Source organism: Variovorax sp. 05T418 (assembly GCF_056396385.1).
Genome location: NZ_JBFTLJ010000020.1, coordinates 1 through 87,877, shown reverse-complemented (window position 1 = coordinate 87,877; position 87,877 = coordinate 1). Strand labels below are relative to the sequence as shown.

Annotated in this window: 88 protein-coding genes and 1 riboswitch; of the genes, 40 read left to right on the top strand and 48 right to left on the bottom strand. The window is 68.0% G+C overall.

Annotated features, from left to right (window positions below; all coding sequences use genetic code 11):
* From AC1DMS_RS28555 to AC1DMS_RS28545, 3 genes are all read left to right on the top strand, one after another.
* Positions 1–156, top strand: a 156-nt coding sequence (locus AC1DMS_RS28555; protein ID WP_478182025.1) for a phosphate acyltransferase, incomplete at its 5' end; no start/stop codon positions are given.
* 180 nt (positions 157–336) lie between these two features.
* Complete coding sequence (locus AC1DMS_RS28550; protein ID WP_015868010.1) at positions 337–747, top strand: guanyl-specific ribonuclease; 411 nt, start codon at positions 337–339, stop codon at positions 745–747.
* Between the two features lie 50 nt (positions 748–797).
* Positions 798–1,223, top strand: coding sequence for a barstar family protein (locus tag AC1DMS_RS28545; RefSeq protein ID WP_086012221.1), 426 nt, complete (start codon positions 798–800; stop codon positions 1,221–1,223).
* Positions 1,224–1,582: 359 nt separating this feature from the next.
* Here the strand turns inward: AC1DMS_RS28545 and rsmA are convergent, their stop codons facing one another.
* Genes rsmA through AC1DMS_RS28530 form a run of 3 tightly spaced genes read right to left on the bottom strand, consistent with a single transcriptional unit; the run spans position 1,583 to position 6,359 of the window.
* Complete coding sequence (gene rsmA, locus AC1DMS_RS28540) at positions 1,583–2,350, bottom strand: 16S rRNA (adenine(1518)-N(6)/adenine(1519)-N(6))-dimethyltransferase RsmA (RefSeq protein ID WP_062363868.1); 768 nt, start codon at positions 2,348–2,350, stop codon at positions 1,583–1,585.
* On the bottom strand, positions 2,350–3,759 hold the full coding sequence (locus tag AC1DMS_RS28535) for a peptidylprolyl isomerase (RefSeq protein WP_478182024.1): 1,410 nt from the start codon (positions 3,757–3,759) through the stop codon (positions 2,350–2,352). Before AC1DMS_RS28535 ends, rsmA begins: the two co-directional genes overlap by 1 nt.
* 17 nt (positions 3,760–3,776) lie before the next feature.
* Positions 3,777–6,359, bottom strand: coding sequence for an LPS-assembly protein LptD (locus AC1DMS_RS28530; protein WP_015868014.1), 2,583 nt, complete (start codon positions 6,357–6,359; stop codon positions 3,777–3,779).
* Between the two features lie 234 nt (positions 6,360–6,593).
* Between AC1DMS_RS28530 and AC1DMS_RS28525 the strand changes: the two genes are divergently transcribed.
* The 5 genes from AC1DMS_RS28525 (at position 6,594) to AC1DMS_RS28505 (ending at position 11,824) form a co-directional block, all read left to right on the top strand.
* Complete coding sequence (locus tag AC1DMS_RS28525) at positions 6,594–7,769, top strand: aminoglycoside phosphotransferase family protein (RefSeq protein WP_418146364.1); 1,176 nt, start codon at positions 6,594–6,596, stop codon at positions 7,767–7,769.
* Between the two features lie 8 nt (positions 7,770–7,777).
* On the top strand, positions 7,778–8,512 hold the full coding sequence (locus tag AC1DMS_RS28520; protein WP_412512104.1) for a 16S rRNA (uracil(1498)-N(3))-methyltransferase: 735 nt from the start codon (positions 7,778–7,780) through the stop codon (positions 8,510–8,512).
* A 61-nt stretch (positions 8,513–8,573) separates the two neighbouring features.
* A complete protein-coding gene (locus AC1DMS_RS28515) occupies positions 8,574–9,938 on the top strand; it encodes a M20/M25/M40 family metallo-hydrolase (RefSeq protein ID WP_015868017.1) in 1,365 nt (454 codons plus the stop codon).
* 100 nt (positions 9,939–10,038) lie between these two features.
* Complete coding sequence (locus AC1DMS_RS28510; protein ID WP_015868018.1) at positions 10,039–10,503, top strand: YidB family protein; 465 nt, start codon at positions 10,039–10,041, stop codon at positions 10,501–10,503.
* Positions 10,504–10,645: 142 nt separating this feature from the next.
* Complete coding sequence (locus AC1DMS_RS28505; protein ID WP_018903428.1) at positions 10,646–11,824, top strand: MFS transporter; 1,179 nt, start codon at positions 10,646–10,648, stop codon at positions 11,822–11,824.
* 16 nt (positions 11,825–11,840) lie between these two features.
* Here AC1DMS_RS28505 and AC1DMS_RS28500 read toward each other — a convergent pair whose 3' ends face one another.
* Both AC1DMS_RS28500 and AC1DMS_RS28495 read right to left on the bottom strand, forming a co-directional pair.
* Positions 11,841–12,707 carry an alpha/beta hydrolase gene (locus AC1DMS_RS28500; RefSeq protein WP_015868020.1) on the bottom strand — a complete coding sequence of 289 codons (867 nt, stop codon included), beginning with the start codon at positions 12,705–12,707 and terminating at the stop codon, positions 11,841–11,843.
* Complete coding sequence (locus AC1DMS_RS28495; protein WP_478182023.1) at positions 12,704–14,215, bottom strand: M20 family metallopeptidase; 1,512 nt, start codon at positions 14,213–14,215, stop codon at positions 12,704–12,706. The genes AC1DMS_RS28500 and AC1DMS_RS28495 overlap by 4 nt, the downstream gene beginning before the upstream one ends.
* A gap of 88 nt (positions 14,216–14,303) precedes the next feature.
* On the opposite strand from AC1DMS_RS28495, the gene AC1DMS_RS28490 reads away from it, so the two are divergent.
* Positions 14,304–15,089 carry a DUF72 domain-containing protein gene (locus AC1DMS_RS28490; RefSeq protein ID WP_278878493.1) on the top strand — a complete coding sequence of 262 codons (786 nt, stop codon included), beginning with the start codon at positions 14,304–14,306 and terminating at the stop codon, positions 15,087–15,089.
* Positions 15,090–15,102: 13 nt separating this feature from the next.
* Here the strand turns inward: AC1DMS_RS28490 and AC1DMS_RS28485 are convergent, their stop codons facing one another.
* Entirely contained in the window at positions 15,103–15,618 is a 516-nt protein-coding gene (locus tag AC1DMS_RS28485; protein WP_015868023.1) for a bactofilin family protein, read from the bottom strand.
* 135 nt (positions 15,619–15,753) lie between these two features.
* Here AC1DMS_RS28485 and AC1DMS_RS28480 point away from each other — a divergent pair, with 135 nt between their 5' ends.
* A complete protein-coding gene (locus AC1DMS_RS28480) occupies positions 15,754–16,686 on the top strand; it encodes an ion transporter (protein WP_018903424.1) in 933 nt (310 codons plus the stop codon).
* Here the strand turns inward: AC1DMS_RS28480 and AC1DMS_RS28475 are convergent.
* From AC1DMS_RS28475 to AC1DMS_RS28460, 4 genes are all read right to left on the bottom strand, one after another.
* A complete protein-coding gene (locus tag AC1DMS_RS28475) occupies positions 16,631–17,221 on the bottom strand; it encodes an IMPACT family protein (RefSeq protein ID WP_369663874.1) in 591 nt (196 codons plus the stop codon). The genes AC1DMS_RS28480 and AC1DMS_RS28475 overlap by 56 nt on opposite strands.
* Before the next feature lie 37 nt (positions 17,222–17,258).
* The gene (metW, locus tag AC1DMS_RS28470; protein WP_015868026.1) at positions 17,259–17,846 is read right to left on the bottom strand and encodes a methionine biosynthesis protein MetW; all 588 of its coding nucleotides are present in this window, start codon (positions 17,844–17,846) and stop codon (positions 17,259–17,261) included.
* The gene (gene metX, locus AC1DMS_RS28465) at positions 17,843–19,018 is read right to left on the bottom strand and encodes a homoserine O-succinyltransferase MetX (RefSeq protein ID WP_478182022.1); all 1,176 of its coding nucleotides are present in this window, start codon (positions 19,016–19,018) and stop codon (positions 17,843–17,845) included. Before metX ends, metW begins: the two co-directional genes overlap by 4 nt.
* A gap of 134 nt (positions 19,019–19,152) precedes the next feature.
* Complete coding sequence (locus AC1DMS_RS28460; RefSeq protein ID WP_015868028.1) at positions 19,153–19,716, bottom strand: TMEM165/GDT1 family protein; 564 nt, start codon at positions 19,714–19,716, stop codon at positions 19,153–19,155.
* A 6-nt stretch (positions 19,717–19,722) separates the two neighbouring features.
* A riboswitch (yybP-ykoY riboswitch) is annotated at positions 19,723–19,907 on the bottom strand.
* 263 nt (positions 19,908–20,170) lie between these two features.
* Between AC1DMS_RS28460 and AC1DMS_RS28455 the strand changes: the two genes are divergently transcribed.
* Positions 20,171–20,722, top strand: coding sequence for an RNA recognition motif domain-containing protein (locus AC1DMS_RS28455; RefSeq protein WP_478182021.1), 552 nt, complete (start codon positions 20,171–20,173; stop codon positions 20,720–20,722).
* 80 nt (positions 20,723–20,802) lie between these two features.
* Here AC1DMS_RS28455 and AC1DMS_RS28450 read toward each other — a convergent pair whose 3' ends face one another.
* Genes AC1DMS_RS28450 through AC1DMS_RS28435 form a run of 4 tightly spaced genes read right to left on the bottom strand, consistent with a single transcriptional unit; the run spans position 20,803 to position 23,771 of the window.
* Positions 20,803–21,585: an SDR family oxidoreductase gene (locus tag AC1DMS_RS28450; protein WP_436288279.1), complete on the bottom strand. Its 783-nt coding sequence runs from the start codon at positions 21,583–21,585 to the stop codon at positions 20,803–20,805.
* A 7-nt stretch (positions 21,586–21,592) separates the two neighbouring features.
* Positions 21,593–22,228 carry an LPS export ABC transporter periplasmic protein LptC gene (lptC, locus tag AC1DMS_RS28445; RefSeq protein WP_015868031.1) on the bottom strand — a complete coding sequence of 212 codons (636 nt, stop codon included), beginning with the start codon at positions 22,226–22,228 and terminating at the stop codon, positions 21,593–21,595.
* The gene (locus tag AC1DMS_RS28440; RefSeq protein WP_369663877.1) at positions 22,225–22,773 is read right to left on the bottom strand and encodes a KdsC family phosphatase; all 549 of its coding nucleotides are present in this window, start codon (positions 22,771–22,773) and stop codon (positions 22,225–22,227) included. The genes lptC and AC1DMS_RS28440 overlap by 4 nt, the downstream gene beginning before the upstream one ends.
* Positions 22,773–23,771, bottom strand: a complete 999-nt coding sequence (locus AC1DMS_RS28435; protein ID WP_015868033.1) for a KpsF/GutQ family sugar-phosphate isomerase — start codon at positions 23,769–23,771, stop codon at positions 22,773–22,775. The genes AC1DMS_RS28440 and AC1DMS_RS28435 overlap by 1 nt, the downstream gene beginning before the upstream one ends.
* Positions 23,772–23,858: 87 nt before the next feature.
* Here AC1DMS_RS28435 and AC1DMS_RS28430 point away from each other — a divergent pair, with 87 nt between their 5' ends.
* On the top strand, positions 23,859–25,844 hold the full coding sequence (locus AC1DMS_RS28430) for a monovalent cation:proton antiporter family protein (RefSeq protein ID WP_018903420.1): 1,986 nt from the start codon (positions 23,859–23,861) through the stop codon (positions 25,842–25,844).
* Positions 25,845–25,866: 22 nt separating this feature from the next.
* Here the strand turns inward: AC1DMS_RS28430 and AC1DMS_RS28425 are convergent, their stop codons facing one another.
* From AC1DMS_RS28425 to rpmH, 7 genes are all read right to left on the bottom strand, one after another.
* Positions 25,867–26,826, bottom strand: coding sequence for a hypothetical protein (locus tag AC1DMS_RS28425; protein WP_478182020.1), 960 nt, complete (start codon positions 26,824–26,826; stop codon positions 25,867–25,869).
* Positions 26,827–26,921: 95 nt separating this feature from the next.
* Entirely contained in the window at positions 26,922–27,386 is a 465-nt protein-coding gene (locus tag AC1DMS_RS28420; RefSeq protein WP_015868036.1) for a Crp/Fnr family transcriptional regulator, read from the bottom strand.
* A 90-nt stretch (positions 27,387–27,476) separates the two neighbouring features.
* On the bottom strand, positions 27,477–28,895 hold the full coding sequence (mnmE, locus tag AC1DMS_RS28415; RefSeq protein WP_478182019.1) for a tRNA uridine-5-carboxymethylaminomethyl(34) synthesis GTPase MnmE: 1,419 nt from the start codon (positions 28,893–28,895) through the stop codon (positions 27,477–27,479).
* Positions 28,896–28,964: 69 nt separating this feature from the next.
* Complete coding sequence (gene yidC / locus AC1DMS_RS28410; protein WP_015868038.1) at positions 28,965–30,662, bottom strand: membrane protein insertase YidC; 1,698 nt, start codon at positions 30,660–30,662, stop codon at positions 28,965–28,967.
* Complete coding sequence (gene yidD, locus AC1DMS_RS28405; RefSeq protein ID WP_015868039.1) at positions 30,659–30,946, bottom strand: membrane protein insertion efficiency factor YidD; 288 nt, start codon at positions 30,944–30,946, stop codon at positions 30,659–30,661. The genes yidC and yidD overlap by 4 nt, the downstream gene beginning before the upstream one ends.
* Entirely contained in the window at positions 30,943–31,368 is a 426-nt protein-coding gene (locus AC1DMS_RS28400) for a ribonuclease P protein component (protein ID WP_018903417.1), read from the bottom strand. The genes yidD and AC1DMS_RS28400 overlap by 4 nt, the downstream gene beginning before the upstream one ends.
* Before the next feature lie 101 nt (positions 31,369–31,469).
* Positions 31,470–31,604: a 50S ribosomal protein L34 gene (rpmH, locus tag AC1DMS_RS28395; RefSeq protein ID WP_007834827.1), complete on the bottom strand. Its 135-nt coding sequence runs from the start codon at positions 31,602–31,604 to the stop codon at positions 31,470–31,472.
* A 287-nt stretch (positions 31,605–31,891) separates the two neighbouring features.
* On the opposite strand from rpmH, the gene dnaA reads away from it, so the two are divergent.
* The 4 genes from dnaA to AC1DMS_RS28375 all read left to right on the top strand — a co-directional run bounded on the left by dnaA (position 31,892) and on the right by AC1DMS_RS28375 (position 38,499).
* A complete protein-coding gene (gene dnaA, locus AC1DMS_RS28390) occupies positions 31,892–33,271 on the top strand; it encodes a chromosomal replication initiator protein DnaA (protein ID WP_012745166.1) in 1,380 nt (459 codons plus the stop codon).
* An 89-nt stretch (positions 33,272–33,360) separates the two neighbouring features.
* Positions 33,361–34,467: a DNA polymerase III subunit beta gene (gene dnaN / locus AC1DMS_RS28385; protein ID WP_012745167.1), complete on the top strand. Its 1,107-nt coding sequence runs from the start codon at positions 33,361–33,363 to the stop codon at positions 34,465–34,467.
* A gap of 134 nt (positions 34,468–34,601) precedes the next feature.
* Positions 34,602–37,226, top strand: a complete 2,625-nt coding sequence (gene gyrB, locus AC1DMS_RS28380) for a DNA topoisomerase (ATP-hydrolyzing) subunit B (protein WP_012745168.1) — start codon at positions 34,602–34,604, stop codon at positions 37,224–37,226.
* A gap of 286 nt (positions 37,227–37,512) precedes the next feature.
* On the top strand, positions 37,513–38,499 hold the full coding sequence (locus tag AC1DMS_RS28375; RefSeq protein ID WP_012745169.1) for a JmjC domain-containing protein: 987 nt from the start codon (positions 37,513–37,515) through the stop codon (positions 38,497–38,499).
* Between the two features lie 99 nt (positions 38,500–38,598).
* Here the strand turns inward: AC1DMS_RS28375 and AC1DMS_RS28370 are convergent, their stop codons facing one another.
* Positions 38,599–38,886 carry a hypothetical protein gene (locus AC1DMS_RS28370; RefSeq protein WP_018903414.1) on the bottom strand — a complete coding sequence of 96 codons (288 nt, stop codon included), beginning with the start codon at positions 38,884–38,886 and terminating at the stop codon, positions 38,599–38,601.
* 302 nt (positions 38,887–39,188) lie between these two features.
* Between AC1DMS_RS28370 and AC1DMS_RS28365 the strand changes: the two genes are divergently transcribed.
* The 3 genes from AC1DMS_RS28365 to AC1DMS_RS28355 all read left to right on the top strand — a co-directional run bounded on the left by AC1DMS_RS28365 (position 39,189) and on the right by AC1DMS_RS28355 (position 41,698).
* Positions 39,189–39,701 (top strand): hypothetical protein, encoded by a 513-nt coding sequence (locus AC1DMS_RS28365; protein ID WP_012745171.1) that lies wholly within the window; start codon positions 39,189–39,191, stop codon positions 39,699–39,701.
* A gap of 129 nt (positions 39,702–39,830) precedes the next feature.
* Complete coding sequence (locus AC1DMS_RS28360; RefSeq protein ID WP_478182018.1) at positions 39,831–40,319, top strand: hypothetical protein; 489 nt, start codon at positions 39,831–39,833, stop codon at positions 40,317–40,319.
* 131 nt (positions 40,320–40,450) lie between these two features.
* A complete protein-coding gene (locus tag AC1DMS_RS28355; protein ID WP_012745173.1) occupies positions 40,451–41,698 on the top strand; it encodes a metallophosphoesterase in 1,248 nt (415 codons plus the stop codon).
* A 15-nt stretch (positions 41,699–41,713) separates the two neighbouring features.
* On the opposite strand, the gene AC1DMS_RS28350 is transcribed toward AC1DMS_RS28355, so the two are convergent.
* On the bottom strand, positions 41,714–42,214 hold the full coding sequence (locus AC1DMS_RS28350; protein ID WP_012745174.1) for a polyhydroxyalkanoate granule-associated phasin: 501 nt from the start codon (positions 42,212–42,214) through the stop codon (positions 41,714–41,716).
* Between the two features lie 204 nt (positions 42,215–42,418).
* Here AC1DMS_RS28350 and AC1DMS_RS28345 point away from each other — a divergent pair, with 204 nt between their 5' ends.
* A complete protein-coding gene (locus AC1DMS_RS28345) occupies positions 42,419–42,994 on the top strand; it encodes an acyloxyacyl hydrolase (RefSeq protein WP_012745175.1) in 576 nt (191 codons plus the stop codon).
* Here AC1DMS_RS28345 and AC1DMS_RS28340 read toward each other — a convergent pair.
* The 3 genes from AC1DMS_RS28340 to AC1DMS_RS28330 are packed head-to-tail and all read right to left on the bottom strand — an operon-like array spanning position 42,991 to position 46,043.
* Positions 42,991–43,962, bottom strand: coding sequence for a lysylphosphatidylglycerol synthase domain-containing protein (locus AC1DMS_RS28340; RefSeq protein WP_062363862.1), 972 nt, complete (start codon positions 43,960–43,962; stop codon positions 42,991–42,993). The genes AC1DMS_RS28345 and AC1DMS_RS28340 overlap by 4 nt on opposite strands.
* Positions 43,959–45,227, bottom strand: a complete 1,269-nt coding sequence (gene clsB / locus AC1DMS_RS28335; protein ID WP_012745177.1) for a cardiolipin synthase ClsB — start codon at positions 45,225–45,227, stop codon at positions 43,959–43,961. Before clsB ends, AC1DMS_RS28340 begins: the two co-directional genes overlap by 4 nt.
* A gap of 33 nt (positions 45,228–45,260) precedes the next feature.
* Positions 45,261–46,043, bottom strand: a complete 783-nt coding sequence (locus AC1DMS_RS28330) for an endonuclease/exonuclease/phosphatase family protein (RefSeq protein WP_018903409.1) — start codon at positions 46,041–46,043, stop codon at positions 45,261–45,263.
* A 211-nt stretch (positions 46,044–46,254) separates the two neighbouring features.
* Between AC1DMS_RS28330 and AC1DMS_RS28325 the strand changes: the two genes are divergently transcribed.
* Entirely contained in the window at positions 46,255–46,683 is a 429-nt protein-coding gene (locus tag AC1DMS_RS28325) for a hypothetical protein (protein ID WP_012745179.1), read from the top strand.
* A gap of 92 nt (positions 46,684–46,775) precedes the next feature.
* Here the strand turns inward: AC1DMS_RS28325 and AC1DMS_RS28320 are convergent, their stop codons facing one another.
* The 8 genes from AC1DMS_RS28320 to AC1DMS_RS28285 all read right to left on the bottom strand — a co-directional run bounded on the left by AC1DMS_RS28320 (position 46,776) and on the right by AC1DMS_RS28285 (position 55,234).
* Positions 46,776–47,354, bottom strand: coding sequence for a Spy/CpxP family protein refolding chaperone (locus AC1DMS_RS28320; RefSeq protein WP_478182017.1), 579 nt, complete (start codon positions 47,352–47,354; stop codon positions 46,776–46,778).
* Positions 47,355–47,503: 149 nt separating this feature from the next.
* Positions 47,504–48,595 carry a flavodoxin family protein gene (locus tag AC1DMS_RS28315; RefSeq protein ID WP_012745181.1) on the bottom strand — a complete coding sequence of 364 codons (1,092 nt, stop codon included), beginning with the start codon at positions 48,593–48,595 and terminating at the stop codon, positions 47,504–47,506.
* A 75-nt stretch (positions 48,596–48,670) separates the two neighbouring features.
* Positions 48,671–49,570, bottom strand: a complete 900-nt coding sequence (locus tag AC1DMS_RS28310) for a pirin family protein (protein ID WP_012745182.1) — start codon at positions 49,568–49,570, stop codon at positions 48,671–48,673.
* Between the two features lie 56 nt (positions 49,571–49,626).
* Positions 49,627–50,379, bottom strand: coding sequence for a GNAT family N-acetyltransferase (locus AC1DMS_RS28305; RefSeq protein WP_012745183.1), 753 nt, complete (start codon positions 50,377–50,379; stop codon positions 49,627–49,629).
* Positions 50,376–51,650, bottom strand: a complete 1,275-nt coding sequence (locus AC1DMS_RS28300) for a biosynthetic peptidoglycan transglycosylase (protein ID WP_012745184.1) — start codon at positions 51,648–51,650, stop codon at positions 50,376–50,378. Before AC1DMS_RS28300 ends, AC1DMS_RS28305 begins: the two co-directional genes overlap by 4 nt.
* Positions 51,651–51,660: 10 nt before the next feature.
* Positions 51,661–52,230: a hypothetical protein gene (locus AC1DMS_RS28295; protein WP_012745185.1), complete on the bottom strand. Its 570-nt coding sequence runs from the start codon at positions 52,228–52,230 to the stop codon at positions 51,661–51,663.
* On the bottom strand, positions 52,211–53,140 hold the full coding sequence (gene xrtQ, locus AC1DMS_RS28290; RefSeq protein ID WP_012745186.1) for an exosortase Q: 930 nt from the start codon (positions 53,138–53,140) through the stop codon (positions 52,211–52,213). The genes AC1DMS_RS28295 and xrtQ overlap by 20 nt, the downstream gene beginning before the upstream one ends.
* Before the next feature lie 18 nt (positions 53,141–53,158).
* Positions 53,159–55,234: a VIT and vWA domain-containing protein gene (locus tag AC1DMS_RS28285; protein ID WP_436288282.1), complete on the bottom strand. Its 2,076-nt coding sequence runs from the start codon at positions 55,232–55,234 to the stop codon at positions 53,159–53,161.
* Between the two features lie 210 nt (positions 55,235–55,444).
* Between AC1DMS_RS28285 and creD the strand changes: the two genes are divergently transcribed.
* From creD to AC1DMS_RS28270, 3 genes are all read left to right on the top strand, one after another.
* Positions 55,445–56,926: a cell envelope integrity protein CreD gene (creD, locus tag AC1DMS_RS28280; RefSeq protein ID WP_278878961.1), complete on the top strand. Its 1,482-nt coding sequence runs from the start codon at positions 55,445–55,447 to the stop codon at positions 56,924–56,926.
* Positions 56,927–56,974: 48 nt separating this feature from the next.
* Positions 56,975–59,383 carry a penicillin-binding protein 1A gene (locus tag AC1DMS_RS28275; protein WP_478182016.1) on the top strand — a complete coding sequence of 803 codons (2,409 nt, stop codon included), beginning with the start codon at positions 56,975–56,977 and terminating at the stop codon, positions 59,381–59,383.
* Between the two features lie 79 nt (positions 59,384–59,462).
* On the top strand, positions 59,463–60,068 hold the full coding sequence (locus AC1DMS_RS28270) for a hypothetical protein (protein ID WP_369663887.1): 606 nt from the start codon (positions 59,463–59,465) through the stop codon (positions 60,066–60,068).
* Positions 60,069–60,074: 6 nt separating this feature from the next.
* Here the strand turns inward: AC1DMS_RS28270 and creC are convergent, their stop codons facing one another.
* Both creC and creB read right to left on the bottom strand, forming a co-directional pair.
* Positions 60,075–61,517, bottom strand: coding sequence for a two-component system sensor histidine kinase CreC (gene creC, locus AC1DMS_RS28265; RefSeq protein ID WP_478182015.1), 1,443 nt, complete (start codon positions 61,515–61,517; stop codon positions 60,075–60,077).
* A complete protein-coding gene (gene creB / locus AC1DMS_RS28260) occupies positions 61,514–62,296 on the bottom strand; it encodes a two-component system response regulator CreB (protein WP_436288786.1) in 783 nt (260 codons plus the stop codon). The genes creC and creB overlap by 4 nt, the downstream gene beginning before the upstream one ends.
* Positions 62,297–62,863: 567 nt before the next feature.
* Between creB and AC1DMS_RS28255 the strand changes: the two genes are divergently transcribed.
* Positions 62,864–63,817: a YcjF family protein gene (locus AC1DMS_RS28255; protein ID WP_478182014.1), complete on the top strand. Its 954-nt coding sequence runs from the start codon at positions 62,864–62,866 to the stop codon at positions 63,815–63,817.
* 12 nt (positions 63,818–63,829) lie between these two features.
* On the opposite strand, the gene cueR is transcribed toward AC1DMS_RS28255, so the two are convergent.
* Positions 63,830–64,234, bottom strand: coding sequence for a Cu(I)-responsive transcriptional regulator (gene cueR / locus AC1DMS_RS28250; RefSeq protein WP_012745194.1), 405 nt, complete (start codon positions 64,232–64,234; stop codon positions 63,830–63,832).
* Entirely contained in the window at positions 64,231–64,425 is a 195-nt protein-coding gene (locus AC1DMS_RS28245) for a heavy-metal-associated domain-containing protein (protein ID WP_012745195.1), read from the bottom strand. Before AC1DMS_RS28245 ends, cueR begins: the two co-directional genes overlap by 4 nt.
* Positions 64,426–64,560: 135 nt before the next feature.
* Between AC1DMS_RS28245 and AC1DMS_RS28240 the strand changes: the two genes are divergently transcribed.
* Positions 64,561–66,804 (top strand): heavy metal translocating P-type ATPase, encoded by a 2,244-nt coding sequence (locus tag AC1DMS_RS28240; protein ID WP_012745196.1) that lies wholly within the window; start codon positions 64,561–64,563, stop codon positions 66,802–66,804.
* Between the two features lie 13 nt (positions 66,805–66,817).
* On the opposite strand, the gene AC1DMS_RS28235 is transcribed toward AC1DMS_RS28240, so the two are convergent.
* From AC1DMS_RS28235 to AC1DMS_RS28220, 4 genes are all read right to left on the bottom strand, one after another.
* Positions 66,818–67,300 (bottom strand): GNAT family N-acetyltransferase, encoded by a 483-nt coding sequence (locus AC1DMS_RS28235; protein ID WP_012745197.1) that lies wholly within the window; start codon positions 67,298–67,300, stop codon positions 66,818–66,820.
* Between the two features lie 67 nt (positions 67,301–67,367).
* A complete protein-coding gene (locus AC1DMS_RS28230; protein ID WP_062363858.1) occupies positions 67,368–68,594 on the bottom strand; it encodes a beta-ketoacyl-[acyl-carrier-protein] synthase family protein in 1,227 nt (408 codons plus the stop codon).
* The gene (locus AC1DMS_RS28225) at positions 68,591–68,893 is read right to left on the bottom strand and encodes an acyl carrier protein (protein ID WP_012745199.1); all 303 of its coding nucleotides are present in this window, start codon (positions 68,891–68,893) and stop codon (positions 68,591–68,593) included. The genes AC1DMS_RS28230 and AC1DMS_RS28225 overlap by 4 nt, the downstream gene beginning before the upstream one ends.
* 17 nt (positions 68,894–68,910) lie before the next feature.
* On the bottom strand, positions 68,911–69,789 hold the full coding sequence (locus AC1DMS_RS28220) for an alpha/beta hydrolase (protein ID WP_478182013.1): 879 nt from the start codon (positions 69,787–69,789) through the stop codon (positions 68,911–68,913).
* 142 nt (positions 69,790–69,931) lie between these two features.
* On the opposite strand from AC1DMS_RS28220, the gene AC1DMS_RS28215 reads away from it, so the two are divergent.
* Both AC1DMS_RS28215 and AC1DMS_RS28210 read left to right on the top strand, forming a co-directional pair.
* Positions 69,932–70,621, top strand: coding sequence for a response regulator transcription factor (locus tag AC1DMS_RS28215; protein ID WP_012745201.1), 690 nt, complete (start codon positions 69,932–69,934; stop codon positions 70,619–70,621).
* Positions 70,618–72,030 carry a sensor histidine kinase gene (locus AC1DMS_RS28210; RefSeq protein ID WP_478182012.1) on the top strand — a complete coding sequence of 471 codons (1,413 nt, stop codon included), beginning with the start codon at positions 70,618–70,620 and terminating at the stop codon, positions 72,028–72,030. Before AC1DMS_RS28215 ends, AC1DMS_RS28210 begins: the two co-directional genes overlap by 4 nt.
* On the opposite strand, the gene AC1DMS_RS28205 is transcribed toward AC1DMS_RS28210, so the two are convergent.
* The 5 genes from AC1DMS_RS28205 to gstA all read right to left on the bottom strand — a co-directional run bounded on the left by AC1DMS_RS28205 (position 72,027) and on the right by gstA (position 77,123).
* A complete protein-coding gene (locus AC1DMS_RS28205; protein WP_478182011.1) occupies positions 72,027–72,512 on the bottom strand; it encodes a RidA family protein in 486 nt (161 codons plus the stop codon). The two genes, AC1DMS_RS28210 and AC1DMS_RS28205, sit on opposite strands and share 4 nt — an antisense overlap.
* Before the next feature lie 23 nt (positions 72,513–72,535).
* Positions 72,536–73,639: an alkene reductase gene (locus AC1DMS_RS28200; protein ID WP_012745204.1), complete on the bottom strand. Its 1,104-nt coding sequence runs from the start codon at positions 73,637–73,639 to the stop codon at positions 72,536–72,538.
* Positions 73,640–73,723: 84 nt separating this feature from the next.
* Positions 73,724–75,574 (bottom strand): acyclic terpene utilization AtuA family protein, encoded by a 1,851-nt coding sequence (locus AC1DMS_RS28195; protein WP_012745205.1) that lies wholly within the window; start codon positions 75,572–75,574, stop codon positions 73,724–73,726.
* On the bottom strand, positions 75,571–76,362 hold the full coding sequence (locus AC1DMS_RS28190) for an enoyl-CoA hydratase/isomerase family protein (protein ID WP_012745206.1): 792 nt from the start codon (positions 76,360–76,362) through the stop codon (positions 75,571–75,573). The genes AC1DMS_RS28195 and AC1DMS_RS28190 overlap by 4 nt, the downstream gene beginning before the upstream one ends.
* Positions 76,363–76,514: 152 nt before the next feature.
* Positions 76,515–77,123 carry a glutathione transferase GstA gene (gene gstA / locus AC1DMS_RS28185; RefSeq protein WP_012745207.1) on the bottom strand — a complete coding sequence of 203 codons (609 nt, stop codon included), beginning with the start codon at positions 77,121–77,123 and terminating at the stop codon, positions 76,515–76,517.
* A gap of 188 nt (positions 77,124–77,311) precedes the next feature.
* Here gstA and AC1DMS_RS28180 point away from each other — a divergent pair, with 188 nt between their 5' ends.
* The 9 genes from AC1DMS_RS28180 (at position 77,312) to AC1DMS_RS28140 (ending at position 84,582) form a co-directional block, all read left to right on the top strand.
* On the top strand, positions 77,312–77,497 hold the full coding sequence (locus AC1DMS_RS28180; protein ID WP_012745208.1) for a DUF1328 family protein: 186 nt from the start codon (positions 77,312–77,314) through the stop codon (positions 77,495–77,497).
* Entirely contained in the window at positions 77,497–77,643 is a 147-nt protein-coding gene (locus AC1DMS_RS28175) for a hypothetical protein (protein WP_012745209.1), read from the top strand. The genes AC1DMS_RS28180 and AC1DMS_RS28175 overlap by 1 nt, the downstream gene beginning before the upstream one ends.
* A gap of 184 nt (positions 77,644–77,827) precedes the next feature.
* The gene (mnmG, locus tag AC1DMS_RS28170) at positions 77,828–79,786 is read left to right on the top strand and encodes a tRNA uridine-5-carboxymethylaminomethyl(34) synthesis enzyme MnmG (RefSeq protein WP_012745210.1); all 1,959 of its coding nucleotides are present in this window, start codon (positions 77,828–77,830) and stop codon (positions 79,784–79,786) included.
* Positions 79,783–80,424: a 16S rRNA (guanine(527)-N(7))-methyltransferase RsmG gene (rsmG, locus tag AC1DMS_RS28165; protein ID WP_012745211.1), complete on the top strand. Its 642-nt coding sequence runs from the start codon at positions 79,783–79,785 to the stop codon at positions 80,422–80,424. Before mnmG ends, rsmG begins: the two co-directional genes overlap by 4 nt.
* A 115-nt stretch (positions 80,425–80,539) precedes the next feature.
* Positions 80,540–81,154, top strand: coding sequence for a LysE family transporter (locus tag AC1DMS_RS28160; RefSeq protein ID WP_012745212.1), 615 nt, complete (start codon positions 80,540–80,542; stop codon positions 81,152–81,154).
* Between the two features lie 7 nt (positions 81,155–81,161).
* Positions 81,162–82,076, top strand: a complete 915-nt coding sequence (locus AC1DMS_RS28155; RefSeq protein WP_012745213.1) for a ParA family protein — start codon at positions 81,162–81,164, stop codon at positions 82,074–82,076.
* Positions 82,076–82,627, top strand: coding sequence for an RBBP9/YdeN family alpha/beta hydrolase (locus AC1DMS_RS28150; protein ID WP_012745214.1), 552 nt, complete (start codon positions 82,076–82,078; stop codon positions 82,625–82,627). The genes AC1DMS_RS28155 and AC1DMS_RS28150 overlap by 1 nt, the downstream gene beginning before the upstream one ends.
* Positions 82,627–83,574, top strand: a complete 948-nt coding sequence (locus tag AC1DMS_RS28145) for a ParB/RepB/Spo0J family partition protein (RefSeq protein ID WP_012745215.1) — start codon at positions 82,627–82,629, stop codon at positions 83,572–83,574. The genes AC1DMS_RS28150 and AC1DMS_RS28145 overlap by 1 nt, the downstream gene beginning before the upstream one ends.
* Positions 83,575–83,682: 108 nt before the next feature.
* Positions 83,683–84,582 (top strand): CsgG/HfaB family protein, encoded by a 900-nt coding sequence (locus tag AC1DMS_RS28140; protein ID WP_012745216.1) that lies wholly within the window; start codon positions 83,683–83,685, stop codon positions 84,580–84,582.
* An 82-nt stretch (positions 84,583–84,664) separates the two neighbouring features.
* On the opposite strand, the gene AC1DMS_RS28135 is transcribed toward AC1DMS_RS28140, so the two are convergent.
* Complete coding sequence (locus AC1DMS_RS28135; RefSeq protein ID WP_012745217.1) at positions 84,665–86,089, bottom strand: FAD-binding oxidoreductase; 1,425 nt, start codon at positions 86,087–86,089, stop codon at positions 84,665–84,667.
* Positions 86,090–86,175: 86 nt separating this feature from the next.
* Between AC1DMS_RS28135 and AC1DMS_RS28130 the strand changes: the two genes are divergently transcribed.
* From AC1DMS_RS28130 to AC1DMS_RS28120, 3 genes are read left to right on the top strand one after another with little or no spacing between them, the layout of a single operon-like run.
* Positions 86,176–86,682, top strand: coding sequence for a DinB family protein (locus AC1DMS_RS28130; RefSeq protein WP_012745218.1), 507 nt, complete (start codon positions 86,176–86,178; stop codon positions 86,680–86,682).
* 16 nt (positions 86,683–86,698) lie between these two features.
* Positions 86,699–87,307: a cob(I)yrinic acid a,c-diamide adenosyltransferase gene (locus tag AC1DMS_RS28125; RefSeq protein ID WP_012745219.1), complete on the top strand. Its 609-nt coding sequence runs from the start codon at positions 86,699–86,701 to the stop codon at positions 87,305–87,307.
* Positions 87,304–87,672 carry a hypothetical protein gene (locus AC1DMS_RS28120; protein WP_012745220.1) on the top strand — a complete coding sequence of 123 codons (369 nt, stop codon included), beginning with the start codon at positions 87,304–87,306 and terminating at the stop codon, positions 87,670–87,672. Before AC1DMS_RS28125 ends, AC1DMS_RS28120 begins: the two co-directional genes overlap by 4 nt.
* Positions 87,673–87,877 lie beyond the last annotated feature (205 nt).

The window sequence follows — 87,877 nt, the reverse complement described above, 5'->3', positions numbered from 1 at the left end:
AACCTGCTCAAGACCGCGGCCGGCGGCAATATCGCGATCGGCCCGGTGCTGCTCGGAGCCGCCAAACCTGTGCATATTCTCACGGCCAGCGCAACAGTTCGGCGCATCGTGAACATGACAGCCTTGACAGTCGCCGACGCAAACGCAGAGCGATAAGCCATTTGGCGAGAGTGGCCGCCAACTTAAAGCGCCACTCGATCCCCTTGCGACTGCTCAAACTTTGGGCAGTCGCTTGCTATTTTCGCCAGCGTGGTGCACACTCGCGGGCTTGAATTTGCGGGTTAACCCCAGGGTTGGCTGCCAATTCGGAACCCCGCTCTTTTCTTGTGGTGCCCCATGGCGGCTTACGCCTCGATCACGTCCTCTGTCACTAAGTTTGCGCTCACCGGCTTGATGCTGGTGGCATTGGCGACGGGGGCCGAGGCCCGCGGATGGTTCGGCACCGGAAAGCCCGCCCAGGAATCGATTGCACTGTCCGAACTGCCGGTTCAGGGCCAGCGAACCTACGAAGCCATCCTGAGTGGCGGCCCCTTCCGATTCGAAAAGGACGGCACGGTATTTGGCAACCGCGAGCGTCTTTTGCCGCCCGCGCGGCGCGGTCACTACCGCGAGTACACGGTGGCAACGCCCGGCTCGCGCGATCGCGGTGCACGGCGCATTGTCTGCGGCGGAGAACAGCGCACCACACCCGAGGCCTGCTGGTACACGGCAGACCACTACGCGAGTTTCAGACGGATTGCACCATGAGCGATGACAACGACTTGAGCGGCGCCCCGAAGCGCCCCGAAGAAATGATGATGACTATGGAAAGACCAGCGGAGATGACTTTATCCCTTCGTGCCGTACGCCCGAACATCGTGCAGTCGATTCGTGCGTTCCGCGTGAACGACCTGCAGGAAGCCGCCAACGCCGCGGGCCAGCACTTCCTGTACGCCAATCTGGGGAACGCCCAGACCAAGCAGGACGTTCTGGACCTGATCGCCCAGCAGTTCACCTTTCCGGCGCATTTCGGCAAGAATTTCGACGCGCTGTACGACTGCATGACCGACCCGTTGCATAAATCGGGCCCGCAGCCCGGCTTCGTGATCGTGCTCGAGCAGATCCCGGCCAACGCCAAGTTCGACAAGGAAGCGCGCGAGCAGCTGCTCGACATCTTCCGCGATGCCTCCGATTACTGGGGAGACCGGAAAGTCCCGTTCCGCTGCTTCTATTCTTTTCTGTAGCCCGTTCTGCACACACCAGCCAAGCAGAACGGGCGAACGAGGCTCAGCCGAACGGCGCAGCACTCGATGGCATCGAAATCAACGGCAACACCGCCAATGCGGCAGCCGGCACGGAACCCGAAGGCGAAAAGATGCCGACCGACAAACTGGTCGACGTCTCGCCGCTCGCATTGCGCATGAGCAGCCCCTTCAACGCGGGCTACTGGCTCGCGGCGGCCTGAACGAGCCCACCCCCGAAGCGGCTCGCTTCGTGTAGCCGCCTCCCCCTCGAGGGGGCAACACCTGCGGCCCGGCGAAGCCGGTTCCGCGGTGTTCACGAATCAAAGCCAAAAGCCCGCCTTTGCCAAGGCGGGCTTTTTTCATGGGCGCGGGGGGACGGCTTGGGCCAGGGCGACGTATTCGGCCACCGGCACTTCCTCGGCCCGGCGCTGGGCATCGAACTGGCCTGCGAAGCCGTGCTCGTCGAGCCACTTGCCCAGCGTGTGCCGCATGATCTTGCGGCGCTGGCTGAAGGCCACCTGCACGATTTCGCCCAGGCGGGCGGCATCCACGGCCGGCGGCTCGGCCAGCGGCACCATGCGCACCACGGCGCTGTCGACGCGCGGCGGCGGATCGAAGCTCTCGGGCGGCACGAACAGCACGTTTTCCATCCTGTAGCGCCACTGCAGCATCACGCTCAGGCGGCTGTAGTCGGAGGTGGCGGGCCGCGCGACCATGCGGTCGATCACTTCCTTCTGCAGCATGAAGTGCTGGTCGGCGATCAGGTGCGCGAAGCCCAGCAGATGGAACAGGATCGGCGTGGAGATGTTGTAGGGCAGGTTGCCCACCACGCGCAGCGGCGCCGCGAACCTGGCGGCCAGCGCGGCGAAATCGACCTTGAGCACGTCGGACTCGATGACCTCGAGCTGCGGATGCTCGCGCAGCCGCTTGGCCAGGTCGCGGTCGAGCTCGATGACCGTCAGGCGCCCGAGCCGCTCGACCAGCGGCTGGGTGAGCGCCGCCAGGCCCGGACCGATCTCGACCATGGCGTCGCCGGGCTGCGGCGCGATCTCCTGCACGATGGCATCGATGATGCCGCCGTCGGACAGGAAGTGCTGCCCGAACCGCTTCCTGGCGATGTGTGCCATCAGGACTGGGGCGGCTCGCGGTATTCGACGTAGGCGCGCGCGCGCGTTTCCTGCACCCACGTGCTGAAGGCTTCCTCGACCCGCTGCTCGCGCAGCACGGCCCGCGCGGCTTCGCGCTGCTCGGCCTGCGTGAGCTTGGATTCGCGCCGGCCGACCACCTGGATCAGGTGCACGCCGAAGCGCGAGACCACCGGGTCGCTGATCTGGCCCGGCGCCAGGCGGTCCATGGCTTCCTCGAACTCGGGCACGAACTGGCCCGGGCGCGACCAGCCCAGGTCGCCGCCTTCCTTTGCGCTCGCATCCTGCGAGTTGTCGCGCGCGAGGCCGGCGAAGTCGGCCGTGCGGGCCTGCAGGCGGCGCTTGAATTCCGCGAGCTGCGCCACGGCCTGGGCGGTGGTGCGCTTCGGGTCGTTGAGCAGCAGGATGTGGCGCACCTGCGTCTGGGTCACGGTGGCGTCGGTGGCGCCGAGCTGGGCCTTGGCCAGCACCTTGAGCACGTGGAAGCCCGCACCCGAGCGGATCGGGCCGGCAATGCCGTTGACCGGCGTCGACTGCGTGGCTTCGACGAACAGCGACGGATAGCGGTCGGCGGTGCGCATGCCGACGGCGCCACCGTTGGCGCGGTCCGGCGAATCGGAGTTCTCCTGCACCAGCTTGGCGAAGTCTTCGCCGGCGCGGGCGCGCTGCGCGAGGCCCTGGGCCCGCTGCTGCAGGCTGGCGACCTGCGCCTCGGTGGCGTTCTCGGGCACGGCGACCAGCAGGTGCGCGAGGTTGATGTTCTGCAGCGCCGCGTCCTTGGTGGGGGCGTTGCGCTGGTCGCGCAGGTATTCGTCGGCCTCGGCGTCGCTGATCTTGACCTTGGACTCGACCTCGCGGTCGCGCAGGCGCGTGAGCAGCAGCTGGTCGCGCAGGTCGTTGCGGAATTCGCGCTGCGAAATGCCCTCGGCCACCACGCGGCGGCGCAGCTCCTCGACGCTGATCTGGTTCTGCCGCGCCACGGTCTGCTCGGCCTGGTCGATGGCGACCTCGTCCACCTTGATGCCGTTTTCCTTGGCCAGCTGGAGCTGTGCGCGCTCGGAGATCAGGCGTTCGAGCACCAGGCGCGTGAGCTCGGCGCGCGGCACGCGCTCGGCTTCGGCGTTTTCGCGGATCAGGCGCGTGACGCGCGACTGCACCTCGGTGTTGGTGATCGGTTCGGAATTGACCAGTGCGACGATGTATTCGGCCGCGCGCTGCACCGGCGCGGCGGTGGACGGCGCGGTGCGCGGCGCCGGCGGCGCCAGCCGGGGACCGGCGCGCATGATGTCGGTGATGCCGCTGCCGCCACCGGGACGCAGGCCTTGCGCGCCCGAGGCCGCGGCCAGTGCCGCGAGGCAGCCCAGGGTCAGGATGGAACGGATGTGTTTCATGGCGTTGCTCAATCGTCTCAGTCGTAATTGGTGAAGCGGCTCGGCCCTTCGGTGGGCTGGCGAAGGGGCTGGTAGCGCTGGATGTTGGTCCGCAAGGTCTGCATCGGGCTCGACCCGATGCTGGAGAACCCGACGAATTCGAGCTGGAACATGATGCGGGTGTTGGCGGTCACCGTGCCGGTCGTGATGCGCTGCAGCACCACGCGCCCGATCCAGCAGCAGCCGTCGTACTCGAAGCCCAGCACGCCGTCCGTGAGTTTCTTGTCCTGCAGGCTGTAGTTGAGCCGGCCGACCGCGTACCACCGCCCGCCGCCCTGGCCCTTGCCCGGGCCGAGGTCCTTGCCCTTGTCGCCCCACAGGTCGTTGAGCGGCCACTGCCAGCCCACGTCGAAGGACTTGTTGCCGTCGGTGGCAAGGGGCGTGGTGGGCGCCTGGTAGCGGAAGGCCGCGCTCAGGTTGCGGTAGGGCCCTGGGTTGTAGCGCGCGGTGATGGCCGAGCGGTCCGACTTGTGCGTGTCGGGGTTGTACTGGACGACCGTGTCCAGGCTCCACTTGGGCGTCCAGTTGATCTGGGCGCCCAGCAGCAGGTCGCTCGCGCGGTCGGTCACCGGCGTGCCGCCCGGCAGCGTGACCTTCTGGTCGCTGAAGCGCAGCCGCTGCGCAATGCCGAAGCGCGCCGCCTCGACGCCGGTGTCGGGGTCGATCAGGCGCGAGGTGACGCCGAGCGTGAGCGTGTTGGTGTCGGAGATGCGGTCGTTGCCCGAGAAGGCGTTCTCGGTGTAGATGGTCGCAAAGCTGAAATCGTTGGCCGCCGAATCGTAGTTCGGCAGCATGCTCTGGTTGCGGAACGGCGTGTAGACGTAGTAGGCGCGCGGCTCCAGCGTCTGGCGGAAGGCGCGGCCGAAGTAGTTCGCGTCGCGCTCGAAGATCAGGCCGCTGTCGAGGCTGAAGGTCGGCACCGTCCGGTTGCTCGAGGTCGGGAAGAAATACAGCGAGTTCGGGTTGTAGGGCACGCCGTTGACGTACTGGGTTCCGTTGACGGTGAGCCTCGGAACGTCGGACTGCGGCAGGTAGTAGTTGTATGAAGCCGTGTTCAGCTGCAGCTTCGGGATGACGAAGGAGCTCGGCGTGATGAACGGCCGGCTGATGGTGGCAATGGCCAGGGCGCGGTCGCCGTCGGGCTGCGACTGCTGGTTGATGTCGAAGCCCGGCTGGCCGGCCAGGATGGTGTTGACGCGAAAGCGCGTGTAGTCCAGGTTCAGCGAAACGTCGAAGCCGTGCCAGTCGTACTTGTTGTAGTTGGCCGTGATCTGCGGCATCCGGTCATAGGACGGCACGATCGGCGACAGGCTGTATTGCAGCGTCTGGTAGCGCAGCGCCCGGATGCCGCCGCTCCAGTCGCCCTTGCTCCAGTTGAGCGAGGCGTCGTTCGTCAGCTGGCGCTGCGCCAGGGTGGGCGTGCGCGTGAAGTCGCGCCAGTAGTCGTTGTCGCTGACGCGGTTGATGTTGATGTTGGCCGAGAGCGAATCGAGCCCCAGCGCCTTGGCGTTGAAATCCTGGTGGTGGTTGGCCCAGATGCCCCAGCGCTTGCTGCTGGGCGGCGCGCCGAAATTCAGGGCCGAGGCCTGGATTTCCCCGTTGGCGAGCTGCTGCAGCTGCGCCGCGCGCGTTTCGTTGTAGCGCTGGCCCACGAGGCGGTCGCTGCCCATCAGGTCCAGGCGGATGCTGCCGCTGTATTCCTTCTCGAGGTAGCGGAATTCCGAGCCCAGGTTGAGGCCGCGCTTGCTCATCAGCGTGGGCGTGAAGGTGGCGTCGCGGTTGGGCGCGATGTTCCAGTAGTACGGCTGCGAGATCTCGATGCCGTTGGTGTTGTCGATGCCGATCGTGGGCGGCAGCAGGCCGCTCTTGCGCTCGTTCGACAGCGGAAAGCTCACGCTCGGCAGCGGCGGCGTGCTGATGCCCATGAAGCTCAGCCGCGCGTCGGTGGCCACGCCGACGTTTTCCTCGGTGTCGGTGGTCAGCGTGGCTGCAGACAGCAGCCAGGCCGGCATCCAGCCCGGAAAGTCCTCGCGGCGGCAGGTGGTGTAGGTGGCGGTGCGGGCCACCGACACGTTGCTGTCGACGAAATCGATGCGCTGCGCCTCGCCATGTCCGCCGGTGGCAAGGAAGGAATAGCGCACGTTGTTGAAGAAGCCCTCGAAGGTCTCGAGCTTGAGCTCGAGCTCGGGGCCTTCGTACACATTGCCGGCCTGGTTGACGCGCACGTTGCCGCGCGCCCTGGCGCGGTCGTCGGGCTGGTAGTACTCGAGCCGGTCGGCGGTGATGGCGACTTCGCCGCGGCGCAGCGTGGCATGGCCTTCGACCACGGTTTCGAGATCCTGGCGGCCCGACAGGCGGTCGCCGGTGATCAGGCTGGGCAACTGGCTGCGCTCGGCGGGCGGCAGCGTTTCGGTCAGCTGCGGCGTGCGCTTGAGCGTGAGCGGGCCATCGAGGCCCCCGGCCGGCTGGGCCGAGGCGCCGTGCGCATGCAGCAGCGCCAGCGACAACAGGGCCAATGGCAGGGGCGGGCCGGAACGCCGCAAGGCAACGCGCCGCCTCATCAGGCCTCCCGCCGCATCGTTCCGGAGAAGGTCCGCAGTCTTCCTGGGGAGGGCTGCGAGTGCACAGGGTGCCAAGCGTGGGGGCTTTGGGTCGTAGGCATCGGTCAGGAACGAAGGATCGTCGGGAGGACGGCGCGGCAGGCCGGCAGGTTGCAGGAGCCGGCGGCAACTCTGTTCGACCAGGGAGGACCGCAGGAGTTGCCGCGCCAGGCGGATTTGTAGAATCGATTATCCATGACAGCACCCCCGCTCCCGGCCTCCGAGCCCACACCCTCCGCCACGGCCATTCTCTGGGCAGATCCGCAGCGGGCCGCGGCGTTCCAGAACTGGCTGGCCGGCATCGGCGCCGCGCACGGCCTGCGGCCCGAGACGGTGCGCCTTGCGTCCGCCGATGCGAGCTTTCGCCGCTACTTCCGCATCGACGCCACGGGGAGCGCCGCCAGCCGCATCGTGATGGATGCGCCGCCCGACAAGGAGAACAGCGAGCCCTTCGTGCAGGTCGCCCGCCTGATGGCCGAGGCCGGCGTGACCGCGCCGCAGGTGCTCGAGTGGGACCGGGCCCACGGCTTCCTGCTGCTCGACGACCTGGGCCGCGAGACCATGCTCGACGTGATCGATCCGGCCCGGCCCGACGCCAGCCGCCCGCTCTACGACCAGGCGATCGATGCGCTGATCCGCTGGCAGCTGGCCTCCAGGCCAGGCGTGCTGCCGCCCTACGACCGCGCCCTGCTCGAGCGCGAACTGGCGCTTTTTCCCGAGTGGTACATCGGGCGGCATCGTGGCATCGCGGTGGAGGGCCAGCTCAAGGAGCGGCTGGAACGCAGCTTCAGGCTGATCGTCGAGAGCAACCTGGCCTCGCCGAGCGTCTACGTGCACCGCGACTTCATGCCGCGCAACCTGATGGTCAATGTGGCCCCCACGCTCGGCACTGGCGTGTCCTCGCTGCCCCCCGAGGGGGCGCTCGCCGCCTTGGGGCGGCCCGGCGGCGGCTCGGCTGCCGATCTCGGCGTGCTCGACTTCCAGGACGCGGTCTACGGCCCGATCACCTACGACATCGCCAGCCTGATGCGCGACGCCTTCCTGAGCTGGGACGAGGAATTCGTGCTCGACGTCACCATTCGTTACTGGGAAGCCGCGCGCAAGGCCAGGCTGCCGGTCGATGCCGATTTCGGCGCGTTCTACCGCTCGGTCGAATGGATGGGGCTGCAGCGCCACCTCAAGGTGGCCGGCATCTTCGCCCGCCTCACGCTGCGCGACGGCAAGCCGCGCTATTTGGCGGACACGCCGCGCTTCATCGCCTACATCCGCTCCACCGCCAGCCGCTACATGGAGCTCACGCCGCTGCTGCGGGTGATCGACGAGATCGAAGGCACGTCGGCGCTGAGCGGCTTCGCCTACGGCAGGGTCTAGGGCTCTAGATGCCCCGTTTCCACTGTCCGGTGCCCTTGACCGCGGGTGCCTCGCTCGAACTGCCTCCCGGCCCCGCGCGCCACGTTCAGGTGCTGCGCATGCAGCCCGGCGATGCGCTCACCTTGTTCGACGGCTCGGGCGGCGAATATGCGGCAACCGTGGAGCGCATGGGGCGCAGCGATGTGTCGGTGACGATCGGCGCCCATGCGCCGGCCGAGCGCGAGGCCGTGCGCGCGGTGCACCTGGCCGTCGGCATGCCGGCCAACGAGCGCATGGACTGGCTGGTCGAAAAAGCCACCGAACTGGGCGTCGCGAGCATCCAGCCACTGGCCACGGCCCATGGCGTGCTGCGCCTTTCGGGCGAGCGCGCCGAGAAGAAGAGGGCGCATTGGGAAGCGATTGCGATTGCCGCCTGCGAGCAATGCGGCCGCAACCGCGTGCCGCGGATCCATCCGGTGCGGCCGTTCTCGAGCCCCTCGGCCTGGATAGGCGCGCATGCGGGCGAGGCCCCGCTGCGCCTTGTTCTGAGCCTGGCCGAAGGCACGCGGCGCCTGGCCGATGCCACCGCCTCGGCGCCGGCCGATCGCAGCGTGCTGGTGCTGAGCGGCCCCGAGGGCGGCCTGAGCAGCGCCGAGGAACAGGAAGCGCTGGCCTGCGGCTTTGCGCCGGTCACGCTCGGGCCGCGCGTGCTGCGCGCCGAAACCGCGGCGCTGGCCGCGCTGGTATTGCTCGCGGGCCCTTGAGCGGCGCTTCCGCCAAGACCCGCCTCACCCATCCCCATCACAAGAAAAGGATCTCCACGCCATGCCTCGTTCGCCACGCGCCCTCCGGCTTGCCCCCCTCGCGCCCCTTGTGCTGGCCCTGCTGTGCGCCGCGCCGGGCGCGCAGGCCCAGAACACCGCCGTCGCCCCCACGCCGGCGCAGGTCACTCCCGAGGTGGAAAAAACCTTTACGCAGCTGATGGCGGCGCCCGCGGTCCTGAAGCTGCTCGACGCGGTCAAGGCCGACCACGAGCGTTCGGTCGAAGACCTGAAGATGCTGACCGAGATCGAAGCGCCGCCGTTCAAGGAAAGCAAGCGCGCCGAGGCCTTCCTGGCGCGCATGAAGGCGCTCGGGCTCGCCGACGCAAAGATCGATGCCGAGGGCAACGTGGTCGGGCTGCGCAAGGGCACCGGCAACGGCCCCAAGCTGCTGGTCTCGGCCCACCTGGACACCGTGTTCCCCGCCGGCACCGACGTGAAGGTGAAGGAGCATGACGGCAAGCTCCACGCCCCCGGCATCGCGGACGATACGCGCGGCCTGTCGGTGCTGCTGTCGTGGCTCAAGGTGCTCAACGACAACAAGGTCCAGACCGTGGGCGACCTGCTCTTCGTTGCCAATGTGGGCGAGGAAGAGCTCGGCAACCTGCGCGGCATGAAGGCCATCTTCCGCGACCACCTCGACATCGACGGCATGGTGGGGCTGGAGCCTTCGCCGGACGGCAACGTGCTGGTGCTCGGCACGGCGAGCCACCGCTATGAAGTCACGTTCAAGGGCCCGGGCGGCCACAGCTTTGCCGCCTTCGGCCAGGTGCCCAGTGCGATCCACGGCATGGGCCGCGCCATTGCCAAGATCGCCGAAGTCCGCACGCCCAGCTTTCCCAAGACCACCTTCACCGTCGGCACCGTCGGCGGCGGCACCTCGGTGAACACCATTGCGCCCGATGCCCGCATGGCCATCGACATCCGCTCGGACGACATGGCGTCGCTGCTGGAGACCGAAAAGAAGATCCTCGCAGCCATCGACGAAGCGGTGGCCGAGGAGAACAAGCGCTGGAACGTGGCGACGCTGAGCGCCAGCAACAAGCTGATCGGCGACCGGCCGGGCGGGCGCACGCCTTCAGATTCGGTGATCGTGGAAGCGGCTGTGCGCTCGAACACCGCCTTCGGCCACAAGACGCTGCTGCGCGGCGGCAGCACCGACGCCAACGTGCCGATGTCGTACGGCATCCCGGCCATCATCATCGGCGGCGGCGGAAAGTCGACCGGCTTCCATGCCCTGAGCGAAGCGATCGACGTGACAGATGCCTGGAAAGGCGCGCAGAATTCGCTGGTGACAGTGCTGGGTCTGGTCGGCGTGCAAGGGGTAAGCCCCGCATTGCTGCCCAAACGCGCACCGCGACCCAGGTAATTTGTCACGCTGCGGGCTTAAAAGTAAACAAGCTTGTTCGCCCGCGGCCCCTCGCGCTGGGAAAATGCCAGCGGTTCTGTCACACACCAAGGAAACGTCCATGGGAATGCTCGATTCGGTACTCGGCCAGGTTCTCGGGGGCGCCGCCCAGCAGCAGCAGCAGCCGCAAGGCGGCGGCATCGGCGGGCTGGGAGACCTGGGGGGCCTTGCCGGCGCGCTGGGCGGCCTGCTGGCCAACAACGGCGGCGCGGGCGGCCTGGGAGGGCTGGTCTCGAAATTCGAGCAGGCCGGCATGGGCGACGTGATCGGCTCCTGGATCGGCAAGGGCGAAAACCAGCCCGTGTCCGGCGGCCAACTGGAGAACGCGCTGGGCAGCGACACCATCGCCAGCATCGCCTCCAAGCTCGGCATCAATGCGCAAACGCTGCTGCCCATGCTGGCCACCATGCTGCCGGCCCTGATCGACCAGCTCACGCCGCACGGCAAGGTGCCGGAGCAGGGCCTGGACAACCCGAACGACCTGCTGGCTACGCTCGGCGGCCTGCTGCAGAACAGGCAGCCTTGAGCGAACTGTTTGCTCATCGGAAATTCCGGCGCCCGCGAGGGCGCTTTTTTTTGGTCCGCCGCAGTTCGGCTGGCGCATCCGGGGCGATTCGCGTAGAACCGCAGCCTTCCATGCCGCAACGCGCCTTCGCCGCCATTTCTCCATGAACCGCAACCTCTGGCTGCTCGCCATCTGCCAGGGCCTGTTCCTGACCAACAACGTCACCTTCATCGCCATCAACGGGCTGGTGGGCCTGAGCATCGCGCCGCGCGGCTGGATGGCCACGCTGCCGGTCATGGGCTACGTGGTGGGCGGTGCGCTCACCACCGGGCTGGTGGCGCGCACGCAGCAGCGCTTCGGGCGGCGCGGGTCGTTCCAGATCGGGCTGGCGGTGGGGCTGGGCTCGGCCTTGCTGTGCGCGTTCGCGGCCATCTCGAAGAACTTCTGGCTCCTGTGCCTGGCCACGGTGGTGGCGGGCTACTACAACGCCAACGCGAACCTCTATCGCTTCGCGGCCGCCGAACTCGCGGCCCCGGCCTGGCGCGAGAAGGCGGTGTCGCTGGTGATGGCCGGCGGCTTGATCGGCGCGGTGGCGGGGCCCAACCTGGCGGCCGCCACGCGCGAGGCGTTCGCGGTGCCGTTCGCGGGCGCCTACATCGCGCTGGCGGCGGTGGCGCTGCTGTCGATGGCGGTCATGCGCTTCATCGAGTTTCCCGCCACGCTCACGCGCCAGGAGGCGCTGGGCGGACGGCCGCTGTCGCAGATCGTGCGCCAGCCGGTGTTCATCGTGGCGGCCGCGGCAGGCGCGCTGGGCTTTGGCGTGATGAACCTGCTGATGGCCGCCACGCCCATTGCCATGCAGATCTGCAGCCTGCCTTTTTCCGATGCCGCGCTGGTGCTCGAATGGCACGTGATCGGCATGTTCGCGCCGGGCTTTTTCACCGGCCACCTGATCCGCCGCTTCGGCGCGCTGCCGGTGATGGGCGTGGGGCTTGCGCTCAACTTCGGCTGCATCGCCGTGGCGCTGTCGGGCGTGGAGCTGCAGCACTTCCTCGTGGCGCTGTGCCTCTTGGGCGTGGGATGGAATTTCCTGTTCACGGGCAGCACCACGCTCTCGCTCACGGCCTACACCCCGCAAGAGCGCGACCGGGCGCAGGGCGCGCTCAATTTCTGCGTGTTCGCGACGCTCGCGCTGACTTCGTTTGCCTCGGGCGTGCTGGTCACGACGCAGGGCTGGCAGCTGCTGAACTACGGCTCGCTGGTGCCGGTGGCGCTCACGGGCGCAGCGCTGCTGTGGCTTGCGCAGACGCGCCGGCGCGAGGCGGCGGCTGCGAGCGCCTGAAACGCTTCTTCCTTCGTCAGTCCGGCGGAAAGCGCTTGCCGAGCCAGCGCTGCAGCGCGGCGAACACGGGTTCGGCCTCGAGCTCGTTGAATATCTCGTGGTACATCGATTCGAAGCACTGTGCTTCGACCATGCCGCCGGGCGCCGCGGCGGCCGCGAAGGCGCGGCTCGCGGCCGGCACCACCAGCCGGTCGTCGCCCGCATACAGCAGCAGGGTCGGCACCGGCCAGTGTGCCGCGGCCTGCTGCACCACCGCCCCTTCGTGCGCCAGAAAGCGCGCGAGCCGGCCGCCGATGCGGTCGTGCGTGAGCGGATCGTCGCGGTAGGCCTGCACCACGGCCCGGTCGTGCGAAAGAAAGTTGTCGTCCAGGCCGTTGCCGACGCGCAGCCCGGGCGCAATGCGCGGCAGCACCGCGAGCAGCGCCTTCTGGAATCCGCTCAGGCCCGGGTCGAGCCCCGGCGAAGACAGCACCAGGCCGTCGACCGGCCGCACACCGCGTGCCACCAGGCTGGCAGCGACCAGCCCGCCCAGGCTGTGGCCGAGCAGCAGCAGCGGCAAGCCGGGGTTCCCGCGGCGCGCATCGTCGATGACCAGCGCGAGGTCTTCGACCAGCCGCAGTTCGCCGGGCAGTGCGCCGCGCGCGCCGGACGATCCGCCGTGGCCATGGTGGTCGTGGGCCCACACCGCGAAGCCCCATGCATGCAGGCGCGCCGCGAGCTGGTGATAGCGCCCGGCATGCTCGCCGAGGCCATGCACCAGCACGACGACGCCGCGCGATGCGCCGGCCGCCGGAAGGCGGCGCAGCAGCAGCGTTTCGCCGTCCGGCGTGGGCAGCGAAACCCGCTGCGGCAAAGGCAGCGGCGCCGGCGCCGCCGGGCTCAAGCGGCTGCCGGCTCCGCGGTGGCGGCGCGGTGCGCCGCCGGCAGGGCCGCAATCACCTCGGCCACCGCGGCCGTGAGCTTCTTGGCGTAGGGCACGTGCAGGAATTCATTCGGGCCGTGGGCATTGCTCTTCGGACCCAGCACGCCGCAGACCATCATCTGCGCCTTCGGGAAGCCGGCGCTCAGCATGTTCATCAGCGGGATCGTGCCGCCCTGGCCGATGTAGCCGCAGGATGCGCCGAAATGCGCCTGCGAGGCCTTGTTGAGCGCATCCTCGAACCACGGCGTGATGGTCGGCGCATTCCAGCCGGTGGCGCCGCCGCCGCTTTCGAAGGTCACGCGCGCCTGGTAGGGCGCGTTGTCCTCGAGCAGCGCCTTCAGCTGCTGCACCGCCTCGGCCGCATCGACCAGCGGCGGCAGGCGCAGCGACAGCTTGAAGGCGGTGTAGGGGCGCAGCACGTTGCCCGCGTCCTTCAGCGCCGGAAAGCCTTCGGCGCCGGTCACCGACAGCGTGGGCTTCCAGGTGCGGTTGAGCAGCGCCTCGACCGGATCGGTGGTGGTCGGCAGCGCGAACATGGTCGAGCCGCCGCAGTCGTAGTGGGCCCACGGAAAGCGCTTGTAGACCTCGTCGCCCAGGATCGCCGCGGTGGCCCTGGCCTGCGCCAGGCGGTCGGCCGGCACTTCGCAGTGGAAGCTCGCGGGGAGCAGCCGGCCGGTGGCGCTGTCCTCGAGGCGGTCGAGCACCTGCCGCATGATGCGGAAGCTCGAGGGCACGAGGCCCGAGGCGTCGCCCGAGTGGATGCCTTCGGTCAGCACCTCGACCTTGAGCGTGCCGCTGGCCATGCCGCGCAGCGAGGTGGTGAGCCACAGCTGGTCGTAGTTGCCGGCGCCGGAGTCCAGGCAGATCACCAGCTCGACGTTGCCCAGCCGCGGGCGCAATGCATCGACGTACGGCAGCAGGTCGTAGGAGCCGCTTTCCTCGCAGGTCTCGATCAGCCCGACGATGCGCGGATGCGCCGCGCCCTGGTTCTTGAGCGCCTGCAGCGCAGCGATGCTGGCGTAGACCGCATAGCCGTCGTCGGCGCCGCCGCGGCCGTAGAGCAGGCCGTTCTCGTACTTGGGCGTCCAGGGGCCGAGGTCGTTGCGCCAGCCGGTGAATTCGGGCTGCTTGTCGAGGTGGCCGTACATCAGCACGGTCTCGCCCATATCGGTGCCGCTGGCGGCCACTTCGAAGAACAGCACCGGCGTGCGGCCTTCCAGGCGCACGATCTCGAGCTTCAGGCCCTCGACCTTCTGCGCCTCGACCCAGGCCGCCGCATTGCGCAGCACGGTTTCCAGGTAGCCGTGGGCCGACCAGTCCTTGTCGAAGCCGGGCGACTTGGCAGGAATGGCGATGTAGTCGGTGAGCTGCTTGAGGATGTCGCCGTCCCATTGGGCGCTGACATCGGACAGGGCACGCTCGGCATCGAGCAGGCCGGCGGGCATTTCGCGGTGCAAGGGGGCGTTCATCGGGTTCTCCGCGGCTAAGGAAAAAATCGCATTTTGCGCCCTTGGGCGAGCGCGCGTAGAGTGCGGCGATCTCAACCCGGAGCGCAATGTGAGCAAGGCAGCATCGACTCGGATCAAGGTGGGCATCGGCGGCTGGACCTACGAGCCCTGGCGCGACAACTTCTATCCCAAGGGGCTCGCGCAGGCGAAGGAGCTGCGCTATGCGAGCCGGCAGGTGAGCGCCATCGAGATCAACGGCACCTACTACAGCACCTTCAAGCCCGAGACCTTCCGCAAATGGCACGACGAGGTGCCGGAAGACTTCGTGTTCTCGATGAAGGCCTCGCGCTTTGCCACCAACCGCAAGGTGCTGGCCACGGCGGGCGATTCGATCAAGCGCTTCATCGACAGCGGCGTGAGCGAGCTCGGCGACAAGCTCGGCCCGATCGTGTGGCAGTTCATGCCCACGAAGCCTTTCGATGCGGAAGACTTCGAGGCCTTTCTCGAGCTGCTGCCCAGGAAGGAAGGCAGCCGCGCGCTGCGCCACGTGATGGACGTGCGGCACCCGAGCTTCATCACGCCCGGCTACCAGGCGCTCGCGAAGAAGCACAAGGTCTCGACGGTGTTCACCGACGCCGACAAGTTTCCTTCATTCGAGGAGCCCGAAGGCGACTTCGCCTATGCGCGGCTCATGATGGCCGACGCCAAGCTCAAGACCGGCTATGCGCCGAAGGCGCTCGACGCCTGGGCCGAGCGCGCACAGCGTTGGGCCGAAGCACCCAGGAAGCGCGACGTGTTCGTCTACTTCATCAACGGCGCCAAAGAGAAAGCACCGGCCGCGGCCGGTGCCTTGCTGGAGCGCCTGGGTTGGAAGCCGCCCGAAGAGGCGGCCTGAGCCGAAAGCCTGATCAGGCTGCGGCTTGCAGCGACGGCTTGGCGCCGAAGCTGATTTCGCCCGAAAGCTGGCCGCCTTCCTCGATCACGATCTTGCCGTAGCGGATCTTGCCGGTGACCTTGCCGGTCGAGTGGATCACGAGCTTTTCGCGCACCGTGAGGTTGCCGTCGAACACGCCGCGGATCTCGGCGATGTCGATCTCGGCCGAGCCCTTGAACTCGCCCTGTTCGGCGATCTGCATCAGGCGCGAGTCCATGGTCGCTTCGACCAGGCCTTCGACCACGAGCGTGTCGCAATCGGTGATCTCGACGCCCTTAAGCTTGATGTTGGGGCCGACGGTGAGCTTGCTGCCGCCTTCCTTGGCCGGTGCGGCCGCTGCGGAGAGGCCCCCTTGCTGCGCGGTCAGCGACGAAGGATTGACGGGCGAGCCCGAGAGATTGGTGCCCGAGCCCACCAACGGCGCGGGGCGAGAGGTCAACGAGTCGGTATCACGATCACGCTTGCCGAAAAAGGGGGACTGTGTGGCCAATGGGGAGCTCCTCAACAAAACGACTATCGTAAGAACCCGCTCGCGGCCTGCGGCACTTCATTGCGCAATAAACGTAACCGAATAAATCCCGCGGCGCCCGACAATGACACTCTCCAGTGACCCCGGCCCCGCAAGATGACCCGATCGAACACCGCGCCTGCCGCCCGGAGCCTCGCGATCTCCTCGACCATCGATTCGCGCTTCGACAAGCCTGCCAGCGGCTGGCGGCGCCGGCTGTTCACGGTGATCTTCGAGGCCGACACGCGCGCGGGCCTGCTGTTCGACCTGGCCTTGATCGCGGTGATCGTGGCCAGCGTGCTGGTGGTGATCCTCGACAGCGTGCAGTCGATCCGCGAGCAGTGGCGGCCCGTGTTCAACGTGCTCGAATGGGTGTTCACCATTTTGTTCACGCTCGAGTACATCGCGCGGCTCGCCTGCGTGAACAAGCCGCTGCGCTATGCGCTGAGCTTCTACGGCGTGATCGACCTGCTCGCGCTGCTGCCGACCTTCCTGGTGGCGCTCGCGCCCGAGCTCGCCTACCTGATCGACGTGCGCATTCTTCGGCTTTTGCGCGTGTTCCGCATCTTCAAGCTCTCGCGCTATTCGGTGGAATACCGCGCGCTGGTCTCGGCCGTGGCCGCGAGCCGCCGCAAGATCACGGTGTTCGTGGGCTTCGTGATGCTGGTGGTGCTGGTGATGGGCACGCTGATGTATGTGGTGGAAGGCCCGCAGCACGGCTTCACCAGCATTCCGGTGGCGATCTACTGGGCCATCTCGACCATGGCCACCGTGGGTTTCGGCGACCTCGTGCCCAAGACGGACCTCGGCCGCGCGGTTGCCTCGGTGATGATGCTGCTGGGCTGGGGCGTGCTCGCCGTGCCGACCGGCATCGTGACGGCCGAGATGGCGCGGCGCGGTCCCGACGACGATACGCCAGTGCCCGTGGCGCTCGCGCCGCGCGGCGTGCTGGCGATGGCGCCGCCCTCGGCCGTGGCCGCACCGGCGCGCCGGCTCACGCCTGCGGCCAGACGGCGCGACCTTGCGCAGCATCGTCGAGGCGGGCGATGAAGGCATCCGCGTCGGGCTCGGGCAGCGTGAAGGTGAAGTCCACCGCATCGCCATGCCGCACATCGACCAGCGACGCGCCGGGCGCCGCGGCAATTTCGCGCCGTACCAGTCCTTCGAGCGCATAGGGCACGGCGCATTGCAGCAGCCGCTGGCGCACCAGCGGCACCAGCGTGGCCCCGAGGCAGGCCTGCGCCACCGCGTCGGTGTAGGCCCGCACGAGTCCGCCCGCGCCCAGCTTGATGCCGCCGAAGTACCGCACCACCGTGGCAAGCACGCCTTCGAGCTGCTGGTGCCGCAGCACTTCGAGCATGGGGCGCCCGGCCGTGCCGCCCGGCTCGCCGTCGTCGTTGGCGGCCGACTGGCCGCCCGCCATGAGCGCCCAGCAGACATGCGCGGCGGCGGGATGCTCGCTGCGCAGGGATGCCACCACGGCCAGGGCCGCGGCCCGGTCGGCCACCGGCTGCACGCAGCCGATGAAGCGGCTCTTCTTGATCAGCAGCTCGCTGTGCGCCGGTTGCGAGAGCGTGAAGCTCATGGAGCAGCCGTTGTTTTCAGTCGGGGCGCGGAATCGCTCAGCGCTCCCGCTCGAACTTGAACACGGCTGTGCCCGCGCGCGCGTTGGGCAGCCAGCGCACGCTGCGGCCTTCCTGCACGCCGAAGGCATCGAGCACGCGCAGGCTGTTCTTCTGTGCCAGCACCTCGAAATCCTTGAAGGTGCCGACCCGGATGTTGGGCGTGTCGTACCACTGGTAGGGCAGGCGGCGCGTCACCGGCATGCGGCCGCGCGCAATGCTGATGCGGTTGGGCCAGTGCGCGAAATTGGGAAAGGCCACGATGCCGATGCGGCCCACGCGCGCGGTTTCGCGCAGCATGATCTCGGCGTTTCGCAGATGCTGCAGCGTGTCGATCTGCAGCACCACGTCGAACGAGGCGTCGTCGAACATCGCCAGGCCTTCGTCGAGGTTCAGCTGGATCACGTCGACGCCACGGCGGATGCACTGCAGCACGTTGCCGTCGGCAATTTCCACGCCGTAGCCGGTGCAGCCGCGCTCGCGCTGCAGCAGGTCGAGCAGGGCGCCGTCGCCGCAGCCGAGGTCGAGCACGCGCGCGCCCTCGGGCACGAGGTTGGCAATGAGCCGCTGGGTCTGGATGTCGCTCACGACGCGCTCCCTTCGGCCTGGATCTCGTGCGCCACGCGATCGAAGTAGGAGCGCACCACGCCCATGTAGCGCACGTCGTCGAGCAGGAAGGCGTCGTGCCCGTGCGGCGCGTCGATCTCGGCGTAGCTCACGTTGCGGCGGTTGTCCAGCAGCGCCTTCACCAGCTCGCGGCTGCGCGCGGGCGAGAAGCGCCAGTCGGTCTTGAAGCTCACGAGCAGGAACTTGGCCGTGGCGCCGGCGAATGCCGCACTGAGGTTGCCGCCATGCGAACGCGCGGGGTCGAAGTAGTCGAGCGCCCGCGTGATCAGCAGGTAGGTGTTGGCGTCGAAGTATTCGCTGAACTTGTCGCCCTGGTAGCGCAGGTAGCTCTCGATCTGGAACTCGACGTCCTGCGTGGAATAGCGGTAGTCGAGCCCCGCCGCCTCGCCTTCGACCGCGCTGCGCAGGATGCGGCCGAACTTCGCGTTCATGACGTCGTCGCTCAGGTAGGTGATGTGGCCGATCATCCGCGCGATGCGCAGGCCCCGCTTGGGGATCACGCCGTGCTCGTAGAAATGGCCGCCGTGGAAGTCGGGGTCGGTGACGATGGCGCGGCGCGCCACTTCGTTGAAGGCGATGTTCTCGGCCGTGAGGTTGGGCGCGCTGGCCACCACCACGGCATGCCGCACGCGGTCGGGGTACTGCAGCGTCCACGACAGCGCCTGCATGCCGCCCAGGCTGCCGCCCATCACGGCCGCGAGCGTGCGGATGCCGAGCGCATCGAGCAGCGCCGCCTGCGCATCGACCCAGTCTTCGACCGTGACCACCGGAAAGTCCGCGCCATAGACGCGGCCGGTGGCGGGATCGACGTGCATCGGGCCGGTGGAGCCGAAGCAGGAACCCAGGTTGTTCACGCCGATCACGAAGAAACGGTCGGTGTCGACCGGCTTGCCCGGGCCCACCATGTTGTCCCACCAGCCTTCGGACCGCGCCTGGCCTTTGTAGGTGCCGGCCACATGGTGCGAGGCATTGAGCGCATGGCACACCAGCACCGCGTTGCTGCGCTCGGCGTTCAGGGTGCCGTAGGTTTCGTAGGCGAGCGTGTAGCTGCCGAGCGACGCGCCGCTGCGCAGGGCCAGCGGGCCTTCGAACTGCATCGACTGCGCAGTGACGACCAAGGGAGGTGACGACATCAATGAAAAAACCCGGCCTCGCCAAAAACGAGCCGGGTTGCTTGTTCGCCAACTGGACTGTCTTTAGCTGAATTTATTAAGCGCCCGCAAGCTGAAGCAAATCGGCGCAGCCGGCAGTATATCGCCCCGCCGCGCTACCAGCCGACGATCATCACGATGCCGAGCACGAGGAAGATCGCGGCCGAGACGCCGTGCACCAGCTTGATGGGCACGCGCCGTACGATCTTCTCGCCGAGCCACACCACCGGTGCGTTGGCCAGCATCATGCCGAGCGTCGTGCCGGCGACCACCCAGACGTAGTCCTGCGTGAAGCGGGCGGCCAGCATGACGGTGGCGATCTGGGTCTTGTCGCCCATTTCGGCCAGGAAGAACGCGACCAGCGTGGTGCCGAAGACCCCGTAGTGGCTGGCCGCGGGCGCGTCGTCTTCGTCGAGCTTGTCGGGAATCAGCATCCACGCCGCCATGGCGATGAACGAGCCGCCCAGGATCCAGCGCAGCACGTCGGGCCCGAGCCAGTGGGTGATCCAGTTGCCGACCGCGCCGGCCAGCGCGTGGTTGACGATGGTGGCGGCGAAGATCCCGAGCACGATCGGCCAGGGTTTCCGGAAACGCGCCGCGAGCAGAAGAGCCAGCAGTTGGGTCTTGTCGCCCATTTCGGCGAGCGCAACCACGCCGGTTGCAACGAGAAAAGCTTCCATGAAAGAGAGGGTTCCTTGGGCCGAAGGACGCAATTGACCGTGCAACACCTTCGGCCGTATTCCCGAAGTTGCACGGTCAAAGGTCTCGCCAGGTGTGTTCACTGCACGCGCCATGTCCTGTGGGGCAGGACAAGTCTGTTGACGCGGGCCCTTCTCGCGATGGAAGGCGGCTACTCCCCAATGACGGGTCGGATTCTACCTGCTGCGCCGCAGCCACCGGCCGGGTTTGTAAGCATGCGCTAGCTTTCTGTAAATTTTTCGAGGCCCTACAGGATGCAGCAAATTACTGCTTGCATTTCACGTATTTCACCCATAATGCACGAGCCTCCCTCTTCATTTTGCCGGGGAGGAAGTTCGGTGATCGGTCAGTTTCGCGCGACTCGACGGCTCTCGTTTGAGTGATGCTTTCGGGACTCCATCGCTTTTCTTGCTATGTGTTTATAGGAGTCCCTTGATGGGCAACAAACTGTATGTCGGCAACCTGCCTTACTCGGTGCGCGACAGTGATCTCGAACAGGCTTTTGGACAATTCGGCGCGGTGACCAGCGCCAAGGTCATGATGGAACGCGACACGGGCCGCTCGAAGGGCTTCGGCTTCGTCGAGATGGGCAGTGACGCGGAAGCGCAAGCGGCCATCAATGGCATGAACGGCCAGCCGCTCGGCGGCCGCAGCGTCGTCGTCAACGAAGCACGTCCCATGGAAGCACGTCCGCCCCGCAGCGGTGGCGGCGGCTACGGCGGCGGCGGTGGTGGTTATGGCGGCGGTGGTGGCGGTGGCTACGGCGGCGGTGGTGGTGGTGGCTACGGTGGTGGCGGCGGTGGCCGCTCCGGCGGTGGTGGCGGCTATGGCGGCGGTGGCGGTGGCGGTGGCCGCTCCGGCGGCGGTGGTGGTGGCGGCGATGGCGGCTTCCGCAGCCCCTACGGTGCCGGCCCCCGTGGCGGTGGCGGCGGTGGCCGCTCCGGCGGTGGTGGTGGCTACGGCGGCGGCGGCAACAGCGGCTACTGAACGCTGCATCCCGTCACGCACAAGTAAAAAAGGCTCCTCAGGGAGCCTTTTTCATTGGAGCCGCCGCTCCGGCGAAGTCATCAGCTTTCGCCGCTGCGCTTCTTGCGGGCGCGGCCCTGCACGGCGCGGTCGAGCAGCGCATTCGGCAGCATGCGCATCAGCTTGGCGACCACGCCCATCTGCCAGGGAATCACGCGGTAGCTGGTGCCCGCCTCGATGGCGCGCAGCGCCTGGTCGGCAAAGTCCCGGGTCTTCATGAGAAAGGGCATGCCGTAGCGGTTGCCCTGGGTCAGCGGCGTGTCGATGTAGCCGGGGCAGAGCGTGACGACCTTGACGCCGCTGTTGTGCAGTTCGCCGCGCAGGCTCTCGCAGTACGCGACCACGCCCGCCTTGCTGGCGCAGTAGGCGCCGTGCCCCGGCAGCCCGCGAATGGCCGCGACGCTCGCGATGCCGACCAGCCGGCCGCTGCCGCGCTGCCGCATCGCGGCCACGAAAGGATGGAAGGTGGCCATCAGGCCGACGTTGTTGGTGGCGAAGGTCCGGGCCATCACCTCGATGTCCTCGCGCTCTGCGGTGTCGATGCCCACGCTGATGCCGGCGTTGGCAATCACCACGTCGGGCAGGCCCTGGCGCGCGATGCAGGCGGCGCCGGCGGCCACGATGCTGTCGGTTTGCGCGACGTCCGCGCCATAGACCTGGTAGCGGGCGGGGTCCAGCTGGCGCTCGCCGGCCCAGGATTCGATCTCCGCGGTGCGCCGCGCCACCAGCGCCAGGCGGTAGCCCGCCTCGTAGAAGCTGGCGGCCAGGGCCTGGCCGATGCCGCTCGATGCGCCGGTGATGAAGACAAGCGGAGACGGGCTCATGCGCAGTTCAGCGCGGCTTGCCGGCCGCCGAGGGAATCAGTACGCCGCGCACCCGGCCGGTCAGGTTGGCGACGCCGCTCAGGTTGTCGTAGTCGAGGTGGTCGGCGGTGAACTGGTCGCTGCCGCGGATGAGCGTGACCGGCTTGTTCGAGGTCACGCGCTCGGTATCGAGGAAGGCGTGCAGGAAATCGCCGCGGAACTCCAGGCGCGGCGTGGACTTGCCGCTGGGCCCCACCACCGGGTCGCGGATGACGATGGCGTTGCCGAAGAGCTGGATCTCGCTGCCGTCGGAGTTCGAGATGCCGCGATTGGCCGTCGCGTGGGTGGTGTAGCCCTGCGGCGAAACGGAGCGCATGCGCACGTCGTCGACCTCGACGGTGTCGGTGTCGGGGTAGTGCCGGCCTTCCTTGCCATGGAGTTCGCTGCGCAGGTCGCCGTTGGGCAGGAAGTTCTTGATCACGAAGCCGCGCATGAAATAGTCGGGCTCGTGCGTGGGCGCGGCCTTGGCGGTGGGTGCGAGCAGCTTGGGCGCGTTGCGCACCAGCCAATAAGTGCCGAGCGCAACCGCCGCCGTGAGAATGATGGGCAGGTAGATGGTGGCGCGGTCGAGCACGTCGCGCAGCAGGTTCCAGGCACGCTTCATTGCCTCGGACCCCGGGCGGCGTCGAGCAGGCGGCGGTACTGGCCGCAGGCCGTCAGCAGCAGATCGCAGAACTCGCGCGCCGCGCCTTCTCCGCCGCGTGCGCGCGTGACGTAGTTGACCGCCTGGCGCACTTCGGCATGCGCATTGGCGGGCGCGGCCGCAAAGCCGGCGCGCGCCAGCACGGGCAGGTCGGGCCAGTCGTCGCCGATGGCCGCGGCCTGCAGCCAGCTGAAACCGAGCTCCTCGAGCATGGCCTGGGCCGCGGGCAGCTTGTCTTCGGTGCCGTAGCGCACGTGCTGGATGCCCAGCGCTTCGAGCCGCACGCGCAGCGGCTTGGAGTCGCGCCCGGTGATCACCGCCGGCGTGATGCCCGCCAGGCGCAGCAGCTTGAGGCCGTAGCCGTCCAGGATGCTGAAGCGCTTGAGGGTTTCGCCGTGCTCGGTGAAATACACGCCGCCATCGGTCAGCACGCCGTCGATGTCGAAGAACGCGATGCGCACGTCCTGCGCCGCGAGCAAGGTCTCGGCCTGGAAGTCGATCGGCATCAGATGACCTTCGCGCGCATCAGGTCGTTGATGCTGAGCGCGCCGATCAGGAGCCCCTCGGGGTCGACGATGAGCACGCTGGTGATGCGGTGTTCTTCCATCAGCTCGGCCGCCTCGACCGCCAGCGCCTCGGCGCGCAGCGTGCGCGGGCCGGGGTGCATCACGTCGGCGGCGGTGAGGCCGCGCAGGTCGCCGCCGGTCTCGACCTGGCGGCGCAGGTCGCCGTCGGTGAAGATGCCGATGGCGCGGCCTTGCGCGTCGACCACGGCGGTGGCGCCCAGGCCCTTGGAGCTCATCTCGCGCATCAGCTCGCTGAGCGTTGCAGTGGGCGCCACGCGCGGCACCTCGTCGCCCGAGCGCATCACGTCGCTCACATGCGTGAGCAGCTTGCGGCCGAGCGCACCGCCGGGGTGCGAGCGCGCGAAGTCCTCGGAGCCGAAGCCGCGCGCGTCGAGCAGCGCCACTGCCAGCGCATCGCCCATCGCCATCTGGGCGGTGGTGCTTGCGGTGGGGGCGAGGTTGAGCGGGCAGGCCTCCTTGGCCACGCCGGCGTCGATCACGATGTCGGCGTGGCGCGCGAGGGTGGAATCGGTGCGGCCGGTCATCGCGATGAGGGGCACGCCCTGGCGCTTGACCACCGGCAGGATCACGGTGAGCTCGTCGACCTCGCCGCTGTTGGAGATGGCCAGCACCAGGTCGACCGGCTTGATCATGCCGAGATCGCCGTGGCTCGCTTCGGCCGGGTGGACGAACATGGCCGGCGTGCCGGTGGAGGCCAGGGTCGCCGCGATCTTGCGGCCGACGTGGCCGCTCTTGCCCATGCCCATGACGACCACGCGGCCGCGCACGTCCAGGATCTTGCGCACGGCCTCGACGAAGCTCGGACCCACGCGCGACTTCAGGCCGATCACGGCATCGGACTCGATGTCGAAGGTGGCGCGCGCCCGCGCCAGGATTGCGTCGGCGTCGACCACGGGGGGCAGGGGAGCTGAACTCATCGGCGGATTTTACGGGCCGGCCGGCGCGCGCCGCCGCTCGATGCAAGCCGCACGTTCGGGGCATGGACATTGCTCTAGCATCCGGCAATGTCCTCGTTCGATCTCACGCTGATGTATTTGCTGGCCGCAGTGCTCGGCGTGGTGGTTTGCCGCTCGCTGAAACTGCCGCCGATGCTGGGCTATCTGTCGGCCGGCGTGCTGATCGGGCCGCATGCGCTGGCATTGGCGCAGAACTCCGAAGCCATCCGCCATCTCGGCGAATTCGGCGTGGTGTTCCTGATGTTCGTGATCGGGCTCGAATTCAGCCTGCCCAAGCTGCGCGCCATGCGCAAGCACGTGTTCGGCCTGGGCCTGCTGCAGGTGCTGCTGACCATGGCCATTGCCACCGCCGGGGCGCTCGCCATCGCCTCGCAGCTCCCTCCGGCCTGGCGGCTCGGGTGGCAGACGGCGCTGGCGCTGTCGGGCGCCCTCACGATGAGCAGCACCGCGATCGTGGTCAAGCTGATGGCCGAGCGGCTCGAGCTCGAGAGCGAACACGGCAAGCGCGTGATGGGCGTGCTGCTGTTCCAGGACCTGGCGGTGGTGCCGCTGCTGGTGCTGATTCCCGCGCTGGGCGCGCCGCCCGAGGCGCTGGCCAAGGCGATCGGCCTGGCGCTCGTGAAGGCCACGCTGCTGATCGGCGTGCTGCTCTATGGCGGCCCGCGCATCATGCGCTGGTGGCTCACGCTCGTTGCGCGGCGGCGCAGCGAGGAGCTCTTCATCCTGAACGTGCTGCTGGTCACGCTCGGCCTGGCCTGGCTCACCGAACTGGCCGGCCTGAGCCTGGCGCTGGGCGCCTTCATCGCCGGCATGCTGGTGTCGGAGACCGAATACAAGCACCAGGTCGAAACCGACATCCGTCCGTTCCACGACGTGCTGCTGGGCCTGTTCTTCATCACGGTGGGCATGTCGCTCGACTGGCACATCGTGGTGCAGCGCTGGGCGCTGGTGGCCGTGCTGCTGCTGCTGCCGCTGGCGTTCAAGCTGGCGCTGGTGACGCTGCTGGCGCGGGTGCTGGGCGCCACCGCGGGCGTGTCGCTGCGCACCGGCCTCTACCTGGCGCAGGCCGGCGAATTCGGCTTTGTGCTGCTGGCGCTGGCGCAGGAGCGCAGCCTGCTGCCGCCGTGGCTGGCCAACCCGGTGCTGGCGTCGATGGTGCTGTCGATGCTCGCCACGCCCTTCATCGTGATGTACACCAACGCCATCGTGCGCAAGCTGGTGGCGAGCGACTGGCTCCAGCAATCGCTGCAGATGACCACGATCGCGCGCAAGACCATCAATACCGCCAAGCACGTGATCATCTGCGGCTACGGGCGCTGCGGCCAGAACCTGGCGCGCATCCTGGAGCGCGAAGGCATTCCCTACATGGCGCTGGACCTCGACCCCGACCGTGTGCGCCAGGCCGCAGCGGCGGGCGATTCGGTGGTGTTCGGCGACGCGGCCCGGCTGCAGGCGCTGATGGCGGCCGGCCTGGCGCGCGCCAGCGCCGTGGTCGTGACCTATCTCGACGTGCCGGGTGCCATGAAGGTGCTGGCCAACATCCGCTCCCACGCGCCGCAGGTGCCGGTGATCGTGCGCACGCAGGACGACCTCGACCTCGAGAAGCTGCAGGCCGCCGGCGCGACCGAGGTGGTGCCCGAGGCCATCGAGGGCTCGCTGATGCTCGCGAGCCATGCGCTGGCGCTGGTCGGCGTGCCGATGCGGCGCGTGATCCGCGTGGTGCAGGACCAGCGCGATGCGCGCTACAACCTGCTGCGCGGCTACTTCCACGGCGCGGACGACGACAACGCCGACGAGCTCGACCACGAGCGGCTCAACACCTTCACGCTCACGCCCGGCGCCCGCGCCGTCGGCCAGACCCTGGCGCGGCTGGCGCTCGACAGCCTGGGCGTGCGCGTCGCCAGCCTGCGCCGCCACGACGGCCAGAACCAGGTGTTCACCGACGACACGGTGCTGACCGACGGCGACACGCTCGTGCTGTGCGGCAAGCCCGCCGCGCTGGCCGTGGCCATCGAGCGGCTGCAAAAGGGCTGAGCCCCTGCGCCGCAGCGCGCGCTCAGTTCACCAGGGTGGGGTTGCGCTTTTCTTCCTCGATGCGCTGCTGCCGGCGCACGGCTTCGCACTGCGCATGCGGCTTGTATTCGGGCTTGAGGCACTGCGCGGCCATGCACTGGGCCTTCGCGATGAAGTTCCGGTCGCCGCAGAGGGCCTGGGGATCGGTGGGCGCTGCCGCCGCCGGGGGCGAGGGCGGCACGGCGGCGGGAGCCGGTGCGGGATCGGCCATGGCGCCGGCCTGCAAGGGTGCCGCCGGTGCCGGCTTGCGGGACTTGGCGGTGGCGGCTGGCGGCTTGTTATTGGCTGCCGCAGGCGTGTCGCTTGCCGCAGCTGGTGCGGCCGTCCCCGTGGCCGGCGCTTCGGCGGCCGGAGGTTCCGGCAGCGCCGCAGCGGCCGGCTCGGGCAACGGGACGGGCGGCGCAGCAGGCGCTGCTGCGGCAGCAGCCGGCGTCGCTTCGGACGGCTTGCCGGTCCCGTAGCCGTACCAGCCGGCGGCGATCATGAGCAGGCCCACCGCCAGCAGCGCCCCCCACAGCCACATGCCGCGGGAGCGCGAAGGCTTCTTTTGCGCCTCGGCGCCGGAAGACCGCCGCGTCCTGCTCCCGGAAGAAGAAGCAGAAGAAGATTTCTTCCTCGCACGGCCCTCCCGCGGCCGCGAAGGCAGCCGCCCGGAAGACCCCGGCGCAACGATGACAGTCTTGTCCTCGTCCGGCAGGCTCGCGCTCGCGGAAGAGGCCGCGGAAGCCGCGTAGGCACCGGCTTCGAACAGCCCGCCCGGAATGGTGGGCGCACGCAGTTGCGCGGGCGCCGTGGCGGCCCACTCGCGCTCCGATCTGCTGCCGGGCGGCGGAGGCGGCGCCATCGGCGCGGGTGCCGCAGGGGCCAGCTTGCCGCCGCAGCCGCGGCAGAAATTGGCGCCGGCGCGGTTCTCCGCGCTGCACACCGGACAGATCAAGGCCATGACGACGGACTTCTAGGGAAAAACGATTTCAGAAAAAACTGGCGGCGAAGAGCCGTCGAGGGCCGAATTCGAGGCGCGAAGCGGCAGGCCGGTGCTCAGGTCACCGCAACGCGCTTGGAGCGGTGTGCCATGCGCTTGGCGATCACCGCGCCGAGCCCCATGGCAATCTCCAGGGCCAGGTTGGGCTGCCGGTTCGACATTTCCGCGAAACGGATTGCCGTGAGGCGCCACACGCGGCCCGCGCCGGTGACCACCACGTTGGCGGAGTGCGGCTGGCGCGAGAAGAAGGAGCCTTCGCCCACCACCGATCCGGGCATGAGCACGGCCAGCTTCATCTGTTCCTTGCTGCTCACGCGGTGCACGCTGATGGCGCCGCTCTCGAGGAAGTACACCGACCGGTCGTGCGTGCCCTGCTCGATGAGAACGTCCCCCACGCCGGTGTCGATGGGCTGCAGGTAGCCCGCCAGCGTTTCCCACTGCTGTACGTTGAGCGTCAACGCGAAGGCGTCGCTGCTGCTGTTGTTGTCCGCGATTGCGCGGCTCAGGTTCTGGATGGACATGCTTTTCTCAACCCCCGCATCTGTGCCGGAGTATCCGCGAAGGGCGCGGTTTTCGGCTACAACTCTTTACGTTTTTCGGGCGAGCTGTCGCTATTTGCCGATACAGAAGCGAGAAAAGATGACGCCCAGCAGGTCGTCGGCGCCGAATTCGCCGGTGATTTCGTTCAGTGCGTTCTGTGCAAGGCGAAGCTCCTCGGCCAGCAGGTCGAGCAGCTGCGCCTGCGCCGCCAGATGGCTCGCGGCCAGCGCCAGGTGCGTTTCCACCTGGCCCAGCGCCTGCACATGGCGCGCCCGCGCCAGGTAGACGCCCTCGGGCACGGCCTGCCAGCCGGCCATGGCCAGCAGCTGTTCGCGCAGCGCCTCGATGCCGAGGCCGGTCTTGGCGGACAGGGCGATGCCTTGTTGGGCCGCACCCGCCGTCTCCGGCATTGGCGCGGCGTCCTGCTTGTTCCAGACATCGAGCACCGGCACGCTCGCGGGCAGCTTGTGTTGCAGCACGCGCAGGATCTCGGCGTCGGCGGCGGCGTACTCGGGCTGGCCGGTGCGTGTCAGGTCGTGCAGGAACAGCACGGCATCGGCGCCCTCGATCTGGCCCCAGGCGCGGGCCACGCCGATCTGTTCGACCTCGTCGCTGCTTTCGCGCAGGCCGGCCGTGTCCACCACGTGCAGCGGCACGCCGTGGATCTGGATGGTCTCGGACACCACGTCGCGCGTCGTGCCCGCCACCGCGCTCACGATGGCCAGCTCGGCGCCGGCCAGCGCATTGAGCAGCGAACTCTTGCCCGCATTGGGCTGGCCCGCAATGACCACCTTGATGCCTTCGCGCAGCAGCGCACCTTGTTTGGCGCGCTGCTGAACTGCCGCGAGCTGCGCCTGCAGCTTCGCCAGCTGCCCCGTCGCATCGGCCTTCTGGAGAAAGTCGATTTCCTCTTCCGGAAAGTCGAGCGTCGCCTCCACCAGCATGCGCAGGCGGATCAGCGCATCGCGCAGCGCGTGGATCTCGCGCGAAAAGGCACCCGACAGCGAACGCCCGGCGCTGCGCGCGGCCGCCTCGGTGCTGGCGTCGATCAGGTCGGCAATGGCTTCGGCCTGGGCGAGGTCGATCTTGCCGTTGAGAAAGGCGCGCTGGCTGAACTCGCCCGGCTCGGCCACGCGCAGGCCCGGCAGGCGCGGCCGGCCGGTGACGGGATCGGCCTCGGCGGCGGCTTCGAGGCAGCGCGCCAGCAGCAGCTGCAGCACGACCGTTCCGCCATGGGCCTGCAGTTCGAGCACGTCTTCGCCCGTGAACGAATGGGGCGAGGGAAAGTGGATGGCCAGGCCGTGGTCGACCGGCTCGCCGGCCGCATCGCGAAAGGGAAGGTAGGTGGCTTCGCGCGGCTTCAGCGGCCGGCCGCAGAGCGCGTCGACCAGCGGCGCGAGCCGGGCGCCCGACACCCGCACGATGCCGACCGCCCCGCGCCCCGAGGCGGTGGCGATGGCGACGATGGGATCGGTGGTGCGGGCGAGCATGGTGCGGATTCTTTCAGCAAAAAGGGCCGCTGACGCGGCCCTTCGGGGATGGTTCGGAGCGCGGGCGGGCTACTTGGTGCCCAGCACGCCCAGCCGCTTGTTGATGAACCACTGCTGCGCGATCGACAGCACGTTGTTGGTGATCCAGTACAGCACCAGGCCGGCCGGGAAGAAGATGAACATCACGCTGAACGCGAGCGGCATGATCCACATCAGCTTGGCCTGCATCGGATCGGGCGGCGTCGGGTTGAGCCAGGTCTGGAACAGCGAGGTGAGCGTCATCACGACCGGCAGGATGTACCAGGGGTCCGGTGCCGACAGGTCGGTGATCCAGCCGATCCACGGCGCGTGGCGCATTTCGACCGACGACAGCAGCACCCAATAGAGCGCGATGAACACCGGGATCTGGATCACGATCGGGAAGCAGCCGCCCATCGGATTGACCTTCTCGGTCTTGTAGATCCGCATCATTTCCTGCTGCATTTCCTGCGGCTTGTCCTTCAGCCGCTCGCGCATTTCCATGATCTTGGGGTTGATGGCCTTCATCTTGGCCATGCTTGCGTAGGCCTTGGCATTGAGCCAGTAGAAGGCCGCCTTCAGCAGCACCACCAGCGCCACGATGGCCCAGCCCCAGTTGCCCAGGATGCCGTGCAGCTGCGTGAGCAGCCAGTACAGCGGCTTGGAGATGATCGCGAAGATGCCGTAGTCCTTGACCAGGTCCAGGCCCGGCGCGATGGCTTCGAGCTTCTTTTCTTCCTCGGGGCCGGCGAACAGCGCGCTGTTCACGACCTGCGTGGCGCCCGGAGCGATCTTCGGCAGCGTCGCCACCATGGCGACGGTGTAGAGGTTGTCGCCCAGGTCCTTCACGCGGAACTCGCGGCGCAGCTGTTCGCTGGCCGGGTCGCCCTTGAGCAGCCAGGCCGACGCGAAGTAATGCTGCACCATCGCGATCCAGCCGTCGTTGGCGGGCGGCGGCGGCTCGATCTTGCCCTTGGCAATGTCCTTGAAGTCGAGCTTGTGGAACTTCTTCTCGTTGGTGTAGGCGGCCGGGCCGGTGAAGGTGTTGGTGCCGAACATGGTGCCGGCGGCCACGGTGCCGTGGCGCAGCAGCTGCATGTAGAGCTGCGCATCGCGCGGCTGGTCGCTCACGTTGACGACTTCATGGCGCACGCCGATGGCGTAGTCGCCGCGCTTGAAGACGTAGGTCTTGACGTATTTCAGGCCGCCGACCGGCGCGCTTTCGAAGCTCACTTCCAGCGTGTTCTGGCCTTCGGCCATTTCGCGCGGACCGGCCTTGGGCGCCATCGGCGTCAGGTGGTTGGGGAAGCGCTCGCCCGAATCGACCGGGTTCAGCAGGCCGGTCTGCGCCACGTAGCGGGTGGCCGGCGAGGCGTTCTCGAACAGCACGACGTGCTTGGTGCGGTCGGCCTCGTCGTACTTGAGCAGTTCGAGGTAGTTGACCGTGGCGCCTTCGCTGTCGATCACCGCCTTGAACAGGTCGGTGGTCACGTTGACCTGCTCGCGCGGCGCGGCCGCGGCGGCCTGCGTGGGCACGGCGCCCGCGCTGCCCGTGGCGGCGGACGCGCTGGGCACGCCGTTGCCGGCAGCGGGTGCGGCGGCGCCCGCCGGAGCGGAGGCCACGGCGGCCGGCTTGCTCGAGGGCAGGAAGGTCGGCTTGTTGCCGTTGAAGACCTGCCATTGGTCCCACAGCAGCACCAGCGAGAAACCAAAAATCACCCACAGGATCGTGCGGCGGATATCGTTCATGACGAAGACTTCTTGTCGGAGGAGAGGAGAGACGAAAACAGTGAGCCTGACTTGTCAGTACGACACTGTGATGCCGGAGGAACCGGATCGTGCCCGCCCTGGCACCAGGGCTGGCAGCGCGCGATGCGGTGCAGCGTGAGATAGCTGCCCTTGAGCGCGCCGTGCACTTCCAGCGCCTCGATCGAATACACCGAGCAGGTCGGCGTGAAGCGGCACGACTGGCCGAGCCAGGGGCTCAGCAGCAGGCGATAGCCCTTCACGAGGCCGATCAGCAGGCGTTTCATGTGGAGGAGGAAGAGGGAGAAGAGGGCGCGGCCGGAGCCGCCGGCGCACGCGCGGCGCGCGCCAGCAGCTGCTGGAGCTCGGCCCGAACGGCCGCCTTGAGCTTGTCCGAAGAGGCGCTCACGAACTCCTTGCGGTCGAAACCCGCGCGCAGGCGCACCACGTGCGCAGCACGCGGCAGGCCGGTGTCGGGCGCAGCGCTCACGGTGTAGATCTGGCGCTTGATGGCATTGCGCGTGACCGCACGGCGCGCCCAGCGCTTGGGCACCATGGCGCCCAGCCAGACATCGTCGGACGCGAACAGCGGCTGTGCGCTCGACGAAAGATCGAGCGCACAGCGATGCAATGCGAAATGAGCAGTGCGCGCCACGGTGGCACCTGCGAGGACGGCCTGGAATTGCGCGCGGGTCTTGAGCCGCTGCATGGAAACCGAGCCGAGTCCGCCGTTACGGGTCGGGCCAGAAGCGCTGGCTGCAGGAGCTGGCGCTGGCGGTTCGGCTGCTGGCAACGGCAGGCGGGCTGCCGTCAGACGGCCAGGCGCTTGCGGCCCTTGGCGCGGCGTGCGTTGATGACGGCACGGCCGCCGCGGGTCTTCATGCGGACCAGAAAGCCGTGGGTACGGGCGCGGCGGACTTTGGATGCTTGGTATGTGCGTTTCATGATGGTTCCTGATTCCCTGTTTCCGCAGGCGAAAAAGCCGCGGGCGCCGGAGAGCGTGTTTCGGATTGGCCCCCGAAAGACGCAATGAGGTTTTCAGGGAAACCCGCAATTATCGCAAACATTCGGCCCCTGAACAATCTTCGACTGGATTTGCGGGCCTTTCGCCGCCGCCGGCGGCGTGTGGATAAGGTTTTGACAAGTTAGAATGCGAGGCGCCTTCAGCAGAGAATATCCACAATACATATACCAAAAAATGCCCGAGGGTTTCACCATTTTTTCAAGCGCCCATGTCCACTGACGGCATCGGCGAAAGCCTCTGGCAGGCCTGCGTCGACCAGCTCGCGCAGGAGCTGTCCGAGCAGCAGTTCAACACCTGGATCAAGCCCCTGACAGCGCAGGTCGCGGACGACCTTTCGCGCATGACGGTGTTCGTTGCCAACCGCTTCAAGCTCGACTGGATCCGGGCCCAGTACGCCGGCAAGATCGCCGCCATGGCCGAGAAGATGTACGGCCAGCCGGTCGCAGTTGAGTTAGCGCTTGCTCCGCGAGAAGCGCCCGTGCGCTCTGCCCCGGTTGCCGTGCTGGCCGAAACCGACGTGCCGCGTGACGTGGCCGGCCCGGGCGAGGAGCCCGCCAACGCCGGCTTCAAGAACCGGCTCAATTCGGGCCTCACCTTCGACACCCTGGTGGAGGGCACGGCCAACCGCATGGCGCGCGCCGCCGCCATGCACGTGGCCGGCATGCCAGGCCACCTGTACAACCCGCTGTTCATCTACGGCGGCGTCGGCCTGGGCAAGACCCACCTGATGCACGCGGTGGGCAACCGGCTGCTGGCCGACCGCCCGGATTCCAAAGTTCTCTACATCCATGCCGAGCAGTTCGTCTCGGATGTGGTCAAAGCCTATCAGCGCAAGACTTTCGACGAGTTCAAGGAGCGCTACCACTCGCTCGACCTGCTCCTGATCGACGATGTGCAGTTCTTCGCCAACAAGGACCGCACGCAGGAAGAATTCTTCAATGCGTTCGAGGCCCTGCTGGCCAAGAAGTCGCACATCGTGATGACCAGCGACACCTATCCCAAGGGCCTGGCCGACATCCACGAGCGGCTGGTCTCGCGCTTCGATTCGGGCCTCACGGTGGCCATCGAGCCGCCCGAGCTCGAAATGCGCGTGGCCATCCTGATCAACAAGGCGCGTGCCGAATCGGCCGAAATGCCGGAAGAAGTGGCCTTCTTCGTTGCCAAGAACGTGCGCTCCAACGTGCGCGAGCTCGAAGGCGCGCTGCGCAAGATCCTGGCCTACTCGCGCTTCAACCAGAAGGAGATCTCGATCGCCCTGGCGCGCGAGGCGCTGCGCGACCTGCTGTCGATCCAGAATCGGCAGATCTCGGTCGAAAATATCCAGAAGACGGTGGCCGACTACTACAAGATCAAGGTCGCCGACATGTACAGCAAGAAGCGCCCGGCCAGCATTGCGCGGCCGCGGCAGATCGCGATGTACCTGGCCAAGGAGCTCACGCAGAAGAGCCTGCCCGAAATCGGCGAGCTGTTCGGCGGGCGCGACCACACGACGGTGCTACACGCGGTGCGCAAGATCTCGGGCGAGCGCCAGCAGCTCACCGAGCTCAACCAGCAGCTGCACGTGCTCGAGCAGACGCTCAAGGGCTGATCCCGGATGTCGCCAGGCATGCCCCTCGCAACAGCGGAGAATGGCGTCTCAATGGCGGATTCAAAGAGATAAGAGAAGAGGAAGAAGACATGATCGTTTTGAAGGCAACCCAAGACAAGGTCCTCGCCGCGCTGCAGTCGGTGGCTGGCATCGTGGAGCGGCGCCACACCTTGCCGATCCTGGCCAACGTGCTGATCCGCAAGACCGGCGGCCAGCTGCAGCTGACCACCAGCGACCTCGAGATCCAGATCCGCACCACGGCCGAGCTCGGCGGCGATGAAGGCAACTTCACCACCACCATCGGCGCGCGCAAGCTGATCGACATCCTGCGCACCATGCCGGCCGACCAGACCGTGAGCCTCGAATCGAGCGCGAGCAAGCTGGTGCTCAAGGGCGGCAAGAGCCGCTTCACGCTGCAGTCGCTGCCGGCCGAGGACTTTCCGCTGGTGCAGGAAGCCGCCAACTTCGGCCCCGTGTTCAGCGTGCCGCAAAAGACGCTGAAGGACCTGCTCTCGCAGGTTTCCTTTGCCATGGCCGTGCACGACATCCGCTACTACCTGAACGGCATCCTGTTCGTGGCCGAAGGCAAGCAGCTGAGCCTGGTGGCCACCGACGGCCACCGCCTGGCGTTCTCGTCGGCCACGCTCGACGTCGAGGTGCCGCGCCAGGAAGTCATTCTTCCGCGCAAGACCGTGCTCGAGATGCAGCGCCTGCTGTCGGACGCCGAAGGCGCCATCGAGATGCAGTTTGCGAACAACCAGGCCAAGTTCAGCTTTGGCGGCATGGAGTTCGTCACCAAGCTGGTCGAGGGCAAGTTCCCCGACTACAACCGCGTGATCCCCAAGAACCACAAGAACAGCGTCACGCTCGGCCGCGCGCCGCTTCTGGCCAGCCTGCAGCGCACCGCCATCCTGACGAGCGAGAAGTTCAAGGGCGTGCGCCTGAACATCGAGCCCGGCACGCTGCGCATCGCGTCGAACAATGCCGAGCAGGAAGAGGCCCAGGACGAACTCGACATCGACTACGGCGGCGACGCCATCGAGATCGGCTTCAACGTGACCTACCTGATCGACGCGCTGTCCAACATGGACCAGGACATGGTCAAGCTGGACCTGGCCGACTCCAACAGCTCGGCCCTTTTGACCATCCCCGAGAACGCATCCTTCAAGTACGTCGTGATGCCGATGCGAATCTAGAAGCCAGAAAACACAGCGCCTTGCGCAGACAGCCCGCGGCCCTCCGCGGGTTTGCGCTTTCAAGAGGCAGGAAAAACCGGCTCCGAGAGCCCGAGAAATCCCGTGAATGCCGTGAGAGATAGAGGAATATCCGAATGAGTGCAGAAGAGAACAAGCCCGAAGTACCCCACACCGAGCCGGTCTACACGCCCGAGATCGAGAGTGCGGTACCGATCGAGATCACGCCCGCCGACACCAGCTACGGCGAAGGCTCGATCACGATCCTCGAAGGGCTCGAGGCGGTGCGCAAGCGCCCCGGCATGTACATCGGCGACACCTCCGACGGCACGGGCCTGCACCACCTGGTGTTCGAGGTGGTCGACAACTCCATCGACGAGGCGCTGGCCGGGCATTGCGACGACATCGTCGTGACCATCCACACCGACAACTCGATCTCCGTCACCGACAACGGCCGCGGCATTCCCACGGGCGTGAAGATGGACGACAAGCACGAGCCCAAGCGCTCGGCCTCCGAAATCGCGCTCACCGAGCTGCATGCGGGCGGCAAGTTCAACCAGAACAGCTACAAGGTGTCGGGCGGCCTGCACGGCGTGGGCGTGAGCTGCGTGAACGCGCTGAGCGTGATGCTGCGTCTGGTGGTGCGGCGCGAAGGCAAGATCCACGAGCTCGAATTCAGCCGCGGCTTCGTGCAGAACCGCCTGATCGAGACCGTGAACGGCGTCGAGGTGTCGCCGATGCGGATCATCGGGGAGACCGACAAGCGCGGCACCGAAGTCCACTTCCTGCCCGACACCGAGATCTTCAAGGAGAACGCCGATTTCCACTATGAAATCCTCTCCAAGCGGCTGCGCGAGCTGAGCTTTTTGAACAACGGCGTGCGCATCCGCCTGAAGGACGAGCGCAGCGGCAAGGAAGACGACTTCTCGGGCGCCGGCGGCGTCAAGGGCTTTGTCGATTTCATCAACAAGGGCAAGACCGTCCTGCACCCCAACGTGTTCTACGCAATGGGCGAGAAGCCGGCCGACACCTACGGCGGCATCCCGGGCACGCACATCGGCGTCGAAGTGGCGATGCAGTGGAACAGCGGCTACAACGAGCAGGTGCTGTGCTTCACCAACAACATCCCGCAGCGTGACGGCGGCACCCACCTCACGGGCCTGCGCGCCGCGATGACCCGCGTCATCAACAAGTACATCGAAGAAAACGAGTTCGCCAAGAAGGCCAAGGTCGAAGTCACCGGCGACGACATGCGCGAAGGCCTGTGCTGCGTGCTGAGCGTGAAGGTGCCCGAGCCCAAGTTCTCGAGCCAGACCAAGGACAAGCTGGTGTCCAGCGAAGTGCGCGCGCCGGTGGAAGACATCGTCGGGCGCCTCCTGACCGACTACCTGCAGGAGCGCCCGAACGACGCCAAGATCATCTGCGGCAAGATCGTCGAGGCCGCCCGCGCCCGCGAGGCTGCGCGCAAGGCCCGCGAGATGACGCGCCGCAAGGGCGTGCTCGATGGCATGGGCCTGCCCGGCAAGCTGGCCGACTGCCAGGAAAAGGATCCCGCGCTGTGCGAGGTCTACCTGGTGGAGGGCGACTCCGCCGGCGGCTCCGCCAAGCAGGGCCGCGACCGGAAGTTCCAGGCCATCCTGCCGCTGCGCGGCAAGATCCTGAACGTGGAAAAGGCGCGCTACGAGAAGCTGCTCACCAGCAACGAAATCCTCACCATGATCACGGCCCTGGGCACCGGCATCGGCCGTGCCGGCGCCACCAGCGCGGGCGGCGGGGCGGACGACTTCAACGTCGCCAAGCTGCGCTACCACCGCATCATCATCATGACCGACGCCGACGTCGACGGCGCCCACATCCGCACGCTGCTGCTCACCTTCTTCTACCGGCAGATGCCGGAGCTGGTCGAGCGCGGCCACATCTACATCGCGCAGCCGCCGCTGTACAAGGTGAAGGTCGGCAAGGAAGAGCAGTACCTGAAGGACGGCCCCGCGCTGGACGCCTTCCTGCTCAAGGTGGCGCTGAAGGACGCGAGCATCGAGACCGGCGGCCCCAACTCGACCACCCTCTCCGGCGACACGCTGGCCGAGCTCGCGCGCAAGCACCAGCTGGCCGAAGCCGTGATCGCGCGGCTGCGCAACTTCATGGATGCCGAGGCCCTGCGCGCCATTGCCGACGGCGTGGCGCTCGATCTCGACACCACGCCCGCGGCCGAAGCCTCGGCCGTGGCGCTGCAGGCCAAGCTGCGCGAGCTCAACACCACCGGCGTGCCGGCCGAGGTAAGCAGCGAATTCGACGCCCGCACCGACAAGCCGCTCCTGCGCATCAGCCGCCGCCACCACGGCAACATCAAGAGCAGCGTGCTCACGCAGGACTTCGTGCACGGCGCCGACTACGCCGCGCTCGCCGAAGCCGCCAACACCTTCCGCAACCTCCTGAGCAGCGAAGGCGCCACCGTCCGCCGCGGCGAAGGCGAACGCGCCAAGGAAGAAAAGGTGGCCGACTTCCGCATCGCCATGAAGTGGCTCATCGGCCAGGCCGAAAACGCGACCTCGCGACAGCGCTACAAGGGCCTGGGCGAAATGAACCCCGCACAGCTGTGGGAAACCACCATGGACCCGACCGTGCGCCGCCTGCTGCGCGTGCAGATCGACGACGCGATCGAAGCCGACCGCGTGTTCACGATGCTGATGGGCGACGAGGTCGAGCCGCGCCGCGAATTCATCGAGCAGAACGCGCTGCGGGCGGCGAATATCGACGTCTGATCGCTGAAGAAATCCGACAGCGTCGGTGAAACAAAAAAGAGCGCCCGGCATTGCCGGGCGTTTTTTTGTTTCTTCGAGCCACAGGCCCGCCAACCTGCCACGCGCGCCAACCCACTCCGATAGCCCTTTAGTCGCCCATAGGTACTTTCACCAATAAGCCCTGTTTTGTCAGGCAAAAGTCAGCAGTTAATCTCAGAATTGAGTTCCAAAGTATTACTTTTGCTCGCGGACTTTGCCTTGACCTTGTTTGAGGGAAAAGGCGCCCAGAAGCGATCTGGAGGGTGCGATGTGCGTCACCAGCATGAATTCCGTCGGGGCTTCGGAAACGACGTATCGGGTGTGGACGGACGATCCCGGCAGCTTCTCTACCCAGAGGATCACGCCGATGCACCACAACTTCCACGAGCATCCGCTGTTCCAGGTGCCCGAACTCGTGAGGCTCGGGATGGAACTCTCGAAGCTGGACCAGTGCAGGTTCATGAACCCCGACAGGACGGTCGCTTCCAGGCTCGCGCACGACAGCCGGCCGCCCGACGGGCGCAGCATCGCGGAATTCTTCAAGCGCGTGGAGGAGCCAGGTTCGTCGGTGGCCTTCTACAACATCGAAGTCATCCCGCGCTACCAGGCCCTGCTGATGTCGGTGGTGAATTCGATGCGCTCCCTCGTCGAGCGCGAGCAGCCGGACATCTTCAGGGTGAACGGATTCGTTTTCTTCTCTGCGCCGCCTTCCGTCACGCCCTTTCACATCGATCGCGAGAACAACTTCTGGCTGCAGTTGCATGGCCACAAGATCCTCAACGTCTGGGACCACCGCGACCGCAGCATCGTGCCGGCGGAAGCGGTGGAGGATTTCATCGTCACGCAGTCGCTCCAGAAAGTGCGCTTCAACCAAGCGTTCTTGCCGCGCGGGCTGGAATTCGATGCGCAGCCCGGCGATGCCGTCTATTTCCCGAGCACCTCGCCCCACATGACGAGATCCACGGCCGACCGGGCCGCCACCCCTGGCGGTCGCCTGTCGATCTCGATCGGCGTGACCTTCTACACCGCTTCGACGCGCAAGGTGGCACGCATTCACCAAGTGAACCGGCTGATGCGCAAGTGCGGAATGTCTCCCTCCTATCCGAGCGAATCGCCCACCGCAGATACCGCCAAATCCGCCGTCGGTGGCTTGGTGGGCGCCTGCCGCGCACGGCTCGGCGCTGCGCGGGCCCGGTTCATCTGCATGACCTCGGCGCGGCGAGTCAAGCATGCGCCGCCGCCGGGCTCCTACTGAAACACCCGGCCATTCCGCCGATCATTCGCCCGATCAGCGGCAGCCCAGGCGGAACCGCCCGGAGTTCAGCCGCCTCTTTCAGCAAATAGGCGGCCTGGCTCAAATGGACCGGTGGACGTGAACGCGGCCTCTGCCTGCGCTCCGCTCGCCCCGGCCACCGTGCATCATTTGCGCGACGCGTGCCAGCCCGCCGGTTCCGCTGGCCGCGCGGCCGACCAGCGCACCGCCAGCGGCGCCCGCCAGCAGGCGGCGCGCCAGGGAGTGGCTGCGCCCCGCGGTCAGCAGCAGCAGGACACCTGTGCCGAGCACGGCAAGGTGCTCGCCCGGGAAGCCGGGCCGCCGTGCGTCCTTCCGCTTGATTGCCTCGATCCTGGATCCAATGGTCATTTGAAGCTCCTTTCTGCTGTACGAACTTTCTTCATAACCAGCGGCACGGTGCACCTCTGTAGGCGCCGATGACGTGCACCGCGTCGAATCGGGCCCACAGCGGCGGCTTCTCAGGGTTTTCACAGGGAGGAGCCTCCGAAAGGGCGCCGACGCCCGTCACACGTCTGTCATCAGCTATTAAAACAATAGCGTTCAGTCCTTCCCCGAAGATCCTTCCTCGTAAACGCTATATCTAGCCCGACTCTTGCTAAGCAAAATCCTCGACGGATTTCACGTCACCCCATGATCGAGGACTCGAAGCAATGAACCTTATGCGTCTGCGGCAGCCGATGGCTGCATTGGTACTGGGCGGCACAGCAGCATTCTTCGGGGCGATGACATCGGCCCATGCGTTCTCGAACCCGCCCATCCAGATGGCGCAGGGCGTCGAATACATGTGCGGCGGCACGAACAAGGCCGAGGCGGCCTTCATGCAGATGGTCTCGCCGCGCTGGGCAGCCACCATCGAGTTCGGTATCAACGACAGCGCGCAGCGCGGCAGCTTCCCCGCGCGCGCGGCGGTCCAGGTGCGCGAGAAGTACACGGGCCGCCCCGTGATGGAGGCGCAGTCGCAGGGGCCCTACATGCTCGCGCGGCTGGACCCGGGCGCCTACGACGTGAACGTGACGCTCGGCGGCCTCACGATGACACAGACGCTGACGGTGATTGCAGGCGTGCCGGCCCGGGCAGTGTTCATGTGGCCGTCGAACTTCGACATGGCCTCGGTGATGCCGCCGATGCCGCAGGCGCTCGCGCAGACCTCGGCGGCGCGCTGAGCTTCCTCCCTTTCCTTCCCGGCCCGGCCGGGCCTGGACCTTTTCGTTAAGCCTTGCCTAAGCCGTGCGCCGCACAGTGGCGCACGTGGCCTTCCCCGGCCACGCAGACAAGGAAGAAAGGACCCAGACATGACCCCCCGGATTTCATCGCATGCGCGGCCTCTCGCGGCCGCCATGCTGTGCGGCGCCGTTCTCCTCGCGGCGCTTTCTTCTTCGGCACACGCGACGGTCAACCCGCCGATCCGCATGACGCACGGCATCGAATACATGAGCGGCGGCATCGGCAGCGACGAGGCCAAGCTGATGGAGACGGTGGCGCCGCGCTGGCCGGCCACCTTCGAATTCGCGATCAAGGACCACAAGGGCGCCGAGTTCGCCTCCGACGTGCGCGTGACCGTGCGCGACAGCCATGGCACGGTGCTGCTCGACAACGTGGAGTCGGCCGGTCCGTTCATGGTGGCGCGGCTCGACCCCGGCACCTATGAAGTGGAGGCTCGCTTGCGTGGAAACACGCTCAAGCAGACGCTGCAGGTCAGGCCCGGCGCGCCCGCTCGGGTGGCATTCGTCTGGCCGGCGGGCACCGATATGGCTTCTGCCGGCACGCGCGCGGTGCAGTGACTGGCGAGCGCCGGCCCGGTGGCGGCGCGGCGCAACGGGAGCCTCGCCGCCCGCTTCGACCGCAGCGCACGCTATCCGGCTGCCCGGCGCTATAGAAAAAATAGCGAGGCAGCGGCCGGAGACCGCCTTGAATGCGCGGCATGCGCCTTGCAGATGCCGTGTCCCGGGCCACGCCCGTTCCCATTGCCCCCATGCCGATACGTTCCCTGAGCGTGCTCACCGCGCTCCTGCATGTCTACATTGCGCTGCGGCTGCTGCCCGCGCTGGCCATGCTCACGCCGGCCTGGCCGCTCGCGCTGGCCGCGCTCGCCATCTCGGCCCTGACGATCCCGCTGCCCTTTGTCTCGCGCGGCAGGGAGCGCGGCGCCTCGGCGGGCGAACTGCTCCAGTGGACGGGGCTCATCAGCATGGGCTGGTTCTCCTCGCTGTTCGTGTCGACGCTGCTGCGCGACGCGGGCCTGCTGCTCGCCTGGCTGGCGAGCGTGCTGTTCGGCGCGCCAGTGCCCTGGCATGCCGTGCTGCCATGGAGCGCAATGGCCGTGCTGGTGCTGGCCACGCTGGTGTCGATGGTGGGTTTTCTCAATGCCCGCCGCACCGCGGACGTGAAGCGCGTGGAGGTTCCGATCCGCGGCCTGCCGGCGGCGCTCGAGGGCTTCACGATCGCGCAGCTCAGCGACATCCACGTCGGCCCCACGATCCGCAGCGCCTACATCCAGCGCATCGTCGATGCGGTGAACCGGCTCGGCGCCGATGCCATCGCGATCACCGGCGACCTGGTGGACGGCAGCGTGGCCGAGCTGCGCGAGCACATCGCGCCGCTGGCCGGGCTGCGTGCGAAGCACGGCACTTTCGTGGTCACCGGCAATCACGAGTACTACGCCGGCGCGCACGCATGGATCGACGAGCTGCGCAGGCTGGGCCTGAGGGTGCTGCTCAACGAGCACGTGGTGCTGCAGACGCGCAACGTGCGGGGCGCCCAGAACGACGAAGAGCTGTTCGAGAGCCAGCTGGTGCTGGCGGGCGTGACCGACTACACCGCAGGCCATTTCGATGCCGCGCACGCCAGCGATCCGCACCTGGCGCTGTTCGACGCGCCGCCGCTGGTGCACACGCGGGTGCTGCTCGCGCACCAGCCGCGCAGCGCGACGCTGGCGGCCCAGGCCGGCTACCAGCTGCAGCTGTCGGGCCACACGCACGGCGGCCAGTTCTTTCCGTGGAACCTGTTCGTGCCGATGCAGCAGCCCTTCACCGCCGGGCTGCACCGGCTGCACGACATGTGGGTCTACGTGAGCCGCGGCACCGGCTACTGGGGGCCGCCCAAGCGCTTTGGCGCGCCGTCCGAGATCACGCTGCTGACATTGGTGATGGCGCGCGGCTGACGCACACCCGCGCGCTCAGCCGCGCAGTTCTGCGGCCAGCCGCCGGGCGTTCGAGGTGGCGGCGGCGTGGATCGGCTTCAGTCCTTCGCGTGCGATGCGCACCGCCGCGCCCGAGAGCCGGCTGGCCGTGCCCGCCGCCCGGGCCGTGGCTTGCACGAAGGCGTCGCTGCGCTCCGCGGCCTGCGCCGGCGTGACGCTGCCGGCCATCGACAGAAAGGCTCCGGCACTCAGAATCCATTGCTGCAGCGCGCGGTTCGCCAGCGAGACGTGGCTGCTGTGCCATTGCCGGACCATGGCGGCCCCGGACTGGCCTGCGGCGGCAATTTTTTCATCGCCCATGAGCTGGAACTCCGCGAGATCGGCTGCGCTGGGCGCGAGCCCCGCCTTGGCCATGCGCCCGGTGCGCATCTGGATCACGGAGCCGGAGGACAGCAGCATCTCCTGGGTCTTGAGGGCCACGTCGACCCACAGCATCAGCGGGTTGGACAGGCGGGCGACGGAGGTGAGGGATGGCATGGGGCGCGATCTATGAGGACGGACGAGCCCCACTATAGACGCGAGGCGCGGCAATTGCTGCGCCGCAACAAAACCGATTCCGCAATTCTGTTGAACAAGTCCTACTTTCCGACATGGCAATAGCCTCGGGCCCAGGCGCGGACTGCAGCGGAAAGTAATTATTTCTCTTCTTTTCTTTCATTATTTGCAGTTAACAACCACATCATGAAAACACACAGGTCCGCGTCCCTCGGGGCCGCCGTGTTCGCAGGCGTCCTGAGCCTGCTGGGCGCACCGGCTCATGCGTTCGAAGACAGCGCGCGCGGCTACTACTTCGAGGGCGGCCATGCGCCGCATGGCGACCAGGGCGGCACCGAGTCGGCCACGGTGGGCGTCACGCTGCCGTGGTCGCCGCGCCAGCCGGTGCATGAAGGGGCGCTCACTTCTTACTGGGATCTGTTCGCGAGCCATTGGCATGCGCCGGCCCTGGGCGGCGGTTCGCGCAACTACACGCAGATCGGCGCGATCTACACCTGGCGCTACCGCTTCGACAGCGGCAGTTCGCCGTGGTTTGCCGAAGGTGGCGTCGGCGGCACGGTGATGGACCACCTCTACCGGACGCCCGACCGCAGCTTCAGCACCGCGTTCCAGTTCACCGAAGTGCTGGGCGTGGGACGCAGCTTCGGCGAGAACGGCAGGCACGAACTCACATTGCGGCTGCAGCATTTTTCGAATGCCGGCATCAAGAAGCCCAACCCGGGCGAAAACTTTGTGCGGCTGCGCTACACCTATCACTTCTAGCGCTTCAACGTCGCGGCGTGACGCCAGCGCCGCGCACGCAGCTCGGTGACGAAGTACGCCACCGTGGCCACGCCGAGCGGCAACAGGTAGTAAAGCCCGCGGTAGACCAGCAGCACGCCCAGCAGCCGGCCCTGCGCCACCTCATGCGAGAGCAGCGCAAGGAACACCGCCTCCAGCACGCCCAGGCCCGCCGGCACGTGCGTGACCACGCCGGCCACCGCGGCCACCAGCAGCACCGCGAGCACCGTGTGGTAGGCCACCGCGCCCTGCAGCAGGACCCAGATCACGCTGCCGATCAGCGCCCAGTTCAGGCACGACAGGGCCAGCTGGAGCCAGGCCATCCGAAGGGACGGCACCTTGAACGGATAGTGGCGCAGCCGGAACACGTGCCCGCTGGCCAGGGCGCACAGCACGAAGTAGCCCGCGGCCAGCAGCAGCAGCACCGCGCCCAGGATGCGCAGCCCGCCGTTGCCGACCTTCCATTCGGCCGGCAGCACCAGCGGCCAGAAGCAGAAGGCCACTCCCGCCACCACCAGGTAGCCGAGCCAGTTGGTCAGCATGCTGAAGCCGAGCACGCGCGTGATGGTGCCGTTGGGAAGGCCCAGCCGCGAATAGAGCCGGTAGCGGAACGCCACGCCGCCCACCAGTGAACCGAGGTTCAGGTTGAAGGCATAGCTGATGAAGGTCACGCCCATGACGGTGCGGGCGCCGAGCGGGTGGCGCGTGAGATGGCGGCCCAGCAGGTCGTAGGTGCTGTAGGTGGCAAAGCTGCCGGCGGCCAGCGCACCGGCCAGCCACAGCGTGGCCGCGGGCAGCGCGCGCATGGCGTCGAACACCTCCTGCCAGTCGATGGCACGCGCCTGGCTCACGAGCAGCCAGGCGATCAGGCCGAAGAAGGCCCAGACCGCGATGCGCCGCAGCCAGGGCCACCAGGGCCGGTGCGCGGGCTTCGCAGTGGAGATGCTCATGCCGCTTCCGTCGGCGTGGCCCCGTTGTCGCCGGCGCCTTCGCGCTTTTCGCGCTTCTCGGCAAGCTCGATGGCTTCGGCCGGGGTGAGGCGCGGCACCTGCCGCGGCAGCCAGCCGAGCCACGACGGATACCAGCGCAGGAAGTGGAAGATGAAGAAGCTGCGCACCAGCCGCCAGCCGCTCCATCCGCTCTCCAGGTCGGCCTCGCCGATCTGCTGGCAGCTCTCGCGCATGAGCTTGTCCATGCGTTCCCACAGCAGCTGGTTGAAGGCCCTGCCACGCGCAAACACGTTGGCCTCCAGGTTGAGCGACAGGCTCAGCGGATCGAGATTGCTCGAGCCGACCGTGGTCCATCCGTCGTCCATCAGCGCGACCTTGGCGTGCAGCGGGCGGTCGCAGTATTCGTAGATGCGCACGCCCGCATGCAGCAGGTGGTGGTAGAGCATGGTGGCGGCCGTCTTGACGATCGGCATGTCGGGCTCGCCTTGCAGGATGAGCCGCACGTCCACGCCGCGCCGGGCAGCGCGGCGCAGCTCCTTGATGAGCCTGTAGCCGGGAAAGAAATACGCGTTGGCAATCACGATGCGCTTGCGCGCGGCGCGGATCGCGGCCAGGTACTCGCGTTCGATGTCGCTGGTGTGGCGGCGGTTGTCGCGCGTGATGAGCACCGCCTCCACATCGCCGACGGACTCGCGGTCGACGGGCGGCGCCTGCTTGAGCCGGCGGCGGAACCAGCGCGGCCCCTTGTCGCCGAGCGCGATGGCGCGCAGCACGAACTGGTGGATCTGCGCCACGACGGGTCCGCGCAGCTCCACCGCGTAGTCCTGCTTGGCCTTGGGCCCGTAGTCCAGCAGGTGGTCGGCCGAATAGTTGATGCCGCCCACGAACGCGAGTTCTCCATCGACCACCACGATCTTGCGGTGCATCCGCCGAAACACGTTGAGCCGCTTGCCGAGGACGGGTTGCCCCGGATCGAACACCCGCACCCGCACGCCCACGGCGCTCAGCTGCGAGATGAATTCGCGCGAGAGATCCGGCGAGCCGAAGCCGTCGACCAGCAGATCGATCTTCACGCCGCGCTGGGCCGCCGAGCGCATGGCGGCATGCAGCGCCAAGCCGACCTTGTCCTCGAACAGGATGAAGGTCTCGATGATGACTTCGCGCTGCGCCCCGCGAATGGCATCGAACACGCGCGGGAAGAACTCCTCGCCGTTCTCGAGCAGCGCGATGCGGTTGCCGCCCACCCATTGGCCGACGTTATCCATGGCGTTCACCACAGGTCATGGCTCGTGTCCGCTTCAAAGATCAATGTTCGCCACCAGCGGCGCATGGTCCGACAGGTGCGACCAGGGCTTGCGCGGCAGCACCACGGGCGCATGCACGCCCGCGTTGCGAACATAGATGCGGTCCAGAGGCAGCAGCGGAAAGCGCGCCGGAAAGGTCTTGGCGGCCGAGCCGTTCGCATGCACGAAGACCTCGCGCAGCGCGGCGCCTTCCTCCAGCACCTGGTGGGCGCGGCCGCGCCAGTCGTTGAAGTCGCCTGCGACGATCAGCGGCGCGTCGGCCGGCACCTCGTCGCGCACGATGTGCAGCAGCAGTTCGAGCTGCTGCTGCCGGTGCGCCTCGGCCAGGCCGAGATGTGCGCAGATCGCGTGGACGTCGACCGTGCGGCCCGGCAGGCGCAGCACGCAATGGAGCAGGCCGCGCTTTTCGGGCCCGGCCACCGACACGTCATGGTTGCGGAAATGCACGATCGGAAACTTGGACAGCACCGCGTTGCCGTGATGGCCCCTCGGGTACACGGCGTTGCGGCCATAGGCGAACTGCGGCCACATGGTGTCGGCCAGGAATTCGTAGTGCGGCGCCTCGGGCCAGTTGTTGACCTTGCGCGAGTGGCGCGAATGGGTGCCGAGCACTTCCTGCAGAAACACCACGTCGGCTCCCACCGTGCGCACCGCGTCGCGCAGCTCCGGCAGGATGAACTTGCGGTTGAGCGCGGTGAAGCCCTTGTGGGTGTTCACCGTCATGACCTTGAGCGAAGTCGGCGCCGCGGCGGCAAGTGGAATCGGTGAGGAAGACATCGGTGTTGTGGTTGTACGTTGCCGCGCCCGGCGCGCCTGTAGGAACGCGCCACCTTCTTTGCCGCCTTTCGCGAGGCGACGGCCGGCTCCTACAGGCAGGCCTGCCGCACCCCGACACGGGCCGCATGGGGGGCCTCCTACGGTGGTTTTCAGGCCGCAGCAAAAACAAGCCGGCGGTCCTCTTCATCATCATTTTTTAAAGGAACGCACCATGAAGCACGCAATCCTTCACGCCACGGCGCTGGCCGGCCTGATGGCCGCGGCCGGTGCCGCCATGGCGCAAGCCACGTCGATACCTGCGCAGCCGGACCCCGCCGTGAGCGGCCAGGCCAGCACGCAGACGCCCTCCGGCGTGCCCAACCCGCCGCAGCGCCCCGACGCCAGCATGCCGGTGTCGCGCGAAGCCGTGAAGGCCGAGGCGCGCGCCCACAACCGCAACAACGCCAACAACCCGGTGCCCAAGGGCGAGGCCAGCACCACCGTGAATGCGCAGCCGAACGCGATGCCGCAACCCACCGGCGAAATGTCGCGCGCCGAGGTGAGCCAGATGGCCCGCAAGACCAAGCCCCGGTTCGGCCAGCCCGGCGAGCGGCCGGACGTGCCCACCAATCCGTCCGAAAGGACCGGCACGCCCCAATAGCCGTCCATGTACGAAGAAAGAAAGCCCGCGGTGCTCGAGGCATCGCGGGCTTTTTCATGCGTGGGCGCCGGTTCCGGCGCCCCGGCGGCGGGTCAGCTCTTGGCGGGTGCTGCCGAAGGTTGCCCGTCAGCGCCGCCGTGGCCGTGGTGGCCGCGGTGGCCATGCATGCCGACATGCACCGTCTCCGCGTCGAAGGTCTTCTGCTGCTCGGGCGTCAGCGCGGCATAGAAGGCCTTGGTGGCTTCGGTGCGCTTGGCGAACCTGGCGCTGCGCTCGGCCTGGCGGGCCTGCATGCGCTCCAGGCGCTCGGGCGTGGTGAGCTTGGCGAATTCCGCGCGGTCCATGCGCTGCGTGCGGGCCGGCGGCTGGCTGGCCGCTGCGAAGGTGGTCCACGCGCTTTCCTGTCCGGCATTCAGCTTGAGCTTTTCCTTCAGCGCGGCAAGCCGCTTGGTGCGGTGCTCCTGCATGCGCTCCATGCGCTGGGCCGGGTCCATGCGCTTGTGCTGCGCCTTGGGTGCCGCGCTGCCCTCGGCCTGCGCAACGGCGGCCGTGGGCGTGGAAGGCGAAGTGCCGGGTGCCGCCGGGGCCTGTTGTGCGAAGGCGCCCGAAGAGGCGAGGGCGGCCGAGCCCAGAAGGCTGGCCCAGACGATGCGTTGGCGAAGAGAGATCATGAGAAGTGCTTCCTTTCGAAGAAGCCCGCCGCCAAGGGGCAGCAGGTGAGACGAAGTGTGGAAGACCTCTGTATCGGCCAGGTGAGCCGCAAGTGAGCCTGCGTAAAGAATCATGAACGGGCGCGCGGCTTCCGGCGGCGCGGCATGCCTCATTTGAGTCGCGGCGGCTTCAGCCCGCGGTCGGGCGCCTGCAGCTTGCCCGCGCGCAGTTCGCCCACGGCCAGTGCCACGGCACGGGCCACGTTGCGCACTTCCTCCTGCACGCCTTCGTCGGCATCGAGGCTGTCGTGGCTGGTGGCGTAGGGCTCGTAGTAGCCGATGTAGCGGTCGAGCCGGGCCTGCGCACCCGCGTCGATGAGGCCCATCCAGTCGAGCCAGTCCGACAGGTTGCGCCGCACGCTCTCGGCGCCGGCCACGTCGCCGTGCACCACCAGGCCGTAGACCCGCCCCGCCAGGTGCTTGGGATAGCCCCAGCCCTGGAGTTCGAGGGCCTTGGCTTCGTCGGGCTTCTTGCCGTGGGTGCTGGTGGGGTCGGGGTTGCCGCCGTCGGCGCACACCAGCCGGTCGGTCATGAGCTTGAGCGGGCTGGCGGACTGGTACCAGTGCGTGGGCGTGAACAGGATCACGCCGTGCGCGGACACCCAGCGCTCGTAGATCTCGTTCATCCAGTCGCCGGTCTGGCGCAACGCATGGTTGGGATAGCAGCTGCAGGGCCAGTGGCACAGCGGCATGGCGGTGGACACGCAGCCCTTGCAGGGATGGATGTGGCGCCCGTAGTCGGAAGCGAGAAGGCTCAGGTCGAGCACGTCGACCTCGATGCCGCAGCCATCGAGCACCTCGCGCGCGAGTTGCAGCAGCCGCCAGCTCTTGGATATCTCCCCCGGACAGGTGCCGTCGTTGCGCGGCGAGCCGTTGACGAGCAGCGCGCGCGAGCGCGTCTGCGGGCTGCCCCAGGCGGCCTGCGCGGCGTCGATGCGCGCCCTGGCTTCGAGCCAGTCGACCGAAAGTTCGTAGTCGGGGTCGGCATGGCCCGGACCTGCCTTGCGCGTGACGGGCGACTTGCGGCCCTGTTCGTAGGCCTCCCATGCGATGAGCTCGATGCGCCGCAGCGCCTCCTTTTCGGACTGGAAGGCGGGGTCCTGGAAGGGCTGCATGAAGCGCTCGTGGAACTGGTCGCGCTTCAGTGTTTCGGGCGCCTGTCCCTTGCGGACCTCGGGGGCTTTGGTCGTGCGATGCGGCATGGCGGCCAATCTATGCCCCATGCGTGCGCCCGTGACCTGCGGGCGATGCCGATTTTCGGTAGGCCTGCGACTACATCAGGCCCCGAACTTGCCGCTCTGGAAGTCCTGCACGGCCTCCTTCAGCTGCTCCTGCGTGTTCATCACGAAGGGGCCGTACTGCGCGATCGGCTCGTGCAGCGGCTTGCCGGCAATCAGCAATGCGCGCGCCGGGCTGTGGTTGGTGGCCCCGGCGCGCAGCACCACGCCGTCGCTGCCGGGATCGTTCGCCAGAATGGCCATGCGGCGCGTGGGCACCTCGCTGCCCGCGATCCACACCGACTCGCGGAACGCATAGACGAGCGCGTTGTGGTCGTCGGGCAGGGGCTGGGCGAACTCGGCGCCGGGCGGCAGCGTGATGTCGAGGTACAGCGGCTCGGTGTGCTCGCGCCGCACCGCGCCCTCGATGCCGTGGCTCGCGCCCGCGATCACGCGCACGTGCACGCCCGCGGCGGTGGTGTATTCCGGAATCTCCTCGCTCTGGATGTCGCGATACCAGGGCTCGCGCATCTTGTCCTTGGCCGGCAGGTTGAGCCAGAGCTGGAAGCCTTCCATCAGGCCGTCCTCCTGCTCGGGCAGTTCGCTGTGGACGAGGCCGCGGCCGGCCGTCATCCATTGCACGCCGCCGTTCTGCAGCAGCCCTTCGTGGCCGGCGCTGTCGCGGTGCCGCATGCGGCCCGCGATCATGTAGGTCACGGTTTCGAAGCCGCGGTGCGGATGGCTCGGAAAGCCGCCGATGTAGTCACCCGGGTTGTCGCTGCCGAAGGCGTCGAGCATCAGGTAGGGGTCGAGCCTTTTCTGCAGCGGCTGCTGCAGCACGCGGGTGAGCTTGACGCCGTCGCCATCGCTGGTGGAAACACCGGCCACGATGTGGTCGATGCCGCGCGGCGTGGCCACGGGATCGGTCGGGTGGTTGGCGTGGTGGTTTGCATTCGTCATGCAGCCATGGTGGCACTAACGGCCCGACCGCGCCACCCGGTAGGAATTGCCCGTCTTCAGCGCGGCCACTGCTGGCGCTGCCAGTAGCGGTACTGCCACCGGGTCGAGAAACCGGCGCGCCGGTAGAGCGCATGGGCCGCCAGGTTGTGCGCGTCGACCTGCAGGAACACCTGCTCGAAGCCGCGCGCGAGCGCCGCCTGCGCAAGGCCTGCCAGCACGCGCCCGGCGAGGCCCCGGCCGCGCTGCGACTGCTCGGTCCGCATGCCGTGCACGCTGGCCCATCCGTGGCCGAAGGCCATGGCGCCGGCCGCGACGGTCTGGCGGCCCTCGCGCACGCTGGCATAGAGCGAGCCCTGGGCGCGCGAGAGCGCACGCACGCGGTGGGCGCCGTCCACCGGATCGAAGCCTTCGCCAAGGAACAGGGTGGCCCAGGCGTCGTCGGGCGCCAGGTCGACATCGGCCAGCGGGGCGCCGGCCGCGGCCACCTCGCGCATGCGCCGTGCGGAGCCGACCTGCACGCAGGTCGGCGAGTCGCCGACGTAGTGCCGCTGCTCCAGCTCGGACTGCAGCGCCACGAAGGAGGGCACATCGGCCAGGCGGAAGGCGGGCACGAAGTGCCGGCGGTCGTAGCGGTCCTCGATGCGGTCGATCGTGCGGCCGGCGACCGGCTCGCGGTGCAGCGGCACGGCCGACCTGGCGCGCTTGACGGTGCCGTCGTCGAAGGGCAGCAGCCAGCCGTCGAGCTCTTCGACGACCAGCGGCGACACGGCGGCCACGGTGGCGCGCTCGATGGCCTCGACCTCGTTCATGGAAAGGCCTCCGGTGCGGTGAATCTGGCAGCCGCCACGCTCTTGAGCAGCGACTCGCGCTGGTTGCGGCTGATGCCGCGCACGCTCTCGGCGACCCACTTGGTGCGGTCCGGGTCGATCTGTCCGTCGCGCCGCCATTGCTCGAGCACCGCCTGCGGCTTGTGCAGCATGGACGCGAGCCAGACCGCCTGCGCGGGCTCCAGGCTGCGCGCGGAACGCTTGAAATAGCGCCGGGCGGCGGCTTCGGCGCCGCACAGGTTGCCGCCCCACGGCGCGTTGTCCAGGTAGAGCTGCAGGATGCGCGCCTTGCCCAGGGTCTGTTCCATTTCGACCGCGTAGAGCAGCTCGCGCAGCTTGCGTTCCGCGGTGCGGTCGCTGCCGGTCACCAGCATCTTGGCGAGCTGCTGCGTCAGCGTGCTGCCGCCGCGCTTGGGCTGGCCTTCCTTCTGGTTGTTGTCGATCGACGCGACGATCTCCGTCAGGTCGTAGCCGGCGTGGGTGAAGAAGCGCTGGTCTTCGGCCGCGATGACGGCGCGCGCCAGCCAGCTGTCGTTGGCCAGCTTCGACGGCGCGCCGCAGCTGGTGCGCGCGCCCAGCATGGCTTCGGTGCCCAGTCCCTCGACGGTGAACTGGCTCACGGTGGGCTGCACCGCGAACGTGGCCTCCGGCAGCATGACCTGCCCGCGCAGCGCCAGCGTGCCGCCGATGCGCGCGCGCTGCAGCTCGGGCAGGCTGGGCGCGAGCACGGCATACCAGCGGGCAATGGGCGCGTCCTTGATGTCGACGCTGAGCTGCAGGCCCTTGCCCTTGGGCACCAGCTGTCCTTGCCACTGGCCCTGGAGCACGGCGGCGGCCTCGGCGCTGCGCGGCGTGGCCTCGATGGTGCCGGCCAGCGTGTTGCCTTCGCGCTTCACGGTGGCGACCAGGCCTTCGAACACGATCGGCTGCGTGCCGAGCGCGGCAACCTCGGCGCTGCAGGGCGAGCAGCGCACTTCGAGCACGCCCGCCGCGTCCTTCCAGGCGAAGTGCAGGGTGCCGAAGCGGCTGTCGAATGAATGCCCGTCCAGCCGCGGCGCGAACCAGGACGACGTGGCCAGGCGCACCGCCGTGGGCACGCCCACCGCAAAGCGCAGCGGGCCGGCCTCGACCGTGGTGCTCCACTCCCCCGCGGCCGGTGCAAGCACCAGTTTTACTATCAGGAAGATAGCAACGCAGGTTGTCACGACAAGGGCCAGCAGCCCGTAGATCACGAATCGCAGAAACTGTTTCACAAAACTCTCATCACATCGGCCTCGCCACCGTCACAGCTTGCCACGGACCGCTCGAGCGTCCACTGGCCGCCGCCCAGTACCAGGCTGAAGTGTCGGTGAAAGCCGTGCCTTCGGCATCGACGATGCGCTCACAGACACGGATCTTTTGCGCACTGTGCCGTTGCGCAACAAAACAGCGCCACAGCCGCTCCTGCGCGTCGCGCTCGAGCCGCGCCTGTTCAATGCGAAAGCCCAGTGCGCGGTAGCAGTCGGCCGCCGGATGCAGCATGCGCGTGGGGGCGTTCACCGCGCGCATCACGATGGTCTGCGTGCCGTCGGTCATGCGGCCGATGGCACCCGGAAAGCGGTCGGCAAAGCGCTGCTCGACGTCGCCGAGCGCCAGCGGCCGCAGTGGAACGCCGTCCCACTGGCTCGGCCATTCGTGCGAGGCCATGGCCATCGAGGGTTCGGGCGGCGCACGCAGCGCCGCCGCGGTCGACCACAGCATGCACAGCAGCATCAGGAGCGCAAAGGCGGTCTTGTGGCCGATGCGGTTGATGAAATGGTTGGCAAACAGGACTTCAAAGAACCGTGTCGACATGGCGGCCTCCTTGCGTGGTGATCAGGCCCGGGATCGGCCGGTCGGCGAACGCGGGCTCGGTGCGCACCGGCACCATCAGGCGGGCGATGCCGCCGCACACCGCGGCCAGAATCAACAGCCCGAGCAGGTTGTGCGCCCAGGGCGCGAGCGGATGGCCCGCGCCTTCGAACGCGATCAGCATGCTGTTGCGCAGGATGTTGCCGCCCAGCACCATGAGGCCGACCATCGGCAGCCGGCGCAGGAAGCCGCGGTCGCTGCGGCGGGCCCAGAGCGCCACCGCGCAGGCCGTGAAGTAGCCGAGCCACACCATCTGCACGCCCGAGCACGGCGCGTCGACGATCACCAGCCGGCCATCGACCACCAGGCTGCTTCCCTCGCGCGCCACGCTGAAGCCCGGTGCCAGCAGCCAGCGGCTCGCCTCGGCCGTGACCACGCGCAGCGGATAGCCCGCATAGAACTGCAGCGACGACAGCAGCGGCAGCGCGAGCACCGCCAGGCCGGCCACCGGCAGCGCGGCGACGCGCCGCGGCAGGAAGGCCAGCAGGCCGCAGGCCAGCGCCAGCACGGCCACCAGGCCCGTGGCGAGCGGCGGCAGCGCGGGCAGGGCGCCGAGCCCCGTGCGCAGCGCGGTCGCCAGCACGGTGCCGGCGCCTGCCAGTGCCAGCCAGCCCAGCTGCGGCGCAGCGCGCAATTCGCGCCGGCAATGCCAAGCCAGCGCGGCCAGGGCAGCCAGTGCCAGCAGGCCCAGCGGATCGTCGGAACCGTCGCGCAGCCGCCGGGCCATCCAGGCCCAGGTCGGCGCGAGCGCGGCGAATTGCAGTGCGAGCCAGCCGGCAGCCGGTGCGCGGTCGACGTGGATGCCCCAATCCACGATGCGCGGATGGCGATGGGCGAGTGCAGCCAATGACATTTTTTCTTTTCCCCTGGCTCAGGCCGTGAAGCGGCGCGGGTCGTTGCGGCGCGCGCGGCGGCGCAGCATCGCGAGCATCGACAGCACCACGGCAATCGCGCCCAGCGTCTCGGGTTCCGGCGTGCTCGGCACCTCGGCGCCGAGTGCGAGTTCGCTCACGCCCTGCGGCAATGGCAGCGGCTGGTTCACGCCCACGCTGTTCTGCGGCGCGGGGTTGCGCACCACCTTGTCGACGGCGATGAAGCTGGTGTACTGGGTCAGCAGGCTGTACTTCAGGCCGAGCTCGGTGATGCGCTCCTTGAACGCGCTGCCGCCCTCGAGCGTTTCCTGGTCGCTCAGGCTCTGGATGCGGTGGCGCGCCCACAGCGTGCGCAGCGCGGCCGTGTCCTGGCGCAGTTGCGGGTCGATGCGCAGCTCCTGGCGGTACGGGCCGTTGGCGCCCTGGCCTTCGACGATCACGCGGCCCTTGGCCTTGCCCTCCGCGTCCGCGCGCCACTTGCCGAACACGATCACCGGGCGCTCGCCCAGCACGTCGGGCAGTGCCTGCGGTTCCACGTCGTACACGTCGAGCCCGCCGAAAGTCACCTTCACATTGGTGAGCACCGGCGACTCCACCATGCGGCGGAAGCGCGCGGCCTGCTCGGGCGCCTGGATCGGGTCGGTGATGATGAAGGGCTCGCCCATGCCGGCGCGCGCAATGCCTTCCATCAGGCTGCGGTTGACCGACGACCCGATGCCGAAGGCGAACACATTGGCCTTCGAAAGGTTCTTGCGCACCAGCTCGAAAGCCTCGCGCTCCACGCTCACGTAGCCGTCCGTCACCAGCACCACGGTGCGCGAGACCTTCTCCTCCTTCGGCTCGGCGTAGACGCGCTTGAGCGCGGGAATCAGCTCGGTGCTGCCGCTGCCGCCGTAGTTCTGGATGGTGGCCAGCGCCTGCTCGATGTTGGCGCGCGTGGCCGGCACCGATCGGGGCGAGAGCATCTTGTTGCTGCCCGAGAACAGCAGCACGTTGAAGGTGTCGCTGGGCCTGAGGCCGCCAATCAGGCGTTCGAGCACCGTCTTGGCGGTGTCGAGCGGAAAGCCGTGCATCGACCCCGAGATGTCGACCACGAAGATGTAGTCGCGCGGCGAGATCGCGCTGGCGGCCACGGCCTTGGGCGGCTCGACCATCGCGAGGAAGAAGTTCTCGGCGCTGCCATCGGTGTTCTGGCCCTTGTAGAGCATCAGGCCCGATTCGATCCTTTCGCCCGCAAGGCGGTAGTCGAGCACGAAGTCGCGGTTGTCCGCGGGCCGGCCATCGGCCGCGAGCACGATGTCGGCGTGCCGGTCTTCATCGCTCTTCTTCACCTCGATGGTATGGGACGAGGAGCGCACCTCCTTCAGCCCCATGGGCGTGTCGATGCTGGCCTTGAGCCTGAAGCTGGTGTCCGGCGCCACGTCCGCGCGCAGCGTGGGCTGCGCCACCCACTTCGCCTGGGCGTTCTCCGACTGCGGGCTGTTGTAGCGCGGGCCCACCACGGTGGGAAAGACGAACGCGTAGTTGCCCGACTGCGGCACCAGCAGTTCGGTATAGCGCAGCTCCACCTTCACGTCGTCGCCCGGCAGGATGTTGGCGACGTTCATCTGGAACACGTTGGGCAGGTGCTGCTCGAGCAGCGCGGCGGTCTTGCCTTCCTTCTTGGCGCTGTCGTATTCGATCTGCGCCTGCTGCTTCTCGCGGATCTGCGCGGTGATCAGCCGGTCGGCCAGGCGCACGTTGAGACCGCTGACCGCGGCCTTGGTCGAGCCCGGAAAAACATACTTCGCCTCGATGGCGCGCTGGCCTTCGTTGCGGTAGGTCTGCGTGACGGTCACGTCGGCAATGACGCCCGAGATCTTCACCGCCACCTCGGTGGCCTTGAGCGGCAGGCGGTCGACCGCGGGATCGTCGCTCTTCACGAAGAAGTACGGGCTCTCGGTCTTCAGCCGCGGGCCCGGTGCTTCCTGGGCATGCACGGGGTTGAGGCTGAGCGCGACGAAGCCCGCCGTGGCCAGGCTCACGGTGGCGAGCCAGAGCCAGCGGCCGGGACGGGTGGAGGTGTGGGCATCCATGGCGGTGTGGGTGTTGGTGTCCGTGCGAACTTGCACAGCCGCAACTGTCGGCACCGCGCGAGAAGGGAATTGGAAGGCTCCTTGAAGTCCGGCGCGTGGATGCGGCGTTGTGTGAAGCCTGTGTGAAGTCCGCGGGCGGCTGCGCTTCACACGCGCTTCGGATGGCGCAGCGAGCATCGCGGCTTCGACAACCGACGAGGAGAAAAAAACATGTTCCAGTTGCTGAAGGCCCTGCAGGGTTCGATGCTGGTCAAGGTGGCCGGACTGCTGATGCTCACGCTCCTGCTGTGCATTCCGCTGGCCGAGATCAATGCGATCAACCGCGAGCGCGGCAACAGCCAGCGCGAGGCGGCCGCGGAGCTCGCAGCCACCTATGCGGGCCCGCAGACCGTGGTGGGCCCGCTGCTGCTGGTGCCCTATGTGGAGCGCTGGATGGAGCCGGTGCGCAATGCGCAGGGCCAGGTGATCGGCCAGGAGGCGCGCAGCAAGGAAATGACCCATGTGGTGTTTCCCGACAAGCTGCACATCGAAGGTTCGATGGCACCGCACGAGCGCTACCGGGGCATCTTCAGGATTCCGTTCTATACGCTCAGCGCCACGCTGGGCGGCGGCTTTGCGGCCTTCGATCCCAAGTCGGTGGCGCACAGCGAAACCGATTCGCGCATCGAGTTCAAGGCACCGTTCGCCGTCTTCGGCGCGAGCGACCTGCGCGGGCTCGACGGTTCGCCTTCGATCGCGATGAACGGCGAGGCCTTGCGTTTCAGGCAGCGCGTGCCCGGCCTGGCGGATGACGCCCTGCTGGCCGACGGCATCCACGCACCGCTCACCGGCGCCGCGCTCGCTGCATGGGAGGCGAAGGCACCGTTGTCCTTCGAGATGAAGCTCGGCCTGGTCGGGCAGGACACGCTCTCGATGGTGCCGATTGCCGAGGAGACCACCGCCCATCTGAAGTCGCCCTGGGCGCATCCGAGTTTCGGCGGCCGTTTTCTCGCCACCCAGCGCGAAGTGACGCCGCAGGGCTTCGATGCGCACTGGCGCGTGTCTTCGCTCGTGACCTCGGCGCGCGAGCAGGTGCGCGCCGGGCTGCCGGGCCGCGGCGATGCCGCCAGTGCCGCAACGGCGGCGGCCGTGGCTGCAACCAGCCATGCGCAGCGCAACCTCGGCCCCCTGCAGACCTTCGACGTGTCGCTCGCGCAGCCGGTCAACGTGTATTCGATGAGCACGCGCGCCGGCAAGTACGGCGCGCTCTTCATCGGCCTGGTGATCATGGCGGCCTTCATGTTCGAGCTGTTCCGCAGGCAGCGCATGCACCCGGTGCAGTACGGCCTGGTCGGCCTCTCGATCGCGCTGTTCTTCCTGCTGCTGCTGGCCCTGTCCGAGAAGCTGGCCTTCTGGCTGGCCTATGCCAGCGCGGCCGGCGCGAGCGTGCTGCTGCTGGGCATCTATTTCAGCGCGGTCTTGCAAAGCTGGACACGCGGCGCGGGCTTCGGGGCCTATGTCGCGGTACTCTATGGCGCGCTCTACGGCCTGCTGGCATCGGAAAGCAATGCGCTGCTGCTCGGCGCCCTGCTGACATTCGGCATGCTGACGGTGCTGATGCTCGCCACGCGCAAGGTCGACTGGTATGCGCTGTCGGCCGGGAACCCCCGAATACCCGAGCCGGTCTTACCTGAGGCGGCCGCGTCCGTGTAACCAACGCTACGGACTGTTTTTTTCCTTACCTTTTTGCCACTGATTCCCATGGATGATTCTTCTCCCTCCGCCGAGCCCGCGCGCTCGCAGCGTTCAGCGAAGCTGCGGCGCGCGGCGCGGTGGAGCGCCATCGCGCTCGGCTGCGGCGCGCTGGTGCTGCTGGTGGCCGCCGTCGTTGCGGTGGCCTCCATCTATCCCCGGCTGCCCGACATTTCCGAACTGGCCGACTACCGGCCCAAGCTGCCCCTGCGCGTGTACACGGTCGAAGGCACGCTGATCGGCGAGTTCGGCGAAGAGCGCCGCATGCTCACGCCCTTTGCGAGCATTCCCAAGGTCATGAAGGACGCCGTGCTCGCGGTGGAAGACGCGCGCTTCTACGACCATGGCGGCGTCGACTACAAGGGCTTCGCGCGCGCGGCCGTGGCCAGCCTCAAGGGCGGCCGCAAGCAGGGCGCCTCGACCATCACGATGCAGGTGGCGCGCAACGTCTACCTGAGCTCCGAACGCACGCTGAGCCGCAAGGCCTACGAGATATTGCTGGCGCTGCGCCTGGAACAGCAGCTCAGCAAGGACCAGATCCTGGAGATCTACCTGAACCAGATCTACCTGGGCAACCGCGCCTACGGTTTTGCCGCCGCATCGGAAGCGTATTTCGGCAAGCCGCTACAGAACGTCACGCTGGCCGAGGCCGCCATGCTGGCCGGCCTGCCCAAGGCGCCCGGCGCCAACAACCCGGTGGCCAATCCGCGGCGCGCCCGCGCCCGCCAGCTCTACGTGATCGACCGCATGCACGAAACCGGCTTCATCACCGCCGAGCAGGCGGCCGAGGCCAAGAAGGAAGAGCTGCACCTGCGCGATGCCGCCGACCCGGAGCGGCTGCATGCGGAATACGTGGCCGAGACGGTGCGCCAGATGATGTACGCGCAGTACGGCGACAGCATCTATACCAGCGGCATGAAGGTCTACACCTCGCTGGTCGCGGCCGACCAGGCGGCGGCCTACAGGTCGCTGCGCAAGGGCATCATGGACTACGAGCGGCGCCAGCCCTATCGCGGGCCCGAGCGCTTCGTCGACCTGCCGGACGATCCCAAGGAAGTCGACGAGGCGGTGGACGACGCGCTGGCCGAGCATCCCGACAACGGCGACGTGATGGCCGCGGTGGTGCTGGAGGCGAGCAGCAAGGAAATCAACGCTGTGCGCGCGAACGGCGAAACCGTGCAGATCACCGGCGAAGGCCTCCGGCCTGCGCAGTCCGGCCTTGCGGCGAAGGCGCCGCCGCACATCAAGATCCGCCGCGGCGCGGTGATCCGCGTGGCCCGCACGCCGAAGAACACCTGGGAGATCACGCAGCTGCCCGAAGTGGAGGGCGCCTTCATCGGCATGGATCCGCGCAGCGGCGCCATCAAGTCGCTGGTGGGCGGATTCGACTTCGGCAAGAACAAGTTCAACCACGTGACGCAGGCCTGGCGCCAGCCGGGCTCGAGCTTCAAGCCCTTCATCTATTCGGCCGCGCTCGAAAAAGGCTTCACGCCCGCGACCATCGTCAACGACGCGCCGCTGCACTTCGAGCCGGGCACCCCGGGCGGCCAGCCCTGGGAACCGAAGAACTTCGATGGCGGCTTCGAAGGGCCGATGCCGCTGCGCACCGCGCTCATGAAGTCGAAGAACCTGGTGACGGTGCGCCTGCTGCAGGCCATCGGCGCGCCGTATGCGCAGGAGTGGATCACCCGCTTCGGCTTCGACAAGGACAAGCACCCGGCCTACCTGCCGATGGCGCTGGGCGCCGGTTCGGTCACGCCGATGCAGATGGCCACGGCGTACTCGGTGTTCGCCAACGGCGGCTACAAGGTCAATCCGTACCTCGTCACGCGCATCACCGACCTGCGCGACAAGGTGCTGGTCGAGACCGAGCCGCCGGTGCTCGACGAAAGCCGCCGCGCCATTCCCGAGCGCAACGCCTTCATCATGGATTCGCTGTTGCAGAGCGTGGTGAAGGGCGGCACCGCCGCGCGCGCCTACCAGGCGCTCAAGCGCGACGACCTGTTCGGCAAGACCGGCACCACCAACGATTCCTTCGACACCTGGTTCGCGGGCTTCCAGCCCACCACCGTGGGCATTGCATGGATCGGCTACGACACGCCGCGCCAGCTGGGCGTGCGCGGCGAGACCGGCGGCAGCCTGAGCCTGCCGATCTGGATCGGCTACATGCAGGCCGCGCTCAAGGGCGTGCCGGTCAGCAAGATGGCCGAGCCGCCGGGCGTCGTCAACATCGACGGCGAGTGGTACTTCGACGACTTCACGCCAGGCCACAGCGTGGCCAGCCTGGGCGTGGAGAGCGAGCCGCCGCCGGTGCCGGCCGAAGAACTCACGGGTGTGCCACCGGCCGCCGTCCCGGTGCCGCTGGGCCCGCCGCCGCAGCCCGAAGAGCGCAACCGCATCCTCGATTTCTTCCGCTGAGGCATGGCGGGAAGAAGCCGCAGCGAGTCTCTACACTCGGTGCGGCTTCTTTCGCTTGACCTTCCCACGCTTCTTCCCCATGGAAATCCTCACCCTGGCGACATTGATCGTCGTCGGCGCCTACATCCTCAAGTCCAGGGACCAACGCCAGCGCATCGCGCTGCTGGGCAGCCACCTGGGCCGATACCAGATCGAAAGGCTGATGGAGAGCCTCACCGAAGGCTACCTGCGCTGCCTGGGCGAGGACAACGCCGAGCGGCGCCAGCAGATCTGGAGCCTGCTCGATTCCACCGAGGAAAAGCTCTCGGCCCAGTTCGACAGCTTTGCCGCCGAGTTCGCGCGGGTCGACGCGGCCGATGCGCGCGTGAGCAAGCTGCCAGTGGCCATTCCGTTCGCGCACAGGCTGTTTCCGGCCGCCACCTTCGACCTGCGCCAGGCGCTGGCGATCCACGCGCGCGGCATTGCCGATGTCATGCGCAACGACGCGGGCCGCACGCCCAAGGCCAAGGCCTTCACCATGTCGGCCGAGCTGTTCCTGATGCAGCACACCTGCCACTGGTTCTGCAAGTCGAAGACGGTGGCCTCGGCGCGCATGCTGGCGCGGCACAAGACCTCGTACGAGCAACTGCTCGAGGCCGTGAGCCCCGCAACGCGCCGGGCCTACGCGGCGCTCACGGGCCAGTGACCCCCTTCAGTGGTGTGACGGCAGCAGCGGCAGCGTGAGCGTGGCCACCGCGCCGCCGCGCGCCGCATTGCCGAGCTCGATGCGCCCGCGGTGCAGCGCGGCAATCTCCTTCACGAAGGCCAGCCCGAGCCCGGTGCTCTTCTTCTGGCTGTGCGGCCGCGCGAGCGAATAGAACTTCTGGAAGACCTTTTCCTGTGCGTAGTCCGGAATGCCCGGGCCATGGTCGCGCACGCTCACGCGCGCGAGCTTCGAGGTGGTCTCCAGCGTCAGCAGCACCTCGCTGCCCTGCGGTGAAAAATCGATCGCGTTGTCCAGCAGGTTGCTGATGGCGCGCCGCAGCAGGAAGGGGTCGCCCTCCGCGCGGGCCTGGGCGCGGATGTTCACGCGCACGTCGATGTTGCGCTTGGCCGCTGCAGGCTGCGCGCTGATCGCGATGTCCTCGATCAGCGAAGCCAGCGCCACCGGCTCCGTGCGGTCCAGCCCGTGGCGGGTTTCCAGCGCGGTGAGCTCCATCATGCGGTCGACGATTTCCTGGATGCGCTGCGTCTCGCGTTCGATGTTCTTCAGGAAGCGCTCGCGCTCCGCATGCGGCATCGACGGCTCCTGCAGCAGCTCGGCCGCGCCGCGGATCGCCGAGAGCGGGCTCTTCACTTCGTGCGTGAAGGTCTGCACGTAGTCGGCCACGTAGTTGCGGCCGGTCAGCGCATCGCGCATTTCGCTGAAGCCGGTGCGCACCGCATCCACGGCGCGCCGCGCCATGCGCGAAAGGCTCAGCGTGCGCTGCGCGCGCACCCAGGCCCAGTAGTCCGAGATCAGCCCGAAAGGCCGCACCAGCCAGACCGAGACGATCACCGCCAGCAGCAGCAGCGCCAGCCCCGAACCCACGCCCACCCACAGCGTGCGTGCGCGCGCGTCCTCCACGAACTGGCCGAAGCTCTGCACCGGCTTGCCGACGCTGACCATGCCGACGATCTCGTTGTTCCACCGGATCGGCGCGCCCACGTACATCACCGAGGTGCGCGGGTCGCCGTCGACGTCGCGCGAGGTGCGCGCGCCGTACAGGCCGGCGAGCGTGCGGCTCACGTCGCTCCACTGCGAATAGTCGGCGCCCAGGTGCCGGCCGAGCGAATCGAACACCACGCGGCCGCTGCGGTCGGTGACGTACACGCGCAGCTCGACCCGGTTCTTGTGCAGGTTGTAGATCTGCGCGGAGAACTCGCGCGCATAGACCGTGCGGAACAGCGGCTCCAGCCGCGCGGTGTTGAGGGCGCCCGCGATCACGTCCTGCTCGACCAGGCTGGCCACGAGCTGCGAAGTCTCGACCAGCGATTCCTCGGCCGATTCGCGGTAGCGCGGATCGATGTCCGACACCACGCGGTAGAGCAGGAAGGCGATGCCCACCGTGTAGATCAGCAGGATGCCGATGAATATCCTTGTACGCCGGCTCACGGCGTATGCGGCAAATCTTCGTTCAGCGCATAGCCGGTGCCGCGCAGCGTGCGGATCGGCTCCACCTCGGGCGCCACGGCCTTGAGCTTGGCGCGCAGGGTCTTCACATGCGCATCGACCGTGCGGTCGAAGCTGTCGCTCGCGTCATCCCAGACCATCTGCAGCAGCTCGTCGCGCGTGAACACGCGTCCGGGCCGCTGGACCAGCAGGCGCAGCAGCCCGTATTCGTAGCGCGAGAGCTCGAGCAGGCGTCCGTAGTAGCGGATCTGCATGCGCTCGTTGTCCAGCGCAAACGGCATTGCGGGGGCCTGGGCAGTCGCTGGAGGCGCCGCGCCCGGAATTCGAGGGGGTACCCCATCGCCGGGGCCCGCGGCCCCTCCAGCGCCCGCTCGTGCGCTGCGCCGCAGGATGGTGCGCACCCGCGCCACCAGTTCGCGCGGCGAAAAGGGCTTGGCGATGTAGTCGTCGGCACCGAGTTCCAGCCCGACCACGCGGTCGATCTCGTCGCTCCTCGCCGTGAGAAACAGCATCGGCACCTCGGCGCCGCCCTGCGACTGGTTCAGCGCGCGCAGCCGCTTGAACAGCTCGAAGCCGTTGAGGTCGGGCAGGCCGACATCCAGGATCGCGAGCGCCGGCGGCTCCTGCGCGAACTGCGCGATGGCGTCTTCGGCCGTGGCGCACCAGACCGGCGTGAAGCCATCGCTCTTGAGCACGTACTGGAGGGTGTCGGCAATGCCCGATTCGTCTTCGGCGATCAGGATCCGCGGTTTGAAGCTCATCCCCGGATGTTAGCGAGCGGGCGCCGTCCGGCGATGCTGGTTTGGCTGCGTGGCGCCGCGAACACGGCGCGGCCGTCCACGGACTTTTTTTCGGGCGCGGCGCTGTCCCCGTTTCTATTTCTTATTTCTCTTATTCAAATTAGTAGTAGTAGATAAGGGCAGCGCCGGTCTGTGGACATGGCACTTTTTTCCTTGCGTGACATGGACTTGTCATGCCCGCGTCACTGTGCGCAGCTGCGCTTCCGTGCTGTCGCGCCAAAAGGAACAACATTGCCGGAAGCGCCGGCCCTGTGGATAACGCCCTGCTTGTGCCGGAAATCTCCCCAGAGTTGTCCTTTGACAGGCTCCGGAAAATCTGCCAAAGGCGTTTTCCGGCGCGAGAAATTCATTGCCTCATATTTGGGCAGACTGTAGATTTTCCTTAAAGATCAACCACTTAGCTTTCTCTTACAAGGAAGTGCGAGTGTTATCCACAGAGTTGCCCAAGCTTTGTGGGGAGAACCGGCGGCGGAACCTTCGGGCGCCCTGCCGAACGAACTTTGTCCCTCAACCAGTGGAAATTCGAACGTGACACCTTCCGAAACCCGGGCCATCGTGTCCCTCAGCCTGCTGGCCGCCTTTGTCGACGGCGAGAAGCACGAGCGCGAACGCGCCGAGATCAAGCGCATTGCCGAAGGTCTGTCGCAAGCCGACGGCGTGAACCTGCCCACGCTCTACCAGGACGTGCTGATGAAGCGCGTCTCGCTGGCCTCGGTCGCGGGCGAGCTCAAGAGCACGGAATCGAAGCAGCTGGCCTACGAGATGGCGGTGTGCGTGTGCGATGCGGACGGCACGCAGTCCGATGCCGAGCGCATGTTCCTGGCGGACGTGCGCAGCTCGCTCGGGCTCGATGCCTCGGCGGCGCAGTTCTCGCAGCAGGCGGAAGAGATTGCGGCAGCGGTGCCGGCGGCGGCTGCCGGCACCGCTACAGCTGTCGCGCCTGTTGCTGCTGCTGCGCCATCGCCCGACAGCGCGGAGCTCGACAAGTCGATCCTCAACGCCTCCATCCTCAACGGCGCGCTCGAACTGCTGCCCGAGACGCTCTCGACCATGGCGATCATTCCGCTGCAGATGAAGCTGGTCTACCGCATCGGCAAGGCCTACGGCTACGAGCTCGACAGCGGCCATGTGAAGGATTTTCTGGCGACGGTCGGCGTGGGCCTGACTTCGCAGTACCTGGAGCAGGCCGGGCGCAAGCTGCTTGGCGGCCTGCTCGGCAAGATGGGTGGCGGTTTGTTGCGCGGCCTCGGCAACCAGGCGGTGAGCTCGGGCATGAGCTTCGCCTCGACCTATGCGCTCGGGCACGTGGCCAAGCGCTACTACGCCGGCGGCCGCACGCTCTCGGCGCAGATGCTCAAGGAAACTTTCTCGGGCGTGGTGCAGGAAGGCAAGAGCCTGCAGACCCAGTACCTGCCGGCGATCCAGGAAAAGGCCCGCACCCTCGACGCCGGAAAAGTGCTGTCGCTCGTCAGGGGAGCGTGAGTCTTTCTTCGCTTATTTCGCGAGGTCGTCGAGGATGGGGCAGTCGGGGCGTGCGTCGCCGTGGCAGCAGTGCACCAGGTGCGCAAGCGTGCTGCGCATCGACTGCATGTCGGCAATGCGCTGCTCCAGTTCGCCCAGGTGCCTTTGCGCAATGCGCTTCACGCTGGCGCTCGCACGGCGGCGGTTGTGCCACAGGCCCACGAGCTCGGCGATCTCTTCCATCGAGAAGCCGAGATCGCGCGAACGCTTGATGAAGCGCAGCGTGTGGATGTCGGCATCGCCGTACTGGCGGTAGCCGCTGTCGGTGCGCGCCACCGGGGGCAGCAGGCCCAGCCCTTCGTAGTGGCGCACCATGCGCGCCGAGACACCCGAGAGCCGCGCGGCCTCGCCAATGGAAACGGTGCCGAAGCCGCTCATTGGACCCGGTAGCCGGCGTTCTCGATGGCCGCCACGATGTCCTTTCGGGGCTGCGCGCTCACCACGTCGACATGGCCGGTTTCAAGATCCACCGTGACCTGCGCTTCGGGGTCCACCGTCTGTACCGCGTTCTGCACCGCGCTCACGCAGTGGCCGCAGCTCATGCCCGATACCTGGAATTTCTGGCTCATCGTGTTTGCTCCTTTTGGATGAAATGAAGTGAACGAAGCGCCAGTTTGAACCTTCTCATGATGTCAATGTCCAGCGCAGGGACACTGCGCGTGCCGGCTTGACCTTGCCATGATGTGAGACTTTAGCCTCGGGGCATGGACAATCTGCTGCACAACCTACACGACCCGATGAGCACCCTCGATCTTTCCGTCGGTGGCATGACCTGCGCCTCTTGCGTGATGCGCGTGGAACGCGCGCTCAAGAACGTGCCGGGCGTGCAGGACGTGAGTGTCAACCTCGCGACCGAATCGGCCCGCGTGGTGACCGCCGCCGGCGGCGAAGACATGAACGCCCGCCTGCGCCGCGCCGTGCGCGCCGCCGGCTACGAGCCGCGCGCGGCCAGCAGCGCGGCCGACGACGCCGCTGCGCTGTCGCCCTGGTACGGTTTCGGGCCCGTGGGCGTCGGGCTGCTGCTCTCGATACCGCTCTTGGCACCGATGCTCGGCCAACCCTTCGGGCAGGACTGGATGCTGGCGCCCTGGCTGCAGCTGCTGCTGGCGGCGCCAGTGCAGTTCTGGCTCGGCGCGCGCTTCTACCGCGCGGGCTGGCATGCCGCAAGGGCGGGCACCGGCAACATGGACCTGCTGGTGGCGCTCGGCACCAGCGCGGCATTCGGCTTGTCGCTCTGGCTCTGGTGGCGCGCGGCCACGGGCGATCATGCGGGGCACGGCGGCATGCCGCATCTGTATTTCGAAGCCTCGGCCGTGGTGATCACGCTGGTGCTGCTCGGCAAGTGGCTGGAGGCGCGCGCCAAGCGGCAGGCCACCTCGGCCATCCGCGCGCTGCAGCAGTTGCGGCCCGAGACCGCGCACCTGGTCGGTCCGCGCGGCGAAAGCGACGTGCCGTTGGCCGAGGTGATGGTGGGCGACCGGCTCGCGGTGCGTCCGGGCGAACGCGTGCCCGCCGATGCGCGCGTGATCGAGGGGCAGTCCGAGGTCGATGAATCGATGCTCACGGGCGAGCCGCTGCCGGTGCCGAAGGGCCCTGGCGACGCACTGACGGGCGGCGCCGTGAACGGCGACGGCCGCATGGTCGTCGAGGTGAGTGCGGTGGGTGCCGAGAGCGTGCTGGCGCGCATCATCCGCCTGGTCGAGGATGCGCAGGCCGCCAAGGCGCCGATCCAGCGCCTGGTGGACCAGGTCGCGGCCGTGTTCGTGCCGGTGGTGCTGGCGATTGCGCTGGCCACGCTGGCGGGCTGGCTGCTCGCGGGCGCCGGCATCGAGCTTGCGATGATCCATGCGGTGGCCGTGCTGGTGATTGCCTGCCCCTGTGCACTGGGCCTGGCAACGCCGGTCGCGGTGATGGCCGGCACCGGCGTGGCGGCGCGTCGCGGCATCCTCATCAAGGACGCGCGGGCGCTGGAGCTGGCGCACCGTGTCGGCACCGTGGCCTTCGACAAGACCGGCACGCTGACGCTGGGCCGCCCGGTGCTCACGGCGCTGGTGCCGGTGGCGGGCGGCGGCGACGAAGCCGCATTGCTCGCCATCGCTGCGAGCCTGCAAGGCGGCAGCGAGCATCCGCTGGCACGCGCCGTGATGGCGGCTGCCGCGCAGCGTGGCCTGCAGCCGCCGCCGTTGAGCGCGATGCAGGCGATGCCGGGCCGCGGCGTGCGCGGCCTGGTGGATGGCGAGCCCTGGGCCATTGCCAGCCTGCGCTGGTGCGCGGAGCTCGGCGCCATGCCCGACGCCGCACAGCTCGAGCGCCTGCATGCGCAGGGCGCCACGGTGTCCGCGTTGCTGCGTTTCGACGCGGCGGGCGCTGCCCGGGTGCAGGCGCTGCTGGCCTTTGCCGACGAGCCCAAGCCCGAAGCCGCGCAAGCCATCCGCACGCTGCATGCACGCGGCTTGCGCGTGGTGATGATCTCGGGCGACAACCTGCGCGCTGCGCAGGCGATGGCCGCGCGGCTCGGCATTGCGGCCGAGGACGTGCGCGCCGAGGTGCTGCCCGCCGACAAGGCGGCGCAGGTCAGCGCCCTGAAGAAGAACGGCCAGGTGGTCGCGATGATCGGCGACGGTGCCAACGACGCACCCGCACTGGCCGCGGCCGACGTGGGCATTGCGATGGCGCCTGCGGGCGGCGGCACCGACGTGGCAATGGAAGCGGCGGGCATCACGCTGATGCGCGGCGACCTGGCGCTCGTGGCCGAGGCGCTCGAGCTCTCGGCACGCACGGTGGCCAAGATCCGGCAGAACCTGTTCTGGGCCTTTGCCTACAACGTGGCCGGGATTCCGCTGGCCGCCTTCGGGCTGCTGAGCCCGGTGGTGGCGGGTGCGGCGATGGCGTTGTCGAGCGTCAGCGTGATGGCCAACGCGCTGCTGCTGCGGCGCTGGAAGCCCTGAGCCTTCGCCGATCTCAATCGATCAGCAGCGCCAGCAGGTGATCGTCGATGTAGTCGGCCTCGCCGGCGCGCTTGTAGAACCTGCGCAGGGTGCCTTCGTACTCGAAGCCCAGCTTCTCGTAGAAGCGCAGGCCCGGCGCGTTGTCGCTCTCGGCATAGAGCTCGATGCGCTTGACGCCCTCGGCCTTGAGCCTGGCAATGGCATCGTTCACCATCGCCTGCGCAATGCCCTTGCCGTGCAGCGACGGATCGACCGCCAGCGTGCCGAAGCAGGCCACGTGCCGCGCGCGGCCCGGGTAGCGCGTCGCACGGTAGAAGCCCGCGACGCGGCCCTCGGCTTCATAGAGGTAGAAGCTGCGGCTGTCGACCAGCTCCTTGTAGATGGCGCGGAATTCATCGAGCGGCATCGGGTCGTAGCCGAGGAACGGCACCACGCTCTCGTGCATGTAGATGGTGAAGACCGCTTCGAGGTCCTGGGGTGTGGCGAGCCTGCGCATGGATGACGGGTTTTCTGCGGATGCGGCGAAGGCGCCAGCATACCCAGTCCCGCCGGCACGCTGTTCTTCAACGGCCCGCAACCAGCACGGCGTTGGTGCCTCCGAACGCGAACGAATTGGAAAGCACGTAGCGCAGGTGGCGGGCTTCGCGCGGCTCGCCGCGCACGAAGTCCAGATCGAAGGCCGCATCGGGCACGCGCAGGTTGGCGGTCGGCGGAAGCACCCCTTGCGCCAGCGTTCGCAGCGCCGCCACCAGCTCGATGGCACCGCCGCCGCCCAGCGCATGGCCGTGGATGGCCTTGGTGGCGCTCACGGGCGTGGCGTTGCCGAACACTTCGCGGATCGAGGCAGCCTCGGCGGCGTCGCCGGCAATGGTCGCCGTGCCGTGCGCATTGATGTGGCCGACCTGCGCGGCCTCGATCCCCGCATCGCGCAGCGCCGCGCGCATGGCACGCACCTGGCCGGCGGAGTCGGGGTTGGTGATGTGCGTGGCGTCGCAATTGGTGGCATAGCCCGCCAGGAAGAGCGAAGAGGCGTGGACGGCGCCTCGCGCGCTGGCATGCGCTTCCGATTCGAGCACCAGCGCCGCCGCGCCTTCGCCGAGTGCGAAGCCCGCGCGGTCGCTCGAGAACGGCCGACAGGCGCTGGCGGGTGCACCGGGCGGCGGCGGCGCCGTGACGCGCATCGCATGCCAGCTGGCCATCACGCCCGGCGTGAGCATGGCCTCGTGTCCCCCGACGATGGCCACATCGATCCAGCCGCCCCGGATGGCGCGCATCGCCTCGCCGATGGCCACGGCCGAGGAGGCGCAGGCGCAGGCGTATGCAATGGCCGCGCCCTGTGCGCCGAACTGCAATGCGAGCTCCGCCACCGCCGCGTTGGGCATCACGGTGAGCACGGTGGTCGGCCGCATGCGGCGCTGCTCACCGTAGAGCGCGCGCGTGGTGTCGTCGAAGCTGCCGGCGCCCGCCAGCCCGCTGCCCCAGTAGATGCCCAGGCGTTCGGGGTCGACGCTGCCGGCAGCCAGGCGCGCCTGCGCTGCGGCATCGCGCGCGGCCGCGAGTGCCATGGCGGTGCCTCGATCGAGCGGCAGGCGCGAATTGCTGCGCACGGCGGCCGCGTCGAAATCGCAGGCGGCCACGGCCAGCGTGATCGGATCGAGGCCCGCGATCTCGAGCGCTCGCGCGCGCACCGCGGAACGGCCGCTGAAGAGCGCATCGTCGAAGGATTCGACGGTGCCGCCCAGCGGTGTGACCAAGCCGATGCCGGTGACGTGAACGCGGGCGCCGCTCACGCCTGCGCGGCCATCGGCGAATCGAGCTTGCAATCGATCTGGGCTTCGATCGCCTCGCACAGGTGGCCGAGCGTGATGCCGGCCTCGCGCGGATCGAGGCGGTCTTCGGGCAGGCGCAGATGGAAGGCGTCTTCCACCGCGAACACGAATTCCATCAGCGACAGCGAATCCAGGCCGAGCTCGGACAAGGCCGCGCCGGGCGCGATGGCATCGCGCGCCACGTCGAACTGGTTCACCAGGATCGCGGCGATGCTGTTGAAGACGGTCGAAGACGAGGAGGAGGAGGAGGAAGAAGACATGGCGTGCTTTCTTTCTTTCAGGCGGCCAGCGGGCGCGCGGACAGGGCGCCGAAGGGCTCGGGCGTGCCGTGGGCCACGGCATCGGCGAAGGCGCAGGTTTCGCGCACCACCTGGTGGCGGTCGTTGTCGATCGTGATCATGTGGTAGCTGTTGCCCAGCACCACGCTGCGGAAGGACGGGCAGCGAAGGCCGCGCGCAAGGAGGTCGACATTGGCGAGGCTGGCCACCTCGTCCTCGCGCGCATGCAGCGCGAGCACGCTGGCGCATTGCACGCGGTGCAGGTTGCGCCGCACGTGGCGGATCAGCCGATCGTGCTCGCGCAGGTGGCCCACGCCGATCACCGCGCTGCCGGCGCTCGACACCTTGCGGTGGCGCAGCTCGCGCTCGATCCAGGCACGCACGCGTTCGTTCTTCACGCCGTAGGGCGCGCGTTCGCGGTATTGCCAGAAGCGGCCGAGCGGCGTGTAGAAGGCCAGCGGCAGCAGCACCTGCGTTCGCGGCACGGCCCAGCCGTCGAAGCGCAGCGTGGTCGACATCAGCACCAGCGCATCGACGCCGCTGCCGCAGCGGATGGCCGCGCCCAGCGCCAGCGACGAACCGGCCGAGATGCCCACCAGCACCACGCGATCGTGCGCTGTGCGCAGCGCCTTCACCCGTGCTTCGATGGCGTCGATCCAGCGTTCGTACGGCAGCGCCTGCTGCACCGGTGCGGCGGCATCGAAGGAGTAGCCGTCGACACGCATCGGATGCACCGGGTAGCCGCTCGCGCGCAGGGACGACTGCACGGTCAGGAGCTCGTCAGGTGTGCTGCATAAACCATGCAGCAGCACAATGGCCGTGCGCCGCACCGCGGGATGCACGACGCTCAGGAGATCGGAGGGATCGCGGGCGCTCATCGCGTGGTGCGAGCGGCCCGGAAAGAGACCCGTGCCGCAGGTTGCTGTCGTATGCTCATGGCGCGTTTATCGCCGGGGTGTGCTGACCGGCCGCTGACCCTCCTTCGCGCAAGAATAGGCACTTCCAACCACCACACACACCATGCGAATCCTGCTTGTCGAAGACGATGCCGTGCTGCGCGACGTGATGCTGCGCAGCCTTGCGGATGCCGGCCACCGGGTCGACGTGTCGACCAACATCGAGGACGCCGACCACCTCTGGCGCGTGCAGCCCTTCGATGCGGTGCTGCTCGACCTGAACCTGCCGGCCACGGCCAGCCCCACCAGCGGCCTGGCGAGCGGCCTCAACGCCCTGCGCCAGGCGCGCGCCCGCGGCGACCGCACGCCGGTGCTGGTGCTGACGGCGCGCGGCCGCACCGAGGAGCGCATCGCGGGCCTCGATGCCGGCGCCGACGACTACCTGGGCAAGCCCTTCGACCTGGCCGAGGTCGAGGCACGGCTGCGCGCACTGGTGCGGCGGGCCAAGGGCACCGAGGACATCGTGCTGCTGGGCCAGCTCAAGCTGGACCGCAAGGCGCGCCGCTTTTCCACCGCGAGCGGGCCGCTCGACCTGCCGGCGCGCGAGTTCGAGGTGCTGTGGGAGCTGATGAGCCCGCCGGGCCGCACGGTGAGCAAGCGCGCGCTGTCCGACAAGCTCTCCAGCTTCGACGAATCGCTGGGCGACAACGCGCTGGAGGCCTTCATCTCGCGGCTGCGCAAGAAGCTGGCCGGTTCGGGCGCGGGCATCCGCACGCTGCGCGGCATCGGCTACCTGCTCGAAGCCGAAGTGTGAGCCGCACGCAGCCGGCCGCGCCCGGGCCATCGAAGGCAGCGCCTTCGCTCACGCGGCGCGTGCTGCGCAACGTGCTGGTGCCGCTGGCGCTCACGTGGATGGTGGGCGCGGTGATCGCGCTGGTCATCGCCAACTATTTTTCCGAGCAGGCCTTCGACCGCGCGATGCTCGACGACGCCTATGCGCTTTCGGCCAACGTGCAGGCGGGCGAGCGCGGCATCGAGCTGCTGCTCACGCCGCGCGAAGTGGCCACGGTGCTGTTCGACCAGGTCGACAAGATCTACTTCGCGGTGCAGCGGCTCGACGGCACGCTGATCTCGGGGCAGCCGGGCCTGACTGCGCCGCTGCCCACGGGCGATGCGCGCTACCGCTTCTCGGACGTCAACTTCGACGGCAAGGTCCTGCGCGCGGTGGTGCTCGAGCCGGTTGCCGAGGCGGGCACTCTGATGCCCTACCGGGTGGTGATTGCCCAGACCACGCTGAGCCGCGCGGCGCTGGTGCAGCGGCTGCTCGGCTATGCGTTGGCGCCGCAGGTGCTGCTGCTGGTACTGCTCGCGGTATGGCTCTGGCATGGCATTCGCAGCGACCTGCGTCCGCTCGGCGAGCTCCAGCAGGCGCTGGACCGGCGCGATGTGTACGACCTTTCTCCGGTCGCGGTGGTGCGCACCTCGCGCGAGGTGCAGCGCCTGGGCGATGCCGTCAATGCGCTGTTCGACCGGCTGAACCACAGCGTGCGCGCGCAGCGCGAATTCGTGGGCAACGTCGCGCATGAGCTGCGCACGCCGCTCGCGGGCATCCGCGCACTGGCCGAATACGGGCTCGCGCAGCACGACTCCAGCGTGTGGCGCGAGCAGCTCGCGCGCGTGGCCGAGCGGCAGGCGCGCGCGAGCCACCTGATCGACCAGCTGCTGGCGCTCGCGCTCGCGGATGAAGCGCGCACCGGCCTCGCGCGCGAGCCGGTGCGGCTCGACATGCTGGCCGAGCAGACGGTGCTGCGGCACCTGGCCCGCGCCGACGCGCACGGCGTCGACCTGGGTGCGCGCGGCCTCGACGAGCGCGTGACGGTGCTTGCCAACGAAGCGCTGGTCGAGGGCATTCTCGACAACCTGATCGACAACGCGCTGCGCTACGGCGGACGCACCATCACCGTCGAGCTGGCGGGCCGCACCCTGAGCGTGATCGACGACGGCCCCGGCATTCCGCTGGAAGCGCAGCGCGACCTGATGCAGCGCTGGTCGCAGGGCCCGGCGGGCCAGAAGCTCGGGCAGGGCTCGGGCCTGGGCCTGTCGATCGTCGCGCGCTATGCGGAGCTGCTGGGCGCCGAGCTGCGGCTCGATGCGGCCGAGCCCACGGGGCTGCGCGTGAGCATCAGCTTCGCGGAACTGCGCCTGGCGGCGGCCGGCGATTAATCCCCGAACTCCGCTTCGCCTTCGATCTCGACCGGGAGGTTGAACGGAAGCTCCGCCATGCCGACGGCACTGCGCGCGTGCGCGCCGATCTCCGGGCCGAAGAGCTCGAGCACGAGGTCCGAGAAGCCGTTGATGACGGCGGGCTGCCTGTCGAAGCCCGGTGCCGAAGCCACCATGCCGAACACGCGCGTCCAGGCGGTGATGCGGTCGAGGTCGCCGAGCGCGCGCTGCAGGCTGCCGAACATCGCCAGCGCGGTGAGCCGCGCCGCCGCGTAGCCCTGCTCGACCGTCAGCTCGCGGCCCAGCTTGCCGAGCGGCGCGGCAATGGTGCCGTCGGCATTCAGCGGGCCGTGGCCCGAGATGATGGCGCGGCGCCCGGCGATGCGCACGAAGGCGAAAGGCAGCACCACGCCCGGCGGCGGCGTGACCGGCGGCGGCAGCACGAGACCGAGCGTGGCGAGTCGCTGTTCGATGCGGGCCATGGCGTTTTTTTTCTCCTGCAAACTCAGTCCAGCGCCGGATAGTCCGTGTAGCCCTGGGTGCCGCCGCCGTACATGGTGGCCTTGTCCACGGCATTGAGCGGCGCGTTCTCGCGCAGGCGGCGCACCAGGTCGGGGTTGGCGATGAAGGGCTTGCCGAAGGCGACGAGGTCATCGCCTTCCTTGACGGCCTGGTCCGCCAGCGGCTTGTCGTAGCCGTTGTTGACCATCCATGCGCCCTTGCCGCCGGCCTCGCGGTAGGCGGCCTTGAGTGCCTCGTAGTCGAAGGGGCGGTCCTCGATCTCGCGCGGGCCGCCGGTGGCGCCTTCGATCACGTGGATGTAGGCCAGGCCGAGCGGGGCGAGCTGCTTCACCACGTAGGTGAAGAGCGGCTGCGGATCGGAGTCGTGCACGTCGTTGGCCGGCGTGACGGGCGACAGGCGGATGCCGGTCTTGCCGCCGCCGACCGCGTCGACCACGGCGCGCGTGGCCTCCAGCAGCAGGCGGGCGCGGTTCTCGATGCTGCCGCCGTAGTCGTCGGTGCGCTTGTTGCTGCCGTCCTTCAGGAACTGGTCGAGCAGGTAGCCGTTGGCGCCGTGGAGTTCCACGCCGTCGAAGCCGGCGGTTTCCACCGCGTTGCGCGCGGCGGCTGCATAGGTGTGGACGATGCCGGGCAGCTCTTCGGCATCAAGGGCGCGCGGTTCGGAGGTTTCGACGAAGGTCGGCATGCCCTCCTTGATGAGCACGGTCTTGGTCCTGGCCGTGATGGCCGAGGGCGCGACGGGCTTGCCGCCGCCGGGCTGCAGTTCGCTGTGCGAGACGCGGCCCACATGCCAGAGCTGCACCACGATCTTGCCGCCCTTGGCATGCACCGCATCGGTCACGCGCTTCCAGGCGTCGAGCTGCTCGGTGCCGTAGAGGCCCGGCACGTCGGCATAGCCCTGGCCCTGGTGGCTGATGGCGGTGGCTTCGGTGATGAGCAGGCCGGCGCTGGCGCGCTGCGCGTAGTAGGTGGCGGCAATGTCCTGGGGAATCGCGTTGGGCGAACGGTTGCGCGTGAGCGGCGCCATCACGATGCGGTTGGCGAGCTGCAGGTCACCGGCCTGTACGGGATCGAAGAGGGAGGGCATGGCGAAACGTCAAAGAGTGGGACAGAGGCCGCGAGGCTAAACCTGCACAGTCAAACCTGCTGTCGCACGGTTGTCCGTTTGCTGCTAGGCGTTCAGGGCGCTGCGATCGGACCCTGCGAGCGCGAGCAGCTCCGCGCTCACGCGCACGGGCATCGCAAGCAGGATCTGCCCCATGCCCTTGCCGAGCGGATCGTTGCGCAGCGAGGCCATGCCGCCGCCGCCGAGCGCCTGCTCGCAGACGAAGTTGAAGGCGCCGATGCCCGGCACTTCGTAGCGCGTCACCGGTCCCTTGACGAGGTGCGCGAGCCATTCGGCCACGCGCGCTTCGCTGAGCTGGCTGCGCAACAGCGGCAGCAGGGCAGGGTGGCGCGCGATGACGCCGATGTTCGAGGTGTCGCCCTTGTCACCGCTGCGGGCCCAGGCCAGGCGGATGAGCGGCACTTCGATGGCGTCGGCATCGACGGAGGCCACGGCATTCGCATCGACGGCCGCCTGTCGTGGCGAAGGCGCATCGGCCGCCGCCGCAACCACGGCGTCGCGCGGGATCTCGATGTGCTGTCCGTCGATGCTCACGCGCGCTTCGACCATCGTCTTGTCGAGCAGGAAGGCGTACTGCCGGATCGACGCCGCTACCGAGGGCCGCCCGCCCGCGCCCGTGGTGCCCGGCGCCCACGAGGTGCCGGCCGGTGCCACTTCGCGCGCGAAGAGTTCGAGCGCCTCCTTGTGCGCATGCGTGACCGCGAGCCGCAGCACGGCCTCGCGCGTCTGCAGGGCCTGCGCATGCGGGCCATAGCAGGATTCGGCGCCGAGCACTTCGAGCTGCGTGCCGCTGTAGGGACCAAGGCCTTGCTGGTCGAACAGCGCACCGGTGCGCGCAAGGATCGCCTCGCCGGTGCGCCTGGCCTTGGCCACGGCGTCGAAGCCGACGATGGTGAGCTGCGCCGCGGTCTTGAAGCCCTCTGCATAGGTGGCGCAGACCTTGTAGCTCGCGGTGGGCGCGCGGCCCCGCGCGCCATGCACGCGCACGCGGTGCTCGCCGGCCTGCGCGATGCGCACCTGCGTGAAGTCGGCCACCACGTCGGGCAGCAGGTAGGCCGACGGATCGCCGATCTCGTAGAGCAATTGCTCGCCCACCACAGCCGGCGTGAGCTTGCCGCCGGTGCCCGCGGGCTTGGTGACGATGAAGCCGCCATCGGCGCTGCACTCGACGATCGGATAGCCGATGTTCGGCCAGTCGGGCACGGTGTCCCAGTCGGTGTGCAGGCCGCCGGTGGCCTGGCAGCCGCATTCGATGATGTGGCCCGCGAGGCTGCCGGCTGCGAGCAGGTCGTGGTCGCCGGGTTGCCAGCCGAACGCATGCATCAGCACGCCGAGCGTCACGGCCGAATCGACGCAGCGGCCGGTGATGACCACCTGCGCGCCTGCATCGAGCGCGGCCTGGATCGGCCGTGCGCCCAGGTAGGCATTGGCCGTGAGCACGCGCCCGGGCAGCGGCGCGCCGCTCTGCAGTTCGCGCACCGGAGGCTGCTGCTGGCGCAACTGCGGCAGCAGCGGCGAGACGTCGTCGCCGCTGACCACCGCGATCTTCAGCGCGACGCCCTGCTCGGCCGCGAGCGCGGCCAGTGCATCGGCGCAGCCCTGCGGATTGACGCCGCCCGCATTGCTCACCACGCGGATGCCCTGCTGCACGACATCCTTCAGCACCGCCTTCATCGCGATGGAGACGAAGTCGGTGGCGTAGCCGAGCTCCGGTTTCTTGAGCCGCGCGCCCGCGAGGATCGACATCGTGAGCTCGGCCAGGTAGTCGAACACCAGGTAGTCGATCTGCCCGCTGGCCACGAGCTGCGGCGCGCCCACGCTGCTGTCGCCCCAAAAGCCCGAGGCGCCGCCGATGCGCACGATGCGTTCGCTGCTGTTGTTGCTGCTCGCGTTCATCGGCCGCTCCACTGCGGCTTGCGCTTTTCGCGGAAGGCGAGCTGGCCTTCGGCCGCATCTTCCGTGAGCGCGAAGAGGCCGATCTGGCTCTCGGTGAAGGCGATCGATTCCTCGAAGGCCATGGCCTCGATCTTCTTCATCGTATACAGGCCGCGGCGGATGGCGGCGGGCGACTTGTCGAGCATGCGGCCGAGCAGCCAGTCCAGGCTTTCGTCGACGTTCTCGCCCACGCGGTTCACGAGCCCGTGCTCGAGCGCCTGCGCGGCGGTGATGGGCTCGCCCGTGAGGCACATCTGGGCCAGCACGCGGCGCGGCAGCAGGTTGCCGAGCACGCTGAGCACCTGGGCGGGAAAGAGGCCGACCTTGACCTCGGGCAGGCCGAACACGGCGTGGCTGCCGGCAACCGCCATGTCGCACATGCCCAGGAGGCCCATGCCGCCCGCCATGCAGGCACCGTTGACGCGCGCGACCAGCGGCACCGTCAGCTGCCGGGCCTGGCGCAGGAGGTTGGCGAAGCCCTGGTACGGCTCGGCAGGGTCGAACCTGAAAGAGGCGCCGCCTTGCAGGTCGGCACCGGCGCAGAAGGCGCGCGTGCCCGCGCCGGTGATGACCACGGCGCGCACGTCGCGGTCGGCGTCGGCGCGGGACAGTGCGGCCGAGAGCGCCGCGAGCACGCCGGGGCTGATGGCGTTGCGGCGCTCCTCGCGGTCGATGGTGAGCCACATCACGGGCCCGCGCATCTCCTCGCGCAGTTCTTGGTGATGATGAAATGCGGGGGCTTCGGCCATCGTCGGGTCCTTCGCTAAGGGGTCTGGAAGAGGCCCGTAGCGTGAGCCGAAAAAAAAGCCGCGGCATGCGGCTTGTGGCTGAAGCAGCCCGGGTTTTCCCGAGGCTGGGGCGGGCTGCTCCAGGGCTCTTGCGAGCTTCTGCCCGCTTCTTCTTACTTCAGCAGGCCTTCGGCCTTCATCGCCGCTTGAACGGCGGGACGGGCGGCCACGCGTGCATGCCAGGCCTGGAGGTTGGCGAAGCCCGAAATGTCGACGCCCGTGGACTTGGCCCAGTTGGTGACGGTGAACAGGTAGCCGTCGGCCACGCTGAACTGCTCGCCCATCAAATACTGCTTGTCGGCAAGCTGGCCGTCGAGCCATTGATAGCGCGACTTGAGCTTGTCCTTGAAGATGGCCTTGGCTTCTTCGGGCATGTTCGGGTTGAACAGCGGGCTGTAGCCCTTGTGCATCTCGGTGCCGATGAAGGTCAGCCACTCCTGCAGGCGGTAGCGCTGCAGCGTGCCGGCGGCCGGCGCGAGGTTCTTGGTAGGGGCCAGGTCGGCGATGTACTGGACGATGGCCGGGCCTTCGCGCAGGCGCGTGCCGTCGTCGAGCTCGAGCATGGGCACGTAGCCCAGCGGATTGATGCCGTAGTAGTCAGTGCCGTCCTGCAGCTTGTGGGTCTTGGTGCTGGCCAGCACGGGCTCGAAGGCAAGGCCCGCCTCGTGCAGCGCGATGTGGGGCGAAAGGGAGCAGGCACCGGGCGAGTAATACAGCTTCATGCGAAGAAATCTCCAATGTTGGGAATATGGATAGCGGGAATCGATCCATCGACCCACGGGATGCTAGCGGGTTTGCGCGCTGGGCGTTTGTCCTACGGCCGCTCGCGCGGCGCGACTATCGGGGCAGCAGTGGCCGGTTCCTAAGCTCCCCCGCACGGCGGGCGAGGCTCGCCGCAAGGAGTTTTCAGATGTTGAAGTACGCGATTATTTTTGCCTTGATCTCGCTGGTGGCCGGGGTGCTGGGCTTCGGCGGCATTGCGGCAGGCGCAGCCGGCATCGCAAAGCTGCTGTTCGGGCTGTTCCTGGTCCTGGCGGTGGTGTTCGTGGTCCTGGCGGCGCTGGGGATCGGCGCGGTGAAAAAGGCGATCGACTGATGCAGCATCCGGCACCCGTCTGGCCGCGGCCCCGTCCGCTCGGCTTGCTGCTGCAGAGCCCGGCGCATCGCGTGGTGCGCGTGCTGCTGGTGACGCAGACGCACTGGCAGCTTCCAGAGCATCGCTCGCGCCGGCGGCACGCCTGAGTGTCGAGTTTGCTATAAAAATAATAGCAAACTTCCCAACATATAAGAGGGATCGGCCGGGTTCTGGGTGGTTTAGGCGCCATTAACCATATTGCCCGCATTTCGAACGCAAACCGGCACCCCCGATTAAAATCGGTGCCCCCTTTGCGCAGCGCACGCGTCAGTAGTGCGCCCCCTCTTTCAAATGCTGTACCCCGAAGAATTCGATGTGATCGTCGTCGGCGGTGGCCATGCCGGCACCGAAGCCGCGCTGGCCGCTGCGCGCATGGGCGCCAAGACGCTGCTGCTCTCCCACAACATCGAGACGCTGGGGCAGATGAGCTGCAACCCGTCGATCGGCGGCATCGGCAAGGGCCACCTCGTGAAAGAGGTGGATGCGCTGGGCGGCGCCATGGCCATTGCCACCGACGAGGCGGGCATCCAGTTTCGCATTCTCAATTCGAGCAAGGGCCCGGCGGTGCGCGCGACCCGCGCGCAGGCCGACCGTGTGCTGTACAAGGCCGCGATCCGCCATCGCCTGGAGAACCAGCCGAACCTGAGCCTGTTCCAGCAGGCCGTCGATGACCTGATGGTGGAGGGCGACCGCGTGGTCGGCGCCGTCACGCAGGTGGGCATTGCCTTTCGTGCGCGCACGGTGGTGCTCACCGCCGGGACTTTTCTCGACGGCCGCATCCATGTGGGCCTGGACAACTACCAGGCCGGCCGCGCGGGCGATCCGCCGGCGGTCAGCCTGTCGGCCCGGCTCAAGGAGCTCAAGCTGCCGCAGGGCCGGCTGAAGACCGGCACGCCGCCGCGGCTGGACGGCCGGAGCATCGACTTTTCGAAGTGCACCGAGCAAGCCGGCGACGGCATGCCGGGCGGGGCAGGGCCGATGCCGGTGTTCAGCTTCATGGGCCGGGCCGACATGCATCCGCAGCAGATGCCGTGCTGGATCACCCACACCAATGCGCGCACCCACGACATCATCCGCTCGGGCTTCGACCGCAGCCCGATGTTCACCGGCAAGATCGACGGCGTCGGTCCGCGCTACTGCCCGAGCGTCGAAGACAAGATCAACCGCTTTGCCGACAAGGAAAGCCACCAGATCTTTCTCGAGCCCGAAGGCCTGACGACCAACGAGTACTACCCCAACGGCATCTCGACCAGCCTGCCGTTCGACATCCAGTACCAACTCGTGCGCTCGATGCCGGGCCTGGAGAACGCCCACATTCTTCGGCCCGGCTACGCGATCGAGTACGACTACTTCGATCCGCGCGAACTCAAGAGCAGCTTCGAGACGCGTTCGATCAAGGGCCTGTTCTTTGCCGGGCAGATCAACGGCACCACCGGCTACGAAGAGGCGGCGGCCCAGGGCCTGTTTGCCGGCATCAATGCGGCGCTGCAGTGCCGCGGCGAGGAGGCCTGGTTGCCGCGCCGCGACGAGGCCTACCTGGGCGTGCTGGTCGACGACCTGATCACCAAGGGCGTGACCGAGCCGTACCGCATGTTCACGAGCCGCGCCGAGTTCCGGCTGCAGCTGCGCGAGGACAACGCCGACATGCGCTTGACCGAAGCAGGGCGCAAGCTGGGCTTGGTGGACGATGCGCGCTGGGATGCTTTCAGCCGTAAGCGCGACACTGTTTCACGTGAAACAGAACGGCTCAAGTCGATCTGGGTGAATCCGCGCAACCTGCCCGCTGCCGAATCGGAGCGCGTGCTCGGCAAGGCCATCGAGCACGAATACAACCTGGCCGACCTGCTGCGCCGGCCCGATGTGAACTACGAGACGCTGATGTCGCTGGACGGAGGAAAGTACAGCGCAGGGTCGCCGCTCAGTGAAATCGAGATCGAGCAGATCGAGATCTCGGCCAAGTACTCTGGCTACATCGAGCGCCAGCACGACGAAGTAGAACGCGCTGCGCATTTCGAGAACCTGCGCCTGCCGGCCGACTTCGACTACAGCCAGGTCAAGGCGCTGAGTTTCGAGGTTCGCCAGAAGCTCGACAAGCACCGGCCTGAAACCCTGGGCCTGGCGTCGCGCATTTCGGGTGTCACGCCCGCCGCAATTTCCCTGTTGATGATCCATTTGCGAAAAGGTGGCCACAAGGCATTCAACCGCGACGCCGCCACGGAAGCCGCCGCAGAATCGCAGCCCGCCCAATGAGCGCGCCCATCGACACGCTGCGCCAGGGCGCGGCAGCCCTGGGCACGGCCTTGTCCGATGCGCAGGCGGAACAGCTGCTGGCCTACGGCACGCTGATGCTCAAGTGGAACAAGGTCTACAACCTCACGGCGCTGCGCGATCCGGCCAGCGTGCTGACGCACCATCTGCTCGACAGCCTCGCGGCCGTGGCGCCGCTGCAGCGCGAATGGGCAGGGAAGGGCAAGCTGCTCGACGTGGGATCGGGCGGTGGCCTGCCGGGCGTGGTGATTGCCGTCCTGCGGCCAGACCTTGAGGTGAGCTGCCTCGACGCCGTGGCCAAGAAGGCGGCCTTCGTCCAGCAGGTGGCGGCCGAGCTCGAATTGCCCAACCTGCGCGGTCTGCATGCGCGCGTCGAATCGCTGACGGGCAGCTATGAAGTCATCAGCTCCCGGGCCTTTGCCTCGCTGCCTGATTTCTTCAACGGTTCGCGGCACCTGCTCGCGCCGGGCGGTGTCTGGCTGGCCATGAAAGGCAAGATGCCCACCGATGAGCTCGCCGCCTTGCCTCAGGGTATCGCGGTGTTTCACGTGGAACAATTGACTGTTCCCGGCCTAGACGCCGAGCGCTGCATCGTTTGGGCGCGCCAGGAAGCGGCCTGAATCGCCAAAAAAGAGGTCGCCGCATCGGTGAAAGCCGGTGCCGAACGATCCTCGCCGGGCCGGCCTCGCTTAGACTCGACGCCTCCCCCTGGCTCTCCTTTTCGAGGCAAATCCCATGTTCGGCATTGCTGACTACGGCGCATTCGTCGCCGCCATCGTCCTCTTTCTCCTGATTCCCGGTCCGGGCAACCTCGCGTTGATCACCTCGACCAGCAAAGGCGGAATCCGTGGCGGCCTGGCGGCCACCTTGGGCGTGATCGTCGGCGACCAGTTCCTGATGTGGGCGGCGGTGGCGGGCGTGGCGGCCGTGCTGGCGGCCTATCCGGCCGCATTCAAGGCGGTGCAGTGGCTGGGCGCCGTCTACCTGGCATGGTTGGGCGCCAAGATGCTGCTGGCCAAGCCCGGCGCGGCACCCATCCTCAACATCCGCCCCAGCCACTTCATGCGCCAGGCGCTGGCCATCACCTTGCTGAATCCCAAGGCCATCGTGTTCTACATGGCCTTCTTTCCGCTGTTCGTCGACCCTGCGCGCCACCAGGGCGTGGTCACTTTCGGTGCCATGGCGGTGACAATCGCCGCGCTGACCTTCCTCTACGGCCTCACGTCGACGCTGCTCACGCACTTCCTGGCGGAGCGCATCCGCGCCAATCCGCGCATTTCGGGCAGGCTCGAAAAGCTCGCGGGCGTCTTCCTGATCGCCTTCGGCATCAAGCTCGCCATTTCCCGCTGATCCTCATATGGCCAAGATTTTCTGCATTGCCAACCAAAAGGGCGGCGTCGGCAAGACCACAACCACCGTCAACCTGGCCGCCGGCCTGGCCAAGGTGGGCCAGCGGGTGCTGATGATCGACCTCGATCCCCAAGGCAATGCAACCATGGGTTCGGGCATCGACAAGCGCCAGCTGGAGCTCACGGTGTACGACGTGCTGCTCGAGTCGGCTTCGGTGGCCGAGGCGCGCGTCAAGGCCGACAAGCTGGTGGAGGGCGGCTGTGGCTACGACGTGCTCGGTGCCAACCGCGAGCTGGCCGGCGCCGAAGTCGAAATGGTGGCGCTCGACCGCCGCGAAAAGCGCTTGCGCACCGCACTTGCGACGGTGGGCGCCGAGTACGACTTTGTGCTGATCGACTGCCCGCCGAGCCTGAGCCTGCTGACGCTCAACGGCCTGTGCGCCGCCCACGGCGTGATCGTGCCGATGCAGTGCGAGTACTTCGCGCTCGAGGGGCTCACGGACCTGGTCAACACCATCAAGCAGGTGCATGCCAACCTCAACAAGAACCTGCAGATCATCGGCCTGCTGCGCGTGATGTTCGATCCGCGCATCACGCTGCAGCAGCAGGTGAGCGAGCAGCTCAAGGCCCACTTCGGCGACAAGGTGTTCGACACCGTGATCCCGCGCAATGTGCGGCTGGCCGAAGCGCCCAGCTATGGCCTGCCGGGCGTGGTGTTCGATCCGGCCGCGCGCGGCAGCCAGGCCTTCGTTGCCTTTGCCAAGGAGCTGGTCGAGAAGATGCCGCCCGCCAGCGCCTTCGCATCCGGTGCCGTTGCGCCGCCCATTGCGCCGGTCGGGCCGGTCGCGCCGCCCAACCTGGCGGTCCCGGAGGATGTGCTGTCGCCGGCAGGCGGCCCCGATTCGGGCGAGAAAAGCTTCTGATGGGCGTGTTGTCTCGCGTCTTCCTGCTGCCGGGTTGGCAGAACAGCGGCCCCGGCCATTGGCAGACCCGCTGGGAATCGGTCCACGGCGACCACCGCGTCGAGCAGCACGACTGGATGCGGCCGCTGCGCGGCGACTGGTCCGCGCGGCTCGAGGAAGAGGTGCTGGCGGCACCCGAGCCCGTGGTCTTTGCGGCGCACAGCCTGGGATGCATCCTCGTTGCAGCCTGGGCTGCGCATTCGCGCAATACGCACAAGGTGCGGGGCGCGCTGCTGGTGGCACCCGGCGACGTCGAACGCGACGACCTGCGCCAGCTGATTCCGGGCTGGGCGCCGATCGTGCGCCAGCCGCTGCCCTTTGCCTCGGTGCTGATCGCCGCCAACGACGACCCCTACTGCGAGGCCGCGCGCTCGCGCCAGATGGCTGCCGACTGGGGCGCGCGCTTCGTCGACGCCGGTGCGGGTGGCCACCTGAACGCCGAATCCGGCCTGGGCGACTGGTCCCAGGGCCGGCAACTACTGAACGAAATCTCGACGAAAGACACGCACTGATGGCGACCAAGAAACCCAAGGGCCTGGGGCGCGGCCTCGAAGCGCTGCTCGGCCCCACGGCCGCGCCGTCCGCCGACTCCAGCGGCACCGACGAAGGCGCCGCTGCGCAAAATCCGAACACGCTGATGCTCGACGAGATGGTGGCCGGCGTCTACCAGCCGCGCACCCGCATGGACGAAGGCGCGCTCTACGAGCTGGCCGAGAGCATCAAGGCGCAGGGCATCATGCAGCCGATCCTGGTGCGCCGGCTCGATGCCGAATCGGCTGCCGCCAAGAACGCCGAATACGAAATCATCGCGGGCGAGCGCCGCTTCCGCGCCGCCCGGCTCGCGGGCCTCGACCGCGTGCCGGTGCTGGTGCGCGACGTGCCCAACGAGGCCGCGGCGGCCATGTCGCTGATCGAGAACATCCAGCGCGAAGACCTCAATCCGCTCGAAGAAGCCCAAGGCCTGCAACGCCTGGTCTCAGAGTTTGGGCTCACTCACGAAGCGGCTGCACAGGCCGTGGGCCGGTCGCGCAGCGCGGCCAGCAACCTGCTGCGGCTGCTGAACCTGGCCGAGCCGGCGCAGCAGATGCTGATGGCCGGCGACATCGACATGGGCCATGCCCGCGCGCTGCTCTCGCTGGACCGCGGCACGCAGATCACGGCCGCCAACCAGATCGCGGCCAAGAAGATGTCGGTGCGCGAAGCCGAGGCGCTGGTCAAAAGGCTGGCGGCCGAGTTCACCCTCACGCCGTCCCGCCGCAGCAACGACGGCGAGAAGTCGCGCGACCTGCAGCGCGTGGAAGAGGAACTGGCCGACCTGCTGACCGCCGAGGTCGAGGTCCGCATCAAGAAGCGCAGCAAGCGCGGCGGCAAGGTGGAGGAGAGCGGCGAGCTGGCGATCCACTTCGGCTCGATCGAGGCGCTCAACGGGCTGATCGAGCGCATCCGCCGAACGGCCTAGGTACGGACGCGTCCAGTCGGACATTCGCGCGATTGATTCTTGCAATCTTTTACGCGTATCCTCGCCGCTGACGTTTCAACACCAGATCTCGAGGAGAGGGAGTTCATCATGAAGTTCAGGACAAGGTTTCCGTTCGCGGCCGTGGCCGTCGGCGCACTGCTGCTGACCGGTTGCGCGACCACCGACATGCAGATGGGCAGCCAGTCGGCCAAGACCATGGCCACGGGCAGCGCCGCGGGTTCCGCCACCGCCGGCGAAAGCAGCCAGCTCGAGCGCTGCGAATCGCCGCTGGGCACCGTCTCGCTGATCGAGAACGTGAATGCCGGCTGGTACACCATCCTCACCGGCGAGTACCGCCTGCCGCCCACGGCCAACCTGCTGCGCCTCTTGGTGCAGCAGTCGAACTGCTTCGTGGTGGTGGAGCGCGGCGCGGCCGGCATGAACGCGATGACGCGCGAGCGCGCGCTCATGCAGTCGGGCGAAATGCGCGGCGGCAGCAACTTCGGCCGCGGCCAGATGGTGGCGTCCGACTACGGCCTGTCGCCCGAGATCGTGTTCAGCAACAGCGATGCCGGCGGCATCGGCGGCGCGCTGGGCGGGCTGGTCGGCGGCGGCCGGGGCCGCGCGCTGGCCACCATCGGCGGCAACATGCAGACCAAGGAAGCCAGCGCGCTGCTGACGCTCATCGACAACCGCTCGGGCGTGCAGGTCGCGGCTTCGGAAGGCAGCGCCTCCAAGACCGATTTCGGCGCCTTCGGTGCACTGGCCGGCCGCAGTGCCGGCGGCGGCCTCGGCGGCTACACCAACACGGCGCAAGGCAAGGTGATTGCCGCGGCCTTCATGGACGCGTTCAACCAGATGGTCCGTTCGCTGCGCAGCTACAAGGCGCAGACGGTGCGCGGCCAGGGCCTGGGCGGCGGCGGCCGGCTCGGCGTGGATGGCGGCGCGGCACCGTCGCAGACCTACGTGCCGGCCGAGCAGCCGGCGCCCGCACGCCGCCGCAGGTAAGGCAAGGCGTTCGGCCAGCGGCAAAAAAGCCCGGGGCTCTTGCGAGCCGCCGGGCTTTTTCATGGGCGTGCTTCCGAAAGGATCAGAGCGCGAAGATCTTTCCGGGATTCATGATGTTCTTCGGGTCGAGCGCGCGCTTGATCGTGCGCATCATGTCGATCGCACCCACGCCAGCTTCCGTCACCAGGAAGTCCATCTTGTGCAGCCCCACGCCGTGCTCGCCGGTGCAGGTGCCCTCGAGCGCCAGTGCGCGGCTCACGAGCGAATGGTTCAGTTCCTCGGCCTTCACGCGCTCTTCGGGGATGTTCGGGTCGAGCAGGTAGCCGAAGTGGAAATTGCCGTCGCCCACGTGGCCGACCAGGAAGTAGGGGATGCCGCTGGCATCGGCTTCGGCCACGGAGTCGAGCAGGCAGTCGGCCAGGCGCGAGATCGGCACGCAGGTGTCGGTCGAGATCACGCGGCAGCCGGGGCGCGACTGCACAGCCGCAAAGTAGGCGTTGTGCCGCGCGGTCCACAGGCGTGTGCGCTCTTCCGGCGTGCTGGCCCATTCGAAGGCGTTGCCGCCATGGCCGCTCGCGAGCTCCTGCACCGTCTCGGCCTGCTCCTTCACGCCGGCCGGCGAGCCGTGGAATTCCATCAGCAGCATCGGCTCTTCGCGCAGGTCGAGCTTGGCGTAGGTGTTGACCATGCGCACCGTGTTCACGTCGATCAGCTCCACGCGCGCAATCGGCACGCCGAGCTGGATGGTCTCGATGGTGGTGCGCACCGCGGCCTCGATGCTCGGGAACGAGCAGATCGCGGCCGACACCGCCTCGGGCAGCGGGTAGATGCGCAGCGTGACTTCGGTGACCACGCCCAGCGTGCCCTCGCTGCCCACCATGAGGCGCGTGAGGTCGTAGCCGGCCGACGACTTCTTCGCGCGCGTGCCGGTGCGGATCACGTCGCCGCTGGCCGTGACCACTTCGAGCGCCAGCACGTTCTCGCGCATGGTGCCGTAGCGCACCGCGTTCGTGCCGCTCGCGCGCGTGGCGGTCATGCCGCCGATGGAAGCGTCCGCACCCGGATCGATGGGAAAGAACAGGCCCGTGCTCTTGATCTCGTCATTGAGCTGCTTGCGCGTGACGCCGGGCTGCACGGTCACGGTGAGGTCGTCGGCATTGACCGACAGTACGCGGTTCATGCGCGAGACGTCGATGCTGATGCCGCCCTGCACCGCCAGCAGGTGGCCTTCGAGCGACGAGCCCACGCCAAAGGGAATGACCGGCACGCTGTGCTCGCTTGCGAGCTTCACCGCGTCGGCCACGTCCTGCGTGCTTTCGGCAAACACCACGGCCGAGGGGGGCGGCGCATCGAACGAGGACTCGTCGCGGCCATGCTGGGTGCGCACGGCCATGGCCGTGGAACAGTTGCTGCCGAAGCGCGCTTTCAGGCCCTCGATCAGGCTGTCGGGCACATTGCGCAGATGAAGCTCCGGCAGCAGGTGCGAGGTTGGGGTCGGGGCGTTCATCGGGCGTCTCCTGGGCGTGAAAGGGGGGCGGGGCTCTGTCCGGCCATTTTACGGAGCGCGCACCATAATGCGCTTCGGAAAAAGCCATGAACCCCACGACCCTCGCAGCGCTTGCCGCATTTCCTTCGCAGCTCGAAGCCCACTACGCGGCCATTCCCCATGCCTTCCGGCACTGGGCGCCGCCCTCGTGGGAGGGTGTGCCCAGCGAGGCCTTCACGGCCATCGAGCAGCTCTGCCATGTGCGCGACATCGAGGTGGAGGGTTATCACGTGCGCTTTCGCCGCACGCTGGAAGAAAGCCATCCGACGCTGGCCTCGATCGACAGCGAGCCGCTCGCCATTGCGCGTGCCTATGGCATGGCCGACGCGGAAAAGGTGCTCGCTGAATTCCGCATTGCGCGTGCCCGGACCATGGACATCGTCTCGAACCTGACGGACGTGCAACTTGCGCGCACGGCGGTGTTCGAAGGCTATGGGGCACTCACGATGCGCAGCCTTGTCCACTACCTCTGCAGCCACGACCAGCAGCATCTGGCGGGCCTGCAATGGCTGGCCCGCAAGATCGATGCGTCGAAGGCCGCGGCCGCCGCATAAACCAGGAGCACCCATCATGGGCAACCGACTCTCGCAGATCGCCACCCGCACCGGCGACGACGGCACCACCGGCCTCGGCGACAACACCCGCGTGCCCAAGGACCACCTGCGCGTGCACGCGATGGGCGACGTGGACGAGCTCAACTCGCAGATCGGCCTCTTGCTGTGCGAGCCCATGCCGGAGCCCGTGCGCGAACTGCTGGTCGACGTGCAGCACCAGCTCTTCAACCTGGGCGGCGAGCTTTCGATGCCGGGTTACACGCTGCTGAAGGCCGATGCGCTGCTGCAGCTGGACAACGCGCTGGCCGAGCACAACGCCGCCTTGCCGCGCCTGGCCGAATTCATCCTGCCCGCGGGCACGCGCGCGGCCTCGCTCGCGCATGTGTGCCGCACGGTGGCACGGCGGGCCGAACGCGCCGTGGTGGCGCTCGGCGCAACGGCCGAACTCAACGATGCACTGCGCCAATATCTCAACCGGCTCAGCGACCTGCTCTTCGTGCTCGCGCGCGTGCTCAACCGGATGAACGGCGGCGACGACGTCTACTGGAAGAGCGAACGCATGGCGCGCGCCGCGGCGGCGGCGGATGCAGCCGAGCCCATCGACGAAGAAGGAAGTCCATCATGACGATAAAGAAAACACCCGCCCATGGATTCGCGCTGGCCGCGGCAAGCGCCGCGCTCCTGCTGCTGTCCGCCGCCACCGTTCACGCGCAGAGCGCCGACAACCCGCCCAGGGCGCAGCCGGCGCACACGCTCAAGCCGCCGCCGCGTGACAGCAAGGTCGTGAACAGCGTGCAGCGCGGCACCAACGCCGCCGGCCGCGGCATCGACCGCGCCGAGAACGCGACGCGGCGCGGCGTCAACAACGTTTCGGAAAAAGCCAGCCGGCCGGTGCGCCGGGTCGGCGAAGCCTTCGGACGCAAGCTCGCGCCGGGTTCGAGCGGGCGCACTGCGCCGCCGCCTGTGGGGCCGCAGGGTAGCGCGCCTTGATGTGAGCGCTTTGTTCGTGTGAGCGCTTTGTTCGGGGCGCGCTCCCGCCGACGGGATACCTTGCTCCGCGAATGTCCTCCGGCCTGCGGCCTCCCCCTTGTACCGGGACTTCTCGCGCAGTCAAGCACGGGTTTGGGTTGGTTTTTCTACCAAGCTGTATCGCTTGCGAGGCATTGAGGATCGAGGCGCAACGAAACGAGGAACA

Coding starts and splice junctions, on each gene's coding strand:
- AC1DMS_RS28550 (WP_015868010.1), top strand. CDS start 337: ATGGCGGCTTACGCCTCGATCACGTCCTCTGTCACTAAGTTTGCGCTC.
- mnmG (WP_012745210.1), top strand. CDS start 77,828: ATGCTGTACCCCGAAGAATTCGATGTGATCGTCGTCGGCGGTGGCCAT.
- AC1DMS_RS28355 (WP_012745173.1), top strand. CDS start 40,451: ATGCGCGGCATGCGCCTTGCAGATGCCGTGTCCCGGGCCACGCCCGTT.
- yidC (WP_015868038.1), bottom strand. CDS start 30,662: ATGAACGATATCCGCCGCACGATCCTGTGGGTGATTTTTGGTTTCTCG.
- AC1DMS_RS28530 (WP_015868014.1), bottom strand. CDS start 6,359: ATGAGGCGGCGCGTTGCCTTGCGGCGTTCCGGCCCGCCCCTGCCATTG.
- mnmE (WP_478182019.1), bottom strand. CDS start 28,895: ATGCTCGCCCGCACCACCGATCCCATCGTCGCCATCGCCACCGCCTCG.
- AC1DMS_RS28460 (WP_015868028.1), bottom strand. CDS start 19,716: ATGGAAGCTTTTCTCGTTGCAACCGGCGTGGTTGCGCTCGCCGAAATG.
- AC1DMS_RS28330 (WP_018903409.1), bottom strand. CDS start 46,043: ATGTCTTCCTCACCGATTCCACTTGCCGCCGCGGCGCCGACTTCGCTC.
- AC1DMS_RS28495 (WP_478182023.1), bottom strand. CDS start 14,215: ATGAACGCCCCCTTGCACCGCGAAATGCCCGCCGGCCTGCTCGATGCC.
- AC1DMS_RS28140 (WP_012745216.1), top strand. CDS start 83,683: ATGAAGTTCAGGACAAGGTTTCCGTTCGCGGCCGTGGCCGTCGGCGCA.
- AC1DMS_RS28325 (WP_012745179.1), top strand. CDS start 46,255: ATGAAGCACGCAATCCTTCACGCCACGGCGCTGGCCGGCCTGATGGCC.
- AC1DMS_RS28175 (WP_012745209.1), top strand. CDS start 77,497: ATGCAGCATCCGGCACCCGTCTGGCCGCGGCCCCGTCCGCTCGGCTTG.
- cueR (WP_012745194.1), bottom strand. CDS start 64,234: ATGAGCGGCTTCGGCACCGTTTCCATTGGCGAGGCCGCGCGGCTCTCG.
- rpmH (WP_007834827.1), bottom strand. CDS start 31,604: ATGAAACGCACATACCAAGCATCCAAAGTCCGCCGCGCCCGTACCCAC.
- AC1DMS_RS28340 (WP_062363862.1), bottom strand. CDS start 43,962: ATGAGCATCTCCACTGCGAAGCCCGCGCACCGGCCCTGGTGGCCCTGG.
- dnaN (WP_012745167.1), top strand. CDS start 33,361: ATGATCGTTTTGAAGGCAACCCAAGACAAGGTCCTCGCCGCGCTGCAG.
- AC1DMS_RS28525 (WP_418146364.1), top strand. CDS start 6,594: ATGACAGCACCCCCGCTCCCGGCCTCCGAGCCCACACCCTCCGCCACG.
- AC1DMS_RS28450 (WP_436288279.1), bottom strand. CDS start 21,585: ATGAGCCCGTCTCCGCTTGTCTTCATCACCGGCGCATCGAGCGGCATC.
- AC1DMS_RS28440 (WP_369663877.1), bottom strand. CDS start 22,773: ATGCCGATCGACTTCCAGGCCGAGACCTTGCTCGCGGCGCAGGACGTG.
- AC1DMS_RS28195 (WP_012745205.1), bottom strand. CDS start 75,574: ATGAACGCGAGCAGCAACAACAGCAGCGAACGCATCGTGCGCATCGGC.
- AC1DMS_RS28505 (WP_018903428.1), top strand. CDS start 10,646: ATGAACCGCAACCTCTGGCTGCTCGCCATCTGCCAGGGCCTGTTCCTG.
- AC1DMS_RS28200 (WP_012745204.1), bottom strand. CDS start 73,639: ATGCCCTCCCTCTTCGATCCCGTACAGGCCGGTGACCTGCAGCTCGCC.
- lptC (WP_015868031.1), bottom strand. CDS start 22,228: ATGAAGCGTGCCTGGAACCTGCTGCGCGACGTGCTCGACCGCGCCACC.
- AC1DMS_RS28275 (WP_478182016.1), top strand. CDS start 56,975: ATGGATGATTCTTCTCCCTCCGCCGAGCCCGCGCGCTCGCAGCGTTCA.
- AC1DMS_RS28235 (WP_012745197.1), bottom strand. CDS start 67,300: ATGCGCAGGCTCGCCACACCCCAGGACCTCGAAGCGGTCTTCACCATC.
- AC1DMS_RS28400 (WP_018903417.1), bottom strand. CDS start 31,368: ATGCAGCGGCTCAAGACCCGCGCGCAATTCCAGGCCGTCCTCGCAGGT.
- rsmG (WP_012745211.1), top strand. CDS start 79,783: ATGAGCGCGCCCATCGACACGCTGCGCCAGGGCGCGGCAGCCCTGGGC.
- AC1DMS_RS28125 (WP_012745219.1), top strand. CDS start 86,699: ATGGGCAACCGACTCTCGCAGATCGCCACCCGCACCGGCGACGACGGC.
- AC1DMS_RS28285 (WP_436288282.1), bottom strand. CDS start 55,234: ATGGATGCCCACACCTCCACCCGTCCCGGCCGCTGGCTCTGGCTCGCC.
- AC1DMS_RS28375 (WP_012745169.1), top strand. CDS start 37,513: ATGTGCGTCACCAGCATGAATTCCGTCGGGGCTTCGGAAACGACGTAT.
- clsB (WP_012745177.1), bottom strand. CDS start 45,227: ATGGATAACGTCGGCCAATGGGTGGGCGGCAACCGCATCGCGCTGCTC.
- AC1DMS_RS28535 (WP_478182024.1), bottom strand. CDS start 3,759: ATGAAACACATCCGTTCCATCCTGACCCTGGGCTGCCTCGCGGCACTG.
- AC1DMS_RS28180 (WP_012745208.1), top strand. CDS start 77,312: ATGTTGAAGTACGCGATTATTTTTGCCTTGATCTCGCTGGTGGCCGGG.
- AC1DMS_RS28370 (WP_018903414.1), bottom strand. CDS start 38,886: ATGACCATTGGATCCAGGATCGAGGCAATCAAGCGGAAGGACGCACGG.
- gyrB (WP_012745168.1), top strand. CDS start 34,602: ATGAGTGCAGAAGAGAACAAGCCCGAAGTACCCCACACCGAGCCGGTC.
- AC1DMS_RS28150 (WP_012745214.1), top strand. CDS start 82,076: ATGGGCGTGTTGTCTCGCGTCTTCCTGCTGCCGGGTTGGCAGAACAGC.
- AC1DMS_RS28240 (WP_012745196.1), top strand. CDS start 64,561: ATGGACAATCTGCTGCACAACCTACACGACCCGATGAGCACCCTCGAT.
- AC1DMS_RS28425 (WP_478182020.1), bottom strand. CDS start 26,826: ATGGCCTTGATCTGTCCGGTGTGCAGCGCGGAGAACCGCGCCGGCGCC.
- AC1DMS_RS28310 (WP_012745182.1), bottom strand. CDS start 49,570: ATGACGAATGCAAACCACCACGCCAACCACCCGACCGATCCCGTGGCC.
- AC1DMS_RS28315 (WP_012745181.1), bottom strand. CDS start 48,595: ATGCCGCATCGCACGACCAAAGCCCCCGAGGTCCGCAAGGGACAGGCG.
- dnaA (WP_012745166.1), top strand. CDS start 31,892: ATGTCCACTGACGGCATCGGCGAAAGCCTCTGGCAGGCCTGCGTCGAC.
- AC1DMS_RS28205 (WP_478182011.1), bottom strand. CDS start 72,512: ATGGCCCGCATCGAACAGCGACTCGCCACGCTCGGTCTCGTGCTGCCG.
- AC1DMS_RS28295 (WP_012745185.1), bottom strand. CDS start 52,230: ATGTCGACACGGTTCTTTGAAGTCCTGTTTGCCAACCATTTCATCAAC.
- AC1DMS_RS28155 (WP_012745213.1), top strand. CDS start 81,162: ATGGCCAAGATTTTCTGCATTGCCAACCAAAAGGGCGGCGTCGGCAAG.
- AC1DMS_RS28510 (WP_015868018.1), top strand. CDS start 10,039: ATGGGAATGCTCGATTCGGTACTCGGCCAGGTTCTCGGGGGCGCCGCC.
- xrtQ (WP_012745186.1), bottom strand. CDS start 53,140: ATGTCATTGGCTGCACTCGCCCATCGCCATCCGCGCATCGTGGATTGG.
- AC1DMS_RS28435 (WP_015868033.1), bottom strand. CDS start 23,771: ATGAGTTCAGCTCCCCTGCCCCCCGTGGTCGACGCCGACGCAATCCTG.
- AC1DMS_RS28270 (WP_369663887.1), top strand. CDS start 59,463: ATGGAAATCCTCACCCTGGCGACATTGATCGTCGTCGGCGCCTACATC.
- AC1DMS_RS28420 (WP_015868036.1), bottom strand. CDS start 27,386: ATGTCCATCCAGAACCTGAGCCGCGCAATCGCGGACAACAACAGCAGC.
- AC1DMS_RS28305 (WP_012745183.1), bottom strand. CDS start 50,379: ATGAACGAGGTCGAGGCCATCGAGCGCGCCACCGTGGCCGCCGTGTCG.
- AC1DMS_RS28430 (WP_018903420.1), top strand. CDS start 23,859: ATGTCCTCGTTCGATCTCACGCTGATGTATTTGCTGGCCGCAGTGCTC.
- AC1DMS_RS28220 (WP_478182013.1), bottom strand. CDS start 69,789: ATGAGCGCCCGCGATCCCTCCGATCTCCTGAGCGTCGTGCATCCCGCG.
- AC1DMS_RS28130 (WP_012745218.1), top strand. CDS start 86,176: ATGAACCCCACGACCCTCGCAGCGCTTGCCGCATTTCCTTCGCAGCTC.
- AC1DMS_RS28225 (WP_012745199.1), bottom strand. CDS start 68,893: ATGTCTTCTTCCTCCTCCTCCTCCTCGTCTTCGACCGTCTTCAACAGC.
- AC1DMS_RS28365 (WP_012745171.1), top strand. CDS start 39,189: ATGAACCTTATGCGTCTGCGGCAGCCGATGGCTGCATTGGTACTGGGC.
- AC1DMS_RS28515 (WP_015868017.1), top strand. CDS start 8,574: ATGCCTCGTTCGCCACGCGCCCTCCGGCTTGCCCCCCTCGCGCCCCTT.
- AC1DMS_RS28545 (WP_086012221.1), top strand. CDS start 798: ATGACTATGGAAAGACCAGCGGAGATGACTTTATCCCTTCGTGCCGTA.
- creB (WP_436288786.1), bottom strand. CDS start 62,296: ATGAGCTTCAAACCGCGGATCCTGATCGCCGAAGACGAATCGGGCATT.
- AC1DMS_RS28145 (WP_012745215.1), top strand. CDS start 82,627: ATGGCGACCAAGAAACCCAAGGGCCTGGGGCGCGGCCTCGAAGCGCTG.
- yidD (WP_015868039.1), bottom strand. CDS start 30,946: ATGAAACGCCTGCTGATCGGCCTCGTGAAGGGCTATCGCCTGCTGCTG.
- AC1DMS_RS28345 (WP_012745175.1), top strand. CDS start 42,419: ATGAAAACACACAGGTCCGCGTCCCTCGGGGCCGCCGTGTTCGCAGGC.
- AC1DMS_RS28480 (WP_018903424.1), top strand. CDS start 15,754: ATGACCCGATCGAACACCGCGCCTGCCGCCCGGAGCCTCGCGATCTCC.
- AC1DMS_RS28160 (WP_012745212.1), top strand. CDS start 80,540: ATGTTCGGCATTGCTGACTACGGCGCATTCGTCGCCGCCATCGTCCTC.
- AC1DMS_RS28135 (WP_012745217.1), bottom strand. CDS start 86,089: ATGAACGCCCCGACCCCAACCTCGCACCTGCTGCCGGAGCTTCATCTG.
- AC1DMS_RS28360 (WP_478182018.1), top strand. CDS start 39,831: ATGACCCCCCGGATTTCATCGCATGCGCGGCCTCTCGCGGCCGCCATG.
- AC1DMS_RS28520 (WP_412512104.1), top strand. CDS start 7,778: ATGCCCCGTTTCCACTGTCCGGTGCCCTTGACCGCGGGTGCCTCGCTC.
- metX (WP_478182022.1), bottom strand. CDS start 19,018: ATGTCGTCACCTCCCTTGGTCGTCACTGCGCAGTCGATGCAGTTCGAA.
- AC1DMS_RS28245 (WP_012745195.1), bottom strand. CDS start 64,425: ATGAGCCAGAAATTCCAGGTATCGGGCATGAGCTGCGGCCACTGCGTG.
- AC1DMS_RS28215 (WP_012745201.1), top strand. CDS start 69,932: ATGCGAATCCTGCTTGTCGAAGACGATGCCGTGCTGCGCGACGTGATG.
- rsmA (WP_062363868.1), bottom strand. CDS start 2,350: ATGGCACACATCGCCAGGAAGCGGTTCGGGCAGCACTTCCTGTCCGAC.
- gstA (WP_012745207.1), bottom strand. CDS start 77,123: ATGAAGCTGTATTACTCGCCCGGTGCCTGCTCCCTTTCGCCCCACATC.
- AC1DMS_RS28120 (WP_012745220.1), top strand. CDS start 87,304: ATGACGATAAAGAAAACACCCGCCCATGGATTCGCGCTGGCCGCGGCA.
- AC1DMS_RS28320 (WP_478182017.1), bottom strand. CDS start 47,354: ATGATCTCTCTTCGCCAACGCATCGTCTGGGCCAGCCTTCTGGGCTCG.
- AC1DMS_RS28190 (WP_012745206.1), bottom strand. CDS start 76,362: ATGGCCGAAGCCCCCGCATTTCATCATCACCAAGAACTGCGCGAGGAG.
- AC1DMS_RS28455 (WP_478182021.1), top strand. CDS start 20,171: ATGGGCAACAAACTGTATGTCGGCAACCTGCCTTACTCGGTGCGCGAC.
- creD (WP_278878961.1), top strand. CDS start 55,445: ATGTTCCAGTTGCTGAAGGCCCTGCAGGGTTCGATGCTGGTCAAGGTG.
- AC1DMS_RS28350 (WP_012745174.1), bottom strand. CDS start 42,214: ATGCCATCCCTCACCTCCGTCGCCCGCCTGTCCAACCCGCTGATGCTG.
- AC1DMS_RS28475 (WP_369663874.1), bottom strand. CDS start 17,221: ATGAGCTTCACGCTCTCGCAACCGGCGCACAGCGAGCTGCTGATCAAG.